Source organism: Bryocella sp., from assembly GCF_058498515.1.
Genome location: NZ_JBMHYI010000070.1, coordinates 1 through 115,343, shown reverse-complemented (window position 1 = coordinate 115,343; position 115,343 = coordinate 1). Strand labels below are relative to the sequence as shown.

86 protein-coding genes and 1 tRNA gene (1 of these 87 running past the window's edge) are annotated in these 115,343 nt (G+C 61.4%); 28 read left to right on the top strand and 59 right to left on the bottom strand.

Translation table 11 applies throughout. The features are described 5' to 3' along the window. A protein-coding gene (locus AC5E6W_RS20690) for an alpha-mannosidase (RefSeq protein ID WP_491754238.1) crosses the window boundary here: on the bottom strand, nt 1–80 show its 5' end (the start). Its footprint begins 3,232 nt before the window's first position; the window shows 80 of its 3,312 coding nt (coding positions 1–80); it begins with the start codon at nt 78–80; its stop codon lies beyond the left edge, outside the window. Between the two features lie 250 nt (nt 81–330). Here AC5E6W_RS20690 and AC5E6W_RS20685 point away from each other — a divergent pair, with 250 nt between their 5' ends. Further along, the gene (locus AC5E6W_RS20685) at nt 331–2,787 is read left to right on the top strand and encodes a TonB-dependent receptor (RefSeq protein WP_491754237.1); all 2,457 of its coding nucleotides are present in this window, start codon (nt 331–333) and stop codon (nt 2,785–2,787) included. A gap of 82 nt (nt 2,788–2,869) precedes the next feature. Here the strand turns inward: AC5E6W_RS20685 and AC5E6W_RS20680 are convergent, their stop codons facing one another. Then, nucleotides 2,870–3,961: a DUF6807 domain-containing protein gene (locus tag AC5E6W_RS20680; protein ID WP_491754236.1), complete on the bottom strand. Its 1,092-nt coding sequence runs from the start codon at nt 3,959–3,961 to the stop codon at nt 2,870–2,872. Next, nucleotides 3,954–5,309, bottom strand: coding sequence for a Gfo/Idh/MocA family protein (locus AC5E6W_RS20675; RefSeq protein WP_491754235.1), 1,356 nt, complete (start codon nt 5,307–5,309; stop codon nt 3,954–3,956). Before AC5E6W_RS20675 ends, AC5E6W_RS20680 begins: the two co-directional genes overlap by 8 nt. Before the next feature lie 287 nt (nt 5,310–5,596). On the opposite strand from AC5E6W_RS20675, the gene AC5E6W_RS20670 reads away from it, so the two are divergent. Together AC5E6W_RS20670 and AC5E6W_RS20665 are read left to right on the top strand one after the other, a co-directional pair. Beyond that, nucleotides 5,597–5,965, top strand: coding sequence for a response regulator (locus AC5E6W_RS20670; protein WP_491754234.1), 369 nt, complete (start codon nt 5,597–5,599; stop codon nt 5,963–5,965). A gap of 246 nt (nt 5,966–6,211) precedes the next feature. Beyond that, entirely contained in the window at nt 6,212–7,174 is a 963-nt protein-coding gene (locus AC5E6W_RS20665) for a glycosyltransferase family 2 protein (RefSeq protein WP_491754233.1), read from the top strand. 167 nt (nt 7,175–7,341) lie between these two features. Here the strand turns inward: AC5E6W_RS20665 and AC5E6W_RS20660 are convergent, their stop codons facing one another. The 3 genes from AC5E6W_RS20660 to AC5E6W_RS20650 all read right to left on the bottom strand — a co-directional run bounded on the left by AC5E6W_RS20660 (nt 7,342) and on the right by AC5E6W_RS20650 (nt 12,907). Next, nucleotides 7,342–9,180 carry a capsule assembly Wzi family protein gene (locus AC5E6W_RS20660; RefSeq protein ID WP_491754232.1) on the bottom strand — a complete coding sequence of 613 codons (1,839 nt, stop codon included), beginning with the start codon at nt 9,178–9,180 and terminating at the stop codon, nt 7,342–7,344. 22 nt (nt 9,181–9,202) lie between these two features. After that, nucleotides 9,203–11,830, bottom strand: a complete 2,628-nt coding sequence (locus AC5E6W_RS20655; protein WP_491754231.1) for an SLBB domain-containing protein — start codon at nt 11,828–11,830, stop codon at nt 9,203–9,205. Nucleotides 11,831–12,004: 174 nt separating this feature from the next. Continuing rightward, a complete protein-coding gene (locus tag AC5E6W_RS20650) occupies nt 12,005–12,907 on the bottom strand; it encodes a glycosyltransferase family 2 protein (protein ID WP_491754230.1) in 903 nt (300 codons plus the stop codon). A gap of 326 nt (nt 12,908–13,233) precedes the next feature. Between AC5E6W_RS20650 and AC5E6W_RS20645 the strand changes: the two genes are divergently transcribed. The 5 genes from AC5E6W_RS20645 to AC5E6W_RS20625 all read left to right on the top strand — a co-directional run bounded on the left by AC5E6W_RS20645 (nt 13,234) and on the right by AC5E6W_RS20625 (nt 19,160). Continuing rightward, entirely contained in the window at nt 13,234–14,472 is a 1,239-nt protein-coding gene (locus AC5E6W_RS20645; protein ID WP_491754229.1) for a glycosyltransferase family 4 protein, read from the top strand. A 76-nt stretch (nt 14,473–14,548) separates the two neighbouring features. Next, nucleotides 14,549–16,006, top strand: coding sequence for an oligosaccharide flippase family protein (locus AC5E6W_RS20640; RefSeq protein ID WP_491754228.1), 1,458 nt, complete (start codon nt 14,549–14,551; stop codon nt 16,004–16,006). A 10-nt stretch (nt 16,007–16,016) separates the two neighbouring features. After that, on the top strand, nt 16,017–16,889 hold the full coding sequence (locus tag AC5E6W_RS20635; RefSeq protein ID WP_491754227.1) for a glycosyltransferase family 2 protein: 873 nt from the start codon (nt 16,017–16,019) through the stop codon (nt 16,887–16,889). Continuing rightward, nucleotides 16,886–17,698, top strand: coding sequence for a hypothetical protein (locus AC5E6W_RS20630; protein ID WP_491754226.1), 813 nt, complete (start codon nt 16,886–16,888; stop codon nt 17,696–17,698). The genes AC5E6W_RS20635 and AC5E6W_RS20630 overlap by 4 nt, the downstream gene beginning before the upstream one ends. 271 nt (nt 17,699–17,969) lie before the next feature. Continuing rightward, nucleotides 17,970–19,160 carry a hypothetical protein gene (locus AC5E6W_RS20625; protein WP_491754225.1) on the top strand — a complete coding sequence of 397 codons (1,191 nt, stop codon included), beginning with the start codon at nt 17,970–17,972 and terminating at the stop codon, nt 19,158–19,160. Here AC5E6W_RS20625 and AC5E6W_RS20620 read toward each other — a convergent pair. From AC5E6W_RS20620 to AC5E6W_RS20610, 3 genes are all read right to left on the bottom strand, one after another. Further along, on the bottom strand, nt 19,122–20,300 hold the full coding sequence (locus tag AC5E6W_RS20620) for a GumC family protein (protein ID WP_491754224.1): 1,179 nt from the start codon (nt 20,298–20,300) through the stop codon (nt 19,122–19,124). The genes AC5E6W_RS20625 and AC5E6W_RS20620 overlap by 39 nt on opposite strands. 763 nt (nt 20,301–21,063) lie before the next feature. Beyond that, entirely contained in the window at nt 21,064–21,825 is a 762-nt protein-coding gene (locus AC5E6W_RS20615) for a sugar transferase (RefSeq protein ID WP_491754223.1), read from the bottom strand. A gap of 466 nt (nt 21,826–22,291) precedes the next feature. Then, nucleotides 22,292–22,367 (bottom strand) — tRNA-Ala (locus AC5E6W_RS20610). Nucleotides 22,368–22,613: 246 nt separating this feature from the next. On the opposite strand from AC5E6W_RS20610, the gene AC5E6W_RS20605 reads away from it, so the two are divergent. Then, nucleotides 22,614–23,513, top strand: coding sequence for a DUF2076 domain-containing protein (locus AC5E6W_RS20605; protein WP_491754222.1), 900 nt, complete (start codon nt 22,614–22,616; stop codon nt 23,511–23,513). Nucleotides 23,514–23,593: 80 nt separating this feature from the next. Here AC5E6W_RS20605 and AC5E6W_RS20600 read toward each other — a convergent pair whose 3' ends face one another. From AC5E6W_RS20600 to AC5E6W_RS20555, 10 genes are all read right to left on the bottom strand, one after another. After that, the gene (locus tag AC5E6W_RS20600) at nt 23,594–24,601 is read right to left on the bottom strand and encodes a uracil-DNA glycosylase (protein WP_491754221.1); all 1,008 of its coding nucleotides are present in this window, start codon (nt 24,599–24,601) and stop codon (nt 23,594–23,596) included. Nucleotides 24,602–24,639: 38 nt separating this feature from the next. Continuing rightward, nucleotides 24,640–24,843 carry a DNA-directed RNA polymerase subunit omega gene (rpoZ, locus tag AC5E6W_RS20595; protein ID WP_491754220.1) on the bottom strand — a complete coding sequence of 68 codons (204 nt, stop codon included), beginning with the start codon at nt 24,841–24,843 and terminating at the stop codon, nt 24,640–24,642. Between the two features lie 72 nt (nt 24,844–24,915). Beyond that, on the bottom strand, nt 24,916–25,617 hold the full coding sequence (gene gmk / locus AC5E6W_RS20590) for a guanylate kinase (protein ID WP_491754219.1): 702 nt from the start codon (nt 25,615–25,617) through the stop codon (nt 24,916–24,918). A gap of 26 nt (nt 25,618–25,643) precedes the next feature. Then, nucleotides 25,644–26,192, bottom strand: coding sequence for a DUF1572 domain-containing protein (locus AC5E6W_RS20585; protein ID WP_491754218.1), 549 nt, complete (start codon nt 26,190–26,192; stop codon nt 25,644–25,646). Nucleotides 26,193–26,207: 15 nt separating this feature from the next. After that, on the bottom strand, nt 26,208–28,076 hold the full coding sequence (locus AC5E6W_RS20580; RefSeq protein ID WP_491754217.1) for an ABC transporter ATP-binding protein: 1,869 nt from the start codon (nt 28,074–28,076) through the stop codon (nt 26,208–26,210). Nucleotides 28,077–28,152: 76 nt separating this feature from the next. Next, nucleotides 28,153–29,136: an RNase adapter RapZ gene (rapZ, locus tag AC5E6W_RS20575; protein ID WP_491754216.1), complete on the bottom strand. Its 984-nt coding sequence runs from the start codon at nt 29,134–29,136 to the stop codon at nt 28,153–28,155. Between the two features lie 107 nt (nt 29,137–29,243). Beyond that, nucleotides 29,244–29,570, bottom strand: coding sequence for a ribosome hibernation-promoting factor, HPF/YfiA family (gene hpf / locus AC5E6W_RS20570; RefSeq protein WP_491754215.1), 327 nt, complete (start codon nt 29,568–29,570; stop codon nt 29,244–29,246). A 148-nt stretch (nt 29,571–29,718) separates the two neighbouring features. Then, complete coding sequence (rpoN, locus tag AC5E6W_RS20565; RefSeq protein WP_491754214.1) at nt 29,719–31,239, bottom strand: RNA polymerase factor sigma-54; 1,521 nt, start codon at nt 31,237–31,239, stop codon at nt 29,719–29,721. Between the two features lie 323 nt (nt 31,240–31,562). After that, entirely contained in the window at nt 31,563–32,288 is a 726-nt protein-coding gene (gene lptB / locus AC5E6W_RS20560) for an LPS export ABC transporter ATP-binding protein (RefSeq protein ID WP_491754213.1), read from the bottom strand. A gap of 2 nt (nt 32,289–32,290) precedes the next feature. Then, nucleotides 32,291–34,861 carry an LptA/OstA family protein gene (locus AC5E6W_RS20555; protein ID WP_491754212.1) on the bottom strand — a complete coding sequence of 857 codons (2,571 nt, stop codon included), beginning with the start codon at nt 34,859–34,861 and terminating at the stop codon, nt 32,291–32,293. Between the two features lie 92 nt (nt 34,862–34,953). Between AC5E6W_RS20555 and AC5E6W_RS20550 the strand changes: the two genes are divergently transcribed. Beyond that, the gene (locus tag AC5E6W_RS20550; RefSeq protein WP_491754211.1) at nt 34,954–35,697 is read left to right on the top strand and encodes a hypothetical protein; all 744 of its coding nucleotides are present in this window, start codon (nt 34,954–34,956) and stop codon (nt 35,695–35,697) included. 267 nt (nt 35,698–35,964) lie between these two features. Here AC5E6W_RS20550 and AC5E6W_RS20545 read toward each other — a convergent pair whose 3' ends face one another. The 4 genes from AC5E6W_RS20545 to AC5E6W_RS20530 form a co-directional block, all read right to left on the bottom strand. Beyond that, the gene (locus tag AC5E6W_RS20545; RefSeq protein ID WP_491754210.1) at nt 35,965–37,281 is read right to left on the bottom strand and encodes an alkaline phosphatase family protein; all 1,317 of its coding nucleotides are present in this window, start codon (nt 37,279–37,281) and stop codon (nt 35,965–35,967) included. Between the two features lie 160 nt (nt 37,282–37,441). Next, on the bottom strand, nt 37,442–38,506 hold the full coding sequence (locus AC5E6W_RS20540; RefSeq protein ID WP_491754209.1) for an alkene reductase: 1,065 nt from the start codon (nt 38,504–38,506) through the stop codon (nt 37,442–37,444). A gap of 243 nt (nt 38,507–38,749) precedes the next feature. After that, nucleotides 38,750–40,879 carry a glycine--tRNA ligase subunit beta gene (glyS, locus tag AC5E6W_RS20535; RefSeq protein ID WP_491754208.1) on the bottom strand — a complete coding sequence of 710 codons (2,130 nt, stop codon included), beginning with the start codon at nt 40,877–40,879 and terminating at the stop codon, nt 38,750–38,752. Next, nucleotides 40,880–41,857, bottom strand: a complete 978-nt coding sequence (locus tag AC5E6W_RS20530; protein ID WP_491754207.1) for a glycine--tRNA ligase subunit alpha — start codon at nt 41,855–41,857, stop codon at nt 40,880–40,882. It abuts the gene before it with no gap. Between the two features lie 130 nt (nt 41,858–41,987). Between AC5E6W_RS20530 and AC5E6W_RS20525 the strand changes: the two genes are divergently transcribed. Continuing rightward, nucleotides 41,988–43,055, top strand: coding sequence for an acyltransferase family protein (locus AC5E6W_RS20525; protein WP_491754206.1), 1,068 nt, complete (start codon nt 41,988–41,990; stop codon nt 43,053–43,055). Between the two features lie 251 nt (nt 43,056–43,306). On the opposite strand, the gene AC5E6W_RS20520 is transcribed toward AC5E6W_RS20525, so the two are convergent. The 3 genes from AC5E6W_RS20520 to AC5E6W_RS20510 are packed head-to-tail and all read right to left on the bottom strand — an operon-like array spanning nt 43,307 to nt 46,398. Continuing rightward, nucleotides 43,307–43,762 carry a DIP1984 family protein gene (locus tag AC5E6W_RS20520; RefSeq protein WP_491754205.1) on the bottom strand — a complete coding sequence of 152 codons (456 nt, stop codon included), beginning with the start codon at nt 43,760–43,762 and terminating at the stop codon, nt 43,307–43,309. A gap of 52 nt (nt 43,763–43,814) precedes the next feature. Then, nucleotides 43,815–44,564, bottom strand: a complete 750-nt coding sequence (gene recO, locus AC5E6W_RS20515) for a DNA repair protein RecO (protein WP_491754204.1) — start codon at nt 44,562–44,564, stop codon at nt 43,815–43,817. Between the two features lie 58 nt (nt 44,565–44,622). Then, nucleotides 44,623–46,398, bottom strand: a complete 1,776-nt coding sequence (locus AC5E6W_RS20510; protein WP_491754203.1) for a capsule assembly Wzi family protein — start codon at nt 46,396–46,398, stop codon at nt 44,623–44,625. 586 nt (nt 46,399–46,984) lie between these two features. Here AC5E6W_RS20510 and AC5E6W_RS20505 point away from each other — a divergent pair. After that, a complete protein-coding gene (locus AC5E6W_RS20505; protein ID WP_491754202.1) occupies nt 46,985–47,797 on the top strand; it encodes a WecB/TagA/CpsF family glycosyltransferase in 813 nt (270 codons plus the stop codon). Between the two features lie 24 nt (nt 47,798–47,821). Here the strand turns inward: AC5E6W_RS20505 and AC5E6W_RS20500 are convergent, their stop codons facing one another. Further along, nucleotides 47,822–48,820 (bottom strand): glycosyltransferase family 2 protein, encoded by a 999-nt coding sequence (locus AC5E6W_RS20500; protein ID WP_491754201.1) that lies wholly within the window; start codon nt 48,818–48,820, stop codon nt 47,822–47,824. A gap of 482 nt (nt 48,821–49,302) precedes the next feature. On the opposite strand from AC5E6W_RS20500, the gene AC5E6W_RS20495 reads away from it, so the two are divergent. Next, complete coding sequence (locus AC5E6W_RS20495; RefSeq protein ID WP_491754200.1) at nt 49,303–50,640, top strand: hypothetical protein; 1,338 nt, start codon at nt 49,303–49,305, stop codon at nt 50,638–50,640. 13 nt (nt 50,641–50,653) lie between these two features. Here AC5E6W_RS20495 and AC5E6W_RS20490 read toward each other — a convergent pair whose 3' ends face one another. The 3 genes from AC5E6W_RS20490 to AC5E6W_RS20480 all read right to left on the bottom strand — a co-directional run bounded on the left by AC5E6W_RS20490 (nt 50,654) and on the right by AC5E6W_RS20480 (nt 53,715). Then, entirely contained in the window at nt 50,654–51,562 is a 909-nt protein-coding gene (locus tag AC5E6W_RS20490) for a glycosyltransferase family 2 protein (RefSeq protein ID WP_491754199.1), read from the bottom strand. A 54-nt stretch (nt 51,563–51,616) separates the two neighbouring features. Continuing rightward, a complete protein-coding gene (locus tag AC5E6W_RS20485) occupies nt 51,617–52,423 on the bottom strand; it encodes a tyrosine-protein phosphatase (RefSeq protein ID WP_491754198.1) in 807 nt (268 codons plus the stop codon). Nucleotides 52,424–52,542: 119 nt separating this feature from the next. Next, complete coding sequence (locus AC5E6W_RS20480) at nt 52,543–53,715, bottom strand: endo-1,4-beta-xylanase (RefSeq protein WP_491754197.1); 1,173 nt, start codon at nt 53,713–53,715, stop codon at nt 52,543–52,545. Between the two features lie 180 nt (nt 53,716–53,895). Between AC5E6W_RS20480 and AC5E6W_RS20475 the strand changes: the two genes are divergently transcribed. Further along, on the top strand, nt 53,896–54,888 hold the full coding sequence (locus AC5E6W_RS20475) for an IS1595 family transposase (RefSeq protein ID WP_491754196.1): 993 nt from the start codon (nt 53,896–53,898) through the stop codon (nt 54,886–54,888). A 996-nt stretch (nt 54,889–55,884) separates the two neighbouring features. On the opposite strand, the gene AC5E6W_RS20470 is transcribed toward AC5E6W_RS20475, so the two are convergent. From AC5E6W_RS20470 to AC5E6W_RS20450, 5 genes are all read right to left on the bottom strand, one after another. After that, the gene (locus AC5E6W_RS20470) at nt 55,885–57,138 is read right to left on the bottom strand and encodes a glycosyltransferase family 4 protein (protein ID WP_491754195.1); all 1,254 of its coding nucleotides are present in this window, start codon (nt 57,136–57,138) and stop codon (nt 55,885–55,887) included. Then, nucleotides 57,135–58,385 carry a glycosyltransferase family 4 protein gene (locus tag AC5E6W_RS20465; protein WP_491754194.1) on the bottom strand — a complete coding sequence of 417 codons (1,251 nt, stop codon included), beginning with the start codon at nt 58,383–58,385 and terminating at the stop codon, nt 57,135–57,137. The genes AC5E6W_RS20470 and AC5E6W_RS20465 overlap by 4 nt, the downstream gene beginning before the upstream one ends. Further along, nucleotides 58,375–59,373 (bottom strand): polysaccharide biosynthesis/export family protein, encoded by a 999-nt coding sequence (locus tag AC5E6W_RS20460; protein ID WP_491754193.1) that lies wholly within the window; start codon nt 59,371–59,373, stop codon nt 58,375–58,377. Before AC5E6W_RS20460 ends, AC5E6W_RS20465 begins: the two co-directional genes overlap by 11 nt. A gap of 4 nt (nt 59,374–59,377) precedes the next feature. Next, nucleotides 59,378–61,615, bottom strand: a complete 2,238-nt coding sequence (locus AC5E6W_RS20455; RefSeq protein ID WP_491754192.1) for a GumC family protein — start codon at nt 61,613–61,615, stop codon at nt 59,378–59,380. A gap of 308 nt (nt 61,616–61,923) precedes the next feature. Next, entirely contained in the window at nt 61,924–63,282 is a 1,359-nt protein-coding gene (locus AC5E6W_RS20450) for a lipopolysaccharide biosynthesis protein (protein WP_491754191.1), read from the bottom strand. A gap of 147 nt (nt 63,283–63,429) precedes the next feature. Here AC5E6W_RS20450 and AC5E6W_RS20445 point away from each other — a divergent pair, with 147 nt between their 5' ends. Then, nucleotides 63,430–64,650, top strand: a complete 1,221-nt coding sequence (locus AC5E6W_RS20445; protein WP_491754190.1) for a glycosyltransferase family 9 protein — start codon at nt 63,430–63,432, stop codon at nt 64,648–64,650. On the opposite strand, the gene AC5E6W_RS20440 is transcribed toward AC5E6W_RS20445, so the two are convergent. From AC5E6W_RS20440 to AC5E6W_RS20430, 3 genes are all read right to left on the bottom strand, one after another. Further along, entirely contained in the window at nt 64,647–65,408 is a 762-nt protein-coding gene (locus AC5E6W_RS20440; protein WP_491754189.1) for a glycosyltransferase, read from the bottom strand. The genes AC5E6W_RS20445 and AC5E6W_RS20440 overlap by 4 nt on opposite strands. A gap of 174 nt (nt 65,409–65,582) precedes the next feature. After that, a complete protein-coding gene (locus AC5E6W_RS20435) occupies nt 65,583–66,521 on the bottom strand; it encodes a glycosyltransferase family 2 protein (protein ID WP_491754188.1) in 939 nt (312 codons plus the stop codon). 46 nt (nt 66,522–66,567) lie between these two features. Continuing rightward, nucleotides 66,568–67,641, bottom strand: a complete 1,074-nt coding sequence (locus AC5E6W_RS20430) for a glycosyltransferase family 4 protein (protein WP_491754187.1) — start codon at nt 67,639–67,641, stop codon at nt 66,568–66,570. 64 nt (nt 67,642–67,705) lie between these two features. On the opposite strand from AC5E6W_RS20430, the gene AC5E6W_RS20425 reads away from it, so the two are divergent. Beyond that, on the top strand, nt 67,706–68,902 hold the full coding sequence (locus AC5E6W_RS20425) for a glycosyltransferase (RefSeq protein ID WP_491754186.1): 1,197 nt from the start codon (nt 67,706–67,708) through the stop codon (nt 68,900–68,902). Nucleotides 68,903–68,914: 12 nt separating this feature from the next. On the opposite strand, the gene AC5E6W_RS20420 is transcribed toward AC5E6W_RS20425, so the two are convergent. From AC5E6W_RS20420 to AC5E6W_RS20395, 6 genes are all read right to left on the bottom strand, one after another. Continuing rightward, nucleotides 68,915–69,904, bottom strand: coding sequence for a GHMP family kinase ATP-binding protein (locus tag AC5E6W_RS20420; protein WP_491754185.1), 990 nt, complete (start codon nt 69,902–69,904; stop codon nt 68,915–68,917). After that, a complete protein-coding gene (locus tag AC5E6W_RS20415) occupies nt 69,901–70,665 on the bottom strand; it encodes a sugar phosphate nucleotidyltransferase (protein ID WP_491754184.1) in 765 nt (254 codons plus the stop codon). The genes AC5E6W_RS20420 and AC5E6W_RS20415 overlap by 4 nt, the downstream gene beginning before the upstream one ends. Further along, a complete protein-coding gene (locus AC5E6W_RS20410) occupies nt 70,646–71,623 on the bottom strand; it encodes an NAD-dependent epimerase/dehydratase family protein (RefSeq protein WP_491754183.1) in 978 nt (325 codons plus the stop codon). Before AC5E6W_RS20410 ends, AC5E6W_RS20415 begins: the two co-directional genes overlap by 20 nt. A gap of 36 nt (nt 71,624–71,659) precedes the next feature. Next, nucleotides 71,660–72,367: a transaldolase gene (locus AC5E6W_RS20405; RefSeq protein ID WP_491754182.1), complete on the bottom strand. Its 708-nt coding sequence runs from the start codon at nt 72,365–72,367 to the stop codon at nt 71,660–71,662. A 203-nt stretch (nt 72,368–72,570) separates the two neighbouring features. Next, entirely contained in the window at nt 72,571–73,587 is a 1,017-nt protein-coding gene (locus AC5E6W_RS20400) for a Gfo/Idh/MocA family protein (RefSeq protein ID WP_491754181.1), read from the bottom strand. After that, on the bottom strand, nt 73,584–74,369 hold the full coding sequence (locus AC5E6W_RS20395; RefSeq protein WP_491754180.1) for an SDR family NAD(P)-dependent oxidoreductase: 786 nt from the start codon (nt 74,367–74,369) through the stop codon (nt 73,584–73,586). Before AC5E6W_RS20395 ends, AC5E6W_RS20400 begins: the two co-directional genes overlap by 4 nt. 353 nt (nt 74,370–74,722) lie before the next feature. On the opposite strand from AC5E6W_RS20395, the gene AC5E6W_RS20390 reads away from it, so the two are divergent. After that, nucleotides 74,723–75,331, top strand: a complete 609-nt coding sequence (locus AC5E6W_RS20390; RefSeq protein ID WP_491754179.1) for an SIS domain-containing protein — start codon at nt 74,723–74,725, stop codon at nt 75,329–75,331. A 4-nt stretch (nt 75,332–75,335) separates the two neighbouring features. On the opposite strand, the gene AC5E6W_RS20385 is transcribed toward AC5E6W_RS20390, so the two are convergent. Then, nucleotides 75,336–75,950, bottom strand: coding sequence for a D-glycero-alpha-D-manno-heptose-1,7-bisphosphate 7-phosphatase (locus AC5E6W_RS20385; protein WP_491754178.1), 615 nt, complete (start codon nt 75,948–75,950; stop codon nt 75,336–75,338). Next, on the bottom strand, nt 75,947–78,013 hold the full coding sequence (locus tag AC5E6W_RS20380) for an acyltransferase family protein (protein WP_491754177.1): 2,067 nt from the start codon (nt 78,011–78,013) through the stop codon (nt 75,947–75,949). The genes AC5E6W_RS20385 and AC5E6W_RS20380 overlap by 4 nt, the downstream gene beginning before the upstream one ends. 126 nt (nt 78,014–78,139) lie before the next feature. On the opposite strand from AC5E6W_RS20380, the gene AC5E6W_RS20375 reads away from it, so the two are divergent. Both AC5E6W_RS20375 and AC5E6W_RS20370 read left to right on the top strand, forming a co-directional pair. Continuing rightward, nucleotides 78,140–79,003 carry a metallophosphoesterase gene (locus AC5E6W_RS20375; RefSeq protein WP_491754176.1) on the top strand — a complete coding sequence of 288 codons (864 nt, stop codon included), beginning with the start codon at nt 78,140–78,142 and terminating at the stop codon, nt 79,001–79,003. A 168-nt stretch (nt 79,004–79,171) separates the two neighbouring features. Next, the gene (locus AC5E6W_RS20370) at nt 79,172–80,623 is read left to right on the top strand and encodes a sensor histidine kinase (RefSeq protein ID WP_491754175.1); all 1,452 of its coding nucleotides are present in this window, start codon (nt 79,172–79,174) and stop codon (nt 80,621–80,623) included. A gap of 35 nt (nt 80,624–80,658) precedes the next feature. Here AC5E6W_RS20370 and AC5E6W_RS20365 read toward each other — a convergent pair whose 3' ends face one another. From AC5E6W_RS20365 to AC5E6W_RS20350, 4 genes are read right to left on the bottom strand one after another with little or no spacing between them, the layout of a single operon-like run. After that, on the bottom strand, nt 80,659–81,093 hold the full coding sequence (locus AC5E6W_RS20365; protein ID WP_491754174.1) for a DUF427 domain-containing protein: 435 nt from the start codon (nt 81,091–81,093) through the stop codon (nt 80,659–80,661). Further along, the gene (locus AC5E6W_RS20360) at nt 81,090–81,857 is read right to left on the bottom strand and encodes an SDR family NAD(P)-dependent oxidoreductase (protein ID WP_491754173.1); all 768 of its coding nucleotides are present in this window, start codon (nt 81,855–81,857) and stop codon (nt 81,090–81,092) included. Before AC5E6W_RS20360 ends, AC5E6W_RS20365 begins: the two co-directional genes overlap by 4 nt. Before the next feature lie 30 nt (nt 81,858–81,887). Further along, the gene (locus tag AC5E6W_RS20355) at nt 81,888–82,628 is read right to left on the bottom strand and encodes a 3-oxoacyl-ACP reductase family protein (RefSeq protein ID WP_491754172.1); all 741 of its coding nucleotides are present in this window, start codon (nt 82,626–82,628) and stop codon (nt 81,888–81,890) included. A 27-nt stretch (nt 82,629–82,655) separates the two neighbouring features. Next, complete coding sequence (locus AC5E6W_RS20350) at nt 82,656–82,931, bottom strand: hypothetical protein (protein WP_491754171.1); 276 nt, start codon at nt 82,929–82,931, stop codon at nt 82,656–82,658. A gap of 233 nt (nt 82,932–83,164) precedes the next feature. On the opposite strand from AC5E6W_RS20350, the gene AC5E6W_RS20345 reads away from it, so the two are divergent. The 3 genes from AC5E6W_RS20345 (at nt 83,165) to AC5E6W_RS20335 (ending at nt 87,560) form a co-directional block, all read left to right on the top strand. Beyond that, the gene (locus AC5E6W_RS20345) at nt 83,165–84,394 is read left to right on the top strand and encodes an MFS transporter (RefSeq protein ID WP_491754170.1); all 1,230 of its coding nucleotides are present in this window, start codon (nt 83,165–83,167) and stop codon (nt 84,392–84,394) included. Between the two features lie 215 nt (nt 84,395–84,609). Then, nucleotides 84,610–85,818, top strand: a complete 1,209-nt coding sequence (locus AC5E6W_RS20340) for a tetratricopeptide repeat protein (RefSeq protein WP_491754169.1) — start codon at nt 84,610–84,612, stop codon at nt 85,816–85,818. After that, nucleotides 85,815–87,560, top strand: coding sequence for a chloride channel protein (locus tag AC5E6W_RS20335; protein WP_491754168.1), 1,746 nt, complete (start codon nt 85,815–85,817; stop codon nt 87,558–87,560). Before AC5E6W_RS20340 ends, AC5E6W_RS20335 begins: the two co-directional genes overlap by 4 nt. Nucleotides 87,561–87,566: 6 nt before the next feature. Here the strand turns inward: AC5E6W_RS20335 and AC5E6W_RS20330 are convergent, their stop codons facing one another. Next, nucleotides 87,567–88,868, bottom strand: a complete 1,302-nt coding sequence (locus AC5E6W_RS20330; protein ID WP_491754167.1) for a histidine-type phosphatase — start codon at nt 88,866–88,868, stop codon at nt 87,567–87,569. A gap of 33 nt (nt 88,869–88,901) precedes the next feature. Further along, complete coding sequence (locus AC5E6W_RS20325) at nt 88,902–91,949, bottom strand: TonB-dependent receptor (RefSeq protein WP_491754166.1); 3,048 nt, start codon at nt 91,947–91,949, stop codon at nt 88,902–88,904. Between the two features lie 159 nt (nt 91,950–92,108). Between AC5E6W_RS20325 and AC5E6W_RS20320 the strand changes: the two genes are divergently transcribed. Then, nucleotides 92,109–92,783, top strand: a complete 675-nt coding sequence (locus AC5E6W_RS20320; RefSeq protein ID WP_491754165.1) for a response regulator transcription factor — start codon at nt 92,109–92,111, stop codon at nt 92,781–92,783. Between the two features lie 6 nt (nt 92,784–92,789). Next, nucleotides 92,790–94,199: a sensor histidine kinase gene (locus tag AC5E6W_RS20315; protein ID WP_491754164.1), complete on the top strand. Its 1,410-nt coding sequence runs from the start codon at nt 92,790–92,792 to the stop codon at nt 94,197–94,199. 62 nt (nt 94,200–94,261) lie between these two features. On the opposite strand, the gene argG is transcribed toward AC5E6W_RS20315, so the two are convergent. Continuing rightward, nucleotides 94,262–95,602 (bottom strand): argininosuccinate synthase, encoded by a 1,341-nt coding sequence (gene argG / locus AC5E6W_RS20310; RefSeq protein ID WP_491754163.1) that lies wholly within the window; start codon nt 95,600–95,602, stop codon nt 94,262–94,264. 146 nt (nt 95,603–95,748) lie between these two features. Here argG and AC5E6W_RS20305 point away from each other — a divergent pair, with 146 nt between their 5' ends. The 4 genes from AC5E6W_RS20305 to AC5E6W_RS20290 all read left to right on the top strand — a co-directional run bounded on the left by AC5E6W_RS20305 (nt 95,749) and on the right by AC5E6W_RS20290 (nt 104,629). Next, nucleotides 95,749–97,008: a hypothetical protein gene (locus AC5E6W_RS20305; RefSeq protein ID WP_491754162.1), complete on the top strand. Its 1,260-nt coding sequence runs from the start codon at nt 95,749–95,751 to the stop codon at nt 97,006–97,008. 242 nt (nt 97,009–97,250) lie between these two features. After that, complete coding sequence (locus AC5E6W_RS20300) at nt 97,251–100,655, top strand: TonB-dependent receptor (RefSeq protein WP_491754161.1); 3,405 nt, start codon at nt 97,251–97,253, stop codon at nt 100,653–100,655. A gap of 78 nt (nt 100,656–100,733) precedes the next feature. Further along, nucleotides 100,734–101,906: an endo-1,4-beta-xylanase gene (locus AC5E6W_RS20295; protein WP_491754160.1), complete on the top strand. Its 1,173-nt coding sequence runs from the start codon at nt 100,734–100,736 to the stop codon at nt 101,904–101,906. Next, complete coding sequence (locus tag AC5E6W_RS20290) at nt 101,903–104,629, top strand: glycoside hydrolase family 3 C-terminal domain-containing protein (RefSeq protein WP_491754159.1); 2,727 nt, start codon at nt 101,903–101,905, stop codon at nt 104,627–104,629. The genes AC5E6W_RS20295 and AC5E6W_RS20290 overlap by 4 nt, the downstream gene beginning before the upstream one ends. A 40-nt stretch (nt 104,630–104,669) precedes the next feature. Here AC5E6W_RS20290 and AC5E6W_RS20285 read toward each other — a convergent pair whose 3' ends face one another. From AC5E6W_RS20285 to AC5E6W_RS20260, 6 genes are all read right to left on the bottom strand, one after another. Continuing rightward, complete coding sequence (locus AC5E6W_RS20285; RefSeq protein ID WP_491754158.1) at nt 104,670–107,513, bottom strand: glycosyl hydrolase 115 family protein; 2,844 nt, start codon at nt 107,511–107,513, stop codon at nt 104,670–104,672. Nucleotides 107,514–107,648: 135 nt separating this feature from the next. Further along, entirely contained in the window at nt 107,649–108,980 is a 1,332-nt protein-coding gene (xylA, locus tag AC5E6W_RS20280; RefSeq protein ID WP_491754157.1) for a xylose isomerase, read from the bottom strand. Nucleotides 108,981–109,054: 74 nt separating this feature from the next. Then, on the bottom strand, nt 109,055–110,263 hold the full coding sequence (gene manD, locus AC5E6W_RS20275) for a D-mannonate dehydratase ManD (protein WP_491754156.1): 1,209 nt from the start codon (nt 110,261–110,263) through the stop codon (nt 109,055–109,057). A gap of 34 nt (nt 110,264–110,297) precedes the next feature. Continuing rightward, nucleotides 110,298–112,976, bottom strand: coding sequence for a glycoside hydrolase family 3 C-terminal domain-containing protein (locus AC5E6W_RS20270; protein WP_491754155.1), 2,679 nt, complete (start codon nt 112,974–112,976; stop codon nt 110,298–110,300). A 151-nt stretch (nt 112,977–113,127) separates the two neighbouring features. Next, nucleotides 113,128–114,396, bottom strand: a complete 1,269-nt coding sequence (locus AC5E6W_RS20265; RefSeq protein ID WP_491754154.1) for an ROK family transcriptional regulator — start codon at nt 114,394–114,396, stop codon at nt 113,128–113,130. Between the two features lie 3 nt (nt 114,397–114,399). Continuing rightward, entirely contained in the window at nt 114,400–115,185 is a 786-nt protein-coding gene (locus AC5E6W_RS20260) for an SDR family NAD(P)-dependent oxidoreductase (protein WP_491754153.1), read from the bottom strand. Nucleotides 115,186–115,343: the final 158 nt, after the last annotated feature.

Genomic DNA, 115,343 nt, shown 5'->3' with positions numbered 1-115,343 from the left:
GGGGTAAAGGATTGCCCGGAGGCGGAAACGGCGGCTAGACAAACAACGGCGGCGGAGATGAGGATGCGCACGGACGCCATACTACCACTTCTGAGAGCGCTCCCATACCGGACATATCGCACATCCCCTAGGACTGGCAGTCATTTTCCGCCGCCAAATCGCCGCCACGCAAGCGGACCGCTGCCGGCAAAAGCCCTGGCCGCACACCGCTACAGGGTGGAAAACGCCTGCTCCCGTTCACACGGCATTCGTCGTCCGCTCACAGCATCGTTACATCCCCTGCCTAGCCTTCGGAGCAGAAGTCCAACATCCGTAAAACCAAGGAGAACTATGCAGCGACCCTACTTCGGGTGCCTGTTTCTGTCTGCCAGTTTGTTGTTCTGCCTTTCTTCGCCAGCACAGACCTCCTCGGCCGCTACTCAGGGCCCGAGCGACCAGACCTCCACGCCCGACGCGGCCACTCCGCAGAAGTACCAAGCCTCCGACTCGGTCACCGTCTCCGTTACGGCGCCAGGCCAGGACCGCGATGAGCAGTCGATTACCGGCGAGCTCCTCAAGGAAGCCACTCCAGGCACCAGCCCAATCGCCATGCTGGAGCATCTGCCCTCCGTCGAGGTCACCAAGTCCGACCCCTTCGGCGCATACGAATGGGCCCTGCGCATCAACGTCCGCGGCTTCAATCAGAACCAGCTCGGCTTCACGCTCGATGACGTGCCACTCGGCGACATGAGCTACGGCAACCTCAACGGTCTGCACATCAGCCGCGCGCTCATCGACGAGAACATGGGCAACATCATCGTCTCGCAGGGTTCGGGTTCGCTCTCTGTCGCGTCGAACAGCAACCTCGGCGCCACCGTGCAGTTCTTCTCCTCCGACCCCAGTGACAAGCAACACTTCGACGCGCACCAGACCTTCGGCAGCTTCGCCGACACTCGCAGCTTCGCCCGCTTCGACTCCGGCCTGCTGAAGACCGGCACCAAGTTCTACATCGCCGGCGTCTACCAGGCGGCCAACAAGTGGAAGAGCCTGGGCGAAATCAACCAGCACTACTACCAGTTCAATGGCAAGCTCGTGCAGACACTCGGCTCGAAAGGCGTCTTCACCTACTTCATCGACTACTCCAACCGCGCGGAGGTTGATTACCAGGATCTCAACAAGGTCTGGGTGCAGAAGCTCGGGTACAACTGGGATAACTTCGGCGACTGGGCCACTGCTATCCAAGCCGCCAACGCCTACAACGCGCAGGGTAAGACTGGCTACAACCTCTATCCCGGCGTGTCGACCGCTTTTCCCGGCGCGATTCCCTCCCTGCAGAGCGGCTTTGGCGATCTCTCCAACGATCCTGAGGATGCGGGCTACTACGGCGGTTCCGGCCTTCGCAAGGATCTGCTCACCTACGCGAACCTCAAGTACGCCTTCACGCCTAAGATCACGCTCTCCGTCACCGGCTACGGCCACCGCAATAACGGCCGTGGCCTATGGTTCACGCCCTACGTGCCCACCTTCGACGCCAACTACAACCAGCTCTCCCCGATCTCGCTGCGCACCTCCGAGTACGGCATCAGCCGTGGGGGCGTCGTCGCGTCCATCGCCTACGACACCGGCAAGAACAAGCTGGAAGGCGGCGGCTGGTATGAGAAGGAGACCTTCGACCTCTCCCGCCGCTACTACGCCACCTCGCTCTATGAGCCCATGCACTCTCTCTACGAGTTCCCGAAGAATCCCTTCTGGACCCAGTGGGCTTACACTTTCCCCGAGTACGTCTACCAGTTGCACGTCGAGGACACGTACCACTTCACCTCTCGCCTCGGCGTCACCGCCGGCTTCAAGACCATAGAGACCAACATCAACGGCAAGCTGGCCGGCTTCGACGAGGGCCTGAGCCTGCTGAACCCCACGGACGTCGCCTCCAACTACGCGCAGGGTAGCCTGCGCTCCGGCAAGCCCTTCCTTCCGCAGTTCGGCGGGGACTGGAAGATCGACAAGCACAACGAAGTCTTTGCCAACGTGGCCTACAACGTCCGCGCCTACCAGGCCGGCGGCAACGGCTTCGGGACCTCGCCCTGGGGAACCACACAAGCCGGCTTCAACGCCCTCACCAGCACTCTGAAGCCTGAAACCTCATGGACCGAAGAGGGCGGCTATCGCTACAACAGCGAGCCCGTCCAGGTGCAGGTCAGCTACTTCCACGTCAACTTCCACGACCGCCTGCTCGCCATTCAACAGGGCCCCGGCATCGCAGGTGGTGCCTCGCTGCTCTCGAACGTCGGCGGCGTGACCACCAACGGCTTCGACGCGGCGGGCAACATTCGCTTCGGCAACGGCTGGGTGCTCTACAACGGCTTCACCTACTCAAAGTCGGCCTATGACTCCGACTACACCGTGACCAGCAAGACCGGAGCTCCGACCACCTATGACACCGCCGGCAAGATTGTGGTGGACAGTCCCAAGGTGCTCTACAAGAACGAGCTCTCCTACCATCGTGCGGGCTTCGCGGCGCACCTCAGCTCGGACATCATGGGCATGCGCTACTTCACATACACCGATGACAACTCCGTGGGCAGTCGCGCGGTCGTGGACTTCGGCCTCGACTACCACAAAGACGAGGTGGGCAAGTTCGACCAGGTGAAGGTCGCCTTCAACGTCTTCAACCTTGCCAACAACAGGTACTGGGACACGATCGGCACCAACGGCTTCGTTGCTTCCGACCCCACCTCGGTCAGTAACAATACGCTGCAGCAGGGCTTTCCACGAGCCTTCTCCGGCACGCTCAGCGCACGCTTCTAACGCACATTCTCGCAGTCAGAAACAGCAAGCCGGCGGAGAGCAACCACTCTCCGCCGGCTTGCTGTTTGTCTTGTGCCTGGAACTATTCCTTCACTGCAGCGAACGTATCCGCCTCATCGTTCAACTCGCCCGGCGTCGCCGCGTGCGAGAAGATGATCACTCTATACCGGAACGTCGCGTTCTTGCCTTTGGGGATGGAGTACTTGAACGCCGGCTGCTTCGTATCGAAGATGCTCACACCGAGCGGATTCGCAGCAAACAGACCATAGCCGCGAGCATGCCAGTACGTCGGATAGCCAGGGTTCTGCGGATGATCCACGATGGCGATCGTCTCCGTCTTGCCCTCGGTGCTACCCGTGAGCAAGCACCAACGGCCACGTGTGCCCCACACCTTCGGGCCCTTCACTCCCTCGCTCGTCAGGTAGACGCCCGTCGCCAGCGAGTTGTCCACCGCAGCAACCTGCGTCGGACGTCCTGTCGCATCGGTGAACATGCCACCCTTCTCTTCCGGCGACTCCAGCCAGCGTGCTACGCGAATGCCCAGCAGGCCCTCCTTGTCGTCGTTGAACGTCACATCGGTGATCGCGTGCAGTGTCACGAACAGGTCAATGCCGCGCTCACCTTTCTTCTCCCAGAACACGTACCTCGTCTTCTGCTCCATAAGCCTGGTGCCGTCGCCGGCTTCCCATTCGGAATCCGCGACGATCTCTCCCTTATCCGTGCCGCTCTTCGTCAGCGACACACGGCCCGGGATGACCGTGCCCATCTTCGGCTTCTGCTCCTCCGGAATCGCCGTGGAGTTGTTCCAGAAGTCGAACCCATCGGCGTTGCCGTAGTTGAACCAAAGCCCTGCGTGATGCGGATGATCGACGCGCTCGTCATCCTTCGGCTCCAGCGGAAATCCGCGCGTCACCGTGGTCCCGTCATCCGATACCAGAGGGTACAGTACCGGCTTCATCAACGTGGTCGGCCAGCGGTACGACGTGAAGAGGTGGCCATCCATCATGACGTCGATGCGCCGATCCGCATCACGCTTCACGATGCGCACCCCGCTCTCCTTCTTTTCCGCCGGCTCACCCTTCTTTTTGAGAATAGGAAACGCTGCATGCGCGCTGCCCACCGTGGTCGCGGCCAGCGCGAACCCCAACGCGCCGGCCACCCAGTTCTTATGCATAAACCTTGCCCCCCGCCATCACCTGCTGTGTCTTCTCGTCAAATGTAACCTTCTGCCCTGTCTGAATCGCAGCCACATTCATGCACAGCGCGATCGAGTGGCTATACCCTGCCTCGATGCTCGCATTCGGCGTCTTGCGACTGCGCACGCACTCCATCCAGTTGCGCATGTTGGCGTTCGTCTGAGGATCGCCCTTTGCGGCCGCCCCCGTCGCGTCTGTCTCCACCTTGTCCCCCGAACCCAGCGACATCGTCGGCAGAAGGTTGGGCTCCATGTGCATCTCGTCCGCGAACTTCTTCGTCAGCCCGCCTGTCGGAGTCACCGTCTGCTTGTCCATGTCGATCATGCCGGCATTGGAGTAGTACAGTTCCTTCACCCCGCCGGCCGAGTTCGTAAACCGCGACGTGTACTGCACCTGGAAGCCCTTCGTCAGGTCGTCCAGCGGGCCATAGTCGAATACCGCCGTCATCGTATCCCAGTTCGTCCGGCCGTCCTTCCAGTGGTAAATACCGCCGTTCGCCACCACGCTGCGTGGATGCGGCAACCCAGTAAACCAATGCACGGTGTCAATTTGGTGAACGAGCCACTGGTCTGGAATCCCGGAGCTATAGGGCCAGAACAGCCGAAACTCCAGGTACTTCCGCGCGTCAAACTTATCCTTGATCCGGCCCATGCAGTACCGGGTCCAGTCTGTGTCTTCTTCCTTCAACAACGGCACCACATCGGGCCTCCGCCAGCGTCCCGGCTGGTTCACATTCCAGCTCATCTCCACCATGACGATGTCGCCGAACTTCCCGCTCTGGATGTACTCCGCCGCCTTCATGTAGCTCGGCGTTGAGCGGCGCTGCGTTCCCACCTGCACAATCTTGCCGCTCTCGTGTACCGCTTTGCGGAAGGCCCGCGCATCGTCCATGAAGTGCGCCGTGGGCTTCTCCACATAGGCGTCGCGCCCCGCCTTGACTGCTTCAATGCCGTGCCGCGCGTGCTGGAAGTCTGCCGTCGCGATCAGCACCGCATCCACATCCTTGCGCGCGTACAGCTCGTCGTTGTTCCGCACCACATCGACCTTGCTACCGCTCACTTTCTCGATGTATGCCGCTCCCTCTTCACGCGCACGCTTCCAAATATCGGACACCGCCACCAGCTCGAAGTTCATCGCCTTCTGGCTCGCCACGAACGCCGGAATATCGCCGCCGCGCATGCGATCTCCGCACCCCACCACACCCGTCCGCACGCGATCGTTCGCTCCACGCACCGCAGCGTAACTCTTTGCGCTCATGCCCGCGACGGTGACGGCCGCCGCCGCTCCCCCCGCCTTCAGAAACTCCCTGCGATTGGTCTCGCTCATTGCACTCCTCACTCGCTGCGCACAGGCTTCCCCGCCCTGCCAGAGGTCTCCCGCAACAGGTCAGACAGCCATTTCAAAAGCGCAAGCAGTATTGCACGAGTGAAACTGTCCCGTCGTCCCCAATCCAAAGTCCTGAGCCTTCGTCGATTCGGGACAAGAGGGGGTATCTTCCTTCACATTAACGCTCCCTGCGTCACCAGGAAACCTGTTAGGCTGCCGCAACTAGACTGGAGGGGAGCATGAAGTCCCCGGAGACGTCGTCCTCAGAAAAGACGGGAAAACCCAAGATGATCCTACTGGTAGAAGACAGCTCGGACATTCGCGAACTCGCGACCTCCACGCTGCGCAGCGCCGACTTCGAAGTGGTCGAGGCCTGTAACGCCGAACAAGCCTTGGAGATCCTCGCGCAGATCCCCGGCGGGCCGGACCTGCTGATTACCGACCTGATGCTCCCCGGTCTGAACGGTACCGAGCTCGCCAACCGCGTCTGGGCGCTACATCCCCACGTGCGTGTGCTGTACACAACAGGCTACGGCGCGGAATCCGTCGAGGTCGACCCCGCCACAGGCATGGCCTCGCACCTCCAGAAACCGTTCTCCCTCCGTGCCCTGCGCCAGCGCGTCCGGGAAATGTTGGACCTACCAGCCGCCTCCTGAAACGTTCCCCCGGGCAAGGCTCTGGGATTCCGCGTTCAGTCCACATTCCATGACGTTCCTGCGGGACACGGACGCCAGCTCAGTCTTCGTTCAAAAGTGCCACACGCCGAGCAGATCCACAGTGCGGGATGTGTCGCTTGAGACATACGGTGCGTTTATCCTATGAGGAGTTCTAGATCGCAGGTCGCTTGACGCTTTGTGCATCTGGATCGATGCGACGTAAACTATGTGGTAAGGCGCAACAAAATGTTTCTAGCTGCGGAGCAAGATATTAGGTTCCAGCCACACCACTCGGAGTGGTCGGGAAAAGGAATCGTAATTCCCACTCGCAATGCCGCCGGCGATTGGGCTGCGCTGCAGACTTCCATCGAGTCTCAAGGCATTCCACCCCAACAGGTCCTGGTGATCGACTCGTCCTCGGTGGATGGGACCGAATCGCTGGCGCGCGACAGCGGCTATAGAGTCGTGCGCATACAGCAAGCTGACTTCAATCACGGCGCCACCCGACAATCGGCGTGGGGCTATTTCCCGGATGCCGAAGCGCTGCTCTTCATGACGCAGGATGCTATCCTGGCGTCACCGGTGTCGGCGCTGAATCTCTTCAGCGCCCTATCGGATCCAGGAGTGGGCGTAGCGTTCGGCCGCCAACTCCCCCGCGCGAACGCGAATCCCATTGAACGCCATGCGAGGTCGTTCAACTACCCGGGCCAATCCTATGAGCGGGACTTCGAGAGCCGCAAGCGTTATGGGATGAAGTCGTTCTTTTGCTCCAACAGCTTCGCCGTGTATCGCCGCAGCGCTTTGCAAGAGGTCGGTGGCTTCCCCCGGCACGTGATCTTCGGCGAAGATGCGTATGTGGCAGCCAAGCTCCTGATGGCCGGCTGGAAGCTGAGATATTGCTCGGATGCGGTCGTCGTTCACTCCCACCCTCTATCGGTGGTCGAGGAATTTCGCCGCTACTTCACCGTTGGCATGTTCCACGACAGAGAGATGTGGCTGCTGGAGACCTTCAGCACAGCGAACAGCGAAGGTTCCCGTTTCGTGAAGTCGGAGCTAAGGTACGTCGCGAAATACGCACCATATCGGGTCCCAGAGGTTTTGGTCCGCACGGCCGCCAAGCTTTTGGCCTATCGACTGGGCCGAATGGAGTCGAAACTCCCCTTGGCGATCAAGCGGAAACTCTCCGGGAACAAAAACCTACAGTCATAGGTCCGGGCTGCGGATCAGGGTCGCGTGTAAGTCGGGCAGGTGCCGACCGATCCCCCACGAAGGCTTCCCTCATGGAATGCCACGGCTGCAATCCGCCCGGCTAACTGTCCCGATCGTTCACTCCCGTGCAGTCTTCAACACACGAAGTAATCGCTCACAGGCGTGCCCTAAAACGTCTTACTCTTCGGTTTGATTGTCAGCGCCCGCGGCGTCCATGTGATCTGCAGGCGCGCACTTCCGTTATCTTGTCCGCCCACTGTCATGGATGGGATCAGGAATCTCTCGTACTGACCAAAGACGTCAGCGGTCCAATCCTTGCGGAAAGCCCAGGATGCCTTTACAAATCCATCTGAGACCGTCCCGCCTCCAAGAAGAAAGTTCTCGCTGATCTTGCTTTGTCGGTAGCCCACCTCCAGACGCGTCCGCGGTGACACCCAGTATCCGAGACGCCCCTCGAAGGCTCTGGCATCCCGCCCCGTAGCGTTTCCGAGCAGGAACCCCTTGTTCGTATTTCCGTTGCGGTACTGATTATTTATGAAGAAGCGCGTGCCTCCCTCATCCCGCGCCAGTTCCTCAGAACTCGTCATCTCGAAGCGGAAGTCCATGTGCGGCTGCCATGGCAGCCGCGCAAGATACATGCCAGGGTTCCAGGCGACGCGACGCGGAGCATCGATGGGATTCACCTCATCGTCTGCATAGGCATCCGCATAGATCGTCAGCAGGTCACGAAGTCCCGGAACATGAAGCCGGAAATCGAAGTCGCTCTTCCGGTCGCCGGGATCAGTACGATCTCCGTACGCACCCGTGCCCGTCGAGTTGCTACTGAAGAGGTTATGGTAGACCGCGCCGATCGTCATCGGATGGCCTTGCCCAAGAAAGATCGACCAGCGCGTGAAGCTTACCTCCACGTGTTGTCCGAAGATCAACTCGACCTTGCCACCGTTGAAGTATGGCCGGTTCGGGTAATGCTGTCCGGAGAGCTTTCCCGCCACGAAGTCAAAGCGATAGCTGCCTAGGGATGGAAAGAATGGAATGCTGTGCGGTCGGGCCGACACGAACTGCAAATTGTATGTGGGCTCCGCATTGCTGGAGAACGCGAACGGTCCCATGGTCGTAGGGCCCCAGTAGATCTCCTGCTTGCCGAAGCTGAGTTCGTTGCCAGCAAACGCGATCCCCGCATAAAGGTCCAGTGGTCGCTGCCTGACATACGCGGGCTGCGCCGGGGCGACCACCGAGAATCCCGGCGGAGTAGATCCGAAGGGCGTGTTATCCAGCTGGCTTATGAAATTGGACTGTTGCTGCGTTACAGCCGGTAATCCAGGATCCGTCTGCAGTTCCTGCCGGTCGTAGACGAAAAAACGTCCTGAGGACCAGCGCACCGCGTATCCCGCAATCAGGCTGCCACCACGACCAAGCGGTCTGCCAAAGTCGTTCCACCACGTCTGGCCGAAGTGGAACCCGTCCATCAATGCAGGGCCAACAATCGATCCGAAGCGTGCGTACGCTGACTCAAGCACTACCTGAGCGCTGTCATCGGGTTCTACCAGATAGTTTTCCAGGTCGGGCAATAAGCGCTCGGCCTCAGTGCGAATTCCTGGCCGCGTGGTCTCGTCAAGGCTCCCAAAGCCATGCAGCTGATCTTCGACCTCACGCACTTGGCGCCGGCACTCCTGCCGTGTCCACGGCCGAATGGACAGACCCTGCGATGGGATAAGACCGAGCGCGGCCAGACGCTCGAGCGTCGGGTAGACCCAGCTGTCCATCGGGACATAAGACGATCCGCTCCGATCGGAATCAACCGATGCCTTCTCGTTATCCCGAGAGGCACTTGGAGAAGCGGTCTGTGTCCCGGAGGCCGATTGCGCCTTGGAAACCGCCGTCTGCCGCGGTGGTGAATCCACCCAGGGCGCGCCTATAGGTTCGTGCCCCAGGCTCACCTCAGGCGCGTCCGGGAACGTACCATCCTGGGCATAGAGGCGTAGCCCTCCCAGCACCGCAGACAGCAATACGACCGAGGCCGCGAATCGCTTACTTGAGCGCACTGATAGCCGCCGCGGTCAGGCCGAGCGAGGAGAAAATCTGACTGTAATCAAGAATCATGCGCAGACCGCTCGGTTTGATCGGCTTCTCTGGAATCACGATGGCGTCCCCGGGGTAAATCTTCGCCGAATCGAAACGGTTCGAGAACGTTCCCTGCGCCAGGGCTCGGCTGTAGACCGAACCGTCGGCCCGGATGATGAACGCGTGCTTCGAATCGGCGATTCGGTTCGGCTTTCCAGCGAGATCAACATAATCCACGAGTTTGCGATCAGGATTGTAGAGGAAAATGTTCTGTCCGTAGACGGAACCGAGCACACTAACGGTGAGGGGCCGCGGAGGTATGCGGAAGACATCGCCATTCTCCAGCGGGATCGCAGGTATCGAGTCCACCGAGGCACTCTCTGGTTTGAATTCGAGTACGATCCGTCCCGTCGCCCTCTGCTTCCGCAACTGGTCGATCAGTTGCTGCTCCTGTTGAACGTTGGACCCCGTAGCCGCAGAGCCGCTGGTCTCGTTCACCGACAGCTCGATTGCACTCCGCGTGATCTCCTTGGAGACCTGAGCGATGTACTCATTTAGCCGCTGCTGCTGAGCGATCCGAGCAGACTCACGGATAAAGCTGCTTCCATAGAGGTATGCATTCGATGAAATTCCCCCGGCGCGCCTTACTAGGTCCGCGAGGGTCTCCCCGGGCTTGACGCTATAGACACCGGCACTCCCAAATTCGCCTTCTAGCCGCACAAATTTAGTCTGCTCGGCGACGGAAACAGGGATATCGGCCTGAGAAAGAATCGTGACGATGTCGCCGGGCTGCAGTTCGAGATTCTGGGTAGGATCATGGTCCATCACGAGTTTCCCCAGATTGAATGGGATCAGAACACTCTTCAATGTTTCCGGATTCAAACGCTCGATCACGGCATACGACCAGTCAATCTCAGGTACTGGGATTTGCACTCGATGAAAGTTCTTCAACAGCGGAGTATTGGGATCCTGTGGACTGATCGTCTGATCCTGGGGGTTGTCGTCATTGGCCAATCCGGCTCCTGCCAGTTGCGCACTTTGAGTCGCGAGGGACCTTGCAGTTGCTCCCATGCGTCTCTGTTCAGCGCTTTCGTCCAGAAGAGCTTGCGAGCCTGAAGTCGACTGCTGCGGCACCGGCTCCACAGACTGAGGGCGTGTGCTGGGAAAATTCGCCGTCGTCTGTGTACCGGAGACTGCACCCGGTGCACTGACACCAGGCGAAGACAACCCATTGCGTTGGTCCGCCAATGGCTCAAATAGAGGCGACGGGGCGCCGAGCGAGTTTCGCTGCTTCCAATAATCGCTGGTTAGTAATGACATCCGGTCCGGAATGATGTCGGTCAGTCTCATGCCCGGCTTCCAGGCAAATCGTCCCGGGTTCATTAGATTCCCACGGACCGTCACCGTGTTCTGAAACCCGAGCGACGCGCTGTTTACCAAGAGAATGTCCCCGTCCTCAAGAGGCATTGCCTTCGTTGCATCGTCCAGAGAGAGAACGGCTTCGGTACGTTGTTGGCTTTTGCCAATGCGTTCCAGTGTCAAATGCCCCCTGTCTGCGACGGAAAGCAATCCTCCGGCGTAGGACAGCAAATCGCCCGCCGTTGTCGTACCACGAAGCTCATAGATCGCAGGATGCAACACCTTTCCTGCAAGCGCCACCTGCGGGCCGTGTGGCGGGATCGCGATGACATCCCCTTGCTCAAGACGAACGTCTTTGCTCTTGTCGCCATGCAGGATGAAATCGTAAAGATCAAGCTCCGTTACGATGCGGCCACCGCGCAACAGCTGAACCTGCCGCAAGGAGCCACGGATATTCGGACCACCGGAAGCAAATAGAGCGCTTAGAAGCGAGCTGAAGGCTCCTACGGTATAGGAGCCGGGCTGCCGGGCCTCCCCCACAACGTAGACTTGGATCGGTCGCAGCTGACCAAGGTTCACTGAGATCGAGAAGTTCCGGAAGATGCGCCCAATTTCGGTTTCCAGATGCTTCTGCAATTGGTCATAGCGCAGGCCTGCAACCTGCACAGCTCCGACCTGCGGTAGGTAAATGGTGCCCGCGCGATCCACTGTGAGGGCGGTATTGAGATTCTGAGCTCCGGACATCCGAAGAAGGATCTCGTCGCCCGGGCCAATAACGTATTCGTTGCTGGCGGGAATTCGATCTACGGGTGCAAACGTTGAGGGTGGGCGAAGGAAAAGATCACTCCCGTACACTCGCAGCAAATCTCCGGTATTGACCTGTGTGAGCCGCTGAAAATCGCTATACTCCCGTTCCTGCAGCTGCACCCGACCGTCGGAGGCGCCGCGCCGCGCCGAATCCGCACTGTTCTGCCTGATTCCTGCTCTATCTGTATACACAGGCACCCGCCCGTTGGTGACTCCCTTACCTGCGCCTGCGTTGCACTGTTCTTGCTCTGTGCTCGGATAGGCAGCGCAAGATGAAACTCCCATTTGGTCCCCGTCCAGAGCATCCCCCAGGGCTGTCTTGGACGTCTGGGAAGGATCCGTATCTCCCCAGCCGGTCTGCGGGTCGATCTGAGGATTGACAACCTGCCCCTGAACCGCAAGCGCCATCACGCTTGCGGCACTGAGCACACCTATCGACACGATTCGGCCTGCGGAAAGGCGCCGTGAATGCCGTCCAGTTCCAGTTGATCGATCTTCGTTGAGAAGTCGTACGTGGCAGTGAGGTTGCATCAAGTGGCTCATTGTTCTCGGTGACTCTAAACTCGGGTTCTCATAACAGACGCGGGGGCGGAGAGTTACACCCTAAACATTCCTTCTGCCCGCCCCTAAACGCAAGCCCTCGTTCCAGTGCCGGACTCGTGCTGGATCTCCGATTCCCAGCAGGGCTGTAGTTCGATAGACGCTCAGGTAGATGAAACTCAACATCGCCGCCGCAAACGGAGTGCAGTGCTTTCGAATATAGAGCGCATGGTTCCGCACCGCATAATATCGCTGAAACGCGGAGCCTTTTCCTGCCAGGCTGCTGACCTTATGCCACATCTTCGCTGATGGAATGAGAAATGTTCTTAGGCCAGCCCGAAATGTCCTGAGAGCAAAATCCGTGTCTTCCCAGTAGGTGAAGTAGACCTCGTCCAACAGACCGACACGAACAAATACCTCACGCTTCACCAGAATCGCAGATCCCGGAGCAAACTCAATCGGACGGTCCGAGGAGAACTGACGGCAGTCCACTTCGTCCTGCCCCAGATGAACGGGGCGGTTTCCGAGTAGCCTCTGGAGCTTCCCCCCGGCTGCCCAGATCACATTGGGATCATCGAAGTAATAAGTGAGGGGTGCCACCAGATCGGCTCCGGTGCGCCGCAATCCCGATAACAGCTCCGTCAGGAAATCCTCCCGAAACAGCACATCGTTGTTCAACAGGAGAACATACTCGCAGCCCCCCTCAATGGCCTGCCGGATCCCTTGATTCGTAGCCCATGCAAACCCTGTATTCGAGTCGTTTCGGGTGACTACAAAACGTTCCCCTTCCGCGCGGCACATCTCAGCGCAATCATCAGAGGAGGCGTTATCTACGGCGTACACCATCCAGTTGGTATACGTTTGATTCCGCAGCGACTCGAGAAAATCCGGAAGAACCCGTCCACTCTCGAAGAGCACGGTCGCTATACCCACCTTGCCGCGCCCAAAATTCTCGAGGAGTTCCACGCTTTGCAATTTACACCTGTGGTCGCGTCTGAAACATCGCGTCTTAACCGGTTTCCGAAATCAGGAATCCGCTAGTGATCAACCCTGACCGAGATGAGAACCGATCCTGCCTTACGACCCGCATTTCTTCCATGTCGGCCCCGGGCACCCCGATCGCGAAATGAAACCGGCAAATATCGCCGGCGCATCCAAAAAGATTCAACCGTTATGAACCCACGTCGACTCAGTGTAAATCCTCTCTCAAGGGAGTCAACCCTGCCGTTTACATCGCGACGAAAGTGTCTCAAGCGCGATTGAGCGCAGGCGCACCGGTGATAACCTCGAATGTGGCAACCTTTTCTGAACGAAGAATCTTGAGAAGCACACCTTCCCATGCCGGCTTCATCACTCATCCCCGTTGCCTTCCTCCGGATCGCGGCGGGAATGCCGCTCTAGATATCGGAGCCAATCTCGACAGTATGACACTTGCGCCGAACTCGAAAGAACCGAAGATTACCCTCAATTGCAGCCGCATTACTCTTCAAGGGGGTCTCCGCACGTTCTCTGAAGAAGTCATATCGGCGCTGGTTCTCCTCGGTTACGCGGTGAAGGTTGTCCTACCCACAGGTATGGAAGCACCCCGCGGAGCTGAAGTCTTTCGCACTCCCACGTCACTCGCAGGAGCTTCCAACATCTCATGGCTCCGCCCGCTGCGCTGGCTCGCATACAGCCGCTTTCGATTTCCGATAGCGTCGACGCAGCGCGTGTTTTGCACTACGCACCATGTACTGCCAGGCCGAGGTGCGCAGATCGTGACGGTACACGATCTCAGGCCGTATTTTTACCCTGATAACCCGATGCAGGGCTTCTACTTCCAGAAGGTGCTGCCGAAGGCGTTGAGGCGCTGTGACGGAATCATCACCGTCTCCGAGACCAGCCGCAACCTCATTGCGGAAGTCTACGGCATCTCCGTTGACCGGATCGCCGTAGTGCCAAATGTGATCTCCGCGCCAGAAGAACCACTGGAGAACCCCGGATTTGGCGCACAAACCGACCCAAAATCCCCATACCTCCTGGCCGTCGGGGCCTCCTGGCCACACAAGAACATCGAATCGCTTCTGCATCAGCACAAGCATTGGTCGCGACGATACCGACTAAAGATTGTTGCTGGTGCGGGTCAATATCGAGATCATCTAGCCACCCAAGCGCACAGCCTCGGGATTGCATCCCAGGTCCAATTCTTGGAGAACGTGTCAGCAGAAGATTTGCGCCATCTCTATGCGAATTGCACAGCCCTCGTCGCACCGTCCATCATGGAGGGCTTCGGCATTCCCCCCTTGGAAGCCATGGCGCATGCAAGACCGGTCATCGTTTCCGACATCCCGGTCTTTCGTGAACTCTACGGAGAACACGCCCTGTATATCGCTCCAACGAAGAGCAGCTCATGGCAGACGGCGTTCGACGCGCTGCCGAACATTACCCAAGATGTGCTCGAAAGGGCACGAAACCATGCTTGCTCATTCAGCCGTCAACGTATGGCGTGCGCATTGGATGAAGCGTTGAGACGCTTCTGGAATCTTCCCTGAAACCCGGTCTCCACTCCTGTTGCTTTTCCTCCATCGCAACCTGCGATGGAGTCGCCTGTCAAGGTAAGGTCTTAGAATGCGTCAGAAACTCCCGAAGCCTCGCGAAGTGGCAGCGAAAGCCGCTTTCGGGATACTTGTGCTCGGCGGTCGCCAGGTTCTGGTTCATGGCCTCAACCTGCTCGGCAACATCATGCTAGCGCGGCTACTTTCGCCCACGGACTTTGGCGTTTATGCCGTGGTGATCTTCCTCATTGCGTTCCTCGGGACATTTGGAGGAACTGGACTTGCGAGCAATCTGATCCGTTCTGTGGCCCCCCCCACAGAGGAAGAGTATTCAGCCGTCTTCTTCGCGCAGCAGGTCGTACTCTGCGTTATCACCTGCATTCTTGTTGTCCTGTCGCCACAGCTTACGAGAATCTATCATCTGCAAAGCTCTTATGTTTGGCTATTCTGGTTGGCGGCAGTGTCCCTGTTCGTTACCTCGTTCGGTGTCATTCCGCAGATCAAGCTGGAGCGGGAGCTCGCATTCTCCAAACTTGCCGTCGCAGAGGTCTGGCAGGCGGTCATCTTCAACCTTGCCGCTGTCGGTTTGGCCTGGAAAGGTCTCGGAGGTTTGTCCTTCGCCGTCGCACTGATCGCACGCGCACTCACCGGAGTCATTGCGATCTACATAATCGAGCCCTGGAAGCCCCGCTGGCATTGGAACGTCGCCATGGTGCGGAAGCATCTCTCGTTTGGTATCTACTACCAGTTTTCTCAGATCCTCTCTCTGATCAAAGACGCAATCGCCCCACTGCTGCTGGGCCTGCTACTAGGTGCTGCCAGCGTAGGCTATACCAGTTGGGCCAGTATGCTAGCGAGTTATCCAGTGTTGTCGCTGATGATCCTGCAGCGCGTCTATATGCCAGTGTTCGCCCGTCTGCTGCATCAACCCGCCGCGTTGGCTCGCTTCGTGGAAAAGGTGGTCCTAGCAACGAACGCAGTGGCCGCGCCTATTGCTGTCTTCACACTCGCGCTAATCTATCCCATCACGGGCATCGTATACGGAGAAAAATGGTACACTGCGATACCGCTCTATGTGCTCTTCTGGATGACGAATCTGTTCTCGCCCACCGCGACCCCATTGCTGGGATTACTGAATGCTCTCGGATTTTCCCGTATCGCCTTTGGATTTACCGTGCTCTGGGTGGCGCTGACCTGGGCAATTGGCGTTCCGCTCGTCTTTCGAATGGGGGCCGCGGGGCTCGCATGGGCAAACGTCTGCGTACAGCTATCGAATCTCGCACTGTTCTGGATCGCAAAGCGCAAGCTGGACCTCACGCTCCTGCCCGGTGCCGCCCCAGGATGGATTCTCGCTGCGATCATTGGCCTCATCCTCTGGCAGGCCACACGGATGTATCCTATCCACTCCATTCAAGCACTCGCAGCCTCCTTCTTGGTGGCATTCACCGCGTACGGCTTCGGTATGCTGTATTGGCACGGCGCAGATATTCGCCAAGTCTTGGCGGTCGTGCGAACCCGAGCAAATGCCTAATCCGCCTTCAATGCTGAGCAAAGCTCCCCAAAAACCCAGGATCTCTGGCGTCATCGTCGCCCGCAATGAAGCCGACAAGGTCGAATACGCGTTGGAATCTGTGCGTCCGCTCGTCGACGAAATCATCTTCTATGACATGGACAGCAGCGACGGCACAAGCCGCATCGCGGAACGATTTGGTGCTGTCGTGATCCATGTAGAGCCCGCTGTCGGACAGGAACCCATACGACCCGAGGCAGTTGCACGGGCATCTGGAGACTGGGTCCTCATGTTCGACGCGGATGAGGTTATCTCACCCAAGCTAGGCTCGACGCTTCTGCGAATTGCCCTCCAGGACGAAGCAGACGTCGTTGAGCTTCCAAGGTTCAACTATCTATTTGGTAAGCCGATGCACGGCGCCCTAATGGGCGCAAACGATGATCGGCAGATCCGCTTCTTCAAGAAGGGAGCGGTGGAGGTTTCGCCACTCCTACACCTGCAACCCGTAGTAATTTCCGGAAGCCGCCTCAAGAGGCTTTCCTACCCGCAGGATGGTGCCATACTGCACTTTAATTACGTCGACATCTCTAATTACCTGATGAAGTTCGGCAGGTATACCGAGATGGAAGCGCATAAGCCAGACGCCCGAGCCAACTACACCCTGGCCAAGACGATACTCAGGATGGGATGGGAGTTCTTCAATCGCTACCTTCGAAAGAAGGGATACCGCGACGGTTGGCGTGGTCTATATGTCTCTCTTGCGATGGGCTTCTACCGGTTAACCATCTGGGCGCGCGTGCAGGAGCTATACGAGGTGGGAACGAGAGAACAGATCCAGAAGCTCTATAACGACGAGGCCGCCAGGGCCGTCACAGACTCAACTAGAGAGGCCACGCGGCCATGACCGATGTAGACTTTGTGATCAATGTCTTCGAGCGCACCTACCGTGAAGTGCTCAGGTCTGGGTGCATCCGCGAGCGAACCACACAGCACCGGTTCGCGTTCCGACGGATCGTTGTCCTCATCAACAACGTCGATGACCGCGACGCGGCGTTGGCCATGGCAGAGCAGCTAAGGGCAGGCGGAGAGATCACGGACATTCACTTCGTGGCAGATCGGCTGGAGGATGCTCTTCAGGCTGCTGGCCTTACTCGCGCCGACATCGCGCAAACCCTGCACTACACCGACTGTTCGCTGGTCGCTGTTTTCCTTCAAGGGAGTCCCTACCTGCTGTACTGCGACACCGATGTCTGGCTCACCGAGCCTCAGGATTGGATCACACCCTCGCTCGCTCTCATGCAGCAAGATGCTCGAGTCGCAGTAACCAATCCTGAGTGGATACCCTCAACCTTGCAGCGTGAACTGCGGGAACGGTCGGACGATTTCGCGCTCGGCTATGGGTTCTCCGACCAGCTTTACTTGCTGCGCCGTGAGGAGTTTGCGCTGCCGATCTATCGCTGCAGCACACCAATCAGTTGGCGCTATCCTCTCTCCTACCAGAGCCCCGTCTTCGAGCAACGCGTGGACGCCTATATGCGCGTTCATCACCGCCTTCGTGGAACTTACATGGGTGTCCAATATCGACATGAAGGAGCCGAAGGAGCTTGCTATCGCCGCATGACGACAGCTGAAAGATTGAAGAAGCGAGCACAGACAGCCGCCATGTGGGTTGCAAACTTGTTCCCCGGACAGGACCCCCGCTTTCACATCTAGAAGGTACCCGCCGGGGCGAACCTTGAGCTGTCGTCCGAGGGGAGATCACGCGCAGGCTGGAGCTTTCCGTTGCTCTCTGATTCTTACGACGCTCCATCGTGGCGCTCTTGGTATCCTGACTTCAGCGCATTGCGCCACCGCATAGCGCTAACAGGAAATTGTGAAAACCCCTTCGCCCATCGATCTTTCGCTCACTAGCCGATCTATGGCCTGGATTTGCTTCTGGCTCGGAATGCTGGCTATGATAGATGGGCTTCTACCCCAGATACAGATGACGCTGCTCGGAGGTCATCTGGTTCTTCCGACGGTTCTGGTCAAGGTGGCGCTGGCCGCTAGCCTATTCATTTCGACGCTGTGGCAATGGTCAAAGATCCGGCTAACTCCGTTCCTATTCCTCTGGCTTGTAGCAGCATTCTATCTCGCAGCGGATGTTCCGTTTCTCTTCTACCACGAGAATGTCTCTCCACTCGATGTCTTGATTGGTTACAACGCCTACTACGCACTCTTCTTGATGGCCCCTTTGGCAATCTTTTTGGCCGGCGAACTCTCGGAAGCCTCGGCCTATCGTGTCCTTGGTGCCATCTTCTGGGTGTGCTTCCTGATGGGTGCCATCCAATACCTGACGCACAGGCCAATTCTGCACACGGAAAGCACAGACGGCAGCTTCCAGGTGCTCGCATGGGAAGCAGTGGATGGAAGCGTTCGGGTCTTTTCCTTTTTTACGTCGGCACTCGGCTATGGCACCTTCTGCTGCCTCGTCGCTGCACTTGCGGCGGCCCGTCTACTCAATGGCAACCGGTCGGGGAATTATCTCGCGATGCTTCTTGGGTCCATTCTTGCCTGTTACACCACGCTGACGCGAAACTGCTACACACAGATCCTCTTCAGTCTTGTCGTCGTCTTCTGCCTATCACGACCCTCGCTGCGACGGTGGATCCGATATACCCCGTTTATATTCCTCATCCTTGCGATGATCATCGCGGTGGCCGGCGTCACCTCGAGCGATTCCGACTCGGCACTCACCTCGAACCTGTCGACCCTCATGCGGCTCGCAGAATGGAAGTACTATACTGATACATATCGCGCAGCGACACACGTCCAGCAACTGTTCGGCATGGGCATCATCCAGAACACGAACGCTTCCAACGACGTCCTGTTTCCGATCGACAGTGAATTCCTCGCCGTCCTCATGCAGGTCGGGCTCGTGGGAGTCATCCTGATCTTTTGGTTGCAGTGGAAGATTTGGATCTGGGTCTACGAACGCGCATGCACCTCCGGCTCGCCGTTCGCCATTGCGATCGCGGCATTCTGGAGCACGTTCCTCGCCGTCTACTTCTACAACACGTCCATCTCCGCGTTCAGTCTGGTGTTCCTCCTCGCCATGCTAGTACGCGCCACTACAGGTGAAGAAGCTATCTCTGGTCTAGTTCCCTATCCTGAGCTCTCTCCGCAGCCGCTGTAGCTTCGCAGCGGTCGTTTCATCGTGCTCGATCATTCGAAATCCGTGCGAGACGACCGTCCATGCACTGGCAAAAAAGAAAGCAATCAACATCGCTGCAAGCACAATGAGTGACCGGAACGGTCCCGATCTCTTTTCCGCCGGCACCGCCATATCGACGATCTGGATCATGGGTGCGGTCTTCGCTTCATCGAGCTTGGCAGCTTCAAATTGCCTGACGAGTGCCTCATACACAGCCTCATGCAGCTTCACTTGGCGATACGTGCGTGTGTACTCGAGCGTGACGTTGGGTAACTTCGATGTGGGAACCTCGATATCCCCAGGCTCCATCTTCCTTTGACTGTCTTCGGCCTGGCGTAATTGCTCCAGGAGCGAGTCCACTTGCTGCTTCGCCCGGATATAGTCGGGATTACTCTCCGAAGCGAAGGCACGGATTGATTGAAGCGCGGCTAGCCGGCCTGTAAGCTGGGCGCGGATCGTCGCAATGTTGCGGGATATCATATCCGCCTGTCCCGCAGGTTGCATCATTCCAGTCTTCTGCTGCACATCACGAAGGGCCGTCTCTGCCTCAGCTAGTTTCTCCTGCTCTTCGTCAAGCTGCTGCTCGTAAAACATTCTCCGCTGCGACGAGTCGGTGAGCGCGAGCTTGGTGTTCAGGTCGTGTAACTGCTCAACATACGCATTTGCCAACTGGCTCGAGAACACCGCGTCATGCGTTGTCACAGTGACTCGAATCAGGTTGTCCTTGCCCACCTCGATTATGGTGTGCGAAGCCAACGACTTCAGTGCGTCTTCTATAGTCTTCGACTTAAATACCCTCCGGAGGTCAAATCGGTCAACGAGATAACTCGTGACTGTTCTCGACTCCAGCAGTCCGACGTAGATATCGTTTGGATTTTTTAGACTCAGACCACCCGACGCAAGGCCTCCCATACCGCTCAGCGAAGACAAAGCCCCCATCTGGCCAGAGAGCAGCATGCTCATCGACGCGTCCTGGTGTGGCGGAAGAATGACCGCCGTCGAGGAATAGCTATTTCTCAACAACAGCACCATAATTGTAGCGACAGCCCCTGCACCCAGAATCCAAGCTCCGATCATTCGTTTTCGTAGCGCTATCGCCAGCAGCAAGTCCAGTAGATCCATGCTGAAGCGCTCGTCTCTCACTGGTGCCATTCCCATTCCATCCAACCTTATTGAAGTAATCATCATGCTGCCCTTAACACAATCCGAATAGACCCTGTCCTAGTGATCTCTCCACTTGGAGCTTCCTTCGACGATAGTCGGCCCAAGCTCCCTTATGGATGGTAGCGGATCGTCTCTCGGAAAGGCTGGATTGGCCCCGACCGGGAAGATTCGCCTGTTCGCTGCTTGGCACAGTTCAGTCCAATCCTGCACGCCCGCGTCGCACGCAACGGCCCCGACTGTAGCTGGCTCGAACCCAGGAAGAGTTGATGCGGCAGAAGAACTGACTACCTCGATCAACCCAAGAGCAGCTCGACCGGGGCTGATCTCCGCCTCCGCGGCTCGGGCGTCGTCAAGTCTTCACACGAGCGCTAGGCAACGCATGCCGACAATGAGCTTGGAATGATGCCTCGTGCAGGGACGGAGATCCCCTTCATCGAAGGCAGACCGCTTCCCGGATGCGATGATGCGGCTCACTCCGCAAATGGGACCACCCAATCTAACGATTCGCGCGTTTGAAACGATTGATATCCGGTATTCGGGAGGACACACACTTTGAGCGACGACCGCACCCCTGGGTGTCGGCCCTGTCGCGAATTACTATCGCAATCGATGGCGACACGCCGGTTCCGCCCCAGCATCATCGACACGTCTTCGGGGTTGACGTCAACCGCAGTCTTCAGGACTTTCATGAATCCTCGTGCTCAATTGCTCAGGATTGCGGCTAGTACGCCCCCTTGCCCTTTAGCACAGCCGGAACAGTCCGGAAGAAGATCTTCGTGTCTAGCCACGGACTCCACTCGCTGCAATACGCCACATCCAGCTGCACCCGGTGCTCATAGCTGACATCGTTACGGCCGGATACCTGCCAGAGGCCTGTCACCCCCGGAACCGTCAGTTTGTAAAAGTACGCGCGGGCGCCGTAGCGCTGCAACTCGGCCACAACAACAGGCCGCGGGCCCACAAGTGACATCTCCCCGCGCAGTACATTGATGAGCTGTGGAAGTTCGTCCAGGCTAAGCTTCCGAAGATAACGCCCGACAGAGGTGACGCGCGGATCGTGGATGTGTTTCTGATCCTGGCGCCGCCGCAACTGAATCACTTCGCATTCCGTATACCGAAGAACGTCGCGCAGGTGCTCCTTGGTGTACATGGAACGAAACTTGAAAATAGTGAACAGCTTTCCAGCCCTGCCTACTCGCTGCTCGCGATAGAACACGGGTCCTGGAGAGCTCAACCGAACGGCAAGCGCCAGTGCCAAAAGGACGGGTAAGAGTGCCGGCATCAGCACCACGCAGCAAGTCACATCGACCGCTCTCTTGAGGAACTCGTACCCGAATGATGAGGTCCTCGCCTTTGCGGACCGCACCAGATTCAGCGAAAGTACCTGGCCCGGATCAACAAAACCATCGGCCCTTTGATTCGCGCCAAAAGCCGGCTCAATCTTTGCCTGGGCAAATCTTGCCTCTACAAGCCCACGAAGCACACGTTCCTCCCGGAAGTGAAAGACTGTGGAAGACGAGTTTGATCCTAGACGACTCGAGACAACCGATGTTCGTACGTCTCGATTTATCAAACGCGGTGTTTGGTTAAATCTACCACGGCCCTCCCAGTAGCAAAGACCGTTGAAACCGAAAACCCCGCGACGGCGCACAAGTTGCCCTCACGAAAAGCGTTCACACATCTCATAGCAAACAAAAGGTAGAAACGGGAACCGCATGCGGCGCGAAATCTCCAAACGGCTCCACTGGCCACTGAGCACGATGGACAAGGTCTCTATACCTGTCTGTCCACGATCCAGGCGATAAGCGACCCTGGCTTGACCACGAATCCCCTTGCACGGTTTGCCTAGCGGGATAGGACTGTTTGCTGACCGCCAATGTCGGATCTCGACGGCGGAGAGGCTCTAAAAGACACCGAGTTTTGGTGTCTATAGACCGGAGATAAAATATTGGTGGAGCTGAGCGGGATCGAACCGCTGACCTCCTCGTTGCGAACGAGGCGCTCTCCCAGCTGAGCTACAGCCCCACGAGAGCGCAGTCCGGGCCCGCCAAACTGGCGCGCAGCCTTCCTGCTTCGAGACTCAGTCTACCAGAGATCTACCAGCCCTCCAATTGCGCCTCAGGAAACTACGGCCACGCCGGCCGCTGCGGCCCGCGCTGCAACGAAGGTGACCCGTAGGCGTCCAATCCCTGGCGATGCGAATCGGACTCGAGCGCACAGCGCGGAACTTTCCGGCTGCATCCCACGTTCTGGATACACGGAGGATCTTGTATGACCCCGCAGGAGCAACAGCTCATCGATGGCCTCATCAGCCGCATCCGTTCCACTCCGGCCACGGACAAGGATGTTGACGCCGACAAGTATCTTCACCAGAACCTCGACAGCGTTCCCGATGCGCTATACGTTCTCTCGCAGACTGTCCTGGTGCAGCAATACGGCCTGCAGAACGCCCAGCAGCAACTCCAGGCAGCACAGCAGCAGGTGGACGATCTGCAGACGCAGCTCGACCAGGCCCGCGCGCAGGCCCAGCAGCCCCAGAAATCCGGCAGCTTCCTCGGCCATCTCTTCGGCACGGACGCCCCGCAGCAGCAGGCGTCGCCGCAGGGCTATCAGCCGGTGAACGCGGGCTACCCTGCCCCGCCTCCTCCACCCTATGGCCAGCCCGGCTACGGTCAGCAGGGCTATGGCCAGTCAGGTTACGTCCAGGCCGTTCCAGTCCAGCCGATGGGCTATGGCCTGGGTGCCAGTATGGGCGGCGGAGGCTTCCTGCGTGGCGCGCTGCAGACTGCTGCCGGCGTCGCAGCTGGCGAACTGGTCTTTCAGGGCATGGAGGACATGTTCCGCGGCTTCGGCCATGAAGGCGGAGGCTACGGCGAGCACCCCGAGGTCATCAACAACAACTACTACGACAATGATCGGCCCGAGTCCCACGAGCACCGCGAAGCCGGCAGTGACGACTCCAGCTTCTACAACGCCGCGAACGATGCAAGCCGGCAGGATCTATCGCCCGACATCGAGGACCGCCGTGGCTTCGCGTCCAATGACGCAACCGGCGACAACACCGATACCGGCGACGCACAGGGCTTCGACGACACCAGCTCGAACGATGACTCTGGCTTCGACGACTCATCGAGCGACGATAGTGGAGGCTACGACGACTCCTCCAACTAGCTTCTGAATTCAGGATTCCCAACAGCAAAGGCGCGACGAAAGTCGCGCCTTTGCTTCCTAACCAGTCCCTACCCTCTGCCTCACTTCTTTATCGGCGGTTTCAGCCCCAGCTCTCCCATCACGCGCTGCAGATCCTTCCACGCCTCCCCCTTCATGCGCGGATCGCGCAGCAGGAATGCGGGATGGTACGTGACAGCCACCTTTGCTCCCCGCGAGGAGAACCACTTCCCCCTCAGCGAGCTCAACGACTGCCGCACGCCCAGCAGGTATGTCGCGGCCGTCGACCCCAGCGCTACGATTACCTGCGGCTTCACGACATCGATCTGCCGCAGCAGGAATTGCGAGCACGTCGTGGCCTCCACATACTCCGGTGTCCGGTTCGCCGGCGGCCGGCACTTCACGATGTTCGCGATGTACACCAGCTCGCGGCCGATCCCCATCGCCGTGATCATGTTGTTCAGCAACTGGCCGGCCTTGCCCACAAACGGCAGTCCCTGCGCATCCTCATCGGCGCCTGGGCCTTCGCCCACGAACATCAGCGTCGCATTAGGGTCGCCATCGGCGAAGACAATTTTGTGCCGCCCGCCATAGGCCAGCGGACAGCGCGTGCAATCGCCAATGTCGGCCTGGATCGCAGCCAGAGCGGCGACTCGGTGTGCAGGAGGAATGCTCTCCGCAAGCGGCGGAGCGAGCTCATCAAAAGACTTCGGCTTGGGCATAGGTGCGGCGAGGCCTTCCGTCGGATCCGGAAAGGCTGAAGGTGTGGAGGCCGCAGCCACAGGTGGCTGCGATGGGCTGGAGGGAGTCGGCGCGTTGGCCGCGTTGGATCGTGCGAACGGAGAAGGCGCGGAGGGTGCGGAACGAGGCGCAGCCGGGGCTTGAGGCACGCTTGCCACTGCAGACCGCTGCATTCCAGCTGCAGGAACTGTGGCCCGCCCAGCGGTCAACGTTGCCGCAGGCACAAGCACCTGACGCATCGCGTCACTCAACGCGATCGACGGCTCGGCACGGCGATAAAGATCGTACAGCCCAAGCTCGCGCAGGTACTCGACGTACGCACGCAGCTGCTGCGCGGGTGTGACTCCCATAACGATCTCTATCTTAAGGCCCAGCCGCCGGGGAACAGCTACAGAACGCCTGTGGAGATCGGCTTCGTCGCGTTCACGGTGTAGGTCACCTTCCCGACGCGGATCTCATCCTGCGCCACGCGGCAGGCCTTCATCGACTTCGAGACACCAAGAGAAGGCGCACCGGACTGAAGCTGACGGGCACGGCGAGCTGCGCCCTTGACAAGCGAATACTTGTTAAAGAGAGAAGAACTCTCGGGCATTTCGGGACCTCCGGGGATTGCTGTCCATAGTAACGCTGAACGCGAACAGAGTCCTTTTGGGAATTTCGAGAATCAGCGCAGATTCAGGACATCAACCCCGTCGCCCACCGACACACCAAAGCTCGCCAGTGCAGCTCCCAATCGTGCCGACCCGGCATCTGTCTGGCAAGCCTCGGCAAGGTGAGCATCCTCCTCCGAGCCCTCGCCGCGAGCCGTCAGCACGATCGCACGCATTTCACTCGCAGCCTGGTCCAGGACGTCATTCACCAGCGCATACCGGTAGCGCTCGATCTGGCTCAGCTCCGTGCGTGCTTGATTGAGCCGCCGCTCGATGACCTCTTCCTGCGTCACTCCCTCAGCCTGGCTGCGATTCCGCAGCCGCAGCTCCAGCACCTGCGGACTTGGAGGCAGGATGAAGATCGATACCGCCTCCGGCATCTTCTCCATCACCTGCAGGGCACCCTGCACGTCGATGTCCAGCAGCAGATCGTGCCCCTGCTGCTCCGCATGCGTCAACGCGGAGCGGGCAGTGCCGTAGTAATCCTTGCCGAAGACCTGCGCCCACTCGAACAGCTCGTCGTTCGCAATCATCTCCTCGAAACGCTCTCGAGAGACGAAGTGGTATTCCCGCCCGTCTTCCTCACTGCCGCGCGGCGCGCGCGTCGTGTACGAAACCGAGAACTCCAGCCCGGAGACAAGTCGCCGCACCTCGCTCACGAGGGTCGACTTGCCGCTCCCGCTGGGAGCCGAAATGATGAAGAGAAGGCCAGCCATCTTGCTTGAACATAGTGTAGCGGAGCCTAGCGCTGGCTGAGCTCGCCAGCAGCCACCCGCTGATTGAACTCCGTCGAGCCGCCGCGAGGAACGCTCAGCGACCGCCAGTTCTCCCCGGAAAAATGCTTTGCGAGCAAAACGATCTGCCCCACATGATGCGGATAGTGGGCCAGCTGCCGGTTGATCGCCTGCATCACAGAATGCGCCTCGCCGCGAATCGTCACCGTCCGGCCGAGGTCCGCTTCCGTCAGCGACTCCAGCGTCCCCAGCACGCAGGCCCATCCCCGCTCCCACATCGCCAGCAACTCCTCGCGAGTCGCCGGAGGAGCTTCGAACTCACCGTCGCGATTCCGCGTGGCCTTCTCGCCATCGGTCGTGAGAAAGTCCGAAAACCGGGAGCACATATTCCCGGCCATATGCTTCATGATGACCGCGATGGAGTTCGTCTCAGGATCGAGAACAACGTAAAGGTACTGGTCCGCCGTCTGCGCCAGCGCGCCGTCAGCCAGCCGCTTGTAGTAGCGCATCAGCTCGATGGAATCCTCGAGATAAGACTGCGTGAACTTCAATGCCATCTGTGCCGCTCCTCTCTACGCGATTCCCTCGACACCCGCCCCGGCAGCAAGCTCCGGAGCAGCGACCTCGTCGGCCTCCGCACCAAACTGCAGGCGATAGAGCCTCGCATACGTCCCGTTGGCCGCCAGCAGTTCTTCGTGCGATCCAAGCTCGGTGATCATTCCCTGTTCCAGCACCGCAATGCGGTCAGCCCGGCGGACCGTCGACAGCCGATGCGCAATCACCAGCGTCGTCCGCCCCTGCATCAGGTTTGCGAGCGCCGCCTGCACCGCCGCTTCGCTCTCCGTATCCAGCGCCGAGGTCGCTTCATCCAGGATCAAGATCGGAGCATCCTTCAACAACGCTCGCGCAATCGCCAGCCGCTGCCGCTCGCCGCCCGATAGCCGCGTGCCCCGCTCCCCGATCACCGAGTCATACCCATCAGGCAATCGGTCGATGAACACATCCGCCAGTGCAGCCTTCGCCGCCGCCTTCACCGCGTCCATCGATACCTGCGGCTGCCCATACGCAATGTTGTTGCGCACCGTGTCATTGAACAGCACGGTCTCCTGCGTCACCTTGCCGATCTGCGCACGCAGCGAGGCCAGCGTGAGTTCCCGCACATCCAGTCCATCCACCAGGATCTCGCCACCCGTCACGTCGTAGAAGCGAGGTAGCAAATTCACCAGCGTCGACTTGCCCGCACCGCTCGGCCCCACCAACGCAATCACCTCTCCACGCCTGACGGTCAGGTTGATACCATGCAGCACCTCGCGCGTCTCGCCCTGGCGGTCGTAGCCAAAGTGCACGCCGCGGAATTCCACAGCCTTCTCGAAGCCCTTGATCACCACCGCGCCCTTGCGCTCCCGCACCTCATCCTGCTCATCGATGAACCGAAAGATCTCGTCGCTCGCTCCAACGGCCTGCTGAAAGCTGTTGTAGTAGCTCGGCATGCGGCGAACCGGATCGTAGAGCATGATCACAGCCCCGAGGAACGTGATGAAGGTCCCTTCCGACGCGCCCTTCAGCACGACCGTGCGCCCCAGCCACAGCAGCAGCGCCAGCAGCACTGCTCCCAGCGCATCCATTAGCGGCGAGCTGATCGCCTGCACCGAGACCGAGCGCATGTTCGCGCGCAGCAGCTTGTCGGCCGCGCGGCGGAAGCGCTTCATCTCCCACGCCTCCATGCCGAAGGCTTTCACGATACCGTTGCCGGTAATCGTCTCCTGCACAATGTTCTGAATCTCGGCGAGCTTGTCCTGCCCACTGCGCGTCGTCTTGCGCACACTCTTGCCCACCTTGCGCGACGACACGATGATGATCGGCACGAACAACAGCAGCACTACAGCCAGCCAACCGCCCGTAACAATCACCACACCGATCAGCACCAGCATCGTGAAGAACTGCTGGAAGAAGTCGATGAGCACCGTGGCCATCGCCGTCTGCACCCGCTCCACATCGTTGATGAGCGTCGAGATCAGCGTGCCCGATGAGTGCTGCTGAAAAAACGCCGACGAGCGTTTCAGGATCGACTCATAGAGCGCATTGCGCAGGTCCGTAATCATCCCGAAGCCCGACTTGTTCGCCAGCAATGTGCCCAGGTAGTCGGCCACAGACTTGAAGATCGCCGATCCCACCAGCGCCACCGCCACCACCGTCCATGCGTTATGGAAGTGATGCGGAATGAGGAACTGCAGGTTGAGCACGATGTCCGTGTGCGGGACGGGAAACACCAGCACCTTGTCCGGCGAGGCCTTCGCGCTCAGCACGTTGTCGATGATCGGCTTGATGAGCATCACGCGGAGCGCCTGCATCACCGCGAAGACCACCATCAGCAGCAGCGCGCCCACGGTGTACAGCGCATACGGACGCATGTAGCCCAACAGGCGAAGAATGCGCTTCATGCTCGGCTACCTGTCGATTTCATTCGTGCACGATCCATCAACTGTCAGTGTACGTCGTGTCGAGCCCATACCGTCCCTACCGTGGCATGTCCCGATGCTCCGCCTTCGCTCGGTAGCCGGCCTCGGCCAGCCGCTTGCGCAGCTCCTCCGCAATCATCACCGACCGGTGCTGCCCGCCAGTGCAGCCAACCGCTACCGTGAGGTAGCTCTTCCCTTCCTGGATGTAATGCGGCAGCAGGAATGTCAGCATGTCCGTCGCCTTGTCCAGGAACTCCTTCGTCTGCGGAAAGTCCATCACATACTTCGCGACACGCTTGTCCTTGCCCGTAAGGTTGCGGAACTTGGGAATGAAATGCGGGTTCGGCAGGAAGCGCACATCGAAGACCAGGTCCGCATGCGAAGGCACCCCGTTCTTGAAGCCAAAGCTCATCACCGACAGGGAAAGTCCGTGCCCGTCGGTATGGCCGCGCTCGAACTGCGCGTTGATGTGCGCCCGCAGCTCATGCACGTTGAACTTGGTGGTATCGAGGATGATGTCTGCGACATTACGCACCGGTTCCAACCGCTTGCGCTCCGCCCGGATCGAGTCCACCACGGTCTCCTCGCGCCGCAGCGGGTGCGGTCTCCGCGTCTCCGAGAAGCGCCGGATCAGTGCATCGTCGCTGGCCTCGAGATACACCACGCGCGTCGGCAGCGTCTTGCGCACCTGCTTCAGGATCGAAGGAAACCGGTCCAGCCGGCTGCCCTCGCGCACATCCACCACGAGCAGAGCATGAGTAATCTCCGCCGAGCTCAGCACCAGCTCCGCAAAGCTCGAGATGAGCTCCATCGGAAGGTTGTCGACCGAGTAGTACCCCAGGTCCTCGAACGCCTTCGCCGCCGACATCTTGCCCGAGCCCGATAGCCCTGTGAGGATCACCAGATCGCGCGACTCTCCGTCCGGGACGTTCGCCAGTTCCCGCCCGCTCACCGTCGTCGAACTCTTCTTCTTGACCTTGCGTGTCTTTTTCGACCGTGTCTCTTCCGACTTAACTGACTTCGCTGGGGACCGCCGCGCCATGCGTGCATCCTAGCACTGGCCAACGCGAATCGCCTGCGTCTTTCGACGACAATGGGACAGCACGAAGGCTGCAGGACGCGGCGGTCTGTTCAGCGGGTTGGGAGTGCCTAAGCGGCGGCGGTTGCGGTAAGTGGCGACGGGCGTTGGCGCACCGTCTCAAATCGCTGCTTGTGTTTCACGGCTTGGCGTTCCACCGTCTGCAGCGCATGATGCAGAGCCACTTCCATAGCGGTGGACTCACATCGAGCCACCAGCTCTTCACCGCGGCACTTCACCAGAATTTCGGCAATGTGGCGGTACTTGTCTTCAGTGAGGATGACGTGCGCGCTGGTACATCTGCGGGTGACCCGGGAAATTCGTTCCATCCCGGCTTCGACCTGCGCTTTGAGTTGGGAAGTCACCGTCGTGCGACGGCCTGTGAACTCGATCGTCATGAAATATCTCCTTGGCTGGAGCTGAAGAGTACGCTGGAGCACCTTCCCTGTGGGTCCCTCAGAGATTCAACCTCAATGTGCGTTTTCTGCATTGAAAACGTCATTGCGCGCCGTTCCCGGAAATTCCCTGACAGGAGAAATACCCTGGTCAGCGCTGTCTGCGCTGATGCGTAGAGGGAATCTGCATGTCTTCCCTGTACTTCGCTACAGTGCGGCGCGTTACCTTGATGCCTTGGCGCTGCAGCTCCGTGGCCAGATACTCATCTGTCCACGGCTTGCGGGGATCCTCCTCCTCAATCAGTTTCTTTACCTTCCGCTTCAGCAACACCAGCGGAAGATCGCCACCCTCCGGGCCATTTACAGCCTCGGAGAAGAAGAATCGTAGCTCATAAACGCCCTGTGGGGTGTGGACATATTTATTCGCGACCGCCCGGCTTACCGTACTGGGATGAACGCCGATCTCCTCGGCGACCTCCTTGATCATCATCGGCCGCAGCCCCTCGACACCCCGCTCCAGGAACTCCTGCTGCCGCCGCACGATCGAATCGCACGTCCGCACAATCGTGTTCTTCCGTTGCTCGATGTTCCGAAGCAGCTGAATCGCGGACTTATAGCGCTCCTTGACGTACTCCTTGACGTCCCGCTCCACCGTCTTCTCGCGCAGCATCTTGCGGTAGGCGTTATTGAGGCGCAGCGCTGGCATGTCCTCCTCATTCATCACCACGACCCACTCTTCGTCGCGCAGCACAAAAGCCACATCCGGTTCGATCAGCCGCGTCTCCGCCTGGTTGTACCGTTGACCGGGCCGCGGATCGAGCCTTCGGATGACATCAACAGCCTCGTTGACCATCTCCGCAGGCTGCCGGCATAGCCGATTCAGCTCCCGCATGTCGCGCTTCTGAAGCAATGCAAGGTGTTGCTCGATGATGACAGCCGCCAGTTCCAGCACTGCCAGCAGATGCTCGACTTGCTCCTCGCCCAGCGTGGCCCGCTCCTCGGCGATGCGTGCCTCACGCTGCTGCGCCCGGATCTGCGTCACCAGGCATTCGCGCAGCTCGCGGGAGCCGATCCCCACCGGATCCAGCTGCGAGACGATCTCTCTCGCCTCGGCCACGCTCGTCAGCCGCTCAAGTTCCGGCGTCGAGGCGGCCAACGAAGAAGCGATCTCTTCGTCCGTGGCCGTCAAATAGCCGTCCTCGTTCAGGTTGCCGATCACCGCATCCGCAGCGGCCCGGATCTCGCGGCTCAGGCTCAACGATCCCAGCTGCCATTCCAGGTGGTCGGTCAGTGTCGAAGGAGCGGAGAGAAAGTGTTCGAACGACGGTTTGTCGTAATCCTCAAGCGCTCCAGCGGTCCGATAGCCGGGATCGAGGTAATCCTGGAAGTAGCTTCCGAAATCGATCTCGTCAAAGGGATCTTTTTCGGGTCGCTCACTCTCGGCGGAAATATCCGCCACGCTGCGCTCGAGATCGCCCTCCTTGCCGGAACGCTCATCCAGCGTTTCGGAGGTCTCGTCGATCTCTTCGAGCACGGGGTTCTCGATCAGCTCCCCGTTGATCATGTCCTTGAGCTCGAGCTTGGTCAGCGCAAGGACGCCCACCATCTGCACCAGCCCAGGCGTGAGCACCTGGCGCTGCGACAGCTTAACGTTCAGACGTGGTTGCAACAACTCTTCGACCTCACCAACGCAGAGACGGCCCGACGAACACGGTCTGGCCCGCGCCTGCCGGACGGCCCTATGCAATCTGGCCGGCGTGGGCCTAGTGTACTCCGAAACCGCAAGCTGCCAAGATTACGACCGGTCCGAGCTCTCGCCAGGGCCCAAATTGGAAGTCGTGAAAACGGATTCCATTTGCCTAAAGATAGAGGCAATTTTGTCACTGGGCACGGGGAAGACCGAGGATAGTCTTAACTACCCAGGTACCTCTCGGTACCAGCGGCTATGGAATTGCTGCGCGTCTCATCTTTCCAGATCGTGGAGCGCGGCCTTCCCTACATGGAGAAGTTTTCACCCAGATAGATCCGCCGGACTTCAGGATTGCGCCCAAGCTCCCCCGGTGTTCCCGCAAAGAAGATCCGTCCGTCGCTGATGATGTACGCCCGGTCCGTCACGGCCAACGTCTCGGCAACGTTATGGTCGGTGATCAACACCCCGATGCCCGTGTTCTTCAGATCCAGGATGATCTTCTGCAGTTCCAGCACTGCAATGGGATCGATGCCCGAAAACGGCTCGTCCAGCAGGATGAACGCCGGATCGATTGCCAGGCAGCGCGCAATCTCCACGCGCCGGCGCTCGCCGCCGGAGAGCGCATATCCCTGCGTCCGCCGCACGTGCCCCAGATTCAGCTGCATGATCAGCGACTCCGCCCGCTTGCGCCGCGTCTCCCAGCTCACCTGCAGCGTCTCCAGCACGGCCAGGATGTTCTCTTCCACAGTCAGCTTGCGGAAGACTGAAGGCTCCTGCGGGAGGTAGCTGATCCCGTACTCCCGCGCGCGAAGGTACATCGGCGTACGCGTGATGTCCGAGTTATCCGTCAGGATGCGACCCGAGTCTGGCCGAACCAGCCCCACCGTCATGTAGAAGGTCGTCGTCTTGCCGGCGCCGTTCGGCCCCAGCAGACCCACCACCTCGCCCTGCCGGATATGGAGGCTTACCCCTCGCACCACCTGCCGCCCACCATAAGCCTTAGTCAGCTCTTCGGTGGCCAGCGTTCTCATCGTCAATGCGATTGCCTCACTTCTGTCTCAGTGCGAACGCGTCCGCCAGGCTGGCCGGGGTTCCCCGCTACGATGATCGTACTCCCCGCTCCAGAGAAGACGAGGGTGGCTCCGGTTACGTTTCCCTGTTGGGCATCAGCGATATGTGGTGGATGCGTCGGGCTACCCGTCAGGACATATTGGTCGTCTGCCGCCGTATAGGTCAGCTGTTCTCCCGTGCCCGATCGCCCCGGCTGCCGCATGTGTACATCACCCAGGACGACCACCTTCTCCAACGTCCCACCCACCGGATTCGCCTGCGCCGCCGGCGAGGCAGTCGCTGCCGGCGAGCCCGTCGTCGCCTGCTTCCCGGCGCTCAGCGTCGCGACCGCCCGCTGCGCCTCCACCTGCCCCATCGTTCCCTCGATCTTCACCCCGCCAGCGAAGATCGCCTGTCGCGTCAGATCCGAGTAATCCAGCCTCGGGCTGGTGACATGCATGATCGTCGCGGCAGTCTTTTTCTCGCCTGCGCCCGCCTTCTTGCTCCCCGCTGCCGAAGTTCCCGGAGCTCCGCCCTGGCTGGCGAACACGGCCCGTACCTGTGCTCCCGGAGCCACAGGCCTCGCTGTGAGCGATCGCCGCACACCATCGAACAGCAGATCCGCAGCCTGCACCTGCGACCCACCCTGCCACAGCCGCGCTGGCGCGGCATCCGTTCCGCGGAAGTCAGCAATCTTTCCCGTACGCACAAACTTCGCTTCGGCCGATGCGATATGCATGACGGCCTGCGCTTCACGGGCGCGCCCATCAGGTTTTGCAGCCTTGCTTCCGCCTTGGCCCTCGGGCTCGTTCTCGATCGACGCCAGCACATTCCCGCGCGCCTCCGCGTCTCCCGATCCCTCATGCACCGTCACCTCGGCCGCGGTCAGCGAGTTCTGCCCATCGCTAAAGTGCGTTCCCCCAGTAAGCGTCAGCGTGTCCGTAGCCGCTTCGTACGTGCCCTCCGCCGCGCTTCCCGTGGACACCGTCGGTTGCGCAGCGGTACTTCCCTTCGCGCCTCCTGAGCCCGGCCCTCCAGAGCCAGTCCCTCCAGCCACGGGCTTCCCCGTCGACCGGCTCATCATCGTCAGGTGCCCGCTTTGCTTCGCCGTCGCAAGCTGCGCTGTCCCGGTCGCGCTGGGCAGAAACTCCGCATTCAGCAGGTCAGCCTTGCTCTCCGAGAGATCGCCGTCCGCACCGTCCTGGCGCAGCTTCGTGTGCCCCGTACCCACAATCGTGTGCAGCAGCGATTTGCCCCCGGCATTCTGCGTAAACGCTGCGACCAGATCGTCGGCATCCACGGTGTTCCGCTTCACTTGTTCCGCGACTGCGCCGGGCGCTCCAGGCTTCTCGCGCGCTGCCGTCACCGAGTCTCCGCTAACCTCCGCTGCCCCCACCGCATGCAGCCCCTTGATGATCGCCGCACTTGAGTGTGGACGAGCGGCTTCATGCACCATGTTTGCGGTGATCGTCTCGCCATGCATCGCGCGATGCATCGTGCGCCCGCCAGTCCCAATCTCGTCAAGCGATACTGACGCCTTTCCGCGCCCCACGATCACCGTCGGCGCTCCGTCCTTATCGAAGTTCGAATCCACCGTCTGTGCCGCACCATGCGTCGACCGCGCAGGATTCGCATCGGCCATCGTCACGCCGCCCATCAGCTTCGCCGACTGCAGCACCGAATTCTCACCCAGTACAGCATCGAGATGCACCGCCATCACCTGGGCAGTTCCTTCGGTCAGCACCACGTTGCCGCTCGCCGATCCATGATCGATCGATCCATCCTTGCGCAGATACACCACCGCCGCGTCCGACCGCCCTGTCCGATCCCCCGTCCGCGCCGTGGGGCGCTCAAAGGTGGCGATATTGCCGATCCGGTCGATGAATGCATTGGCCGCGGTCATGTCCAGCTGCTGCCCATGCAGCGTCCCCGCCGCGTGCACGTCAGCCAGCAACCGCAGCGTGCTCGCGCTGGGACTGAACTCTGCACCTTTGGCCCGTGCCGAGAGCTTGCCCCAACGGAACCGAACCTCCTCGGAGGTAGCCGCCACATCCAGCTTGCGCACGTACACCACGCCTGACGTCTCCACAAACACCACCTGCGGTGACGAGGTCACCGTCGCCGTCGGGGGCGACTGCGTCCCATGCCGCGAGCCCGCCACCGATTGTGGCACTTCGAGTTCCATCCGCACATCTCCGATAGCCTTCGCCACACCCGTGTTCTGGTCGTACTCGATCTCGTTGCCGTAGATGTGATCGACCTCGGTCGAGGTCTTGCTGTGCAGCTCTACCGCTACGTCAAACAGCGAATATTTCCCATCCCCATGCTGCACCACCCGCCCAGCATGCAACGTATAGGACGTATGCCCCAGCAAAGAGTCAGAGTACGTAACGTTTTTTGTCTCGTGGGGAGTCTGCAGGAAACGCTTCACGGCAGAGCCGAAGACCTTCTTGGCCCTGTACCGCCCGTACGTCACCAGGCCGATGAGCGAAGCGATGAAAAGGACGGCGCCCGCCAACAGGAACCACCGCAACCGCTCGATCGACAATCGCATCCTTAGTCCTGTCTCGATTCTCTCATCCCGCAAGACCGGTCCCACATCGAGGCTCGTATCTTGCAGTGCCAACACGTAGAATGACGCAGACGATGTCCGATCAGCTCTATCTCAGCCTGTGGTATCCGAACTTTCGACTCGAGTCGCTCCCCGGAGCCCTCACCGGAGTGCTGCGCCAGTTCGCCACCGTGGCCGGCGAAGGCAAGCCCGGCAGCCTCTTCGGCCGCGTGTGGGCCGCCAGCGCCTACCCCATCGACTGGACCGAGTCACCCACTTACCAGCGCGTCTTCGTCAATGACACCCGCTCTGAGGACTCCGGGGACACCGACGACGCCATCATCGAAAACGCCATTGCAGAGGCCACCGAGCACCTCCACGAGGACATGGCCTACGAGTTCGAGATGCGCTGGCTCCTATGGCAGCCAACGGACAAAAAGTCCGCGGAATCGGCCGATAACAACGACGCCGATCTCGAAGACGATCTTCCCTCCAACGTCATCACCATGCATCCCGCGTCTCAACCTGCCCAGACTTCCCGCTGGAAGCTGGAACCCGCCCGCGTCCGCATCGCCGGCTTCGGCCCCGAGTTCGACGTCGGCGCCTACGATCAGAACGGCCATGTCCGCGTCGAGTTCGGCCTCGATACCCCCTGGGTCCAGGAAGACGCCGAGATGACCCGCGAGGACGCAGCCAAGATCCAGCAGAACATCGAAAAGCTGCTCGCCTTCACCCTGCTCATCGAAAAGCACTGCGGCATAAGCTCCCGCCTGCTCTGGACCGAAAGCGGCGAGCCCCTCGCCGAAAAGCTCATCGCCCGCCTGCAGCGCCTCAACTAGGGAACCTCTGAACAAGTTCCGGTTTTGTCAGGGCGGGACTTCAGTCCCGCCGTAAGTGCAGCGATTGCAGCGCGGCTTTAGCCGCTGAGGGAAGGCTCGAGACTTAATCAGACCTTCCCTTGAACTCCAGCTCTAAGCACCCAAGTCGAAGCGCTCATCCTTGCCCCGCCCCTGAAAACCTGAAGCCCTCGCGCCTCTACAGCAACCGCCGCTGCAGTAGAGGCACAATGGTGCGGGCCACGCGCGTTCAGGTCCGGCAGCCCAAACCTACAGCGCCTTCCACGCCGCCATCAGATCCGACTGCAGCAGCTTGTAGAAGTCATAGCTCTCGTTATCCACCTCGCCGGCCAGCTCAAACAGCCCACACGGCGTCGGGATCGGCGGCGTGATCACCGGCAGCGACGGCGGCGTCAGCACCGGGTTCGCAAAGTCCAGCGCATGCGCCAGGTTCGTCACCTCGTTCGAGGCATCGCGTAACGTGAGCGGCGCGAGGTTGTAGCGCCACTCGATCAGCTTCAGCACCGACGTGTGATCGTAGAGCTTCGAATCGATCCGTGGCGTCGCCGGATTGCTACCCTGCGAGAACGGTGACACCACGATCGTCGGCACCCTGCATCCCAGCAGCGCCTGTCCGTTCACCAGGTCCGTGTCGATGGCGTTCGGCGCAATCACCCGCGGCGGAGCAATCGTGTCATAAAACCCGCCCCACTCATCGCGGTTGAAGATCAGCACCGTGTTCGCCCACTTCGGCCCCTGCGTCACCGCGCGGTAAACCTGCCCCATGAACGCCTCGCCCGAGCGCAGGTCCGCGTGCGGATGATCGTCGTTGCCCTCGCCATCGTCCAGGATCGTGTACTTCGGATCCACGAACGACACGGCCGGCAGCGTCCCCGCCGCCGCATCCAGAAGAAACTCCGCATACGGCGCGGAGATGTTCAGGTACTTCGTTCCCCATAGCGCCAGAAACGGCACGTTCGAGTAGTAGTACTTCGCGCTGATGCCCGCCTCCGCCAGCGTGTCCCAGATCGTCGGCAGCGTGGAAATGTCTAGCGTGTTGGAGAGCCGGTCCGTCTGCGCCGCGTGCTGGAAGATGCGATTGGGAAAGGTGGAGCTGAGGATGGACGCGAAGTAATGGTCGCAGGTCGTAAAGTTTCGCGCCAGCGCGGCGAAGAATGGCAGCTGCGGCTCAGTGTAGTAGCCGATGCTGAAGGTATCGTTGGTCGTCGTACGCAGCCAGCCGTCCATCGCGCCGTTATCCACCTCGCTGCGGCCGCCCGCATAGGAGTGGTCGGGATCGGGATGCGCGCAGCCCACATAGGTGCTCAGCGGCTGTGTCTCATGCGTCTCGCCATTGCTGTCCGTGAACGTGAGCCCCGCCTGCTTTCCATGAGCTCCCGGCAGCCATCCCAGCAGGTGATCGAAGCTTCGATTCTCCATCATCACCACAATGATGTGCTCGATCGTGGAGGCTTCCGGGTCGGGAAGCTGCTGCGCCTTGCCTGCTTCTTCACCCGTGACAGCCAACGCGGCAGCCGACGCCACGCCCGCCACGTTACGGAGAAAGTCCCTGCGATTTACGCTCATGGTTCGTCCAATCCCTCAAATCGAGATGAGTGCGGAGATGACGAAGCCTGGGATGGCCGGGCCGATTCGATAGATGCCCTCCAACGTCAACACCCGGTTAAAGCCAAAGGGGAGGCATGGCCTCCCCTTTCATTTCGCCAAACGTTCTTTCAGTCCTGCGCTACGCCAGCTGCTCCTGCAGCGCCGGATAGTCCGTGTAGCCCGTCGCTCCAGTCATGTAGAACGTCGCAGGATTCGGCGCGTTCAGCCCGGCGTTCTCAGCGAAGCGCTTGGGCAGATCCGGGTTGGAGATGAACAGCTTGCCCCACGCGACGGCATCCGCATCGCCGCGCTCCAGCGCAGTCTCCGCGCTCTCCTTTGTGAAGCCCTCGTTGGCCACGTACACGCCGCCGAACTCCTGCTTCAGCTGCGGGCCGATCCAATCCGGCCCCTCGTGCTCGCGCGCCATCAGGAACGCCAGACCGCGCTTGCCCAGCTCTCGCGCCACATAGCCAAATGTCTCCAGCGGCTTCTCGTCGCCCGGGCACTGCCCGTCGCAACGTGGCGAAAGATGCATGCCCACGCGCCCAGGACCGAACACCTCCGCCGCCGCATCCGCAGCCTCCAGCATCAGGCGCGCGCGGTTCTCCACACTGCCGCCGTACTTGTCTGTGCGATGGTTGGACTTGCTGGAGAGGAACTGGTCCAGCAGATAGCCGTTCGCTCCATGCAGCTCCACGCCATCGAATCCCGCAGCCTTCGCCAGCTGCGCCCCGTGCTTGTACGCTGCCACGATCCCCGGAATCTCATCCAGCTCCACCGCCCGCGGCACGTCATACGCCTTCTCCGGACGAACCAGGCTCAACCGTCCATGCTGTGCAATCGCGCTCGGCGCAATGGGCAGCTTGCCATTCAGGAACGAAGGATCGGAGATCCGCCCTACGTGCCAGATCTGCGCAAAGATGTGCCCGCCGGCCGTGTGCACCGCGTCGGTGATCGGCTTCCACAACTCTGCCTGCTCATCGGACCAAAGCCCCGGCACCTGCGGATACCCCACGCCCATCGGATCAATCGGAATGCCTTCGCTGATAATCAGCCCCGCACTCGCCCGCTGCGCGTAGTACTCGGCCTGGATCGCCGTCGGCAGATGATCGGGAGTGCCACGCAGCCGCGTCAGCGGCGCCATGAAAATGCGGTTGGGAAGCATCAGATCCCCAACCTGAATCGGATCGAATAGCGTAGGCATGACTCGGCAATCTCCTTGAAGAGCTTTCGGAAGATACGATGAGGCACCAAACGAAAACGATTCGACCAAGATCGAATCGTCTCAAATGAAATCAGCCTCACCTTGGCTGTCATCTCCTCAAGGCATGTGCTTCTCGACAACCGCAGCGAGCGCCCGACAAGAGTTCACCTCAAGCCCTCGCAGCTCGAAACCTGAAGACCTCGCACCTCGACAGCATCAAGTCTCTAACTTGCGTCCGCACCATCACCCAGCCGTAACAATCTCCGAAAAGTCCGCGATACCCGAGAAATTTTCCACGATGGTAGATAGCAAGAGCAGCCTGCGGTTCCGAAGGTGGATCTCTGGGTCCATCACCATCACTTGTTCAAAGAACGCATCGACCTCGGGCCGGATGGAGGCGATGGCTGTCAATGCTTCGCCGTATGCACGCCGCGCGCGAAGATCGTTCAATTCGGAAGCGACTTCGAGCGCCTTAGCCGCAAGAGCCGCCTCCGCCTGACCTGCACCTGGAAAGAAATATCCGCCAGGCTCCGGTTGATAGTTCGCCTGCGCCAGAATATTTTTCATCCGCTTGAACGCCGCACTTACCGCCAGGAAATCTTCGCTGCCACGAGCCGCCGCGACTGCCTCTGCACGAGCAACCGTGTCACGCACGAAACAATACCCGCCTTGGCGCTCCGAACCAATCACAGCAGCAACAACGTCATACGCATGCCCGCACACCTCACGAAGGTAGAAAGCGACGCGCTCGCGGAAGAACGCCAGCATCTTATCGCGAGTCGCTTCATCCTTGACGCAGAGCATGATGATCGTCGCCAGGTCGAGAGGCCACTCCCGCTCTGCGAGTATCTTCACGATGCCATTCGCCGCCCGGCGCAACGCAAATGGATCCTTAGATCCGGTTGGCTCAAACCCTAGCCCAAACATCCCGGTAAGGGTGTCCAGACGATCGGCGATGCCAAGCAATGCGCCTTCCACTGACCGTGGAATCCCGTCCTCCATGCTGGCCGGAAGGTACTGGTCATAGATAGCGCCAGCAGCAACTTCGCTTAGTCCCTGCGCCTTTGCATACAAACCACCGATTACACCCTGAAGCTCGGTAAACTCCTTCACGAGCTCGGTCGTCAGATCGGTCTTCGCCAGCGTCGCCGCCTCTTCCAGCGCTCCGAGATCAACCGGCTGCCCGGCTCCGCGTCCCTCCGATATCGGGTGGACCACCATCTCCGCCAGCTTGAGCGCCAACTCCTTCACCCGCTCCGTCTTCGCCGCATAACTCCCCAGGTCCTTCTGGAACGTCACATTCTCCAGCAACTTCACACGCTCCACCAGCGGAGTCCGCTGATCGAAGTCATAGAAGAACCGAGCATCGTTGAACCGCGCCCGCAGCACGCGCTCATTGCCCTGCCGAATGATCGCCGCATTCTCCGCGTCGAGCGCAATATTCGTCACGGTCAGGAAGTACGACGCCAGCTTTCCGTCAGCACTCTCCACCGCAAAGTACTTCTGGTGATCGCGCATCACCGTCACCAGCACCTCTTCGGGCAACTCGAGATATGCCGCGTCGAAGCTGCCCAGCATCACATCCGGCCACTCCGTCAGGTGCGTCACGCCATCGACCAGCGCCTCATCCTCACGCCACCGCGCACCCGGCACCTCGCGTGTCACCCGATCCAGCGCCTTGCGAATCTTGTGCCGCCGCACTTCCACATCGGCGATTACATACTCGCCCTCTAACTGCGCGAGATAACTCGCCGGCGTCTCCATCTCAAACGCCTCTCCACTCGACAGCACGCGATGCCCAAAGCTCGCGCGCCCCGCCGTACGCCCACCGAAACTTACCGGCACAACGTCGTCACCCAGCAGAGCAACAATCCACAGCACAGGCCTCACAAACTTCTCCGGCTTGCCCGGACGCCAGTACATGCTCTTTGGCCAGTAGATCGCCGCGATCTCCTTGGGCAACTGCTCCGCGATCACCTCGCTAGCCGAGCGGCCCACCTTCATCGCCGTCACCGCAACGTACTCTCCCTTGGGCGTAGTGATCGTGCGCAGCGCGCTCACCTCCACGCCGTTCTTGCGCGCAAACGACTCCGCCGCCGGCCCAGGCACACCATCCTTGAACGCAATCTTCGCCGACGGCCCCACCACCTCTTCGCTCAGGTCAGGCTGCCGCTCCAGCACATCACTGATCAGCACAGCCAGCCGCCGTGGCGTCGAGTACGACTTCGCATCCGTGAGCGGATCGAACCCCGCAGGCAGTAACGCTTCCTTGCCCAGCAACGCCAGCGTGCGACGCAACAACTCCGCCTCCGCCGCGGCAATCATCCGCGCGGGAACTTCTTCCAGCCCAATCTCAAACAGAAACTCTGCCACTTATGCACCCACCACGCTGGCTTGCTCACCAGCCGACTCGCTGACCCGTTGTTCCTTCAGCCGTCCCTGCTCCACATACACCTTCGCCACGCCAATGATCAGTGTACGAATCCGCCCCATCACTCCCACGCGCTCCGTCACCGAGATCGCCCCACGCGCATCCAGCAGATTGAACGTATGCGAGCAGTTCAGCGCCAGCTCATACGCTCCCAACGTCGGGAACCGCAGCATGTCCAGCTGATTCGCTGACTCGCTCACCCGCTCACTCGCTTGCGCAAGCAACGCCTTGCACTCCGCCTCATACAGATTCAGGTGCTCCCACAGCTTCGCCGTATCCGCATAGTCAAACGCGTACGCCGAGAACTGCTGTTCTTCATGCAGACGAACCTGCCCATAGGTCAATTCCTTCCCATGGCGATCCCGTGTCCACACGATGTCGTAGATCGAATCCTTGTCCTGCAGGAACTGCGCAATCCGCTCCAGCCCATACGTAATCTCGCCCGAGATCGGGTCCAGGTCCATGCCACCGCACTGCTGAAAGTACGTGTACTGCGTAATCTCCTGGCCGTCGAGCATCACCTGCCAGCCCACGCCCCACGCGCCGCCCACCGGCCACTCCCAGTTGTCTTCCTCGAACTTGATGTCGTGCTGGCGCAGGTCGATCCCAATCGCCACCAACGACTCGAGGTACAGCGACTGCACGTCCTCCGGTGGCGGCTTCAGGATCACCTGCAGCTGCGTGTGGCGGAACAGCCGGTTCGGGTTCTCGCCATACCGCCCATCGGCAGGACGCCGCGAAGGCTGCGCATACGCAATGGAAATAGGCTTCGGCCCCAGCACACGCAAAAACGTGTCCGGGGACATCGTGCCCGCTCCGACCTCGAGGTCGTACGGCTGCTGCAGCACGCACCCGTGCTCGGCCCAGAATTTCTGGAGGGTGAAGAGGAGCTCTTGAAACGTAAGGGAGGTCGAAGCCATGAATTGCCTTGCTGAAATGATTGCGGAATCTCGTCACACCCATTCTAACTGCTGGCAACACGCGCCTTCCCTGCCGCCGTTCGCTATACTCAGGTGACTTCCACTCTCCGGCCCAAAAAGCCGCCAACAGATGCCCTTCACTCCGGTCTCGGACAACTCCCGGCCGTACTTCCCTGCATTGGACGGGCTGCGCGCCATCAGCGCCGTGATGGTGATCTACTTCCACACCCACGGCAACCTGGGCTGGATGGCCTATATCCCCGGTCGACTCGGTGTGGACATCTTCTTCGCCCTCAGCGGCTTTCTCATCACCACGCTTCTTCTGCGCGAGCAGTACACCACCGGTCGCGTCGATCTGCGCGCCTTCTACCTTCGCCGCGCCTTCCGCATCCTTCCCATCTATTTGTTCGTCCTCGCCGTCTACGTCGCCCTCAACGCCCATCGCGGCGGTCCCCACTGGGCGGAGATGAAATCCGCCCTGCCCTACGACCTCACCTTCCTCAACGAGTTCTCCAGCGGCCCCTTCCAGTTCACCTGGTCGCTCGGTGTCGAGGAGAAGTTCTATCTGCTCTGGCCCGTGCTCTGCTTCGTCCTCTTCGTCAACAAACGCCTCCAGATGGCCGCAATCACGTGGGCTCTTCTCATGGCCGCGATGTTTCTCGTGCGCAACGTCGGCCAGGGCTTTGCGCTCTCGCACTCCTACGCCGGCCTGCTGCTCGGCTGTTTGCTCGCGATCGTCATGAACTCGTCCCGCCTGGATACCATGCGACGCTGGATCAGCCGGGTCCCCTGGCCAGTTCCGGCCCTGCTCGCCATCGCCGGCGCGGTCGCCTTTTCCTTCCAGCGCTTCGGGATCATCGCCTTCCAGTTCGCCATCCTCCTTCTCATCGCACACATCCTTCTGCAGCCCAGCCCGCTCGCCAGCGCCCTCTCCGGTAAGGCCATCGTGTGGGTCGGCAAGCGCTCCTACTCGATGTACCTGGTGCACGGCCTCTGCCTCGGAGCAGTCGAATCAAAGCACTATCCCGTCACCTTCCGAGATCATCTGCTGGTCGGAGCCGCAGCCTCCATCCTCGCCGCACTGGTGGCCCATGTGCTCTACCTCACCATCGAAACCCCATCCCGCCACTACGGCCTCAAAGCCATCGCAAGGATGAAAGCCCGCGCCGCGGGAACTCCGCTCCAAGAGACGGCATAGTGACTCGATTTATCCCCATACTCTGAGGTGTCCCCGTACCCACCCTCACCTTCGCTTCGTCCAGCACGCGGTAGTAACAATGACTGTGCCTGGTGCGCATGTATCCGTACAGGGCGTGCGCCGTATGACAGGGAGTCGAACCCCAGGCCCTGGCCCATCAGGGCCACCCAGAGTGCCAGCTTTGCCCCGCTGGCGTGGGGTTGTGCTCGCCACGAAACGACGGCTACCAACTCCTCAGAGAGCCGTGCCTTCTAAAGCAGTTCCGTCTTCCAATTCAGTTCCTGCAGCTTCGTATCCGTCTCACGGAACGCCTTGGCCAACGCGTCGATCTGCTGCTGCAACGTGGCGATCGAAACCGTCGAAACAAACTTCACCTCAGACTTCGAGTAACGGTCCTGCCGAGTGCTCGCTGCATCAGTCACCGCTATCAGCACATCGCGCTTCTTGGCCAGCACGTCGCGCGAAGCAATCGCGTCCGAGACGCTACGCGTACTGTCGAATGCGGTCTGAGCGTTCGTTCGATTGATCGATGAGATCAGGTGCTCGAGTCTCGCACATAGCCGGTCCACCTCGGCGAGCAACTGACCCGTGTCCTCAGGAGGATTCTCTCCCTCCTGCACCCGTGCCGCGCGCAACAACCGCTTCTTCACCTCTTCAATACGAACCTGACAATCGGCCCGTTCCGCTAATGCTTCTGCGAGTTTCACAACCCCTCCTACTCTGCAATTGTCGTTTTATTATGCGCCAGACGATCCCGCATCAGACCAACGCCGCCGCGCTCCGAATCCTTCTCTCCAGGTGCCGCTCCAGCACCGCAATCGCAAACGCACGCAGATCTCCCGCCCGCTTCGCCGGCCACTCCTCTTCCAGCAGCCCTGCCAGCGGCGTCCTCGCAATCCTGTAGCTCTCTGCCACCGACTGCGCGCTCAACGCATGACTGTTCGGCCACCGATCGTCCTGGCAGCTCACGCCGTCTGCCGTCGGCGACCACCACACAGTGTGCGCACGAAGATCCAGCCCGCAAGCCGCACAGTGCGCCAGGTCCGGCATCCAGCCCATCAGCCGGTTCATCCACAGTGCAAAGTACGTTGTCGCAATCCAGATCGTTGCCGGATTCTCCATCGCAGTCAGGCAGGTCATCGCCAACCGAAACACGTTGTCCTCCGCCGCCAGATCCGGCATCGCCTCATCCAGCACCTCGACAACCATCTGCATGCCCGCCGCCCGCAGCCAGTCCACCGGAGCTGTCATCGGCGACCACAGGATCTCGAACTGATCCAGGCGCATCAGATCCTGCTTCGGCCGCTCCATGTACTGCGCCCGGACGTACGTCGCCGGCTCCAGCGCACCACCAAACCGCCGCCGCGACCGCATCGCGTGCCGCGCCACGCCCTTCACCTTGCCCTGATCGCGCGTGAACAGCGACACCAGCAGGTCCGCCTCGAGAAACGGCCATGTGCGCAGCACAATCGCCTCGCCGTGATGCGGAATTTGCCTGCCTTCAGCCACAACGCTATCGTCTCATTCCCGCGCGACGCATTCCGAGATCGAGTGCGGCCGCCATCTTCTAGTGCGAGGTCCAGGTCACCTGGAACCAGCCGCTGGTATTGTTCTGCGCATCGGCCGTGTAAGCAGGGATGAGGAATCGCTCTCGCTGGAAGAAGAACTGCAGCGTGGTGTCGTGGGTGAGCGAGTAGCTCCCGCGGACGAAGCCATCGGAGATGGTGGCGCCGCCGGGCAGGTACTCCAGCCCCCCCTTGTTCTGGCGGAAGCCGCCCTCGATGCGGGTCCGCGCCGTGAACCAGTAGCCAACCCGGCCTTCGATCGCGCGAGCATCGCGACCCACAGCATTCCCCAACAGGAAGCTCTTATTGGTATTGGCGTCGAGGTAGACGCTGTTGATGAAGAAGCGCTGACCACCCTCGTCCTGGCTCAACTCCTCGCTGGTAGCAGCCTCCAGACGGAGATCCATCTTCGGCAAACCAGGCACGCTGGCCAGATACGCGCCGACGTTCCACGGCACACGCCGCGGGGCGTCGATCGGATTGACCTCGTCGTCGGCGTAGGCATCGGCATAGACCGTCAGCAGCTTGGTCAGGCCCGGCACATGCACCCGCATGTCGAAGTCGCTCTTGCGGTCTCCGGGATCCGTGCGGTTGTAATACCCATACTGCGATCCCGAGGAATAGGAGCTATCAAGGTTGTGCCACAGGCTGGCGAGGGTCATGGGATGACCTACTCCCCACAGCAGCGACCAGCGCGTAAAGCTCAGCTCGACGTACTTGCCCTGGCCGATCGTGAAGTCCGCCTTCTCGGCGTTGAAGTACGGCCGCGCCGGAAAATGATGGCCGGAGAGCTTGCCGAAGACGATAGAGAAGCGGTAGCTGCCCCAGTTGGGAAAGAACGGAAATGAGTGCGGACGCTCCGCCTCGAAGCGCAGGTTGTAGGTCGGCTCGGCGTTCATGGAGAACGACCATGGGCCCATCGTCCCTGGACCCCAGTAAAGTTCTTGCTTGCCGAACGAGACCTCGTTCCCTCCGAATGCGACGCCAGCGTAGAGCTCCAGTGGCCGCTGCCGCACATACGAGGGTTGAGCCGCCGTCGGATAGAAGGTGGCCGGCGACGGCAGAGGGTTCCCCGACAGCGTATCCAGCTGGGTAAAGAGCTGCGCCTGCGACGGCGTGATGGCCGCGGCTCCAGGACCGTACTGCCCCTCCTGCCGGTCGTAGACGAAGAATCGCCCATGCGTCCAGCGCAGCGAGACTCCGGTGATGGCGTCCGAGCCCCGCCCGAGTTGGCGTCCATAGTCGTTCCACCAGGTCTGGCCAATGTGGAAGCTGTCCGCCAGCGCCGGGCCGGCAATCGTGCCCACGCGAGCGTAGACCGACTCCACCGCAAAGCCGTCCGAAGGCCGCGGCAGTTCCTCGTCGAGGGCCGCGATCAGCTCGCGCGCCTCTCCATCGGAGCCATTCGGCAGCTCCGTCTCCCGGAGCAGAAGCATGGCTTCGGTGATCTGGCGGCGGCACTCCAGGCGTGTCCATGGCCGGATCGCGGTCTGCTGCGAAGGAATGAGGCCGTAGTTGCTCAGGCGCTCCAGGGCCGGGTAGATCCAGCTGTCCATCGGCACAGTGGTCGTGCCCACTCGATCGTCCTCGGGCTCCATGCCTCGCGGCAGCTGACTGGCTGGAAGCGCATTCAGCGGAGGCACAGCCCTGACGACCCCGGAGCCAGCCGCCGGAGCAGGATCTCCCGCGATTGCCGAGTCCGCGCCGCTCACGGTTTCCGATCCCGTCTCTGGCATGGACGCATGAGCCGCCGACGCCAGACCGAGGCAAAGGGCCATGATCCAAACGCATGGAATCCGGGAAAATCGGCGGTGTCTCAAGGTCAGCCTGAAAGGTGGCAGGATCCAGCTCCGGAGTCGTTAGTCAAAGATTCGTGGGAGGGAGATCGAACGCTAGCAGGGGCGCAGAAGAGCTGACTTGAGTATCACCCGATGGTTGAGTCGTAGCAAGTCTCCAGGACGCCAGGCTACGTACCAAGACTAAAGATGACAACGAATTCATCCGAGTCATCCAGCTCATCGTCAGGAAGAAAACCTCCGATATCTTGCCCGCGAGGACGGTTCGTGCGAGCATCCGAAGTAACGCGCAGGTTTTGCGCGGTCCCTCCGCCCGCGAGACAATTTCCCTCTTGCATAGATCCCCAACCTGTTGCAAATAACACGTAACACAGGGTTTCGTCTCATCTCGATACAACGAACCTGCAACCGTTTCATGCTAGACTTCGGCTACCGATGGTAGGACGCACGCTCCTTGATCCGTTGAGATCACCATGATCCAAGGAACTGGAATCGGTCTTCGCAAAAGCATTCTTGTGTAGCTACCAAGGGCTCGGTTTGCGAAGAGACACTGATGGAGACGCCAGGCATGGCCTCAGAGCACAGCAGCCCTTCACGTGCCAACGTGCTGGGCATCGGTATCAGCGTGGTGCGCATGGCGGATGCTGTCCGCCGCGTGACGCAGCTGATCCGCTCTGGCCGCAAGGGCTATGTCTGCGTTACCGGGGTCCATGGAATCATGGAAGCCCAGCGGGATGTGGCTCTTCGTACCATCCTGAATCGTTCCTTTCTCACCCTCCCGGATGGCATGCCTACCGTGTGGGTCGGTCGCCAACAGGGCTTTTCCATGGAGCAGGTCTCCGGGCCGGACTTCATGCTCCGCCTCTGCCAGGAAGGCGTAGAGAGCGGAGTACGACATTTCCTATATGGCGGAGATATCGGCGTGGCCGAGGCGCTGCGCGAGTCGCTCTGCCGACGCATTCCTGGCCTGCAGATTGTGGGCGTGTACACGCCGCCCTTCCGCCCGTTGAATGAGGACGAGCTCGCCGAAGTGCAGGACGTCATCCAGCAGGCGAACGCCGATGTGATGTGGATCGGCCTTAGCACTCCCAAGCAGGAGCGCTTCATGGACGAGTTCGTGGACCGGTTGAATGTCAGCGTGCTCGTTGGTGTAGGGGCTGCCTTCGACTTTCACACCGGCCGCATCAAGGATGCCCCGCGCTGGGTGAAAAAGATCGGTATGCAGTGGCTGCATCGCCTCTCCCAGGACCGCCGGCGCCTCTGGCGGCGATATCTGACCAACAATCCCCGCTTTGTGTACCGCATCCTGCTCCAGTGCCTTGGGGTCCAGCGCACCAAGCTCGACGCCAAGGAAGGTCCTGCTGCGGTCGACCACGCCTAGACGGCTGGGACTACCCGCTTCCACTCACAGCGTTCTGCGTCCTACGTCCTGGCCCGGCCAGAGCTCCTTCTGACGTGCTCGGAACTTCTTCGGCTTGGTCCCATTGCAGATCACCCTGGATCTGTCCACCTCATCCAGGATCCGCCGGAACACATAGCCTGGGGATGTGGAGAGGGCCCGCCACCCATCCCGCATGGCGCCAAGGGGATCTCTTCCCGCGGTTCGGATGTTCATCCCGCGTAGGCTCTCCTGGGCGATGAGGTCCCGTACCACCACCATGCTCTCCAAAGCGCCCGCGACCTCCGCTTCGGGAAGCGGCGTGAGCCCCCACAGCTCCGAGAGCAGAAGGTATTGGACGTAGAGCAGATCGACCGCGTTCTGTTTCATCGCCAGCGTCGTGGCCTGCCCCCCATGCTGGCGATACCCAACCAGCACCTCGGGGATCACGCGAATCTCGGCGCTGCGCGCGATGCGCCACCAGAGGTCTGCATCCTCGGCGCGATTGAGGGTCTCACGGTAGCCGCCGACCTTAAGCGCGCACGCAACATTGAGAGTCGCCGCCGGATGGCAGAAGCTCAGCAGATATCCCCGCTCTACAATCTCCCGAAGCTCCTGGTGCGTGCCGCGGGAGGCCCGAAAGCTTCCGATCGACCGATCCGGCGGATAGTACTCGGCCATCGCTGCTAGCAAACCTGCATCACCGTACCGGCCGATGTATTCCAGCGTCCGTTCCACGCGCTGCGGATAGGCGATATCGTCGGCATCGTGCCGCATGAGCCACGGCGTCTCCGCCGTCTCAAGCATGTAATTCAGGGTACGGCTGAAGCGTAGTTCCGGCTTTTCGACAATCTGGATCCGCTCGTCCCGGAGGCTGTACAGGTAGTCCAGGCTTCCGTCGCTGCCGTCCCCCACTACGGCAAGTACGCGGAAATCCCCGTGGGTCTGGCCGAGCAAGCTCTCCATCGACTCGCTCAGATAGGGCATGGCCCTGTTCACCGGCAGCCCCACCGTCAATATGGACATGCCCCTCCCTTTTCCCGGACGTCCTCGGCCCGCCCCTTCGAATTCACGCGATGCCTGCCGCGATCGCTACTGCGGATCGTCGGCGTTTCCCGTCGGCCTGGATGTGGCCGGCTGTTGTATTACAACATTTCACCGAAGCTCCGCCTCCGGGAGCAGGGTGAGCGTAAGTCGCGCCTTTCGGTTCGCGAAGAAACATAAACTTTGGAACTGTCCGGTTTAGACGGCAATTGGATGTGCGAAGTCGCGGCCCATCCCAAATAGAGTAGATCAGAGTGCGAGCCGGTACGATTGGTCCCGGTCCGGCACGACTCCGAGGCGAAACGCTCGCGATATGCTTCTAGCAGGCGCGAGGCCCCATCATCGATCGATATGGCGGCTCCTATGGCCGCCGAGAGAGGCCTCTATATCCGCATGAAGAGACCTGATCGCAGCAGCAGGGCGCAACCGCTGGAGCGGCAGCTTCCCGCGATGGAGGCTTCAGCATGATCCTCGTGCTTGCTCCCGTAGCGTTCATCGTCCTGTTCACCGTGGTCCGTCTGTTCGCTCGGAGTTTTCTCGCCGGCTGGTACGCGCTCCTGATCGTTTCTGCCCTGGGCTACGCTGTCGGCGCAGACTCCGCCAGGTTCGCAGGGATCCACATCTTCCCAAGCGACGCGCTGTATTTCTGCCTGCTCGCCGCCGGGGCCATCCGCTCGCGCGTCTGGGAGCTCCGCTTCAGTCCGCTCAGCCTGACTGTAATGGCCTACGTCGGAATCTTCGTCCTCAGCATGACCCGCGGCCTCCTGCAATTTGAAGTCACAACCGTTGGCCCTGAAGCGCGTGGATTTATCGGCGAGATCGTTGCGGTGATCTACTTCATCACCGTGCCGCATGACCGCGAAGTAATTCGCAAAGTCGTGCGCGCGATGATTCTGTTCGCTGCCTTTCTGGTCCTGATCGTTGTGCTCCATTATGCCGGGCTACCCGTTGGAGTGGACATGACGCTTGACCCCACGATCAAAATCGACCGCGCCCTCCAGGCCACGGCCGTGGGCTCGATCGAGCTCGCCCTTATCTTCGCTGCGTTCTGGTGGACCTGGGAGGAGCGCGGAAGCCGGTGGATGTTCGTAGCTACCGTCGTGTTCACCACATGTGTCGTTGGCCTGCAGCATCGCACCGTCTGGGGCATGTTGGCAGTCACCCTCGCGATGGCCCTCTTTATCGACCGCGACGTCCTGCGAGTGTTCCTCAAGGCGCTCGGGCTCACCGCTGTCGCCGGTCTGCTGGTGCTTGTAATATCACCGGGTCTGCGATCGCGCCTCGTCGCAGACCTCCAGGAGAGCGCGACCAACAGTGGAACCTTGACCTGGAGGGTGCAGAGCTCGCAGCGCTCGATCGAACAGGAGGAGGGTCTTATCGAGGTGCTCATCGGCCAACCGATGGGATCCGGATACTCCCGCCTGGACATCGATACGGGCACCTACACGACGGCCCCACCGCACGACGAACTCGTGAATCAGTACGTCCGCCTCGGCCTCGTTGGCACGCTCTTACTACTGGCCATTCTGCTCCGGCCAATATGGGCGGTCTGGCGTGGCGGAGACGACGATCTCCTTTTCCCAGGCGCGAATGCCTGGCTCATCGTGGCCGCAGCGGTCTTCACCTTCGGTATTCCGTACTGTTTTTCCGCGGAGATCGTAGCCTTCGCAGCCATGGCCAACGGCCTTACGTCGGACGAATTTGCGCTCGAGCAGGAAAGTGATTTCCTCGACGAAGACTCCGAGGACAGGCCCGTTGACGACCCTATCGATCCCACCCTCGAGCCACTGCCTCAGCTCTAATCCTGTTCGCGGGCTAGATCTTGCCGCGCACAAGACACGTCAGCACCAGGCGGATGTACGGCGAGACCGCGTACAACGGCCACAGCGGCCCCAGGTTCTGCCGCGAGAAATGCGACCACTCCCTCCAGGAAGACCCCTTCGGGGACTGCATCAGCTCCCAGCGGCGTCGCAGCGGAAGACGCTTGTCCGTCCACGAACCGTCGTAGTTGTTCTCGCTGCAGGTCCCGATGTACCCGGGCACAGCGTACACGGCAAAGCCCGCAGCCGTCGCCCGCAGGCCATAGTCGACGTCGCCGAAGCTGTGCTGGTAGTGCGGGTCGATATTGCCCACAACCTTCGCGACCGCGCGCGGGATGAGCGTGCAGTTGCCGTTCATCGTCACACAAGGCAGCGCGACCTCGGGGTCTGGATGCTGATGCAGGAACAGCGGCGGAAGCCAGCGGCCGTGGCGTGCATAGCCCCCGTAGGTGAAGACGCCGGTGACCGCGTCTTTTGTGCTTCCCGTGACAATCGCGTCAATGCCGCGGTCCCGCAGCTCCCGCGCGGTATCGATCTCCAGCGCCAGCGCATCCTCGTTCAGGATCGTGTCGTCGTTCAGCCACAGGTAGTAGTCGAAGTCCTCCGCCAGCGCCATGGAAAACGCCATGTGCATGCCCCGGTTCCAGAACAGCTTGCCGGAACCGCGGCCGATGCGCACTTGGGGAAATTGCTCTGCGACCGCCTCCGACGTCCCATCCGTGCTGCCGTCGTCGATCAGGAAGACCTGCAACTCGCACTCCGGCAGACTCTGCTGAAACAGCGCAGCGAGGCAGCGAAGCGTGATATCGCGCCGGTTGTGGCAGGCAAGCAAAGCCGCCACACGCTCGCGGCGCGGCGCGGCTACGCCGATCTCCTGTCCTGGCTGACTGATGGTTGCATCCATTGGCTACCTCCAGCCTAAACGACCGAGGAATAGCATCGCCGGACCCGTGACAGTTCAGCGGCCGAAGAGTCGCGCAAAAAAACCGACCCCGGATCGCTGCTCTGAATCGTGATCGTCATCGATTCCCCGCGGATAGGGCTGCGGACCAAGCGGCTCGCCCTCGTAGATGCGCTGCGGGTTGGTAATACACAACCGCCGCGCTGTCTCTTCGCCAAAGTTCTGGCGCAGATGCTCGTAGGCGCGACTCATGTTGGGCGGCCGACTGGTGGTGTTATGCGCGTCGGTCGCCACCACCGTCGCCCAGTTGTCCTGAACATAGCGATTGGCGATCGCTCGCGCAGTCTTGCCGAACTCGCCTAGCAGCGCCCCTGCGGTAACCTGCACCAGCATGCCGTCGCCGATCCAGTTGCGGATCCGCCCCGGATCGCGCTGGATGCTCATGTTGCGTTCCGGATGCGTCAGGACAGGAATCAATCTGGCCGACATCAGCTCGGCCTGCGCGTTCGATACGGCGTTCTGCAGAAATTGCTCGGGGAGTTCGATCAGAATGTACTGATGGCCATTGATCGTATAGCGCGTGGGGTTGTTCTTCGCGTCCTCCACGTTGTCATACGTGATGTGGAAGTCGCAGCCCTGCGCGAGCGTAAGCGGGATGCCGCGCTCCGCCAGCGCAGCCCGCAGCTCAGCAAGCCGCTCTGCGTTGACCTCAGGCACAAAGTCATAGCGATGACTCGCGTGAGGCGTGCAGACGACATGCGTGATGCCATCCGCTACGGCAGCTTCGGCCTGCGCGATCGAGTCCTCAAGCGTCTTCGGGCCATCGTCCAGCCCGTACAAAAGATGGTGGTGCACATCAAACATGAGTTATCCCAGTGGAGCAAGGCGCCTTCGAGCGCGCTCTGATCGTTTGATGCATCTAGTGTACCGTTGCAATGCCCCCGTCCGATGAACACAGCGGTATGCTGCGAGGCACTTTGGTATCAGTGCTTTCGCCCGGTTGGAGCGCTTTGGGGCAGCGGCGAAGGTGATCGACTATAACGAGCAAGCGCCGCGGCCACCACGTCATACTCCGGTTTCGGATTCAGGTTTGCATCCAGCAGCCCTGGACGATGTTTCTGCCCATCAACCCGCCGGTACTTGGGCTGTGTGGCTCCCGCCCAGTCCAGCCAGTTGTAGCGGTCCGACAAGGTCCAGAAAGAAATCATCGTCGGCTGGGCAAGAGGAAGCACTACATCGAGGTATCTTCGCAGGACATCGGCGCACGCTGCATCACGCGCAACCGGATCGGCCGGCAGGCTGGTGTCGTCTACGTCGATCTCCGTGAGCTGCACCTCGTAGCCCAGAGAGCGAACCTCGCCCAGAAAGCTCTGCATGCGGGAAGTCGCCACGGGCTTGTTCGCAAACAGGTGGGACTGAATCCCAATCCCATGAATCGGCACGTTCGCCTTCCGCAGACGCCGCAGATGCGTCAGGAAAAGGTCGCGGTCCACCTGGTCGCCATGATCGTCCGACTCGAGGTAATGCTCATTCCAGATCAGCCGTGCGTTTGGATCCGCCTCGGCTGCCACATGGAAGGCCAGGTCCACATACTCCTGGCCAAGATACTGCGCCCAGGGATAGGTCGCCAGCCCATCGGCACGCTTATCCCAGACGTTCAGCGCCTCGTTCAGCACGTCCCAGGAGTACAGCCGGCCCGCATAGCGGCCAGCCACCGTGCGGACATGGTTCTCCAGCATTGAGCGCGCATTGGACGCCGAGATCTTTCCCCGCACCCACTCGGGCGTTCCGTAGTTCGGCCACAGAAGATTGTGTCCGCGGATCGTCAGTTTCTGGCTCTCCGCCCAGCTGACGAAGGCGTCTGCCTGGGTGAAGTCGTAGACCTCGGAGTTGGGGCAGAGGCCGGTCCACTTCAGCTCGCCTTCCGGAGTCACAGCATTGCACTCCCGCACCAGCCGGGCGACAAACTCGTGATCCTTCTGCACGGTGGAATTGCCCAGCACACCACCGATCAGCCATGGCCCGCCCGCTGCGATCTCGCGCAGCGCCTTGCCGGTCTGGGCCCACAGCGGCGATCCCGCAGCAGCCGCAGCGAGAACTCCCCGCTTCAGCAGCCGCCGCCGCGTCCAGCTCCGCACTTGCCTGTCGAATGCCAAATCGGATGATCCTCGGCTGAATAGCGGAATCGCGAATAGCTGAATCGCGGAATGTAGGAGTTAGGACAGTAGCCTAACTCGCCTCCCCCCTCCCCCCTCCGCCGTAAAGTATTGATTACGTTTCGGTTAAGGGGTAATAATAGACTTGACTTACCCACGCCAAACGCATATATTCGCTTCATGGGAAGCCCGAAGACATTACTCGAAGCAATTCAACACTTTAGCGATGAGCAGGTTTGCATCGATGCTGTTGCTGGGATGCGTTGGCTAAACGGCGTGACCTGCCCAGAGTGCAATGCCGCCGACCCCTACTACCTCAAGACTCAGAAGCGTTGGAAGTGCCGGGAATGCCGGATTCAGTTCTCTGTCAAGCGCGGAACCATCTTTGAAGACTCTCCCATCTCGCTCACCAAATGGCTCCCGGCGATGTGGCTGCTAGTGAACTGCAAGAATGGCGTCTCCAGCTATGAGCTGCACCGCGATCTAGGCGTGAGCCAAAAGACAGCGTGGTTCATGCTTCATCGGTTGCGGCTGGTTATCAAGGCCCCGAACATGGGAACGAAATTGGGTAGCAATGACGGCGGCGAAGTTGAGGTAGACGAGGCGTTCATCGGCGGAAAGATGAAGAACATGCACCGCAGCAAGGCAAACGGCTTGCAGAAGGTGAAGCAAGCGGCGGGCTATGAGAACCGCGTCCACCACGAGAACAAAACGGCTGTCCTCGGAATGCTTGATCGTGAATCCCGGCAAGTACGCGCCCAGGTTGTGCCGAACGTCAAGCGTGAGACTTTGCAGGGAGAGATTCTAAAGAACGTGAAGTACGGCTCCTCGGTCTACACCGATCAGGCCGTAGCCTACGACACTCTGCACCGCCGCTATATCCACGACACCGTCAATCACGCCACCACCTACGTCAAGGGCCGCGTTCACACGAACGGGCTGGAGAACTTCTGGGCGCTCACAAAGCGCACTTTGGGCGGAACCTACGTCGCGGTAGAGCCGTTCCACCTTGACCGCTATTTGGATGAGCAGGTTTTCCGGTTCAACAATCGCGCCACGAAAGACAACCCCCTGAACGACTCAGACCGCTTCCTGCTCGCTCTATCTCAGGTCACAAACAAGCGGCTTACCTACGCAGAATTGACCGGGAAAACGGAAAGACCGCAAGCCTAATCCGTATCGGGGGAAACGGGGACGGAAGCCGAAGACTTAGGCTTGCGACCGCGCTTCTGGGGAGCTAGAGGAGTGAGCTTGTCTTGAGCCAAAAGGCGATTGAGGTCGGCCTTTGAGACGGACATGGCCTGTCGCAGCGCGTCATTGAATCGTGTCATCTCTATTGATTCGGTCTTCGCCATTTTTTCCAAGCTCCGGACTGATACAATCTTCGGCATGGTCTGCTCTAAGAAGAGAAGACACAGAAGCGCAAGCTACAGTTAGGACAGTAGCTTGCGCGTGAGGGTAGATCTATCAAGGGAAGTTCGCCCGTCCCGATCAAGTTCGAGGCGTTTTCCCGGTTCCTACTCTGCTTTACAACCCCGGTCACAGTCGTAAAACTGTGACCGGGCCTTACACGGGCGCGGAACTGGTCGGGCAGGGGTCCGCAAAACCTAAGTCCCGAGGGTTCGATTCCCTCCGCGTCCATACACCCAAAACATCGCTCTAAATTTTGCCGGCCCCAAAATGGGGCCTTTTGTTTTGCCGTTTCAAAAGCGCCTCCGCGAAAAGCACTCTTCAAAAGAGGTCCCGCGAGGACACTCTCTCTAAAAGACAGTTTTATAAAATTCCTAAAAACTGCCTACATCATGCTTGCACACCAATAGTGATATGTAAACGCCAGAGCGTCGTTTTTCTTGATGTCGTGATAATGGAAATTCAGTAAAGAACACCGGAGCCCTGCCACGAAACCGCCTGCCAAAATATCAATTCCCGAAAGTTGCCCGGCCTGAGCCGCTGGGTTAGCCATCTCTATTAGTACCGGTTAAGGAGTGACTTCGGCAAAGTATTCATTCCATGGGAGATGTTCTCAAAGTATAGATTTGCATGGTGTTGCGCACGCGTGTACGGCGGCTCACTATAGGGCCCTTGTTTCATTGTAAAGATCTGGAAAGGGTGATTCGGCAGATGGGAATCCAACCCGTTTTCTGGTCGAGGAGGCGAAGCGTCCTGCCATCAGGATAGATGCGTCTCCGGCACAGGCCATTCACGCCGGCCGCGTACCTCAGCCAACGCGTCGGAATAGATCTCCATCAACCGCGCGTACACCACCTCGCTCGCATACTGACGCTCGAAGTCCGCACGAGCCCCGCTACGCAACCGCTCTAGTTGCTCGCCCCGTGGGGGGAAACGCTCCAACGTCGCAGCAAGGTCCGCCGCATCGCCCACGCGGAAGAGGATGCCGTTCTCCCCATGCCGAACGGCCGCTCCAATAGGACCAATCTCCGACGCGATCACCGGGGTGCCCTTGGAGAAAGCCTCCGTCATCACTCGGCTCAGCCCCTCGTACCAGATCGACGGCATGACCACCGCAGCGGCGCGGCCAATCTCCTCGCGCACGGCGGCGCCAGGAAGCTGGCCGAGGAATGTCACCTCGGGCCAGTGGCAGGCCATCGCCCGCAGCTCCAGCTCCTCGGGTCCGGTCCCAATGATGCGCAGCCGCCTCGCCACGCGCCCGTCCGCGCGCAGCTGCCCCCATGCGCGCAGCAGCACATCGACTCCCTTCTCGGGAGAAAACCGGCCCACGAAGAGGAAGTCGTCGCCCTCGCCTGTGCCCAGGCCCGTCTCTTCCACGCTGTTGGGTTTCACGACGATGTGTCGCACCGGCAGTCCTCCGGCGATCATCTTCTCGCGCATGAACTCAGTCAGCGCAATGTACCGTGTCACCTTGCGGCTCCAAGTTCCCAAGAGACGATGCGAGAACAACATGCCTGCCGTGACGGCGCTCTGCGTACGGTTGCCGCGATAGCACCGATACACTGCGGCCGGCCACGGCAGCGCCTTCCCGAGGCACTCCTCACACACGCGGCCCTCGCGCAGGAAGGTACCCGCCGGGCACAGTAGACGATAGTTATGCAGCGTCTGAACACTGGCCACGCGCTCCCGGGCGGCGGCGTAGAAGATCGCCGGCGAGATCAGCGGGAAGAAGTTGTGCACCGACATCACGTCCACGCGATGCTCGCGGATCAGCCCGCGCACAGCCTTGTAGTCATCCCAACTCCAGAACGCCCGCCGCACCACGGAGCTGCGCGAGACGTCCGCAATCACGCGGTTGTCCTGCTCATGCGTGACCACCGTGTGCCCGTGGCTGCGTAGCAGTTCAATCTCGGTGGCGCAGGCCTCGTCCTCGCCGCCGGCGTAGGCATATCGGTTGTGGACGACGAGAATGTTCATGGGATTGGTGGAAGGCGCGAGCGTTCGTCCGCTCAACCCCTGGCCTCCATCATTGGCTCTGCAAGCGACGGAGCCGCCGCATGCAGCGCCATCAGGATCCGGTCCGCCATGTTGCGCTGATCCAGCGGCGTCGCGGTGGCAATCGCCGCCCGGCGCATCGCGTTGAGTTCCGCAGGCGTGGCGGCCAACGCTCGAGCCAACGCAGCGTCCAGCTCTTCCGGCCGATCAGGATCGAAGGCCCAGCCACTGACTCCATCCACCACCATGTCCAGCACAGCCTGGCTCGCGAGGCTGCCCAGCACCGGAAGTCCCGCGATCATCGCCTCGTTCACCACCACGCCCCACTCATCGGCCAGGGTCGGGAGCACGTACAGATCCGCTGCATGGTACTGCGCAGCAAGCTCAGCAAAGGGTAACGCTCCCAGCAACTCCACCTCGTAGTTCGCAGGAAGCTCCCAACCTGCGATGGTCTCCCGCAGCGGCCCTGCGCCCACAATCGTCCAGCGCACAAGGCGTTCCGGATGGGCAGCGCACCATCGCAGCAGCGCCGCATGCATCCGATCGAGGCCCTTCCGCTCGATCAGCTGCCCCGTGTACAGCAGCCGCGTCTCGGGACCGGGGATACGCTCAGCGGGCCCAGCAAAGGAAGCATTCTCTGTGGCTTGCGGGACGAGATGGACACTCTCCCGTGGAAATCCAAGACCTGCAATATACCGCGCGCCGCTCGATCCGTTCACCAGCACCTGGCTGGCGAAGCGCACCAGCACCCGCCGCAACGCGTGTCGCATTCGTCCGCGATGCCGCTCGGTCACCTCGCTCAGCGTAGCCCACACGATCAGAGGCTTTCCATACAACCAGCAGTACATCGCTGCCTGGACCGTGCGCATCCCGAACTCAGCGGCAACAACGACGTCGGGATCGAAGGCAGCCAGCTGCGGGATCGTGTCCCATGGCACATGAACGGTCGTCTCCTCGTGGAAGCTTCCCTCTCCGCCGAAGGTCTTCGCAAACGAGAGGTTGCGCTGCACCGTGACCTCCAGGATGCCCCAGTCAGGAGTCCAGTCGCGGTTTCCCTCCATCCGCACGGAGACGAAGATACGCAGCTTGCGCAACCCCACAGACAGCATCTCGAGCATGCGAATGCGGTAGGGCGGAAGGAAGTTCGTCAGCAATGCCACACGGCCCGGAAACGGCGCAGGTGCACGATCCAGCGCAAACCGCGGAAGCTCCCCGGAAGAGGCCGGCGCGGCAAGAAGCGCGGCAATCCCGCTCTCAGTAGACACGGTAGATGATCGACGAAGTGGCAGCGCCGATGATCGAGGACCCGTTAATCAGGATGTTCTTCACGAAGCTCGGCGGCACATACACAATGTCCGTATCGTGCAGGGCCGGCGACGGGTTCTTGCCTTTGGTGGAGGGATTGAGCTGGAAGGCTTCTTCGGTCAGCGTATCGCCATTGCGATGGAGGATACGGATCGAGCCCGTGGCGGCCTCGAGGCTCGTCCCTTGCGCCAGCGCCAGGGCCTCCATCACATCCAGCGAGCCGCGGTTCACCATCATGTAGCCACCTGGCCGGTGGACCGCCCCCAGCACGTAGATGATGCCCGCACGATGGACGTCGACCGAATCCCCCGGAGCCACACGGATGTTCCCGAAGCGGCTTTGGTCCGCGCGCGTGTTGGAGACATGCTCCAAGGCGTCCAGTGGGGTCTGAGCGCGATGGATGTCGATCGTAACGCCCGCGCTGTCAGTCTCGCCGCCCGCCTGTGCCAGCGCCTCCTGCAACGAGATCGGAGCCAGGATCTGGAATCGCCCCGGCGCATGCACCTCGCCGCCGATGGTCAGGTAGCCGGGAGCGACCTGCGTCACATCCAGCGACACCTGCGGACGGACAAAGTATTCCCCCTTGAGCAGCGCGGACTCGATCGCCCGACGCGCCTCCTGTAGGGTCATTCCCCCAACCTGGACCGAACCCGCCAACGGCACCGCGACCGTGCCATCCGAAGCGACACGCAGGGAGGCGGCCATCTCGGGAGCGTCATACACGCCGAAACGAAGCAGCGTTCCTGCCTCCAGCTTGAGGGTCGCGAGGTCCTGCGGCACCAGCGTCACGCCTGCCTCGGGAAGCTGCTGCACAGCGTGCTGACGCGGGACCAGAGACACCGGATCCGCCGGGACGCTACCATCCCCCGTCTGCGCCGCGGCCATGCTGGCCACACACAGCACCGCTGCTGCGACCAGCAGTCGAAACTCTGCAAGGCGAAGCATCATGCGGCTACTCATCGGAGTTCTCATAGTAGGTGCTATCCCCGTAATACTTGTACCCACCGCCAAACTCACTGGACTGGATATCGGCAGCGTTCAAGATCAGCCCGAGAAGCCTCTTGCGGGAGGGCGCCAGCTGTTCCAGCGCACGGCGCAGCGGAGCCCGCCGCGTTACGCCGGAGCGTACCACCAGAATCACACCATCCACCAGCGTCGAGGTCAGCACGGCGTCGGTCACCAGCAGCACGGGCGGCGAATCGATGAACACATAGTCGTACTCGCGCTTCATACGGTCCAGCAGCGCGGCGAATCGCGGCGACCCCAGAAGCTCCGAGGGGGCAGGCGGGACCGGCCCCGAGGTCATCACGTGTACCGTGTCCATATCCGGGTGGGACTGAATCACCGTCGCCGGATCGATATCGCTGGTCAGGCACTGGCTGAGGCCCACTGCGTTCGGCAGGCCAAGCTTGGCGTGCAGCGATGGACGCCGCATGTCCGCATCGACGAGCAAGACGCGGCTGCCCTGCAGCCCAAAGGCAAATGCCATATTCGAGGTCAGGGTCGATTTGCCCTCACCGCTGAAGGAGCTCGTGAAGAGCAGCGTTCGCGGTTGCTCCGCGCGGCTAAGAAGAATCGCCGTGCGGATCTGGCGACAGGCCTCAGCCACCACTGATCGTGGCGAGCGCAGCACCCACGCAAACCTGCCCTCGGCCTCTGCTGGAGCATCGGTCTTGCTCGATCCGTACGGATAGGCCGACGACCACCGGCGACGTTTACCCGCCTGCGGAACCAATCCCAGTAACGGCAGCCCCGTCAAGGGGGCTAGATCCTCGGGAGTGGTCAGTACGTCGTTGTGGTATGCCATGGCGAATGCCAGGAACAGCCCCGTGGCGAGGCCTCCGAGCAGCCCCAACGCAATGTTCTGCACCGGCTGTGGCCGGGAAGGCCCTGACGGAACCCGGGCAGGATTCACGATAGTCACGTTGGACGACTTCGCGCCCGCCAGGATGTTGGCCGCCTCCAGCTTGCCGTATAAATCCTGATATAGCGTCCGGTTGGAGATCTCCTCCTGCTCCAGCAGGAGGAGCTGGTCGGCACTGCTGGTCATCTGTCCAAGCCGCTGCTTCTCGCGCTCGACGCTACGGCGCAGACCCTCTTCCGTGCTCTGCGCCAGTTCCAGGTTACGGCGCGCCTGCTTGCCGATGCGCTCGATCTCTTCATTTGTCTGCCGCTGCACCTCGGCAAGCTGGCTGCGCAGAGCCAGGATCACTGGGTTCTGGGCACCATACTTCTGTGTCTCCGACGAGATCTGAACCTCAATCTGGCCGCCCTGCGCGCGCAGTTGATGCAGCCGTGTCGTGTCGAGCGACCCGAAGCTGGCGGAAGCTCCGTTCAGCTGGCTACTGTCGATGCCCAGCACAACATCCGCATCGCGTGACTGCGTCATGCGGAATACAGCCTCAGCGGCGATCCTCTGGGTCTCCGCGCTTGTCAGCTGCCCGTTGAGGTCATTCAGCCGGGCCAGTTCCACGCTACCCAGGTCGGAGCCCACCTGGTTGCTGCCAGTCCCGGAGATAGTCGGCGCACCGATGATGCCAACCTTCTGCCGAAAGTCATCTACACGCTGCTGACTGTTGCTTACCTTGTCCTTCAGGTCTGTGAGCTGGTCGGTGAGCCACGCCGAGGTCTTCGAGGTCGCGTCATAGCGCTGCTGCGTAGAGGCGATCAGGTATGCCTCGACCACAGCATTGGCGATGCGCGCGGCTTGTTGCGGATCGGCGTCCGTATACGTGACGCCGACCAGCCGCGTCCCCTTCACCAGAGAGATCTTGAGCCGCGACTGAAACAGCCTCACCGCGGAATCTCGATAGGACGGATTCGACTCGAGCAAGGAACGGCCGGATGCTGCGGCTCCGGCCGGGTGAAGCGCCAGGAATGGCTGGCCGTCGGTGAGATTGAGATCCTCTAGCACCTTGAGAGCGATGTTCTCGTTGCCGATCACCGCTTGCTGGGTCAGCAGGTCCACGCTGAGCTGGTCGCCGCCGATCATCTGCTGGCCGACCCCGGAGAGGTCCTCCAGGCTCAGGCTGGTGCCGCCCTCTTTATGCACCTCGATCGTGACTGTGGAGCTATATCTACGCTGCATCAGGCTGGTAAGCAGCGCCGCAAGGGCCACCCCGAGCACCATGCAGCCAAGCACCAGCCACAGATTCTTACGCAGGATCACCAAGGCGTCGGTCAGGTGCATCTCGCGGCGGAGAGCTCCGCGGCGGACAGGACGCGCCGACCGGGGCGCTGCATCTTGGAGGGGGTCATACGACATGGTCTACGAGGCTGATCCTCAGAGAACCCGGGCTCGGAGCGGGCAACCGCGTACCGATGCGAGGTTCGGCAAGAGCTAGAAGGCGCAACCGCAAACCTGTCCGGGCTTCTTCCGTCGATACTACCATCGACTTTCCGGTCTGCTCACGAAGACGCCAAGGGTAGGGCTGGAAACTATCATTTCACGACCCAATCAACGTACATCATGTATACCGCCCCTTAGGCTTCAGTTCCTTACCCCCGGGCGTGCTCCCGGAAGTAACTCCGTACCTCCCACGTCTGAGGCCCGACGATCAGCACGTACGAGAGCAACGTCCCCTCTACCGCCCCGATGACCCCGTTGCGCTGCACCAACAGAATGGACAGCACGAGATTGGCCACCGCCGCGACGACGCTGACCGCCGCCTGCACTCGGTTGCGCTGTACAGCGCCCAGCAGGCACGATTGCACACCCGCCACTCCTGAAACGACCGCCCACACCGCCATCAGCAGCAGAAGGCTCTCAGAAGGAACGGCCTGTGGGCCCGCCCACTGGCGGATGATCCATCGGCCCGCGATCACTAGCACGATCAGCGGAGCAACCGTCAGGGCTGTGCTTACCCGCAGCGTGCGGCGATAGTTGCGGCGAATCCAGTCGAATTCTCCGCGCGCGTTTGCCTCCGCGTACGCCGCCCACAGGGAGGGAAAGACAAATGCCGGCGCCAGCTGCGCGTACATCACCACCCGCATCGCAACGCTGTAAGGCGTCACCTGCGCGGCGCCCAGGTAGTGGCTGACGATCACATTGTCAGTGGAGAAGACCACGACGCCCGCCAGCCGGATGAGAAAGTACGGCAGCCCACTTGCCAGCAGGCCGCGCGCAATTTCCGGGCTGAGGTGATGCATCCGCGGCCGCAGCCAGGGCTTCGCAATGACCAGCGTCCATGCCAGCGTCAGCACACCACAGGCGGTGAGGACCCCATTCGAGGCCAGGAAGATCACCGGCATCGAGGCCCTCGCATGTACCCCGATCAACAGCCCCACCAGCGACAGCAGCGCCCCCAGCGAAGTTGCGAGGTTCGCCACATGCGTCTGCTGATAGCCAGACAGAATCTTGAGCCCCACCGTGCACATGGGGGTCAGCAACACCAGCGCACAGCCCACCGCGACGGTACGGGAGACCTCCGTCGGCAACCCTGCGCCATGCACGTTCAGCAGCCGCGCCCAGTCAATATGAGGCCAAACCACCAGACCCACCGCAAACAGTAGCAACGCAAAGCAGGCAGCGATCGCCACGGCGTTGGTCGTATAGCGCCCTGCCGCCGCGCGGTCATCATGCGCGTGCGCCGCGGAGATCATGTTGGTGATGGTGTCGGTGAGGCCGAACTCGAAGACCGCCAGCCACGCCGAGGTCGACAGAATCGTCACCCACACGCCGTAGCGCTCCGCGCCGAAGTAGCGCACGCACAACGGGAGGCTCACAAAACCCACCAGCGTGGTGAGCACCCGAGCCACCGCCGCCGAGGCCGTGCCCTTCAGCACAGCGCTGCCCCTGGAGCTCCCACTCAGGCTGCGCAGGCGTTCCCGGATGGAGACTGTTTCTGTCGCACCCACGGCAACGCTCCCTTGGACCTTGACGTCATTATCCCGTCCGCGCGTGGCCCGCGCAAACTTGCCTAGCACCGAACCATCTGCGACACTTCGATCGTGCCTTCCCCATTCCAGCCTGCTGAAATCACGCAGTCGCCTGGATCGAGGGAAATGCTGAGCCGAAAGCCACACCCGGCGGGAGCCGCCGTACGCCGCTGGCTGCAGGATCTACAGATCTTGCTCGCCCTCCGTGCTCCAACGCTCCTGGCCGCTTGGCTCGCACGCCGCAAGCCGGTTCTTGCACCCTCTCCCGTCCGCAGCATTCTGGTGGTACGACTCGACGGCATCGGCGATGCCGTCCTCACCCTGCCTTTGCTCGAGTCCCTGCGCCGATGCCTGCCCGAGGCCCGCATCACCGTCCTCACGCGAGAGGAACAGGCCGGCGTCTTCCTCATGTCTCCCGTTGTCGATGAAGTACTCGCCCTGCCGCCCGTCGAACGCCGCGCGCGACTGCAGCTCGTAGCCGCTGCGCGCACTGCCTTGCGCTTTGCCCGAACGCACCTCAAAGGCCGCCACTTCGATGCAGCCCTCAGCCCGCGCTGGGACGTCGATGTCAGCATGGCCACACTGCTCACCGTGCTCAGCGGCGCACCCATCCGCATCGGGTATGAGGACGCTACTTCGTCCGATCGCCTGCGCTTCAATCGTGGCTTCCACCACGCCTTCACTCAGGTACTGCCAGCCGGGCCGCTGCTGCATGAGGCGCTGCGCTCTGCCGCACTCGCCCGGCCCCTGGGATGTACCGGCGAGCTCCCGCCCCTGCGACTCATCCCCGGAGTCGATGCTCCACCAGCCCTCACCCATCTGCTGACCGAATTCCCCGGCCTACCCGTCGTCGCGATCGCCCTTCCTGCGGCAGAGCCGAAGCGCCGCTGGCCCGCGCAATCCTTCCTCGCGACGATCCAGGCGATACGCCGCACGAGGCCCGTGTCAATCGTGATCTTCTCCGACGCGGCCACCCGCTCCACGGCAGAGACGATCTGCCGCGCCGTCCCCGACGCTCTGCACCTGGAGCGACTCAGCCTGCCCGAGGTCGCCGCTGCCCTTGCCCTCTGCAAGGTCTTCCTTGGAGGAGACACGGGCCTGGGTCACATCGCATCGGCAGTGGGCTGCGCGATGGTCACGCTCTCCCCGCACCCCAAAGATGGCGATCCAGCGCACTCCAACAGTCCCGACCGGTTCCGGCCATTCACGGACCGCGCGGTGCTGCTTCGTCCCGCTCACGGCCGCCGCGGTTGCGAGGAGGGCTGCGATGCCGCCGAGCCCCACTGCATCCTGGATATCACTCCCGAGCAGGCGGCCTCGGCTGTACTCGAATTTCTGGAACCTTAGTCTCTCGGCCGCTGCGGCCAATAGAACCGATGGATCCGGGCCAGTTCGACCGCAGCCGTCAGGAAGTCGTTCGACTTGACCTTCGATCCGTCGACGTCGCGCCACGACGCTAGCGGATACTCCACCAGGCTGTGCTCCAGCCCCCGCGGGCCCTGCGGGTCCCGCACCATCATCCGGTACAGAATCTCCACATCGAAGATCCAGCGCGAAAGGAACGGCCGCTCCAGCACCGAGCGAAGCTCCGGCGTCACGCGGAAGAGCTTGGCCCCGCACTGGCTGTCGTAGATGGGAAGGTCCAGCAGGTTGGAGACCGCCGTCGCGAAGATCCGTCCCAGGTAGTGCCGCAGGGCCTTGCGCCGGATGTCCCGGCCCAGCAGCCGGACGCGCGCGCCCATCACCAGCGTGATCTGTGGCCCGCGATCGAATTCCTTCGCCATGGGAAGCACCGCGTCCAGCGGCGTCGCGAGGTCCGCGTCCCAGTAGCCCACGATCTCCGCTCCCGGAAGATCCAGGGCGTACAACATGCCATGACGCACCGCGGCTGCCTTACCACCGTTCTGGGGCATCGAGATCACATACACCGCGTCCGGAAACTCGGCAGCCAGCCTGCCCAGCACGTTGAGCGTATCGTCCGTGCTTCCATCGTCCACGAAGACCATGCGCACCGCGTGCTCGCGAAGAAACCCGGAGAACGCGGCCACATCCAGACGCTTCGCCTCGTTGTAGCAAGGAACGACTAAGACGATGCTCTTCGGCATGATGACTCGCTCTCGGGAACCCAGTTCTTGTCGCGATGATGTCCGGGGCTCGATGAGGCCCGTCTTCGATCACACGCGCCGCATCCGTAATACGATGGACCCTCGTCAGCATACTTGATGCGATTGGCCCAGACCAGTCGCACCGCGGGTCCCAGGTTCCCGCGCTATGCGAGCTCAGCGTCTCTTCATGCGCAACTGGTCGCGTAGCTTCGAGCGCAGCGTCGGAGGCAGGACCAACACACTCGCAATCATGGCCAGCGAGCGCACGTCCGGCTCGCCTTCGGAGAACATCAGCCGGATCAGGCTCAGCACTTCCCTTGCGCTGGCGCGCGCCTGCACTGCGCGGGTCACGCACTCCGTCGCGAGGAAACCCGCGAACGCTTTCCGCGTTAGCAGAGCCCTCCGCCCTTCGACCCACTCTAGGCTTGCCTCCCAGTCTGGCAACGCACTGATGCGGCCCGTGCCGTCAGGCATGTTGTAGATCGATGTCGGCTGCTCGACATAGACAAGACCCGCGCCTGGCACGGCCAACGCTCGAAGCGCCCAATCCCAGTCCTGATGCCGGCGCAACGCGGCATCGAAAGGCACGCGCTCCATCAATTCACGCGGCGTCAGCAACACGGAAGTCGCCAGCGCATTCTCTCCGTAACTCAGGCTTCTGCGGCAGAACATGTACTCGGAGATTGGCTCGCCCGGCTCAGGCCTCCGTCGACCCCACAAAGCCCCGCGCCCGTTCTGCCTCGCCCAGTAAGCTCCGCAAACTACCGGCAGGGCCACGCTACTGGCCTGCGCCGCAGCCAGCTGCAGCTCGAGCTTCTCCGGCAGCCATTCATCATCGTCATCAAGGAACGCAATCCACTTGCCTAGAGCCGCGCCGACTCCCGCATTGCGCGCCGCAGCCGCTCCCACCGGCATCGGCAGAGCGATCACGCGCAACCTGGAATCCTCGATGGTACTCAGGACCGCGGTTGTCGCAGGATCGTCGCCATCGACGACCACCAGCACTTCAAGCTCAGCAAAACTCTGGCCCAGCACGCTCGCGGCGGCCACGCGCACCGCGTCCGGCCGCCCGCGTGTGGGGATGACTACTGAGACGATGGGTGAGGACTCCACGTCCCCACTCTATCGCCGCATAGCTCATGGTGCGAGCCTGCGTCGACTAGAGCGCCCCATTCGCGCGCATCCCATCGACCACCCGAGCAGCAACCGCCGGCCAACCGCCCATCGCCGCATACGCCTCCAGCGCATTCGCTCGCTGCGACACAAGATCCTGCTGCAGCACATCGCGCATCGCAGTGAGCACTGCATCTTCGCTATCCGCGGGCACGATCAGCCCACCCAGCGGCGCCTGCACAGCTTCGGGGATGCCACAGACTTCGCTGCCGATCACCGGCACCCCAAGCTGCAGCGCCTCTGCGAGGATGTGCGGACTGGCATCGAACCGCGACGCCACCACCAGCACCCGCGCTCGGCGCAGCAGCGCTTCCACCTCCATCAACGCCAGACGCCGCGGCATCAGCGTGACGCCTGCAGCCTCCGGCAGCGCCATCCCTTCGGGATCGCCGGCAATGATCGTCTCGACCTCGGCGTCTTCCGCATGCAGCAGCGCTCCCGCGCGCGACACAAGATCCATCCCCTTGCGACGCCACTCATTGCCGATACTTACGAACACCTTGCTCGGCGCTGCTAGCGGCGAAGGTGCAGCCTCGAACATCGGTCCCCAGCCGATGCGCACGACACGCTGCGGCTCCAGCGAGTGCAGCGCCAATAGCTTCTGTCGCGCCCACTCCGACAGCGTGAAGACGCATCTGGCCTCGCGATAGACCCTGCGCTGGCGAGCGAAGTACTCCTTCGCCCACCGCAGCGGCTTCCACTCCACCGGATACGACGAATCGTCCGGATCGAACGGCCCGTCGGTAATGATCGAGTACGGTATCGACCGCGCGTTCGCCTCCGGAGCGTACATCGCGCCCCACTGCAGCACGTGCGTCACGCCCGGCTGCGCGGCAATCCTGGCTTCGCTGAGCCGTTGCGCCGCGCGCGCCACCACAGGCGAAAACTCCATGTCCGAACGCGTCTGCGCCAGGCTCGGCGAGAGCGACGTGAGAGCCCCCAGCAGCTTCGCCCCTCGCGACGGCACGATGCGTCCCAGCTGCACCGTACCTGGAACGAGAGCGGCCAAAGCCCGAAACAAAGGCTCAGCGCGATCGTTCTTCGAGATGCAAGCCAGCAACGTAGAACCTCGTGGGAAATGCGTTGGAACAGAAGCAGTCTTCTACAATCGAGTTGCCGACGGCGTGCAGCATGGCGCCGGCAAGGGCCACCCCGCCATGCAGACTGCCCCCACCGTTCTTGTCTACCACAACGAGTTGCTGCCCTTCAGTGCGACCTTCATCTGCACGCAGGCCGCGGCGCTCCAGCGCTATCGCCCTGCCTTCGCAGGCATCTTCCCCACCCGCCGTGATTCCCTGCCGCTGGACTTGAGCCATCCTCCAGTGCTGCTTACGCACGACCACTCGCTGGCCTCACGGCTGCGGCGTCGCGCATTCAAAGAATATGGCCTCGGCGGACGCCACTTTCTGCGCGAACTCGCCCGCCTCGAGCCCGCATTGATCCATGCGCACTTCGCACTCGACGCCACCATCGCCATGGAGATCGCCCGCGAACTCCAGATCCCTCTCCTCACCACGCTGCATGGCTACGATGTCACGATCCACGATGCGGAGCTCGCGAAGGATGCCGACGGCCGCATCTATCTTCGTCGCCGCAACGAGCTATACGAGCGCGCGGCGCACTTCTTCACCAGCTGCGACTACATCCAGCAGCGTGCCATCGAGCGCGGCTTCCCTGCGAGCAAGATGGAGACACTCTACTCCGGCCACGTGATGACCAAGTTCGACCGCTCTGCGGTCGAGCGCAACCCGAACCTCGTCGTCTACATCGGCCGGCTCGTGGAGAAAAAGGGGTGCGCTTACCTGCTGCGCGCTGCGGCACTCGCCTCGCAACGCTGCCCGCAGATTGAACTCGCCATCATCGGCCAGGGCCCGCTGCGCGAGGAACTGGAAGCGTTGGCGAAGGAGCTTGGCGTTCGCGCCAACTTCCTCGGCCCGTTGCTCACCCCCGAACCCGGCAACGATGTCCTCGACTGGCTTGGCCGCGCGAGGCTCTTCTGCATGCCTAGCGTGACGGCCAGCGACGGCAACACCGAAGGCCAACCCGCCGTCTTCGTCGAAGCCCACGGCATGGGAACGCCGGCAGTAAGCTTCGCCACCGCAGGCATCGGCGAGGCCGTGTTGCAGGGCGAAACCGGTCTGCTCGCGCCGGAGAAGGACATCCCTGCACTCGCGGATGCCCTGGTTGAGTTGCTAACGAACGACGCTCTATGGAAGCAATTCAGCACCCGCGCACGTACCTGGGCCGCCGAGCGTTTCGACATCCGCAAGCTCAATGTGCAGCTCGAGAACGCGTATCAACGAGTTCTCGATAGCCGTTGAGCCGCGATACCTCTAGCCGCGATTACGTACCAGAACCACCGAGCCATCGAAGTCGAAGGAGAAGTCCATCTCCTCCGCTCCGGCCTCGGTCATTGCCTGGCGAAGCCTGCGGCGGTCCTCTGTCTGGAAGAGCAGGAACCCTCCTCCGCCCGCACCCACCAGCTTGCCGCCCAGTGCGCCGCCCTTGGTTCGCCCAATCTCGTACAGCTCATCGATCGCGGCGGAGCTGATGCCCTTCGATCGCCCCCGCTTGCGCATCCAGTGTTCATGCATCAGCGGCCCATATTCGAAGATGCGCCCATCCTGCAGCAGGTCGCGAATGGCTATGCCTGTCTGCTTGGCAAAGTGCAGACTGTTCAGCATGTCCTTGCTCCCTTGCTCGGACTCGCGGCGCTGGTCCTCCAGCAGCGTGGAAGCGGCACGCGTGTTGCCGACAAAGAACAGCATCAGCGAGTCCCGCAGCTCATGCACCACGGACTGCGACGGGATGATGCGCGAGACCGTCACCGTGTTGTCCTGGTGATACTCCTGGCAGAGCAGGCCGCCGTATGCTGCGATGTACTGATCCTGCTTGCCCACCGGATCCCTGAGCCGCTCCATCTCGATCTCCACCGCGGAACGTGCCAGCAGCTCCGAGTCCGCGGCGCGGAAGTTATAGGCAAGGATCGCGTGCACCAGGCCGACAGCGAACGATCCAGACGATCCGAGGCCTGTGCCTCCGGGCACATCCGCCATACTCGTCATCTCGAACGGCCCTTCGACGGGATACATCCGCAGGGCCTCGCGAATGAGCCGGTGACGAATCTCATCCACGCTCAGCGCGTGCTCCACCTCGGAATACTTGAGCCAGTAGCCGGAGAAGAATGGCCGGTTCACCGCGATATAGATGTACTTGTTGATCGCTGCCGAAAGGACGAAGCCACCAAACTGCAAGTAGTAGGACGGCAGGTCTGTCCCCCCGCCTCCCAACGAAATGCGCAGCGGCGTGCGCGTAATAATCATTCCTCGTCCCTCTCAGCTGTGGCGTGCGATGAAGCCGATCCCTGCCGGCTCCGTAACAATGTCTCTGTGCTCTCGATGCCGGCGACCGACCCGATCTCGTAGAAACGTTCGGGAACCTCGAATCCCGCCAGCTCGCCCCTCCGCAACAATTCGGCCTGCAGCGCAGCAAGATCAAACGCTTCCTCCGTTAGACCAGCGAAAGCCTCTGCTCGAAATACGTTGACCCCATAGTCTATATACTCGAGCCGTTCATCCGCGGCGCGCTTGTCATAGCGCACGATCATCCCATCGCGATATTCGACGTTGCTGCAATCAAACTGGTTTCCGTTGTGGAAGACGGTCATCAGGCTCAGCTTGCCGGAGGCCACAAAAGCTCGGTCGATAGCGCGATAATCCGTCACGCAGTAACTGTCGCCATAGAGGAGCATGAAACGCTCGCCCAGCAGCGGCAGCGCGTGACGCACAGCACCACCGGTACCAAGCAGTACCAGCCCATCCTCCGCGTAACGGATGCGGCAGCCAAAGGCCGACCCATCTCCCGCAAACGCGCGGATAGGCTCGCTGAGATGGCCGCATAGCAGTACAACGTCCGTGAAGCCGCTCGCTACCAGCAGCCTCAGCTGATGGGCAAGGAACGGTTCGCCCGCGATCGGCAGCAGCGACTTCGGCAGCGCTGCCGTGAGAGTGCCAAGCCGCGTTGCCAACCCACCGCAGAGGATGGCAATCGGTGGCAGGGCTTCTTCACGCACGGATCCGCTCATCCCTCGCCAGTTCCTCGAGCGAACGCTTCAGCGCAGCGCGCGTGTTCAACTGGCACCGCCAGCCAGTCGAGCGAATGCGATCCGTGTTCAAACGAACCACCGGAACATCGCCCTTCCATCCACGGTCGCCTCCAGTGAACTCGAAGACGGGGGCCACCGGAAGCTCCATCACGTCGACCGCAAGCTCCGCAATCTCCGTGACGGTAATGTAGTCGCCCGTCGCAACGTTGAACGCCTGGAACGGCACGGTAGAGACGCGGTTCGCATGGAGCACCGCCGCCACAACATCGGAGACATGAATGTAGGACTTGCTCTGCCGTCCATCGCCGAGGATGCGCAGCCGCATCGGATCCAGCGCAAGGCGGCGGACGAAATCAAAGCCCACGCCATGCGTCTGCCGTGGTCCCACCACATTGCCGAAGCGGAACGCACACGCCGACAGCCCGAACATGAAGCAGTAGCTCGAAATCAGCGCCTCTCCTGCAAGCTTGCTGGCACCATAGGTCGACATCGGAATCAGCGGGCCATCGTCTTCCATCGCCTCATGCTGGCCCACATCTCCATACACTCCAGAGCCCGAGGCATACAACAGCCGTGGCACACCCGCGCGGCGCATCGCCTCGACCACGTTGTTGGTCAGCACCGTTCCCTGATAGAAGTCGATGTCCGGCTCCGTAGCCGCCCGCGCGATGTCTGGGTTCGAGGCCAGATGAATGACGACATCATGACCAGAAACTGCCTGTGTTAGGGCCGCAAGGTCCGAGACATCCCCGCGCACCACACGGAAGCGCGAATCGTTGCCATGATGCTCGAAGTGCCACTCGCGGCCGGAGCTGAAGTTGTCGTAGATGGTGACAAGTTCGGTACTCTCACTGCCCAGCAATGCATCCAGAAAGTGGCTTCCGATGAAGCCGGCCCCACCCACAATGACAAACCGTCGATCAAGCCTCTCGGCCACTGGCACACTCCACGTCGTTCTTGTACCCGGTTGACGCTACAGGCTATATCCCGCTGCCGCGGCATCACGATGGAACATCTCCACGGTCTCCAGCGAAAACTGCGTCAGATCCTTGCCCACAAAGCGCAGCTTGGCGAGAACGTCCGGCGTCGCCGTGATGATGTCTGTCCCGCAGGCATCGGCCTGGAAGACGTTCAGCAACTCCCGCGGACTCGCCCACAACGTCTCGGCCTTTGGCAGCTCGGCGAGCATCGCATGTGCCTCGCGCATGATGGGCATGGGGTCAACTCCGGTATCCGCGATGCGTCCGGCGAAGAGGGAGACGATCGCCGGCACCTGCGGACGCAACACCTTGCGCACGGCCTCCACCTGTTCCAGCGTAAGGATTGCGGTCACGTTCACCGCTATGCCCGCGTCGGCCAGGGTGCGCACCACAGGCATCGCGGACTCTCCGCGGACGTTTGTAATCGGGATCTTGACGTAGACGTTGGAACCCCAGGCGGCAATCTTCCTCGCCTGCGCTTCCATCTCAGCGAACTCGTCTGAGAACACCTCGAACGACACCGGCAGCTCTGGTACCAGATCGAGGACCCGCCGGCCAAAGGCCACGTAGTCTCCGATACCAGCCTTGCGCATCAGCGTGGGGTTCGTGGTGAATCCCTTGATTCGTACATCCGCACAGTACCGCTCGATGCTCGCAAGATCAGCGGCATCGGCAAACAGCTTTACTCGAAGTTGAGACAAACTCGCCATAGACAAGACAATGCGGATCGAATCGGTTGATGGTTTGATAGCAAGAGGTGCCGGGTAGCACCAAGTATACGTAGCGAGAAGGAAAACAGATGGCTTGTTCGGCTTCCACCTGCCCCTTTTTGATGCACAACGGCACGGCCAATGCGTATTGACTTGAGACTGGTACACCAGGTGCGAATCCGGTGTGAAAGACCTCAATAACTTCGACGAAGATTCAGTGTCGATCTGACGTCGTCGAGCAGCTTCATCACGGCGTACCCATCTTCTGCCGTCGCAATCGCAGGCCATGTCGCATCGCCGGCCGCTGGAAAGAGCAGCGCCTCCGTCTCGCGTTCGAAGACATCGAGCCCATCGTCGTTGATCTCCATCACTTCAGATGCCGCCTGACTGGGAGCGTCCCGCCAGCCCCAGCGCTTGCCAACCACGTACGTCTGAGGACCATAGCTGCGGTTCCGCCCAGCTACCGTCGCATAACCTTCCGTGCCGTTGATGCGCATATGGAACGTGCTGCGCCATGCGACCACCGATACCCGGATCTTCATGCAGAAGCTGCCTGCATCGAGAATGAGCGATACCTCTTCTTCGATGCCGGTTTTCCAGAAACCGCTCCATGCCGCGCCGCCAATCGGCTTCAGGCCACCCGGAGACAGCCGGAGACAGAGGTCCAGCAGGTGCACGCCTGGATCGATCAGGCATCCACCACCCGCACGCTCCGGATCCAGTTTCCAGGTCTTCTCCTGTCCCGGAGCACAACCGTGGCCAAGCTCGAACTCGATTGAGATGATCTCCCCGAGCCTGCCCGAGCGAACGTCCGCCACGGCCTTCTCGATGCCGCGGTAGAACCTGTAGTTGAAGCCAATCCGAAGCCGGTCGCCTCCCAGGCGCAGCAGCCGTTCGGCCTCGGCGAGATCACGCCCCATAGGCTTTTCCAGCAGCACGCGCAAGCCCGCAGCGAGGACCTGCTCCGCCACCGTCACCGCGATGTCGTGCGGCAGGGCAATCATCGTCCAGTCGGGCCGGGCTTCCAGCACGGCCTCGACAGAAGGGAGCGCCGTAGTCCCGTAGCGCTCCGCCGCAGCCTGGCAGATCGCGGAATCCGCATCGAACACGCCAACCAGTTCCACCTCGCGCCCCGCACGCCGCAGGGCGGCGACTGCATCCAGCCGCTCTCTCCCGATCAGGCCCGCTCCAATCACTGCAACTCGTATCACTCCACCCGCCTCAGCTTCCACAAGTTCTCGGCCAAGGGCTCTCCACCGTCGAGCAACTCCGGCCACCGGTCGCGAACATGCACGAAGCGGCCCGAGAAGCCGCAGCTCTCCGCTGCCAGGAAAGCGCGCGCAAAGGCCACGGGCTCTTCGATCCCAACGGTGGTCCGAATCTCCGCACCCGACGCACGAATACTCGCCAGCATGTCGGTCTCGACCGCTCCGGGAGCCAGGATCGCAGTGGCAAAATCCCCTGCGGATTTCAGATCTTCGTGAAGGTTTTCCACGATCCGCACCAGGGCCGCCTTCGAGGCCGCATAGACCGGAAACGCTGGATAGGCATAGGCCGCGCCACCGCCGCCGAAGAATAACAGGCGTCCGTAGCGGGTCGCCCGCTGAGATGGCAACAGCGCTTTGGCGATTGCCAGGTTGCCGAAGACATTCGCACGGAAGGTGCTCTCCCACTCCTCGATCGGAGTCGACTCAAGAGGTCCCTTCGGACCCAGCACACCCGCCGCGAACACCGCGGCGATACGCTGGAAGCTGCGATCCGTAATCCACTCAAAGACGGTCGCTTCTGCTTCCACAGGACGTTCGAGGTCGACGATCAGCGCGTCCGCCGTGCCTCCCGCGGAGCGAATCGCCTCCGCCGTATCTTCCGCTCGACCGGAGCGGCTGAGGCAAAGGACATGCGTCCGACGTCCCTGATCCATCGCTACCGCGCGGCCAATGCCCCGGCCGGCGCCAGTAACCACGACCAAATCAGGAGAACCGGAAGCTGCCAAACAAATCCCTCCTCAGGTGAAGGCTCGAACACTGTCTTTGCGACAGTAATGGAATAGCCGATGCCGAAGTGAGTGACAGAGAAAAGACTCTGACGATATTCGGCTGCCGGCTACTCCCAGGACATCTCCCTACGCTGCAACCAACATAGCGCGAACGAGACCCTTCGCAACAGCGGCTCTACTGGAAACACCCATTCTTCTTCGCCGCTATGTGCTTGATATCTGATACGTGCCATTGACCTGCCATCGCAGAAAAGGCTAAGCCGTGGCGCGGAAGGTAAACTGACAACGATTGCCTCTCAAAGAAGAAAACACTGTGATTGGTAAACCCCTGCTCGCTCTCCGAAGGACGGATGATGGATCTGTTTCTGAAGCGCTACTTCTCTAATGTGATCGAAATTGCCAATCGCCTCGATCTGGGCGCGATCAGCCAGGTGGCGGCGCATCTGGTGAAGACCCGTGACCAGGGAGGCCGGCTTTTTCTGCTAGGGGTAGGCGGCAGCGCGGCCAACGCCAGCCATGCCGTCAATGACTTCCGCAAAATCTGTGGCATCGAGGCCTATGCTCCCACCGACAATGTTGCGGAACTCACGGCGCGGACCAATGACGAAGGCTGGGACACCACCTTCGCCGCCTGGCTGCGCGGCAGCCGCATCCGCTCGACGGATGCCATCCTCATCCTCAGCGTCGGCGGCGGAGATCCCGAGAGAAATATCAGCACCAACATCGTGCAGGCGATCGACGTCGCCAAAGCCGCAGGGGCATGCGTCCTGGGCATCGTGGGCCGCGACGGTGGCTACACCGCGAAGGCCGCCGACGCCTGCGTGATCATTCCCACCACCTCGACCGACCTCATCACGCCCCATACGGAAGCCTTTCAGGCCGTCGTATGGCATAGCCTCGTCATGCATCCTCTGCTCAAGCAGAGCGAGACCAAGTGGGAGTCCACAGCGGCGCAGTAGTTCCCTAAACCTTCAGGATACGGTGTGCTGCTTCGAGCAAATTCTCCGCGTGATCATCGGGCTCGATCGCTTCGAGTTCCCGCGCCGCCACCGGATGATCCGGCGCAATCCGAAGCGTGCGAAGCCCCGCGCGCCGCCCGCATTCGATGTCGCTGGAACGGTCGCCTACGATCCACGAACGGGCAAGATCGATCGCATGGGCAGCAGCGGCATCGAGCACCATCTGCGGAGACGGCTTGCGGCAGCTACAGACACTGAAAGCCGCATCCAGCGCTCTCGGATGATGGAGACAGTAGTAGCTGCCGGTCAGGGCGACGCCCTGCTCGCTCAGCGCCTGCACCATCGCCTGGTGCGTCTCTTCCATCTCCTCGCGTGTGCTCTTGCCCAGCGCAGCATTGGGCTGGTTGGAGACGACGATCAGCTCATATCCCGCATCGCGAAACAACCGCAGCGCCTCTGCGACCCACGGGTACACCACGCAGCGATCGGGAGTTCGAGGTGCCTCCCAAAGGCCCGAGTCTTCGTAGAAAACGTTGGCCACCAGCACGCCATCGCGATCCAGAAACACCGCGGGCCGCAGGCTACCGTTGCGCCCTGAAACTGGCGTAGTCCTGTTCATTGCGGTTGCACCACCACTCCCTCTGCTCCTCGTATGACCTTAGCGGATGCAATCACGGTGCGGATGCCGCTCGGCCCAACCGCTCGCTCTGCTCCTAGCGGCGTCAGGTGCTGCCGATCCTCGAACAATGGCATCCCCCCGTCGAGGACACGGCAGCTGCTCCCATCACACAAGGGGTCGTACAGACTCACCACGCGGCTGCCTGTCGAAGCCGCGACATCCTCCAGCAGCGACCGGACTCGCGTCTCAGCGCTTGTCCGGGGGTGCGGCTCGTTCTCCGCACCAGAGAGCGCGCCGGAGGCCCATCTCCCGAGCGACGCGCGCAACGGAATCGTGCCTCCGACCGCCAGCAGATGCGGGTCGTATTGGAGGAATGGCACGTCGTCGAGGAGCACAACACTCTTCCCTGCCGTGCGCAGCTCGAGACAGAGGTCCAGCAGGCCCTGCCGCAGGTTGGCCCAACTCTCCTCCTCGCTCGTCCCTGCGTCGAAGTGATCGCTGCGAACATACCGGATGACGTGTGCGGGGTCGTAGACCGGGTTGAGCCAAAATCCTGCGATCAGTACCGTCCGAATAGAAGGATCCGCCTTCACGCGCGCGACCGCCTCGCGCTCAAACGCCGAGCAAACGTCCGGACCAGAATCCCGAATCGTCACCCCGATGAGCGGCGGACACGAAGCCTTCATCAGCAGCGCCGAATTCGCCTCCGCAGCGACGAGCCCAGGCGCGATCGCCGCCGCATGGCTGTCGCCGAGCAGCGCAACCGTCGCAGAGGCTGGGAAACACGCTTCGGGAACGCTACCAGCCCCGGCACCGCCTTCCAACAGGCAACGCGTCCCCACACCGCCGTGCCGGACCGAAGCTTCGATCGCAGCCGCCTTAGCGTTTCGAGACGGCACTCCCCTCGTGACGACGAACACTCCGGAGACCACCAGCACCACCACTCCCGCAGCCGCGATCGCCCCCATCGCCGCCGATTGGCTCCGCGGCCTTCGAAATGGAAGCTCCACACACCGGTAGCTTGCCTCGGCAACCAACAACGTAGCCACCAACAGGATGGCGCGTCCCCACGGCGCGAGATACCCTGCCCCGCAAAGGTAGGCCAGACTAAGCAGAGGCCAATGCCACAGATAGACCGAATACGAGCGTCGGCCGAAGGCGGACATTGCCCCCGAAGCCAACAGCCTGCGGTTGACCCAGCTCGAAGAACTCAGGCAAAGCAGCATCCCGGCGGCCACGGAAATCAGAACTGGAGGCACAGGGTAGCGTGCGCTGGGTGCAGGCAGAAAGGCTGACGCCACTATCCCGGCAAGCCCCAGAAGGCCGCACACCTCCGCGCCCCAGCCTATAACGTAGCTGCCCCCGACCGTCTTCCTTGCCTCGGCAGCACCCAGCACGGCTCCTGTGGCCAGCTCCCACCACCGGCCGCCGAGGAGGTAGAACGTTCCAGGCCAGCCCCGATGCTGGCCCAGCATCGTGTATCCCAGCGACGCAATCAGCGTCACCATCAGCACCCAGGGGAATGCTCGCTTCGACCACCGGTACACCACAATCGCAAGCAGGGGCAGAAGCAGATAGAACTGAACCTCGATGCCCAGCGACCACGTCATCAGCAGCGGCTGAAGATGCGAGTTCGGCGAGAAGTAGCTCGTCGTCGCCCAGTAATAGACATTGGAGAGCGAGACCGCGGCAGGGCCCGCCTGTTCTCCCAGAACGCGAAGCTCACGTGCATCGAGCAGCACCCACCCGGCCAGCAGTGTGAAGGCGATGACCGCGAACAGGGCGGGAAGAATCCTCCGCACCCTTTTCTCATAGAACGGTACGAGCGCGAAGCGGCCGTCCCGAAGCTCGCGCGCGACCTGAAAGCCGATCAGGTAACCGGAGATGACGAAGAAGATGTCGACGCCACTGTAGCCGCCCCGAACCCACGGCACTCCGGCATGAAACAGCAGCACCAGAAGGATCGCAACGCCGCGAAGCCCATCGACGTCCGCCCGATAACCCAACCCGCGGACAGGATCCACTGGCAGGGATGTCGCAACGGCTGTCGAAGTGTCTGCCACGCCTGTATTTATCCCGTCAGTCCAACGTTCCGCGATTCCTTCCCAGCCTACCGCAGCACGCGGTTACCGTCCGGGAGGCTTTGTGTTTCCGGCGATTTACGCAGCTTCACTATCATGGAAACAGACATGGCCCTCACACGAAGGAAGTTTCTGGCAATCGGCTCCGGGAGCCTCGTCGCAATCTCACTGCCTCTGCTCGACGCTTACACCCACGGGCGTCATCATCTGACGACCCTGCGCCAGGACATCTACATCCCGGATCTGCCCGACGCCTTTGTTGGCTTCACCATCGCCCAGCTCAGTGACTTCCACTTCGGCTTCCACGACGAGAGCGACCTGCTCAACCGTGCCATCGATATCGTCAACAGCCTCAATCCCAGCATGGTCGCACTCACCGGCGACTTCATCACCTCGAACTATGAGGACGCCAGGGCCAACGTCACGGCAGCCCACCAGTGCACCGACCTCTTCCGCCGCATCAAGGCTCCGCTGCGTTTCGCCAGCTATGGCAACCACGACATGATCGCCCCGCGCTCCGTGGCCGACGGCCTCCGAGCCAACGGCATCACCCTTCTGCGCAACGCGAAGGTCAACATCAAGCAGGGTGGCGAGACCATGTGGCTCGGTGGCATCGCCGATAGCCTCACAGACTTCCCTCGAGATATCGGGGCTCTTCCCCAGGCCGTTGCCCAGCAACCGGTAATCCTGCTGGGCCATGAACCGAGCTACGCGACCAAACTCATCGGCGGCATCGAACGAAACAACCTGCGCTGCGACCTGTTTCTCACCGGGCACACCCACGGCGGCCAGATCAATCTGCCCATCGTCACGAAAAACTTCGCTGCCATACAAGGAGAGCGCTTCCTGCACGGCGGATTCAGTCTCGAAGGCTTCACCATGTACGTGAACCGTGGACTCGGCACAATCCACATCCCCATGCGCCTGAACGCCCCACCCGAGGTAACGCTGCTGACACTGCGCCGCGGCTAGCTGCCTCTGTCCCTGGCTGCTTCGTCCCGCCTGCGGCCCGGCGGCATCGGCCCTCTGGGCATACCCCGGAAAGCTCATTCCGACGGGCATCCGCACGTGTGAAGATGGTCGAGCACTTATTTTCACTCCCCGGCGCACTTTCGTTCGACCAGCCGGCCAGAGGGCCCTTTGGCATCGGCGACACCACTCCGGTCCCGGATCAAACACTCGAAGCAGCTCAAGACCTCCCTGGGCTACGTCTGCGCTCTGACGTGTGCGTGGTTCACCGTGGACCTCAGCATGCGCGTCCACGCGCTGCGAGAGACGCCGCTCGCTCTCAGCTTCGCGGTCGCAGCGTTCATCACGACGGAGTTCGGCCTGGGCCCTGGACTCGCCTCCGTCGCGGCGACTGCCACCATCCTCTACGTGCGGTTCCTTCTGCCCGGGAGCTCTTCCCCCTACGCCCCCGGCGCGCTCATCCGGCTGGCCGTAGCCTCGGCGGTTGGGACGATCATCGTGCTGTTCTGCGATCGGCAACGCGTGATCAGCCTGCAGCTGCGCACCGCGCTGGAGAGCCTGCGCGAACGCACCGCCGCACTCGCCCAGGCCCAGCGCGCCAGCAATTCTGCCGCGTGGAGCTTCGTGCCCGAGGACGACGCGGTGCGATGGGCCGAGGGTGGTACCGAGATCTTCGGCCTTCCCGCGCAAGAATGCTGGAAGCTCGACGCCCTGCTGAATTTTGTCCATCCCGAGGACCGTCGCATCCTCATCGACCAGATCCTGGCGGCGCAGCGATCCAGCTCCCCCTTTCGCATCGAGTTCCGTGTACTGCTGTCTCCTGGGGAGCTTCGCTGGCTGGAAGCGCAAGGCACCCTATCGCCCGGAACGACGCAGTGGAGCGGCCTCGTCCTGGACATCACGAGCCGCAAGAAGGTGGAAAGCGCCCTGCTGCGGGCCGAAAAGCTCGCCGCCGTGGGACGACTCTCCGCCACCGTGGCGCACGAGATCAACAATCCCCTCGAAGCGCTGACCAACCTCCACTTCCTGATCGCCGGCGAAGACTCGCTCTCACCTGAGGTTCGTGGCTACCTCGACGCCGCAGAGGGCGAGTTGCAGCGCCTGGAGAGCATCGCGCGCCACACACTTACCTTCGTGCGCCCTCGTTTGGACACAGGGCCAGCGGACGCCGTTCCCATCGCAACCAGCGCGGTAGCGATGTTTCAGAGTCGCTGCCGCTCACGTGGCGGAATCATCCGTTTGATTGCACCGGCACAAGCAAGTGTCCTCGTTCCCGCCGATGAACTCCGCCAGATCCTGACCAATCTGCTGTCCAACGCCTGCGACGCGCTCGAGAACAACAGGGGCATCGTGGAGGTCTCCATCGAGCAACTGTCCGGCACTCTTCGAGTGACAGTCCGCGACACCGGCTCCGGTATTCTTGCGGAACACCGCGATCGGATCTTCGAGCCGTTCTTCACCACCAAGAACGAGATCGGAACCGGCATTGGCCTGTGGGTGACGCGGGAGTTGATCGAGAAGTGCGGAGGCGCCATCCGCGTTAGTTCCGAAGCGGACGGCAGCCCCTTCACGACCACCTTCATCGTCGATCTCCCGTCCTCGATCGAACTCCCGGCCGCCTAACGCCCGCCCCTCAAGATCGTGAACGGCCCCGGAACTCAGCTGGCTTGCGGCACCGCCGGCAGCGGCGAAATCTCCAGCGAGTCAACGCGCGTCGCATAGAACGCGAGGTGGCCCCGGATCGCAGCAACAGCCTCGTACGGCTGCTCGTAGGTCCACACGGCAAACTCCGACTTCGATCCCCCAAGAGGGATGCTGTAGTACGTGCAATCCCCTTTGTACGGACAGTAGGTGTAGTGCGTCGTGCGCTCCAGCAGCGACATATCCGCATCCTCGCGAGGGATGTAAAGCACCGGCGGATATCCCTTCTCTTCCAGCCGCAACGCGTGCGTTGTATCCGCGATGACATGGTCAGCGACCAGCACACGAACATGCGCCTCTGCCGGAACAACGGTGATCGGATGATCCGGTCCGGGAATCTTGACCACCTTCACCGGTTTGGATTTCTCTTCGGTCTTTGCGTCTTCGCTCACAGCTTCGATCCTCCATCCACAGGGATACTCGCGCCCGTGATCCAGCGCGCCTTATCAGACGCCAGGAACGCTACCACGTCCGCCACATCCTCGGGTTTGCCGATGCGTTTCAGCGCCTGCATCGCCAGCGCAGTTTCACGCCCCGCCTCGGTCTTCGTAAAGTTTGACATGTCCGTGTCGATGACGCCGGGCGCAACTGCGTTTACACGAACGCCCTTCGGTCCCAGGATTGCCGCCCAGTTCTTCACCAGCGTCTCCAGCGCCCCCTTGGTCGAGGCATACGCGAGAATGCTCGGATTCTCGACGCCAGGCTTACCCACAACGGAGCGCGCTACGACAGACGTCACCGCAATGACGTTCGACCCTTCCGCAAGCAACGGCGCCAGCTGCTGCATCAGCAGAAACGGCCCACGTACGTTGGTCGCAAACAGCGCATCGAGATCCTCCGCTGTGTACGCCGCCAGCGGCGCAGCCTTGCTCACACCGGCATTGAGCACCAGCACATCGAGCTTGTCCCCAACGAGCTCCTTCACCCTCTCGGCGAGTTTGCCTGCAGACTCCGGTTCGGAGAGATCCGCGCCCAGCACCTCTGCCTCGCCGCCGCTCTGCCGGATGGCAGCGACGACCGCGTCTGCTTCCTCCATCGAACGACCGTAGTGCACCAGCACCTTCGCCCCGGCCTCAGCCAGCGCAAAGGAGATGGCGCGCCCGATCCCTCGGGACGCGCCTGTAACCAGCGCAGTCTTTCCTTCCAACTGCTTCATACACCCTCCTGCCCGCAACGCAGGCGCGAGTTATGCGTTCGTGCCGCCATCGACTGTGAGATTCGCTCCAGTGATGTACGAAGCCTCCGGACCCGCGACGAACGACACCAGTGCGGCCACTTCATCCACGTGGCCGTAGCGTTTCAGTGAAGTGTTCGCGATCAGCGGCGCGGCCCAGTCTCCTGCCGCGGGATTGAGGTCGGTATCGATCGGCCCCGGCTGCACATTGTTCACCGTGATGGCGCGGTCGCCCACCTCGCGCGCAAGGCTCTGCGTGAACATCTTCACCGCTCCCTTGGTCGCCGCATACGCCGTAAGGCCCGGCGTGAAGTTACGCTCGCCGACGCACGATCCGATGGAGATGATGCGTCCGCCCTTCGGCATATGCTTCAGCGCCGCCTGCGTAGCGACGAAGACGCCACGGATGTTCAGGCCGAGCATCTGGTCGATCTCTTCGAGGGTCTGCTGCTCGAAAGGCTTGGGAATGGCCGTACCCGCGTTGTTGACGAGGATGTCCACGCGCCCAAAAGCAGCCACGGTCTTTTCGACCGCAGCCGTCATCGCCTCTGCATTGGCAGCATCCGCCTGGATCGCAAGACCCTTCACGCCCTCGGCCTCGATGGCCTTCACCACCTCGGCCGCGGCCTTCGCGTCGCGGGCATAGGTAATGGCAACATCCGCGCCGTCGGCAGCAAGCCGCTTCGCAATCGCCGCACCGATCCCACGTGAAGCGCCCGTAACGAGCGCAATCTTATTCGCTAACTTCGACATACCTTCTCCTTTTGGTCCGGCGTTGAGCTACTGCAGGACATTCGAGTCATACTGTGACGACCAGCGCGACGCCTCAGCGCCCTCCACGATCCTCATGATCGCAAGAATCGTAACGGCGCGGAAGAACCTGGCGTAGCCATTCTCGGGCCAACGGAGCGAGCACATCGTGTCGATCCAGAGATTGCCACTGATCAACGGTTCACGGCGGCCGAGCACGTGGCACGTGGCGGCGAGATAGGCTGCAAGCTCGCGCGAAGCAAGCTCAAAGATCCAGTGCGTCCTTGCAAGCTCATCGTTGGACATCGTTGCCTCCCAGCTGGGTGGGCGACGGCGTCCCTGGTGTTTGCCCCCAAAGAACTATCTCCCCGTTCCATGTTCACCGCAGCCCATCTTCGGGGGCATTTTCGGAGGCCAGCTTTAGGGTCTCGTGTGCCCCTCGAATGGGGGGCGCGTAACGCTCCGCGATGTGGTGCGAACGTCGCAAGATGTCTCCTCACTCGGGATCCCCTCTAGCTGCCGTTTGATAGCTTGAACCTGTGGCAATCTCGCTGACCCCTTCTTCAGGCTCGGTCTTTCTGGTGCGTTCCTACGCGCGTTTCTGGCTAGCGCGCGTATTCTCGTCCGTCAGCTATCAGATGATTGGCGTCGCCGTCGGCTGGCAGATGTACGCGCTGACGCATAGCACCTTCGCCCTGGGTATGGTCGGGCTCGTGCAGTTCCTTCCCTTGCTCATCCTCATGCTGCTGGTGGGCCACGTCGCCGACCGCGTGAGTCGCAAGTCCATCCTCGCCGTGTGCCAGGCCATCGAAGCGCTCACCGCAGCCGCACTCGGCATCGCAACGCTGCTGCATCACCTTAGCCCGGCAGGAATCTTCTGCGGCGTCGCACTCCTCGGCGCCGCGCGAGCCTTCGAAAGCCCGTCGACTCAGGCCCTCGTCCCAACCCTCGTAGCCGAGGACATGGTGCCGCAGGCCATCGCCTGGTCGTCGTCCGCAAACCAGACAGCCTCCATCCTTGGCCCCGCGCTTGGCGGTCTGCTCTACATCGCGGGAGCGCACGTTCCGTACATGACGTGCACGGCGCTCTATCTCTGCGCCTGCTCGCTCTCCGTCACCATCCGGCCGTGGCGCAAGGCCGAAGCCAAACCCACGCCCACCGCGAGCTCCATCTTCTCCGGCATTCACTACATCCGCGCACACCGCAACATCCTCGGCGCGATCTCGCTTGACCTCTTCGCCGTACTCCTCGGAGGCGCAACCGCGCTGCTCCCCGCGTACACGCGCGACATCCTGCACACCGGCCCCTGGGGGCTCGGCCTGCTGCGTCTCTCTCCCGCCGTCGGCGCGCTGACAACTTCTGTCCTGCTCGCACATCGTCCCATCAAGGCTTACGCCGGCATGCGCATGTTCACCGCTGTTATCGTCTTCGGTCTCGCGACCATAGCCTTCGCGCTCTCGCGCTCGCTCTGGCTCTCCATGGCCATCTTGATGGTCCTGGGCAGCGCGGACGTCGTCAGCGTGGTGGTGCGTTCCTCCCTCGTGCAGTTGGAGACGCCGAACGAGATGCGTGGTCGCGTCAGCGCGGTCAACTCACTCTTCATCGGGACCTCGAACCAGCTCGGCGAATTCGAGTCCGGCCTGACCGCGTCATGGTTCGGCCTCATTCCAGCCACCATCGTTGGCGGCATCGGAAGCATCGTCATCGCAATCCTATGGATGCGTCTCTTCCCAGGTCTGAGGAAACTCGATCGGCTTGGCCGCTCCTGATCGTCCGGCGCACGACGCCACTCCCCTCACAGCCCCGATGACGCTTCCAAGTCATGTAGAATCAATGCAGGGCCCACATATCGTGTAGCGATAAATGGTGCTCTGGAAGATCAAACCACATCATCGATTTGGATCGTAGGACCGCTCGTCGTCGTGCCACGGCACTCAGGCCCTTGTCCAGGTCAACGCCACCCTCCATGAGGTGCAGTCCAGACGTGATCCCACCTTCTCCGCCTGCAGCGCAACAGGACACCGCCACCGACCGGGCAGCCGCCAGGAATCACCTCCTGCGCGATGGTGTGACCTTCCTCGCCCTATCCACGGTGGCACTGATTCTCTTTGCGGGTACTTCCCTCCTCTTCCGCTCCTTCACCAGCCGGCGCGACGAACTTGCCAGGCAATTTGCCGAGCAGGGCAAGCAGGCGCTCCAGCAACATCAACCGGCAGCAGCAATCGACGACCTGCGGGCCTCGCTGGAGTATGGCCCGGACGATCGCACGAGCCGCCTTCTACTCGCCCAGGCACTAGCCGAAGATGGCCGAACCGCAGAGGCGATGAACTACTTCGCCGCGCTGCGCGAGACCGAGCCCGCCGACGGATTCGTCAATCTCCAGCTCGCCAGGCTCTATCGCAAAGCCGCCAACACGGACCGGGCCGTCGACTCCTACCGTTCCGCCACACTCGGCCTCTGGGACGGCGACGGCATCGCCAGACGGCTGCAGGTGCAGCTGGAATTCTCTGACTACCTGATCGAATTGGGCCGGCCGGGCCCCGCGCGGGCAGAGCTGCTCGCCGCCGCCGGCAACGCCCCGGAGTCGTCCTCGATCTTTCTCCGCTTGGGCGACGAGTTTCAAAAAGCCAATGATCCGCAGGATGCGCTGTCCAGCTATCAGAAGGCCGTTCACCTGGACCCGGCCGACGTTACGGCGCTATCGAAGGCGGGCCGGCAGGCTTACGACATGGGTGACTACGCCGAAGCGCATCACTTGCTGCAGCTGGCCCTGAAGAAGCAGCCCGATACCCTGGCAGCCCACGAGCTGACGACTTTGAGCGACAACGCCGAGCGCCTTCGCGAGCTTTCTCTGAGCCGCGCCCTGCCGGCCGAAGAGCGTGAAAACCATCTTCGTACCGCTTCGGAGATCGCACGTCACCGTCTCACGGCATGTGTCGCCGACACGTCAAAGAATCCTGCTGCCGCAGCGCCCGCGCAGATCCAGGCTCTCCTCGCTCGATGGAAGCAGGAGACTCTGCCGGTCCACCGCGATGGCCTCTCCGAGGCAGCGACCCAGGACCGAATGACGCAGCTCATCTTCGACACCGAAACACAGACCGCGAAGCTCTGCGGCGCCCCGTCCGGTGACGATGCGCTCCTGCTCCTGCTGACGCGGACCGAATCCCCCGACCCGCAGGAGACGCCCGAATGAAGCCCTCCCAGTCCTCCGCCCTCGGGAAGCTTGCCGGACGCGAAGAGCGCCTGTTCCTTCTGCTCTCGATCTTCATCGGCATCATCTCTGGCCTTCTCGTCGTGTCCTTTCGCATGGCCATCGAGTGGTTGAATCTCCTACTGCTCGGCGCGCGCCGGGTGCCGCACGATCCTCGGCTGCTCATCGTGCCCGCGGTTGCCGGACTGTTCATCGCCATCCTCACGCGGTTTGTCTTTCCCGGAGTGCGCGGCAGCGGCGTCAACCAGACCAAGGCCGCCTTCTATATCCACAACGGATATATCTCGTTCCGCACTGTGATCGGCAAGTTCTTCCTCTCGGCGTTGGCCATCGGTAGCGGTCATTCGCTCGGCCCGGAAGATCCCTCGTTGCAGATCGGCGCCGGCGTGGCCTCCATGATCGGCCGCCGCATCAATCTCTCGCGAGAACGCCTCCGACTGCTCGCCCCGATAGGCGCCGCCGCCGGCCTCGCTGCCGCCTTCAACGCTCCCATCTCCGCCATCCTGTTCGTCATCGAGGAGGTCATCGGCAACTGGACTGCAGGCGTGTTGGGCGCCACCGTGCTCGCTGCCGTATCCAGCGTCGTCGTCGCGCGATGGTTCTGGGGAGCCCAGCCCATGTTCCGCGTGCCGTCCATCACGCTGCGCGATCCACGCGAACTCCTGGCCTACTGGGTACTTGGCATCATCGGCGGCGTCGCGTCCCTGGTATTCGCCAAGTCCCTCGGCTGGCTTCGTCCACGACTGCGCAACCAATCGCAGAACGCACAGCTCTTACAGCCCGCCATCGCCGGTCTCCTCGTCGGAGCCATCGGCTACTTCGGCCTGCCACAGGTGATGGGCGCAGGCTACGGTGTGATGGACCAGGCCATGCACGGCCAGTTTGCTTTCCGCATGCTCTTCCTGCTCGCCATCTTCAAGATCATTGCCACAACGCTCTCGTTCTCCAGCGGAACCCCCGGCGGCATGTTCGCTCCCACGCTATTCATCGGCGCCATGCTCGGCGCGGGCGTCGGCTCCTTCGAGAAGATCTTCTTCCCGCATCTCACTGGATCAATCGGATCGTATGCACTCGTAGGCATGGGTGTGCTCTTCGCAGCGTTCCTGCGAGCTCCACTTACCTCCGTCTTCATGGTGCTCGAAGTCAGCGGCAACTACTCGATCATTCTCCCCGTGATTCTGGCCAACACCACCGCGTACCTGATCTCACGCAGCCTTCAGCCCATCCCCATCTTCGAGCTCTTCACCCACCAGGATGGCCTCAATCTCCCTTCCATGGAAGAAGAGCGCGAAGAAAATCGCCTTCGCCTGGAAGACCTGCTCACCCCATCGTCCGTCCCCATCATCGAGGGCTCGCGAACCGCCTGGGAGGTACGCAACTCCATGCTCGAGCATCCGGACAGTGCCAAGCATCTTGCCATCCTCGTGCGCTGCGCCCGCGGCGAGTGGTATGCCGCCTCCAAGGCGGAGTTGGACGAGATCTTCATGAGGATCGGCGACGACCCCACGCAAGAGGTCACTCAACAACCCTTTGAGTCGCTGCTCGGCGATGAGCGCACGCCCCACATTTTTCCCGACCAGTACCTCTCCAGTACACTCTCGCACTTCCAGCGCTGGCCCATCCTGCCGGTCTCCAGCCGCGCCGGCATCGGCGTGCTGGAAGGTGTGCTCTCGCTGGAAGACGTCCTGCATCGCTACCAACGACGCAGGGTCGACGAAGCTTAGGACAAGCTATCGCGCCTGGGCGGTGCGTAGAAGGAGTTGTGTCAGCGCCAAAGCCTCACACGTTCCATCCGCGTGGCTGCATCCCGGAACGAACACTGGGACACGTGCAGGCGCGTGCTCTTCACTCAGCACAGTAGCGTTGCGCATCTGCTCCAGTGTCTGCGCCGTGAAGTACGTACGCACTTGGTACTGCGCGGTACCATCCTTCCGCCACAGCTCGAATATCAGCGCCGAGCCCGGAGGCGTATCGTCGCGGCGGCCATCGAGCAGCCAATCCAGGTGCAGCGCCCCCGAGAGATTACTGAGGTTCGTGTCGTGCCCAACCAGCAGCAGCAGTTTGTCGCCGGGGCGCCCTTCCGCTCCCGGGACCGCGTGACCCGCAACAGCCTGCTGCAGCGACAACGCAATAGCCTTCAACAACGCCGCCGACTGCGGTGCGGCGATCGCCTCGGTGCGCTGTGCCAGCTCCGACGCCGCCGTATGCAGGTCGATCAGCTCGCGCAGCTTCGCCCCATCGACGCACCCCCATCCCACATCCTTCGCATCCTTGCCGTCGGTGTACTCCAGCAGGAAGATCTCCGCCAGCGTGCTGGCCGTGTTCAAAGGGCCGCGCATCTCCGCGATGTGATCGCCATTACCTGCCACAACAGCGGCCGGAACATCGAAGATCGAAGTCCGCTTGCTGTCGACCGTCGAAGCCCCACAGCCGGCAAGCACGCGGTCGAGTTCCGCAAGCTGTGCGTGATACGCGGCAGCAACCGCAGAAGGATCGTTGCCAATACGTCCCATCAACGCTGCAGTCCCGAGCGCGGACTGCGCAGGCGTGATCGCCGTATCCGGACGGTGGAACAGCGGATCGTTCGTCCCCTCTTCCAGAGCCTTCATCGGCTGCGCACAGCCGGGAAACATGCCCTCAGCCAGAGCCTTCGCCGTCTCACGCGTGCGCTGATCGGAGTCCGCATGGATGGACACTCGCGCCGCGTCCTCGCATCCATGCAACGCCAGCAGGCCTTGCGCCGCCCAGTGCTCGCGATCATACGCGCCGAAGAGCTTCATCAGCTCATAGCCATGAGCCGTCAGGTAGCCAGGCGGCACATCCCACGTGGGCCACGGTGCGGCAGCGAAGCGATCGTACTGTGAAGCTTTACCCGTCGGGCTCCGCACACCATGGCGCTCCACCACCACGGTATAAACCAACTGCTCGCCACTCGCTCGAGTAGTTGGCTTGGCATCAGGAAGAGACTGCGCCGCGGCGCTCCCCAAATACAGGAGCACCACGGCGCACAACAGGTTTGAAGCAGGACGCATGAGTAAATCGATCTCCCTCTGCGAGCTAAGACGTTATCGTGCGGAGGAGAACGAGTAGCGAATGCCGCCACTGTACGTCGGCTTGTAGTATTCGCGCTGATTCACGAAGTTCGTGTTGCCGGTGTAGTAGCCAAAGACCTCGTTGTTCAGGTTGAGGCCCGAGACCACCGCCCGGAAGCCCTTCCAGAAGCGGTAACTCGCCTGCGCATCCACCTGGAAGTGGGTCAGCGTCCACACGTCGCCGGAGGGCCCACTCGGCCCCAGGCCGCTGGGGTCGGCGCCTGCTACATACGTCGGAGAGACATAGTTATAGGAGAAGCGGCTCGCTTGGTCATAGGCCAGTCCGACACGCGCCGAGAAGCGCTTGGTGTCATACGTAGGACTCACCTTCCACGTGTTGGGCGATTGATCGATCGTTGTCGGATGGTCGTTGCGCAGCGAGAGCCCCTTCTCCTGCGAGGCCGTATAGCTGTAGTTTGCCTGCACGCCCAGGCCACGCAACACGCCCGGCAGATAGCTGAAGTGCTGCTGGAAGCTCAGCTCAAAGCCATAGAGATACGCATTCTGCCCGTTGGTGTACTGCGTAATGGCGTCGCCCGGATATTGCGCGAGCACCTGCGCCACCGACGGCGGAAAGTAATTACTGGGGAAGTTCGACAGGTTGAGCCCACCCGGAAGCGTCACCTGAACCTGCGGTGCGGTCAACTGCTTGAAGAAGAAACCAGCCTGCACCAGTCCAAGTGGATGCAGATAGTACTCGTAGAGAAGGTCGTAGTTATTGGCATGTTCGGGACGAAGGCTGGGATTGCCAATGGTCACGGCGGTGGGGCTTGCTGTCGAGTCTTCAGTGATGTACGGCACGAGCTGATACGGATCTGGCCGCGCCACACCACGGGAGTACACCGCGCGCAGCGAAGAGTCGTTATTCAGCCCATAGCGCAGTTGCACGCTCGGCAGCACATCGATATAACCGGGATTATTGTTGACCCCGTTATACGTGTAGCAGTTCCCGGCGGCAGGCGCGACAGGCGCGCTATTGTTGGCGCAGAGCACACTCGATGCTCCACCACTATAAGCACCTGTCTTCGGGACGTATGTACCGAAGAACGTGAGGTTGTACCCGAACGTCATATCGCGCGTGGCTTCGATGCGAACACCGGTGTTCACGTGCAGCTTACCGAAGTCCACCGCATTCATCAGGTAACCCGCGGTGATCTGCTCGACGGTATGGAAGAGGTTGGGATAGATGTCCGCCGCAGTCTTCTGGCCGTCGAGATTGCCCTGGAAGTTCTGTAAGGTGTAATTCTCGGCCTGGGTGAAATCCGACACCTGACCGTAGTGTCCACCGAAGTACGTTCCATTGAAGTAGTCGGTATTGACGAACGAACTAAGCAACTGCGTCATCAGCGGAGCATTGGAGAAGCCATCGTAGACCTTCTCCGTTGAATCCTGGCTCTGGTGATTGTTGGAAAACTTGAAGCCCATCTCGAAGGTTCCGGAGTGCTCCCACCAGCGATAGGAGCGCGCGTAAGTGCTCTGCGCCGCCAGATTCAACTGCGCGTTAGTTCCTTTCGAGATCGTAATATCCTTGAACTGCCAGTTTGCCGCGTTCAGCAGTGGCGACGAGCTGGTATTGTCGCAGTTGGCGAAGTGCGGATGATACAGATCGGTCTGCTGCGAAGGGATGTAGTTGCAGTAGTTCGTTGCGCCGACCCAGCTGAAGTCCGCCTTGGGATTGCCGGCAGAATCCAGCTCATATCCACGCGAAGCAGAGACCTGGTAGGTGAACAGCGAAGAGCCTTCCACTGTGCGCCCACCCAGGATCAGCGTTCCGACAGACGCATTGGGGCGCTTGTTCGACGTGTAAAATTTCGGCGCGGAGCCCTTGGTCGTCGCCGTGGGGTACACCGGGTTCGTTGCCGTTCCCGTGATCGCCGCCGATACCGGCGAGTAATACCACTTGTCCCCGTAATCCTTCAGATCCGAATAAAAGCCGTGCGCATACAGGCTCGTCGCGTCGTTCACACGATAGTCCGCGCTTCCATCGAAGCCATAGCGCGTACGGTAGTAGCGATACTCGCGAATGGTGTTGCTGTCATAGAACGGCACTGCATTGGTCGAAAGTGGATCGAGCGCCGGCTGAATGTTATCGATACCGCGGCCGTTATAGTCGAAGACCGAGTTGAAGACAACGCCCAGGCGCTTGCTCGCTCCGAAGCGCCGCCCAACCGTGCCGCCAAAGTCATACATGCCGCGGCCGTTCAGGATCGGCGTCCGTCCACCGTCACCATAGAGGTCAAGCGAGGGACGCTCGCCGGCCTCCTTGGTACGCAGATTCACCGAAGCCCCAATGCCATTGCCATCCATGTTGGCGAGCAGCGTCTTATTGATCTGAATTTCATCGACCATATCCGACGGGATCACATCAAGCCGTACCTGACGAACCGTGGGTTCTGGCGCCGGAATCGTAATCCCATCGACCGTAACATTGGTGAGCCGCGGCTCCGTCCCTCGCACCTGGATGTACACGCCCTCGCCCTCGATGCGGTAGAGCGTCACTCCTGGGAAGCGGCCAGTCGCGTCAGCGATGTTCGCATTCGGCAGACTGCGAATGACCTCCGACGGCATCACTTCGAGGAGGTTGTCCGCTGTACGGGTCTCGTTGATGGCCTCAGCCTCGCCATGCGGGCGCGATGCCTCCACGAGGATCTGCTCGCTGGCGTTGGCAACCTTGAGTTGCAGCGTGACCGGCGTTGGCTGGCCCGCGGTTACCTCAACATCCTGAGTCACTGGAGCGAAGCCCACATACGACACCGTCGCCGTGTACTTACCGACCGGAATCTCCGCAATACGAAAGCCTCCCTGCCCGTCCGACACCGCCTTGATGTTCAGCGGCGAAAGCACAATCTGCGCGCCAGGCACCGCAGCGCCGCCGGCGTCCTGCACGACGCCTTCGAGGCTACCCTTGGGCGCCGTCTGGCCGTAGGCGGTCGACACCGATACAAGAAGAAGCAGCAGGGACAAAAGCAAGCAGGGGAAACGCAGGGTTGAGACAGCGAGACGTTCCGAACGTACAGACATGACGACTCCTTCGCGCGGCCGAACGTCGCTGGGTTCACCAAAGGGCTCGACCAATTCGCTGCGTGCAGTCTGGCAAACCAATCTAAGGCGAATCTGATAAGTCGGCGGCGCGAAGTCCGTTTCACGGAATATTGACAATAGGTACGTACGGTCGTTGTCATGCGCATCCTTATCGCCGAAGACAAGCGCAGCTTTGCGCTGCATATCGGCCGTGCGCTCGAAATCGAAGGCCACAGCGTCACACTCGCGCCCGACGGCAGCGAAGCCCTACGCCTAGGTCGCACCGCGAACTTCGATCTCATTCTGCTCGACGTGATGCTGCCGCGTATGGATGGCTTCGAGGTGATTCGTCGCATCCGCAACGATCGTCTCCTCACGCAAACCATCCTCGTCTCCGCCCGTGACTCCATGCAGGACATCGTGGAGGGCCTCGATGCCGGCGCCGACGATTACCTCACCAAGCCCTTCGCCCTCGATGTATTGCTCGCCAAAGTGCGAGCCACGGAGCGCCGCATCCCGCATGCTCCGGGCATGACACTGCGCATCGCCGATCTCGAACTTCGGTTGGAGACCTTCGAGATGCAACGCGGCGAGCGCACATTCGTACTCACCCGCACCGAATGCGCTCTGCTTGAGACTCTCATGCGCCGCTCGCCCGGCATCGTGCCGCACAGCATCCTGCTGGAGCAGGCCTGGGGCATGGACGCCAACGTCAGTTTCGACAGCCTCTACGTCTTCATCCGGGCCCTGCGAGGCAAGATCACACAAGGCATCGAGCCTGAACTCCTGCACACGGTGCGTGGCGTAGGCTACTGCCTCCGCGCCGAAAGCTGAAGCCTCATGCCGCGTCGTCCCCTCTCCATCTCGTTGCGTCTGACCGTCTGGTTTGGCATTATCCTGCTCACCGGCTGGTTTCTCTTCGGCGCTGCGATGTGGTTCACGCTGAAGCATACGCTTACCGGCGAGCGCCGCCAGACACTCGATCGCAGGCTTGATCGCCTGCAGGATTTGCTCAGGCGCGACGCCCAGCAGAGTAACGACGACCGCTATAGCGACTTCCATGACTTCGCTTCGGCCACAGGCAATGGTCTCGTCGAAGTCTTTCACGTCGACGGCGAGTTGTACTGGCCCTCTCCCTCTGCCGCGGCAGACGGCTTCTCCTGGCCTCGCGCAGACTACAGAAGTGGAGAGCAGTTCCTTCATGCCACCACCAACGGCCAGCCCTACTGGGTCATGGTGCGGCCGTATCGCATGGGAGATGTCGACGTTATCCTCGCCGCAGCGGCGCCGGAGGCTGGCAATCGCCTGCTCCTCGATCGCTTCTGGAACGGCCTCGTCACCTCGGCGCCGCTGCTGCTGATCATTGCGATGGCCGGAGGCTACTGGATCAGCCGCCGCGCACTGAGTCCCGTCGACCGCATCACCGCGAAGGCGCGCTCCATCAGCATTCGCAATCTCTCCGAGCGTCTCCCCGTAACCCGCACCAGCGACGAACTCGAGCGGCTCAGCGAGACCTGCAACGACATGCTGGAGCGGCTCGAAATCGCCGTTCGCCGCCTCAAACAGTTCACTGCCGATGCCTCGCACGAGCTGCGTGGACCACTCTCGCTCACACGCCTCGTGGCCGAAGTCGCGATGCGCAATCCTCAACTCGACGCCACCAGTCGAGCTTCGTTTCAGGAGATCGCCGACGAGTCCATCCGAGCCGCAACGCTGCTCGAAGAGATGCTCGAGCTCGCCCGTGCTGACGCCGAACCCGTCGACATCTCGCTGGAGCCTGTGGAACTCAGCGTCCTCGTTGAAGAGACCTGTGCGATGGGCCGCAAGCTCGCCGCACAGCGCGGCGTGCTCATAGAGTTCGTCGACTCGGTCGGCTCGTCCAACGAGCCCATGATGGTGCTCGGCCACGCGCCCAGCCTGCGGCGCATGCTTTGGATCCTCCTCGATAACGCCATCAAGTACACGCCGGCCACCGGCGAAGTGCGCGTGACGATGCGCCGCATCAAGCAGGTCGCGATGGTCGAGGTCGCAGACACCGGCATCGGGATCGCCGCTGCAGACCTGCCGCGCGTCTTCGACCGCTTCTACCGCGCCGATCCCTCACGAGCTGAAGTTGAAGGCATCGGCCTCGGCCTCTCCATTGCCAAGTGGATCGCCGACCGCCATCGCGCGGAGATCCGTGTCGAGAGCCACGAAGGTAAGGGCTCGACGTTCACGCTGTGTTTCGGCCTCGCAGAAGCCACCGCCTGAGCCACTGCTTAAAAGCAAGGGGCCGGCCCATGGCCAGCCCCGCTTGATCGATCCACAATCTCTTACTCGTCTTTGTCGCCGCTCTTGAGCTGCGGCATCTCCGTGCCTTTGCTCAGCGAAATTAATCCCGACTTCGCATACGTAAGCAGCTTCTCACGCGTGTCGGTGATGTCGAGGTTGCGCATGGTCAGCTGGCCAATGCGATCCTTCGGAGAGAAGCTCGATGCCGTCTTCTCCATGCTTAGACGCTCCGGCTTGAACGTAAGGTTCGGCGACTCAGTATTGAGCACTGAGTAATCGTTGCCCCTGCGCAACTCCAACGTGACCTCGCCCGTGATCGGCCGCGCAACCCAGTGTTGTGCCGCCTCGCGCAACATCAGCGCCTGCGAATCGAACCAGCGCCCCTGGTACAGCAGCCGGCCCAGCTTGCGCCCGTTCTCGCGATACTGCTCGATCGTGTCCTCATTGTGGATGCCGGTGATCAGCCGCTCGTACGCGATGAACAGCAGCGCCAGCCCTGGAGCCTCGTAAATTCCGCGGCTCTTGGCCTCGATGATGCGGTTCTCGATCTGATCGCTCATGCCCAGGCCATGACGCCCGCCAATGCGATTCGCCTCCAGCAACAGTTCAACAGGGTCCGTGTACTCGGCGCCATTGAGCGCGACAGGCATGCCTTCCGCGAAGCGAACCGTCACCTCTTCGGCCTTCACCACAACATCGTCGCGCCAACTGGCCACGCCCATGATCGGCTGCACAATCTTGATCGACGAGCTCAGCAGCTCCAGGTCCTTCGCCTCGTGCGTCGCGCCCAGGATGTTCGAGTCCGTGGAGTACGCCTTCTCCGTCGACATCTTGTAGTCGAAGCCGCTCTTGATCAGGAACTCCGACATCTCCTTGCGCCCGCCGAGCTCATCGATGAACGTCGCATCGAGCCAGGGCTTGTAGACCTTCAGTTCCGGGTTCACCAGCAGGCCGTAGCGATAGAACCGCTCGATGTCGTTGCCTTTGAAGGTCGAGCCGTCGCCCCAGATGTTGACGTCGTCTTCCTTCATCGCCGTCACCAGCATCGTACCGGTCACAGCCCGCCCGATCGGCGTTGTGTTGAAGTACGTCACGCCGGCCGTCGAGATGTGGAACGCTCCGGCCTGCAGCGCTGCGATGCCCTCGCGAACCAGTTGCGCACGGCAGTCGATCAGCCGCGCCACCTCGGCGCCATACTCCAGCGCCTTGCGCGGAATCGCCTCATAGTCGGTTTCATCCGGCTGGCCGAGGTTCGCCGTGTAGGCGTAGGGCACCGCCCCCTTCGTCTTCATCCAGTGCAGCGCAGCGCTCGTGTCGAGCCCGCCGGAAAACGCAATGCCAACCTTCTGGCCAACGGGCAGATCTTCAAGAATCACAGACATGAAAGAAAAATCCTCTGGCTCTCGGCGTTCGCGCCGAGCGTCTCGTCCATTTTACCGGGGACAGATTTCAGCCCCGTTGACGCCTCTTCGTCCGCCCCGGGACGATCCTCTTAGCGCGGTGTTAGAATCCGGCCACGTCGCAGACCATGACCACAGCCGTCCAGGAAGAGCCTTGCACGGGGATCGCGCCTCCCGTCATCCGGCAGCAGCTTGAAAACCTGGTGCAGGACCGCATCTTCTGCGCCAGCAAGCGATCCGTCCAATTCCTGCGATACGTCGTCGACCGCACCCTCGAGGGCGAGGCCGACCAGATCAAGGAACGCACCATCGGGATTGAGGTCTTCGGCCGCAACCCCTCCTACGACACCAACGTCGATCACGTCGTCCGCACCGCCGCCATCGAGGTCCGCAAGCGCCTCGCCATCTACTACGGCCAGCCGGAACACCGTCACGAACTCGTCATGAGCCTCGTTCCAGGCTCCTACGTTCCGCAATTTTCGCTGCCCGAGACCGAAGAGCAGGCGGCCGCACATGCGCCAGCCCATCCCCCTGCGGGGCAGCATCCAGAGTCCGCCCCGATCGCTCCTGCATCGGCCTTCGCTCCGCGGCACTGGGCCCTGATCGCCGCGATGGTGGTCGTCGTTCTGCTCGCAGTGGCAACCTTGGGTTGGACCAGGGTCCGACCGCGCACCGCGCAGGAACTCTTCTGGAAGCCCGTGCTCGACACCCCCGGCTCCGTCCTTCTCGCAGTCGGCGACGCTCCCAACGGCCCACCAACGCTCTCCACCGGCGCTACCGACCAGTCCCCCGCCCTTCCCATGGTCCACTCGGCCTCGTCGGCTGTGGTTCCCTTCGCCGACACCGTCACCATCGCCCGAGTCCTCGGCACGCTGGAGGTCCACGGCAAGCAGGTTGTCATTCGGCAGGAGCGCCAGAGCAGCTTCTCCGAGCTCCGCGAGAGCCCGGTGGTCCTCATCGGAGCCTTCAACAACGAGTGGAGCCTCCGCCTCACCCGCCGCCTGCGCTACTCCCTCGCCCTCGACCCCGAAAAGCACCTCATCTATATCAAGGACTCCCTGCACCCCGAGGCCCGCAACTGGGCCTGGGGAACCAACCAGCCCACCGATCACCAGGGAGCAGCGGGCACACCCTCGCTGCAGGACTACGCCCTCATCTCCAGAATTTGGAATTCAGACACTGGCCGAGTGGTCGTCGTCATCGGCGGCCTCTACACCTACGGCACGGAAGCCGCCGGCGAGTTCCTTACCGACCCGACGCTGATGCAGTCCGTCTCCAAGGCAGCAAAGCTCGGCGACCCCCACAGCAACGTTCAGATCGTGCTCGCGACCACCGTGACAGACGGCACCCCGGGTCCCCCCAGGGTCGTCGCGGTCTCGTCCGAGTAAGGTCTTCGTCTCTCCGAACCCCCGCCGGAGACACTGAAAATACAACACATATCTCAATTCCTGACCGTCACGGACGGTACCTGTCTATCTACCTGTGCCTCCGGTCTGTAGAAATCCTCACGCTTTCGGAATGCCTTGTTCGCTCGTCGTGAAACTTGGCAGTCCGCGGGGGTGATTCCGGCCACAACCCCACCTGCGCCAGCAGACCGGAATAGAACTGTACCGACTCTCAGGAGATCAGCATGACCCGTCCTCTTCGCCACGCCGTCTGCATCGCCATCCTCTTTGTGGCGGCGTTTGCCCTCTCGCTGACGGCCCACGGCCAAGGCCTCGGCCGCATCAGCGGTACCGTCACCGACAGCTCCGGCGCCGCCATCCCCAACGCGAAGGTGACACTGAAGCGCGCCGCCACGGGAGAGACCCTGACCGCGATTACTGACGCTTCCGGCAGCTATATCTTCCCGTCAGTCGCTCCTGCCGCCTACTCTGTGACCGCCACCGCCTCAGGCTTCTCCACCTATCTGGAGACCAGTGCGATCCTCGAAGCCGACCAGGCACTTACGGTGAATGCCACCCTCAAAGTCGGCGCCGCGACAGAGACCGTCACCGTCACCGAACAGCCGCCGCAGGTGGATATCACCACCGGAACCCTCTCGCAGGTCATCGACGAGAAGCGCGTCAACGACCTTCCGCTGAATGGACGCAATGTCGCCACGATGACCACGCTGGTCCCCGGCGTCGTCGTCTCGCCCAGCACCAACATCGACCAGGGATCCACAAAGACGTTTCCCGTCGTCGCCGCCGTCACAATCAATGGCACACGCGCCAACCAGGTGAACTACATGCTGGATGGCGGCAACAACGTCGACGAGTACACCAACGTCAACGCGCCGTTTCCGTTCCCGGACGTGACCCAGGAGTTTTCGGTCGAGACCAGCAACTACAACGCGGAGTATGGCCAGAACGCCGGCGGCGTGGTGAACATCATCACCCGCGGCGGCGGCAACAAGTTCCATGGCGACGCCTTTGAGTACGTGCGCAACCGTGTCTTCAACGCAGCCAACTACTTCACCTATCTCAATGGTGTGAAGACGCGGGACTTTCTCAAGCGCAACCAGTTCGGCGGCACGTTCAACGGTCCAGTGCGCATTCCACACCTCTACAACGGCACGGACAAGACGTTCTTCTCCTTCGGCATGCAGGCCACGCGTTACCGCAACCTGGCTTCGGGCGGAACAGCGACCCTGCCCACGCCGTCCCAGATCGCCGGCACCTTCACCGGGTTGAACTCGGCCACCGCGATCCTCAACCCCACCACGCTGACACCGTATCCCTGCACGCCCACCGGCGGCACCTTTACCTGCCAGGTCAATCCCGCGGACTTCAATCCGGCTTCCGTCGCCCTGCTCAAGTACCTTCCCGCCGTCACCAATGCCAATCCAACGGTGAACTTCCTCAAGCCAAGTAGCCAGAACTACATCGAGTACACGGCGCGCGGCGATCATGCGCTCACGTCGAAGGACCACCTGACCCTGCGCTACTTTCAGGACCGCTACGACCAGAAGGCCGTGCTGGATCTCACGGACCTGCTCAGCTATAGCGACCAGGCGTCAATCCGGTATCACAACGCGCTCATCTCCGAAACGCACACGTTCAGCTCCAACCTCCTGAATAACTTCATCCTCAGCTACCAGATCGACGACTCTGAGCGCGGGCCGTTGGCGGGTGCGCCCAGCGTCGCAACCCTCGGCGTGAACATCTGGCAGCCTGCCTTCAGCCAGATCAACCAGATCACGGTTGGTAACTCCACGTTCGGCAATTTCTTCACCATCGGCGACAACCCCGCCGCGACTTTCCGTCGAAACAACTACACCCTCGGCGATGACCTGCACTGGGTGCATGGCAAGCACGCCTTCGCCTTCGGTGTGCATCTCGAGTTGGCGAAAGTCGACGTTGCCAACGACTATGAGCAGCCTGGCCAGTTCACTTTCAATAGCAATGTGACCGATGCCAGCCCCATGGCCGACTTCCTGCTCGGCGGTCTCGTCTCGTTCGCTCAGGCCTCAGGACAGTACTTCACCAATCGGTACCACGAGCAGGGCTACTACACCCAGGACAGCTGGAAGATCACTCGCCGCCTGACCCTCAACTACGGCCTGCGCTACGAGCCATTTTCGCCGGAGCACGAAGCCCTCGGTCGCCAGGGCATGTTCAGCCCGTCCGCATGGGCCTCGAACACGATCTCCACCACGCATCCCACCGCGCTCGCCGGGCTTCTTTTCCCTGGGGACGCCGGCTTCGTGCCGGACATGGTCCATCCTGTCTACACGCACGTGATGCCGCGCTTCGGCTTCGCGTATGACGTCTTCGGCAATGGCCACACGAGCATCCGCGGCGGCGGTGGCCAGTTCTACGACACCCGTCTGCCGGGTGTTGCGGACAACATCTTCGCCAACGCCGTTCCCTTCGTCGCAGCGGTCAACGCTTCCTTCGCCAATACTGCCGGCTCGAAGCCCGCAATCTTCACCAATCCGTATGCCAGCGTCTCCGGCGGTAATCCCTTCCCCGCACCGCAGCCTCCCCCGGCCAACTACTTCACGACCACGAATTACCAGAACGCCAGCTACACCACCTTCAACCCCGTGACGTTCCGCGTTCCGGTCACCTATTCCTTCAACCTGGCGGTCGAGCAGCAGATCACGAACACACTCTCCAGCCGTCTGGCCTATGTGGGTTCGGAAGCGCGCCACCAGATCAACCCCACCGACATCAACCCCATCTGGAACCAGGGTCCAACTGCGCAGGTCGGCCACCGGCTCTACTACTCCGCCAACAATCAGCAAAATTACACCAGCGCTATCGCCACCACGGATACCGGCGGAAACTCGAACTACAACTCGCTGCAGTTCTCCGTGCAGGACCACATCGCTTCATCGCTCACCGCGTTCTTCAACTACACGTGGTCCAAGGCCCTCGATAACAACCCATGGGGAGCGCAGGGTGTTACCGCCGTTGTGCCAGGCTCCAGCTATGTATTGCCCATCTACGAGCCGAACTACAAGCGGCTCGACACCGGCCCGGCCGATTACGATCACCGCAACGTAGCGACGTTCTCCTATGTCTGGTCGCTGCCGAAGCTCCACGGCAGTAACGCTGTCATCCGCTACGTAACCAACGGCTGGCAGACCAACGGCATCTTCGCGTTCCGCTCGGGCGACGCTCTTACCGTCACCGGATCCAACGTCGATGGCACCGGCCTCGGACGCGACCGCGCGGTGTGGAATGGACAGAACCCGTACGGTACCAATGCCTGCGCGGGAACTACCTCGGCCTGCCGCTCGTGGCTCAATCCGGCCAGCTTCTCGGTCAACCCGGCCTACACCAGCAATCTCGCGCTGACCTACGGCAACATCGTCAAGGGCAGTTTCGTCGGTCCACAGTTCGCCTCGTGGGATGTAAGCGTCATCCGCGCCTTCCACGTCTACGAGCGCTCAGAGTTGCAGTTCCGCGCCGAGTTCTTCAACGTCCTCAACCACACCAACTTTGGCGATCCTCAGAACGCCCAGACCAACTCCGCCTTCGGCCGCATCACCGGCACCAATGGCGATCCCCGCATCGGTCAACTTTCGCTCAAGCTGGAGTTCTAGCTCCCAACCCTTCGCCGCGACAGGCCATCGCCAAACCCGGTGGCCTGTCCTTCACCTCTTTGCGGATGGCCGGGACCCATGCTGACACGAAGACAATTTCTCGACCACACCCTGCGCGCCGCGGCAGCCGCGCCGGCCTTGACATTCCTACCGCAGCTCATGGGCTGCGCGCATCAGGACCACATCACCGCTCCATCGCTTCCCTCAGCCGATCGCCAGATCGCCGGCCCCGGCTCGCTCCGCGCCCATGCAGCCGCCCATGGACTCTACGTCGGCTCTGCGATCGATGTCGCCGTCCTCCAGCGCGAAGCCGTCTATCGCGACCTCGCCGCCCAGCAGTTCAACATGGTCGTGGCCGAGCGCGAGATGAAATGGAATATTCTTCGCCCCTCCCCCGACCGCTACGACTTCTCTCTCGGCGACGCCCTTATCGCCTTTGCCCGCCAGCACAGGATGAAAGTTCGCGGCCACAACCTCGCCTGGCATGAAGCTCTCCCAGAATGGTTCGCAAAGACCGTTACACCTTCGAACGCCGCGCGCTTCCTCACCGAACACGTCACCACGGTGGTGCGCCACTTCCGCGGACACATCCACTCCTGGGACGTCGTCAACGAAGCCATCCTTCCGAAGGATGGTCGCCTCGATGGCCTGCGCAAGTCCCCGTGGCTAGACCTGCTCGGCCCCTCCTACATCGACATCGCCTTCCGCGCAGCGCGTGCTTCCGATCCGCACACCATCCTTACCTACAACGACTACGGCGTGGAGTATGACAACGATGAAGATGAGGAGCGCCGCAAGCACATACTCACCCTCCTAGAAGGCATGCGTTCACGTGGCGTCCCGCTCGATGCCGTCGGCATTCAGTCGCACATCAAGGCCGCCTCCAAGGACCGCATCGGCAGCGGCCTTCGCGACTTTCTGTCCGCGATCCATGCGATGAAGCTTCGCCTCTACATTACCGAACTCGACGTGAACGAAGACGATATCCAGGACAACGACCCAACCGTGCGCGACCTCATCATCGCTGAAACCTACGCCCAATATCTCGAGGTCGTCATGCAGCAACCCGGCATAGATGCCGTCCTCACATGGGGATTCACCGACCGCTACACCTGGCTCAACAACGGTCCAACGCACCAGCGCAAGCAGCCTAACCGCCCGCAACGCGCTCTTCCCTTCGACCGCGACTTCGTCCCCAAGCCCGCCTTCTTCGCCTTGCGCGATGGCCTCGATCGGCACGCGAAGGCATGATGACTCCTCGATCTGGCAACCTCACTCTTTCGATCTTGCCCCTGTGCCTGGTCCTCGGAGCGGCGTTCGCTTCGAAGGCGCAACAGCCATCGCCGTCCGCACCTCAGGCCCGCCCCAACGCAACACGCGCTGTCTATCTCGACCCCAGCGGGCCGCTCGGCAAGCGTGTCGATGACCTCATCGCCCGCATGACGCTCGAAGAAAAGATTGCGCAGATGCAGAACGATGCGCCTGCCATCCCGCGTCTGCATGTCGCTGCCTACAACTGGTGGAACGAAGGGCTGCACGGCGTCGCCCGCAGCGGCTACGCCACGGTCTTTCCGCAAGCCATCGGTCTCGCCGCCACCTGGGACAAAAAGCTCATGCAGCGCATCGGCGACGCAGTCTCCATCGAGGCCCGCGCCAAGTACAACCAGGCGTTGCGTGAGGATAATCACGCCATCTTCTACGGCCTCACGCTCTGGTCGCCGAACATCAACATCGACCGTGATCCACGTTGGGGCCGCGGCCAGGAAACCCTCGGAGAAGATCCTTTTCTCACCGGGCAGTTAGGCTCAGCCTATGTCCGCGGCCTGCAGAGCGACGACCCGCAGTATCTTCGCACCGCCGCAACCGCCAAACACTTCGCGGTGCACAGCGGCCCCGAAAGTGAACGCCACACCTTCGACGTTCAGGTCTCTCCACACGACCTCGAAGACACCTACCTCCCAGCGTTTCGCGACCTCGTTGTGGATGCCCACGTAGCCGGCGTGATGTGTGCGTACAACGCAATCGACGGCTCACCCGCATGCACAAGCGATCTGCTGATGCAACAGACACTGCGCCGCGACTGGCACTTCACCGGCTACACCGTCTCCGACTGCAACGCGATCACCGACGTTGCGGTGGGACATCGCGCAGCACCCGACATGGCTCACGCAGCGGCAGCCGGAGTGAAGGCCGGAACTGACATGAGCTGTGGCAATGAGTATGCCGCTCTCTCCAGTGCCGTAAAGCAAGGCCTCGTCAGCGAAGCTCAGCTGGACGCGGCGCTCCGCAAGCTCTTCACCATCCGCTTTCGTCTCGGCATGTTCGATCCACCGGCGTCGGTGCCCTTCAACCGCATCGCCTATCAGGAAAACGATTCCCCGCAACACGCTCGCCTCTCTTTCGAAGCCGCCGAGAGTTCACTCGTGCTGCTCAGGAACGAGCACGATATTCTCCCACTCGCGAAGAACGCGCAGCGCATCGCCGTGATCGGACCGAACGCCGCCTCTCTCGCCTCTCTCGAAGGCAACTACAACGCCGTCGCCTCACACCCCGTCACGCCGCTGACTGCGCTGCGTGAACAAACACGCGGCCGGATCGAATACGCACAAGGCTCCAGCTTCGTAGAGGGCTTCCCTTTACCGGTACCGGAAACACTCTTGAGCACGGATGATCATGGCCATCGCGTCACCGGGCTTCGAGCCGAATACTTCACCGGCAACAACTTCAACGGCGCACCATCAGTCGAACGCATCGATCGCAACATCGACTTCGACTGGAACGGCGCACGCCCTGTGCCACAACTCAGCGCGCAGAGCTTCGCAGTACGCTGGACCGGCTTCATCACCTCCCCGGTTAACGGCCCTCTCCAGTTCGGCTTCTCCCTCGCACATTGCAGCACCTGTCAGGACGCCGAAAGCATCCATGTCTGGCTCGATGGCACGCCCGTCCACGCCTTCGATCATGCAGCCACAAAGGGTCGTCACGCCCCCACGCCACGTTTCACGCTCAACTTCCCTGACACAAAGCCACACGCTCTGCGCATCGAATACGTCCATTCAGCACCCCACTTCGGTGCAGGCATCACCTTCGAGTGGAGCCCACCCGCCACCGCCCTTCGCGAACAGGCAGTAGCCGCTTCGCGCCGCAGTGATCTCGTCATCGCATTCCTCGGGCTCAGCCCGAACCTCGAGGGCGAAGAGATGCCTATCAGTGTTGAAGGCTTCGCTGGCGGAGACCGCACCTCTATCGATCTGCCCGCAACACAGCAACAGCTTATCCACGCACTCGCAGCGACGAGGAAGCCCATCATCCTCGTGCTGATGAACGGCGGCGCTATCGCGCTCGGCGCCGCTGCGCAGGAGTCCTCTGCCATCCTCGAAGCCTGGTATCCGGGCCAGGATGGTGGGACCGCGATCGCAGAGACTCTCTTCGGCCAGAACAATCCATCCGCCCGATTACCCATCACGTTCTTCGCCTCCACAACACAGCTCCCGCCATTCGATGACTACGGGATGAAAGACCGCACCTATCGCTACTTCCAAGGCGAGCCGTTGTTCCGCTTCGGCGATGGCCTCAGCTACACGCACTTCACCTACGCCGACCTTCACCTCGCCTCCAACACCGTACCGGCAGGCAATGCTCTCTCCTTCGATGTCCGCATCACGAACGCGGGACAACGCCCCGGAGACGCCGTGATTGAAACCTACCTTGTACCCGAACCAGGAGAAACGCAACCGGGCGAAGCGCCCATTGCGCTCGTGGGTTTCTGGAAGACGCACCTCGAAGCCGGTACAGCGACGACGCAACACATGCGCATCGAGCCACGCCAACTCAGCATCGTCAAACCCAACGGTCAACGAGCCATTCTCCCTGGGCACTATCGACTATACGTAGGAGCATCGCAGCCAGGAGCCGAGGCACAGACAGTCTCGGCACCCTTCACGATCAGCGGAACCGAGCCCCTTCCTAGATAGCTCGATAACGCTAAGTCGCCGCATAATCTCCGAACCAGGTCTATTCCTTTGCAACCGCGGCGCGTGCGCTCTCCGGCGGCCCCAGGTACTCATGCGATGGCACAGACAGGATCAGCACACGCTCCAACACGACACCCGCGTCCACGCGACAAACATGCAACGCGTGTGGCCCGGCGCTCACCTTGCCGAGCGGCGTATCGACACGATGTACGCCATCGCCAACCACTTTCCGCCACGCCTCATCGGTGAAATGCTCCCATGCGTTGATCGTGCGTGCAGGCTGCGCATCTATCTGCACTGTGTACCGCAGCCCATGCCCAGGCTGAAACGCCAGTGTGGGTGCAAGGATCAGCTCGAGCGTTCGCTCCGCCGACGTGAGCACGGTGAAGTCGTAATCAAGACAAGCGCTCGGCTGCCCAGCCTCACTGCTTGCTGCACCAACGGGGAAAGCCTCCATACCGGAACGTGTGAGCCCGAACCCGGGAAGCACCTCCCAGTGCAAACCACCGGCCGGCCGGTTCGCCTCCGCGTCTTCAGCGTCCATGGCAACGATGCCCGCGTTCTCTACGAACCCGCGAGCACCTCGCGGCAACGCGCTTACATGCATCACAATCGAGATCGGGGTCCCGCCTTCAGGATGCACGACGATCCTCGCGTCAGCCGGGAACGCAGGGGCATTCTCCCAGTCGATGCTCACAGTGACCGTCGTGTCCTGCGTGATCGTAGCCTTGGCAAGACTCGTATGAAGCCAAGTCGCCGAGCTTTCAACGCGGACCGTCACAGGTGAATCGCCGATAGGCGCCAACTCGAAGCTCCTGCTCTGGCGGTTCACCGGATCGAAGTCAGGCAGCCGTTGCGAGCCATCCTCACTGCCCTCCACAAGCACACCAAGCTCGTGTCCATGCGCAACCTGCACCATCTGGACAGCCGGCATCGCGTTCACGGGCGGCTCGTTCCAGAATGTGTAGCCTATGTGCGTCTGGTCCATCATGTGATTCCACTTACCGCCGAGTAATGCATGATATTGGCTCGTCAACTCCGCATCCCGCATGAAGAGTCGTCGCGTCTCGTCCGCCCAATGATTCGCGCTGGCCCGTCCCTGCTTTGCATAAAGCCGATTGCGCCCGGCAGCGATGTACATTTTCCCAAGATTCGCGCAGGCCTCAACCGGATACATCACAAGCTCGAAGAACGACGCTCGCTCATTCTCCGGCAACGCAGCATTGACTCGCTTCGCATCCACCGCGAGTTGCTTCCACTCCCACTCAACGCGATCAGCCTCGTGATCCTCCGTAAGCGAGTAAGTCGTTGGCTCCAGCATCTCCGGCTTGCGGCGGCTGTTGTATTGCGTATACCGCTCGACCAGCGATGCAATTTCAGACGCGTGCTCGGCCCCGAACTCCCGCGTTGCCCACGCTGTTGTGTAGGCACCAAGGTCATCCTTGCCCCAACGATTCGGATCGCGTGCCATCGAGAGGAAGAACTCGATGGGGAACTCCATCGGCTTCAGGTCTCCAACATTGACGATCCACACGCGATCAGCGCCATATTCGGCCGCCAGGTGCATCTGCTCCCATACCTTCGTGATGCTGTACGTGTTCAGCCACTTGTATGATCGCGGGTCGCCCACATAGTCAAAGTGATAGTAGATACCCGCGCCACCACTTCGCCTTCGCTCTTCAGCGGTTGGCAATCGGCGCAGGTTGCCCAAGTTGTCATCACTCCACAGCAGCGTGACGTCGTCGGGGACACGCATGCCCTTTTCGTAATACTCCTGCACCTCTTTGTAGAGTGCCCATATCTGCGGGTGATGATGCTGTGGATCTTCATTGGCCGCGATGATCTTGCGCTGGTCCGCAACAATGCGTTCGAGCAGCGTCAGGTTCGCCGTAGCGCTCATGGCCATATCGCCGTCACCGCGCATACCAACCGTGATGGTGCTCTCATACTCCTTGTTGCGTGCAATCCCCTCGGTCCAGAATCGGTCAAGTTCCGCCGCATTCTTCGTATAGTCCCAGGGCCCGGTTCCGTGCCGCTTCCACTCCTGCTGCGCACGCAGCATCGGTTCATGATGGCTCGTGCCCATCACGATTCCATACTCATCTGCCAGCTTCGCATTCAAGGGATCGTCCTCATTGAATGCGCTTCCCCACATCGCCGGCCATAAGTAATTTGCACGCAGCCGCAGCAGCAATTCGAAGACGTGCTCGTAAAAACGATGGTTGAACCCACCGAACGTCTCATACGCCCAGCCACTCAACGCAGGAGCCTCATCGTTGAGAAAGATACCTCGATAACGCACAACAGGCGATGCCATCCGGTGCAGGCCTGCAAGCACATAGAGCTCATCATGGTGAACAATGCGAACGTCCGCCCACCACGCCCACGGCGACACACCTATCTGCTCGGATAGCGTATACAGTCCGAAGATCGTGCCTCGCTTATCACTGCCCGCGATCACCAGCGCATGCTGCACTCCCGGCATCGGGTTATCGACCACCGCAGTGATGCCCGCCTCCCACTCATCCCGCACGCCTGTAACATCAAGCTTTCCTGCGCGAATGAGCCCATCAATGATAATGCTGTGCCCAATGGTCCCCACAAGGATTACGTCATGCGAGGCCGCTGTGGCGTCCTGCTGCCTCTCTGGCAGAACGCCGCTCACACTGGCCACGTCGTGCCGGAAGCTCTCGACAGCTCGCACCACCCCCGGCCAATCGTCATCGCCAACGATGATCGGAGCAGCGTGCCCGCCCTCAACTACCGCGAAGCTCCCAGGCTGTGCCGACAGCGTGACAATCTTCGTCTCGCCGAGACCAAGAGCGGTCCGCGCCGTTACCAATACGGCAAATACAGTGCCTAAGAAGAAGATGCTACTGCGCATGCGACGCTCGCTTCCTGCGCTCTTCGTTTCTGGCGCCAAGACACGGAAATACCCAAGCGGTGCTGCCACAGCTCCGAGGAGCAACAGCAGCGCCGCGATTCCGGTTCCACGAAGCGCAATCATCAAGCCTCGCGTCTACAGCTTGTCCGAGTAAATCATGCGCGCGAGGAAGTTCTCGATATGCTCCTGGCCGCCCGAGCGAGGTTGCGGGTTGATGTTACCTGCAAGTGCCGCTTGCTCCACTTCCGCCAGCGAGAACTTGCCTGCGAGCATGGCCTTGGCCTGTTCACCCTGCCAGCCCCCATAGCGATTCGCCAGCATTGCATCGTAACGGCCATCCTCGATGAGTTTCGCCGCAGTAAGAAAGGCGCGAGCGCAGAGGTCCGCACCACCCACATGCGCCTGGATCAAGTCCTCTGGCGTGAAGCTCTGCCGCCGCACCTTCGCATCAAAGTTGCAGCCGCCCTTGCCCAGTCCTCCCGCCTTGATAACGTGATACATGCTCATCGACATCGTCCATAGATCGTTCGGAAACTGATCCGTATCCCAGCCCAGCAGCGCATCGCCGCGATTGATATCCAGCGAACCAAGGATGCCAAGGCTACCGGCCGTCGCAATCTCATGTTCGAAGCTGTGGCCCGCAAGTGTCGCATGATTGGCTTCGATGTTCACGCGAACCTCGTTCTCGAGGCCGAACCGCTTGAGGAAGCCGAAGACCGTCGCGACATCGAAGTCATACTGGTGCGACGTCGGCTCCTTGGGCTTGGGCTCGATGAGGATCTGCCCCTCGAAGCCGATCTTGTGCTTGTACTCGACCACAAGCGTAAGAAAGCGGCCCATCTGATCGAGCTCCTGCTTCATGTCCGTGTTCAGCAGCGTCTCATAGCCTTCGCGTCCGCCCCACAGCACATAGTTCGATCCACCCAGTCGCTTCGTTGCGTCCATGCAGTTCTTCACTGTCGCTGCGGACCACGCAAAGACCTCGGGATCAGGGTTCGTCGAAGCTCCCGCCATAAAGCGCGGGTGCGAGAAGAGGTTCGCCGTACCCCACAACAGTTTCGTGGAGTAACGCTGCATCTTCTCTTCCAGGTAGTCGACGAGCGAATGGAAGTTCTTCAACGTCTCGGCAAGCGTATCTCCTGCAGGCGCGATGTCCGCATCATGCCAGCAGAAAAACGGCAGATCGAGCACGCGGAAGAGCTCGAAGGCCGCATCGGCCTTCACCTTCGCCTGCGCAATCGGATCGCCCGCTGTCATCCATGGACGAACAATCGTCGGCCCACCGAAGGGGTCGGAGCCCGTCATCGCCAGCGAATGCCAGTACGCGACGGCAAAGCGAAGATGCTCCTTCAACGGCTTGCCAAGCACCACGCGCTCCGGATCATAGTAACGGTAGGCAAGCTCGTTCTCGCTCGCGGCCCCTTCGTACTTCACGGTAGGAAATGAACTGAAGATGGTTTCTGACATACTTCCTCTCCTTTAACTGCTGCTGAGAATCTCGTGTTGTGCGGAACGTTGTTCCCGTCCGCGAATGTCTCGGCTCACCAGTCGGTAAGCGTGCCGTCAAGCTTTCGCGCGATCGGCAGATACGCTCGTTGATACGGATAGCGCGCCGCCAATTCCTCGTTGATCTCGACACCAAGGCCGGGCGCTTCGCCGGGATGCATATAGCCCGCGTCGAAGCGGTACGCGTGCGGGAATACCTCATCTGTTGGCGCGCTGTGAGCCATGTGCTCCTGGATCCCAAAGTTGTGAATCGCAAGGCCGAGGTGTAACGCCGCAGCCATCGCGACGGGACTCATGTCCGTTGCTCCGTGATAGCCCGTACGTACGTTGTAGATCGCCGCAAAGTCTGTGACCCTGCGCGCATGCGTGATGCCACCGCCATGTACCGGCGTCATGCGGATGTAGTCGATAAGCTGTCGCTCGATCAGCGCCTTGCAATCCCACAGCGAATTGAAAACCTCGCCCGTGGCGATCGGCGTCGTCGTATGTTGACGAATGAGCGCAAACCCTTCCTGTAACTCCGCAGGCACAGGGTCTTCCATCCAGAAGAGGTGATACGGCTCCAGAGCCTTGCCCAGTCGTGCTGCCTCAATCGGCGTAAGCCGATGATGCACATCATGCAGCAGGTGTACGTCCTCCCCGACCGACTTCCGCAGCTCCTCGAAGAGCCGCGGCGCAAAGTTGAGGTATCGCTCGGTAGACCATAAGCTCTCGCTTGGCAGCCCGCGCTCAGCCGGTTCATAAGACTTGCCACCCTTTGGCACACCGTAGCTGGAAGCCACTCCAAGCACACCGGCCTGCGCGCGCACCGCGAGGTATCCCGCAGCAATCTTCGCCTGCACCGCGTCGATGGCTTCATGAGTATCCGCACCGTTCGCATGCGCATAGACCATGCATCCCTGGCGGCTCGCTCCACCGAGGAGGTTGTATACCGGCGTGTTCAGCGCTTTTCCTTTGATGTCCCACAGCGCGATGTCCACCGCTGCGATCGCCGCCATCGTCACCGGCCCGCGACGCCAGTATGCTCCTCGATAAAGATATTGCCAGATGTCCTCGATCTGCGAAGCATTCCGTCCGATAAGGCAAGGCAGCACATGCTCCTCGAGGTACGCCGCAACAGCGAGTTCCCGCCCGTTCAGCGTGGCATCGCCGAGACCATACAGGCCCTCGTCCGTCTCCAGCCGCAACGTGACGAAGTTGCGGTCCGGGGAACACACGATGAGCCTCGCTGCAACGATCTTCATAGGTGCCCCAATCAACCTCGAGGAGAAATAATGTCTAACGCGGCAGCTGCGCAGATCCGTGAACCGTGAATGTCAGCGTCTGCGCAGGAGTCGCTGCCAATGCGTCGTCCGGCTGTCCTCCCCCGATCGCGAGCTTGTAATTGCCGGCCTGCACCGAACGCTCGCCCTTGCCATCCACCTCGGAGAGGTTGCGCGGCGTGAGCGTGAAGCGCAGATGACGGCTCTCGCCCGCCTTGAGCGCGACCCGCTGAAAACCAATCAGCTGCTGCTTCGGCGAGAGGCCGTCGTTGCCCGTTACCGGAGGCAAGAGGTACACCTCGGCAACCTCATCACCTTCATGCTTGCCATCGTTGCGAAGATCAACCTCCGCGATGAGATCGTTCCCTGCTTCAAGGTCTGTCGTAGATAGCTTGAGGCGCGAGTAGGTGAAGTGTGTGTAGCTCAGGCCGTATCCGAAGCCATACAGCGGGCTGCCATCGAAGTACCGATACGTGCGATTCTTCATCGCATAGTCCGTGAAAGCGGGAAGGTCCGCAATGGACTTGTAGAAGGTCACGGGCAGACGCCCTGCCGGATTGTTCTTCCCCGTCAGCGTCTCCGCGATCGCCTCGCCACCATACTCTCCTGGGTACCAGGCTTCGAGGATCGCGTTCGCATGATCCTTCGCCCAGTTCACCGCCAGCGCTGACCCATTGAGCAGCACAACGATCATCGGCTTGCCGGTCGCAGCTACGTCCTCCAGCATCTTTCGCTGACTTGCCGGCAGCACGATGTCCGTGCGATCGCCTCCCGCAAATCCTTCGGCACTTACCTTCATCTCCTCGCCCTCAAGTTCAGGCGAGAGGCCCACCATCGCGATCACAAGATCTGCATCCTTTGCCAGTTTCACCGCTTCGGCCTGCAACATGCCAGCCGGTGGCACCCACTCCATCGTGATCCCGCCGCCGAACAGCGGCGCTTCATGCGCATACTCCACCACGATCGCGTGCGGCTTCGTGTCAACGAAGTGCATCGTGAATCGCGGCGTCAGGCTCTCGCGAAACTCTCCCTTATTCGTGCCGAAGTGCCCCACCTCTTTGCCGTCGAGCATTACGCGAAACTGCTCGTGATCGCCGCACGGATAGCAGTGAGCAAGCCGCATGTTGAACTCAAAGTCGCCTGCCTGCGGCACCGAGATCGTTCCCGTCCAGCGCACACTGAAGGCATCCTGCTTCTGCCCATCCACGGGCGCCGCAGAGTTCCAGTCAAAGTCGATCTCGGGGTCAACGCGCGTCGCCACAGGCTCCGTGAAGTCTGGCTTCGCAAAGTACATCGCCTTCAGGCCCTCGCGAGCATCGCCTGCTGTCGGATGAAAGAGCGTGCGCGGCGCGGTCAGTGCGACACCATCCGCATACGGCGCGCCTTCCGCATACGTAACCCGCGCTCCAGACAACGTCTCTCGCAGCACATCCACGGGCATCTTCGGATCCTTCGGGATCGCGTTGTAGTTGCCCTCAAGCGCTGCAAGAGCTGCCGCATTCGGCCCGATCACAGCCACACGCTTGTACTTCACCGTCGCGAGAGGAAGGATGCCGTCGTTCTTCAGCAGCACCATCGATTCGCGCGAGGCTTTCAGCGAAAGCGCAAGGTGCTCCGGAGCGCGGTCCTGCGAAAACGGAATCTGAGCATAGGCAACAGTCGCGGGAGGATCAAAGAGCCCCAGCCGGATGCGTGCCACAAACAGCCGCTCCAACGCACGATCGAGGTCGCTCTCCTTCAACAACCCGGCCTTCACTGCCGCAGGCAGCGCCTTGTACGTCGACCCGCAGTTCGTGTCTGTCCCCATCAGTACCGCGGTTGCCGCCGCATGCTCCTTGTCGGGCGACGTGTGGTGTGCCTTCTCCTCGAAGAAGTCATCCACCGCTCCGCAGTCCGAAGTCACAAAGCCATCAAACTTCCAAGCCTTGCGCAACGCCTCGTTCAACAGCAGATCGCTCGCACATGCAGGCTTGCCATCAATGGCGTTGTACGCGCACATGATCGAGTCAGCCTTGCCATCAACAATCGCCATACGGAATTGCGGGAGGTACGTGTCCCACAGATCGTGCGGCGTCGGATCGACGTTGAAGCGATGCCGATCGCTCTCCGGTCCACTGTGCACAGCAAAGTGTTTTGGCGTAGCCACAACGCGCGGATGCAACGGATCCGGCCCCTGCAAGCCACGCACAAAGTTCAGCCCCAGCGTGCCGGTAAGGAACGGGTCCTCGCCATAGGTCTCCTGCCCGCGCCCCCAGCGCGGATCGCGAAAAATATTGATGTTCGGCGACCAGATCGTGAGCCCGTAGTAAATACTGTGGATGTCGTGCCGCACGGCCTCGTTGAACTTGGCGCGCGCCTCCGTCGAAACCACATCGCCAATCCCATGTAGCAGCGGAGCGTCCCACGTCGCGGCCATACCAATAGCCTGCGGAAATAGCGTCGAGTAACCCGAGCGCGCTACGCCGTGCAGGCCTTCACTCCAGTAATCGAACGCAGGAACCCCGAGCCGCGGTATCGCCGGCGCAGTGTTCATGCTCTGAGCCGCCTTCTCCTCGAGCGTCATGCGCGACACCAGATCGTGCGCGCGCTGTTCCGGCGTGAGCGCCGGATTGAGATAGCCAGGGAGCCCCGACTGCGCACCGAGAGCGGCGGGCATCAGCGCGAGAGCAACGGCAGAGCAGAACAGAAGACGCATCAGGTGACTCCGGCAGGCCGTCCGGCCGTGACAAAACGGAAGAAAGGAGGCGGCGCGAACAATTATATGTACCATGCGAAAGATATCGTGCGCCAGAGGAGACCCGGGAGAATTTTTCGCTGATGTACTGAGGACCTGGAACCAGTTCCGCTCAGGATGCCGTGGAAGCCAGCGCGCCGACATAGCCCGCGTGCCGCGCGGGTTTCGTATGTGACGCACGATAGTATCCAGAATGCCGTTGCAGCACCAGCGCCGCAGCCCCGCGTAGTCGAGCCAATTCTCCATCCCCCAGCGAAATAATTCGTGGCGCGGACCCCGAATTCAGCCCCTTGCAGCACTCCGCCTCGATCGTCGCGTGCGACATGTTCCAGAAGTTTGTGATGTCTCCCGCGAACAGGATCACCTCTGGGGCAAGGCCTGCATTCAGCATCCGTAGACCGCGGCCCACGGCCACCGCCTGCCTCTCCAGCGCCTTTAGCGCGGAGCGGTTGCCATCCATCGCCAGCGAGACCAGCTCGCGGATCCCCATCTTCGGCGCGCCCGGGACCAGCTCCGCATAGTAGCGAAGCGCAGCTCGAGAGGACGCGAAGACCTCCCAGCATCCCTTTTGACCGCAGCCACACTGCAGCCCGTCGGGGTCCATCACTACATGCCCGAACTCACCCGCGAGACCTTGCCTTCCGCTCACCAGGCGTCCTTCCGCTAACAGCGCTGTGCCGATGCCTTCTGATACCGTCACGAGCACAGCGTTCCGTACCTGGTCCAGCCTCCCAAACCACAGCTCCGAAAGCAGACACGCATTCGCCGCGTTCTCCATCTCCGTTCTCAGCTGCAGCCTGTTCGCGATGTCCTCGCGTATGCCGTAATCCTCCCACCCAAGGTTCGGCGCAATCACCAGGCGGTTCGTCTCCGGGTCCACTCGACCAGGCAGACTGATACCGACGCCCTCGAAGCTCCGTCCCACATGCTCGCTGCGGAGCTGGATCATGGCAGCCGCAAGGTCGCCGACGCTGCGCCGCGGCGAGCTTCCCATTGGCACCACCATCCTTGAGAGGAACCGGCCATTGAGGTCGATCGCTGCCACAACAGCCTGCGCGGGACGCACGTCTGCGACCAGGAAGGTAAGGTCATCGTTCAACGAAAGCATCGTCGGACGCCGGCCACGAGCAGTCTTGACGATGGCTCCTTCACGGATCCAGCGCTCCGACACGAGTTGCTCGACGATGGACGAGACGGTGCTCGGCTGCAACCCCGTTGCCCGCGCCAGGTCCACCCGCGCAATAGGCTGCAGCGCACGAATGCGTTCCAGCACCAGGTCCCGATTGATGTCGCGCGTCAACTCACTCGACGCGACCTCCACATAAGCGAAGTCGCGCACTGCGTGGTTCCGGGGCTTGGTCGTACGCTTCGTTGCTGTCATCGCTTACTGGTTCACACCGCTGGCGAGAAATCCGCCATCCACTGCAATCACCTGTCCGGTCGTAAAGGTGGTGCGTGGCGAGACAAGGTACAGCAGTGTGGATACCAACTCCTCCGGCCTGCCAAACCTTCCCATCGGCGTTCGCATGCGCAGCTCCTGTCCCCGCGCAGAATCCAGAATGGCACCATTAAGCGCCGTTGGGAAGATGCCCGGCGCAATCGCATTGACCGCAACATGGTGCTGAGCCCACTCCACCGCCAGCGAACGCGTGAGCGCTCCCACCGCAGCTTTGCTCGCCCCATAGGCTGCGACCTCCTGAAACGCTACGAAGGTGGAGAGCGACGCGATGTTCACGATGCTGCCACGTCCCCGCGCCACCATATCCCGTCCGAAAACCTGGCAGGCCCGCAGCGTCCCGTTGAGGTTCACCTCAAAGATCTGCTGCCACAGCTCTTCGCTGCACTCCAACGTTGGGATGCGGCGAGTGATGCCCGCGCTGTTCACGAGGATATCGACCGGCCCCAGCTCCCCCTGCACCCTCGCGTGAAGCTCTTCGATCGATGCGCGCTGCAGCACATCCACCGACGCCACAAGACTACAGCGGCCCAGCGCTCGAATCTCGTCTGCAACCTTCTCCGACGCCTCCAGCGAACGCGACGATGCCACGACATCAGCGCCGGCCTCCGCAAGGCCGAGAGCCAGCGCGTGCCCAATGCCAGTGGTGCCGCCAATGACAACAGCCGTTAGCCCAGCCAGGTCAAACGCATTCAAGGAGTGGGGCGTCGTCAATCTAGTCCCTCACCCTTTCCCCGGCCTGTATTTCAAGGTGTAGAAGGCACCGAAGAGGAGCAGGAGCAGTCCCCACCAGAAGGTGGGGTGGAAGGCGATGAGCCAGGGGAGGGCTTGTTCGTTGGGCGGAGGGTGGTGGGTGATCCACTCCCACGCGC

Bases quoted from the DNA above. Each gene is read 5' to 3' on its own strand.
- AC5E6W_RS20685 (WP_491754237.1), top strand. From the start codon at position 331: ATGCAGCGACCCTACTTCGGGTGCCTGTTTCTGTCTGCCAGTTTGTTG.
- AC5E6W_RS20680 (WP_491754236.1), bottom strand. From the start codon at position 3,961: ATGCATAAGAACTGGGTGGCCGGCGCGTTGGGGTTCGCGCTGGCCGCG.
- AC5E6W_RS20675 (WP_491754235.1), bottom strand. From the start codon at position 5,309: ATGAGCGAGACCAATCGCAGGGAGTTTCTGAAGGCGGGGGGAGCGGCG.
- AC5E6W_RS20670 (WP_491754234.1), top strand. From the start codon at position 5,597: ATGATCCTACTGGTAGAAGACAGCTCGGACATTCGCGAACTCGCGACC.
- AC5E6W_RS20665 (WP_491754233.1), top strand. From the start codon at position 6,212: ATGTTTCTAGCTGCGGAGCAAGATATTAGGTTCCAGCCACACCACTCG.
- AC5E6W_RS20640 (WP_491754228.1), top strand. From the start codon at position 14,549: ATGCGTCAGAAACTCCCGAAGCCTCGCGAAGTGGCAGCGAAAGCCGCT.
- AC5E6W_RS20635 (WP_491754227.1), top strand. From the start codon at position 16,017: ATGCTGAGCAAAGCTCCCCAAAAACCCAGGATCTCTGGCGTCATCGTC.
- AC5E6W_RS20630 (WP_491754226.1), top strand. From the start codon at position 16,886: ATGACCGATGTAGACTTTGTGATCAATGTCTTCGAGCGCACCTACCGT.
- AC5E6W_RS20625 (WP_491754225.1), top strand. From the start codon at position 17,970: ATGACGCTGCTCGGAGGTCATCTGGTTCTTCCGACGGTTCTGGTCAAG.
- AC5E6W_RS20620 (WP_491754224.1), bottom strand. From the start codon at position 20,300: ATGGATCTACTGGACTTGCTGCTGGCGATAGCGCTACGAAAACGAATG.
- AC5E6W_RS20605 (WP_491754222.1), top strand. From the start codon at position 22,614: ATGACCCCGCAGGAGCAACAGCTCATCGATGGCCTCATCAGCCGCATC.
- AC5E6W_RS20600 (WP_491754221.1), bottom strand. From the start codon at position 24,601: ATGGGAGTCACACCCGCGCAGCAGCTGCGTGCGTACGTCGAGTACCTG.
- rpoZ (WP_491754220.1), bottom strand. From the start codon at position 24,843: ATGCCCGAGAGTTCTTCTCTCTTTAACAAGTATTCGCTTGTCAAGGGC.
- gmk (WP_491754219.1), bottom strand. From the start codon at position 25,617: ATGGCTGGCCTTCTCTTCATCATTTCGGCTCCCAGCGGGAGCGGCAAG.
- AC5E6W_RS20585 (WP_491754218.1), bottom strand. From the start codon at position 26,192: ATGGCATTGAAGTTCACGCAGTCTTATCTCGAGGATTCCATCGAGCTG.
- AC5E6W_RS20580 (WP_491754217.1), bottom strand. From the start codon at position 28,076: ATGAAGCGCATTCTTCGCCTGTTGGGCTACATGCGTCCGTATGCGCTG.
- rapZ (WP_491754216.1), bottom strand. From the start codon at position 29,136: ATGGCGCGGCGGTCCCCAGCGAAGTCAGTTAAGTCGGAAGAGACACGG.
- hpf (WP_491754215.1), bottom strand. From the start codon at position 29,570: ATGACGATCGAGTTCACAGGCCGTCGCACGACGGTGACTTCCCAACTC.
- lptB (WP_491754213.1), bottom strand. From the start codon at position 32,288: ATGAGAACGCTGGCCACCGAAGAGCTGACTAAGGCTTATGGTGGGCGG.
- AC5E6W_RS20555 (WP_491754212.1), bottom strand. From the start codon at position 34,861: ATGCGATTGTCGATCGAGCGGTTGCGGTGGTTCCTGTTGGCGGGCGCC.
- AC5E6W_RS20550 (WP_491754211.1), top strand. From the start codon at position 34,954: ATGTCCGATCAGCTCTATCTCAGCCTGTGGTATCCGAACTTTCGACTC.
- AC5E6W_RS20545 (WP_491754210.1), bottom strand. From the start codon at position 37,281: ATGAGCGTAAATCGCAGGGACTTTCTCCGTAACGTGGCGGGCGTGGCG.
- AC5E6W_RS20540 (WP_491754209.1), bottom strand. From the start codon at position 38,506: ATGCCTACGCTATTCGATCCGATTCAGGTTGGGGATCTGATGCTTCCC.
- AC5E6W_RS20530 (WP_491754207.1), bottom strand. From the start codon at position 41,857: ATGGCTTCGACCTCCCTTACGTTTCAAGAGCTCCTCTTCACCCTCCAG.
- AC5E6W_RS20525 (WP_491754206.1), top strand. From the start codon at position 41,988: ATGCCCTTCACTCCGGTCTCGGACAACTCCCGGCCGTACTTCCCTGCA.
- AC5E6W_RS20510 (WP_491754203.1), bottom strand. From the start codon at position 46,398: ATGGCCCTTTGCCTCGGTCTGGCGTCGGCGGCTCATGCGTCCATGCCA.
- AC5E6W_RS20505 (WP_491754202.1), top strand. From the start codon at position 46,985: ATGGCCTCAGAGCACAGCAGCCCTTCACGTGCCAACGTGCTGGGCATC.
- AC5E6W_RS20500 (WP_491754201.1), bottom strand. From the start codon at position 48,820: ATGTCCATATTGACGGTGGGGCTGCCGGTGAACAGGGCCATGCCCTAT.
- AC5E6W_RS20495 (WP_491754200.1), top strand. From the start codon at position 49,303: ATGATCCTCGTGCTTGCTCCCGTAGCGTTCATCGTCCTGTTCACCGTG.
- AC5E6W_RS20490 (WP_491754199.1), bottom strand. From the start codon at position 51,562: ATGGATGCAACCATCAGTCAGCCAGGACAGGAGATCGGCGTAGCCGCG.
- AC5E6W_RS20485 (WP_491754198.1), bottom strand. From the start codon at position 52,423: ATGTTTGATGTGCACCACCATCTTTTGTACGGGCTGGACGATGGCCCG.
- AC5E6W_RS20475 (WP_491754196.1), top strand. From the start codon at position 53,896: ATGGGAAGCCCGAAGACATTACTCGAAGCAATTCAACACTTTAGCGAT.
- AC5E6W_RS20460 (WP_491754193.1), bottom strand. From the start codon at position 59,373: ATGATGCTTCGCCTTGCAGAGTTTCGACTGCTGGTCGCAGCAGCGGTG.
- AC5E6W_RS20455 (WP_491754192.1), bottom strand. From the start codon at position 61,615: ATGCACCTGACCGACGCCTTGGTGATCCTGCGTAAGAATCTGTGGCTG.
- AC5E6W_RS20445 (WP_491754190.1), top strand. From the start codon at position 63,430: ATGCTGAGCCGAAAGCCACACCCGGCGGGAGCCGCCGTACGCCGCTGG.
- AC5E6W_RS20440 (WP_491754189.1), bottom strand. From the start codon at position 65,408: ATGCCGAAGAGCATCGTCTTAGTCGTTCCTTGCTACAACGAGGCGAAG.
- AC5E6W_RS20420 (WP_491754185.1), bottom strand. From the start codon at position 69,904: ATGATTATTACGCGCACGCCGCTGCGCATTTCGTTGGGAGGCGGGGGG.
- AC5E6W_RS20415 (WP_491754184.1), bottom strand. From the start codon at position 70,665: ATGAGCGGATCCGTGCGTGAAGAAGCCCTGCCACCGATTGCCATCCTC.
- AC5E6W_RS20390 (WP_491754179.1), top strand. From the start codon at position 74,723: ATGATGGATCTGTTTCTGAAGCGCTACTTCTCTAATGTGATCGAAATT.
- AC5E6W_RS20385 (WP_491754178.1), bottom strand. From the start codon at position 75,950: ATGAACAGGACTACGCCAGTTTCAGGGCGCAACGGTAGCCTGCGGCCC.
- AC5E6W_RS20375 (WP_491754176.1), top strand. From the start codon at position 78,140: ATGGCCCTCACACGAAGGAAGTTTCTGGCAATCGGCTCCGGGAGCCTC.
- AC5E6W_RS20360 (WP_491754173.1), bottom strand. From the start codon at position 81,857: ATGAAGCAGTTGGAAGGAAAGACTGCGCTGGTTACAGGCGCGTCCCGA.
- AC5E6W_RS20355 (WP_491754172.1), bottom strand. From the start codon at position 82,628: ATGTCGAAGTTAGCGAATAAGATTGCGCTCGTTACGGGCGCTTCACGT.
- AC5E6W_RS20350 (WP_491754171.1), bottom strand. From the start codon at position 82,931: ATGTCCAACGATGAGCTTGCAAGGACGCACTGGATCTTTGAGCTTGCT.
- AC5E6W_RS20335 (WP_491754168.1), top strand. From the start codon at position 85,815: ATGAAGCCCTCCCAGTCCTCCGCCCTCGGGAAGCTTGCCGGACGCGAA.
- AC5E6W_RS20330 (WP_491754167.1), bottom strand. From the start codon at position 88,868: ATGCGTCCTGCTTCAAACCTGTTGTGCGCCGTGGTGCTCCTGTATTTG.
- AC5E6W_RS20325 (WP_491754166.1), bottom strand. From the start codon at position 91,949: ATGTCTGTACGTTCGGAACGTCTCGCTGTCTCAACCCTGCGTTTCCCC.
- AC5E6W_RS20320 (WP_491754165.1), top strand. From the start codon at position 92,109: ATGCGCATCCTTATCGCCGAAGACAAGCGCAGCTTTGCGCTGCATATC.
- AC5E6W_RS20315 (WP_491754164.1), top strand. From the start codon at position 92,790: ATGCCGCGTCGTCCCCTCTCCATCTCGTTGCGTCTGACCGTCTGGTTT.
- argG (WP_491754163.1), bottom strand. From the start codon at position 95,602: ATGTCTGTGATTCTTGAAGATCTGCCCGTTGGCCAGAAGGTTGGCATT.
- AC5E6W_RS20305 (WP_491754162.1), top strand. From the start codon at position 95,749: ATGACCACAGCCGTCCAGGAAGAGCCTTGCACGGGGATCGCGCCTCCC.
- AC5E6W_RS20300 (WP_491754161.1), top strand. From the start codon at position 97,251: ATGACCCGTCCTCTTCGCCACGCCGTCTGCATCGCCATCCTCTTTGTG.
- AC5E6W_RS20295 (WP_491754160.1), top strand. From the start codon at position 100,734: ATGCTGACACGAAGACAATTTCTCGACCACACCCTGCGCGCCGCGGCA.
- AC5E6W_RS20290 (WP_491754159.1), top strand. From the start codon at position 101,903: ATGATGACTCCTCGATCTGGCAACCTCACTCTTTCGATCTTGCCCCTG.
- AC5E6W_RS20285 (WP_491754158.1), bottom strand. From the start codon at position 107,513: ATGCGCAGTAGCATCTTCTTCTTAGGCACTGTATTTGCCGTATTGGTA.
- xylA (WP_491754157.1), bottom strand. From the start codon at position 108,980: ATGTCAGAAACCATCTTCAGTTCATTTCCTACCGTGAAGTACGAAGGG.
- manD (WP_491754156.1), bottom strand. From the start codon at position 110,263: ATGAAGATCGTTGCAGCGAGGCTCATCGTGTGTTCCCCGGACCGCAAC.
- AC5E6W_RS20270 (WP_491754155.1), bottom strand. From the start codon at position 112,976: ATGCGTCTTCTGTTCTGCTCTGCCGTTGCTCTCGCGCTGATGCCCGCC.
- AC5E6W_RS20265 (WP_491754154.1), bottom strand. From the start codon at position 114,396: ATGACAGCAACGAAGCGTACGACCAAGCCCCGGAACCACGCAGTGCGC.